The 115,343-nt window shown below is 45.3% G+C and carries 89 protein-coding genes (1 of these 89 running past the window's edge); 15 read left to right on the top strand and 74 right to left on the bottom strand.

Features of this window, described 5'->3' with window-relative positions; all coding sequences use genetic code 11:
• The 16 genes from DW159_RS09055 to DW159_RS08980 form a co-directional block, all read right to left on the bottom strand.
• Nucleotides 1-1,806, bottom strand: the 5' portion of a protein-coding gene (locus DW159_RS09055; RefSeq protein WP_117550178.1) for a glycoside hydrolase family 13 protein. 288 nt of this gene lie to the left of the window's left edge; 1,806 of the gene's 2,094 nt are visible here — the first part of the coding sequence; the start codon lies at nt 1,804-1,806; the stop codon falls past the left edge of the window.
• 395 nt (nt 1,807-2,201) lie between these two features.
• Nucleotides 2,202-3,551 (bottom strand): esterase/lipase family protein, encoded by a 1,350-nt coding sequence (locus DW159_RS09050; protein WP_117550176.1) that lies wholly within the window; start codon nt 3,549-3,551, stop codon nt 2,202-2,204.
• A gap of 83 nt (nt 3,552-3,634) precedes the next feature.
• The gene (ftsH, locus tag DW159_RS09045) at nt 3,635-5,677 is read right to left on the bottom strand and encodes an ATP-dependent zinc metalloprotease FtsH (RefSeq protein WP_117550173.1); all 2,043 of its coding nucleotides are present in this window, start codon (nt 5,675-5,677) and stop codon (nt 3,635-3,637) included.
• Nucleotides 5,678-5,700: 23 nt separating this feature from the next.
• Nucleotides 5,701-6,222, bottom strand: coding sequence for a hypoxanthine phosphoribosyltransferase (gene hpt, locus DW159_RS09040; protein ID WP_022216999.1), 522 nt, complete (start codon nt 6,220-6,222; stop codon nt 5,701-5,703).
• A complete protein-coding gene (gene tilS / locus DW159_RS09035) occupies nt 6,219-7,679 on the bottom strand; it encodes a tRNA lysidine(34) synthetase TilS (protein WP_117550171.1) in 1,461 nt (486 codons plus the stop codon). The genes hpt and tilS overlap by 4 nt, the downstream gene beginning before the upstream one ends.
• Before the next feature lie 51 nt (nt 7,680-7,730).
• Complete coding sequence (locus tag DW159_RS09030; RefSeq protein ID WP_242992654.1) at nt 7,731-9,848, bottom strand: SpoIIE family protein phosphatase; 2,118 nt, start codon at nt 9,846-9,848, stop codon at nt 7,731-7,733.
• Nucleotides 9,849-9,949: 101 nt separating this feature from the next.
• Nucleotides 9,950-10,270: an FtsB family cell division protein gene (locus DW159_RS09025; RefSeq protein WP_055145071.1), complete on the bottom strand. Its 321-nt coding sequence runs from the start codon at nt 10,268-10,270 to the stop codon at nt 9,950-9,952.
• Nucleotides 10,271-10,400: 130 nt separating this feature from the next.
• On the bottom strand, nt 10,401-10,733 hold the full coding sequence (gene yabQ / locus DW159_RS14205) for a spore cortex biosynthesis protein YabQ (RefSeq protein WP_242859117.1): 333 nt from the start codon (nt 10,731-10,733) through the stop codon (nt 10,401-10,403).
• Nucleotides 10,734-10,741: 8 nt separating this feature from the next.
• On the bottom strand, nt 10,742-11,014 hold the full coding sequence (locus DW159_RS09015; protein WP_055272159.1) for a YabP/YqfC family sporulation protein: 273 nt from the start codon (nt 11,012-11,014) through the stop codon (nt 10,742-10,744).
• 89 nt (nt 11,015-11,103) lie between these two features.
• Nucleotides 11,104-11,343: an RNA-binding S4 domain-containing protein gene (locus tag DW159_RS09010; RefSeq protein ID WP_117550167.1), complete on the bottom strand. Its 240-nt coding sequence runs from the start codon at nt 11,341-11,343 to the stop codon at nt 11,104-11,106.
• Nucleotides 11,344-11,359: 16 nt separating this feature from the next.
• A complete protein-coding gene (locus tag DW159_RS09005) occupies nt 11,360-11,632 on the bottom strand; it encodes an HU family DNA-binding protein (protein ID WP_015534609.1) in 273 nt (90 codons plus the stop codon).
• A 188-nt stretch (nt 11,633-11,820) separates the two neighbouring features.
• Complete coding sequence (spoVT, locus tag DW159_RS09000; RefSeq protein ID WP_117550165.1) at nt 11,821-12,366, bottom strand: stage V sporulation protein T; 546 nt, start codon at nt 12,364-12,366, stop codon at nt 11,821-11,823.
• Between the two features lie 69 nt (nt 12,367-12,435).
• Nucleotides 12,436-14,310: a hybrid sensor histidine kinase/response regulator gene (locus DW159_RS08995; protein ID WP_117550163.1), complete on the bottom strand. Its 1,875-nt coding sequence runs from the start codon at nt 14,308-14,310 to the stop codon at nt 12,436-12,438.
• A gap of 71 nt (nt 14,311-14,381) precedes the next feature.
• Entirely contained in the window at nt 14,382-14,636 is a 255-nt protein-coding gene (locus DW159_RS08990) for a hypothetical protein (protein ID WP_117550161.1), read from the bottom strand.
• A gap of 37 nt (nt 14,637-14,673) precedes the next feature.
• A complete protein-coding gene (locus tag DW159_RS08985; protein ID WP_117550159.1) occupies nt 14,674-15,021 on the bottom strand; it encodes an Hpt domain-containing protein in 348 nt (115 codons plus the stop codon).
• Nucleotides 15,018-16,127: an HD domain-containing phosphohydrolase gene (locus DW159_RS08980; RefSeq protein WP_117550157.1), complete on the bottom strand. Its 1,110-nt coding sequence runs from the start codon at nt 16,125-16,127 to the stop codon at nt 15,018-15,020. Before DW159_RS08980 ends, DW159_RS08985 begins: the two co-directional genes overlap by 4 nt.
• A gap of 220 nt (nt 16,128-16,347) precedes the next feature.
• On the opposite strand from DW159_RS08980, the gene DW159_RS08975 reads away from it, so the two are divergent.
• Nucleotides 16,348-18,927, top strand: a complete 2,580-nt coding sequence (locus DW159_RS08975; protein ID WP_117550155.1) for a hybrid sensor histidine kinase/response regulator — start codon at nt 16,348-16,350, stop codon at nt 18,925-18,927.
• 62 nt (nt 18,928-18,989) lie between these two features.
• On the opposite strand, the gene proC is transcribed toward DW159_RS08975, so the two are convergent.
• The 15 genes from proC to DW159_RS08905 all read right to left on the bottom strand — a co-directional run bounded on the left by proC (nt 18,990) and on the right by DW159_RS08905 (nt 40,683).
• The gene (proC, locus tag DW159_RS08970; protein WP_117550153.1) at nt 18,990-19,772 is read right to left on the bottom strand and encodes a pyrroline-5-carboxylate reductase; all 783 of its coding nucleotides are present in this window, start codon (nt 19,770-19,772) and stop codon (nt 18,990-18,992) included.
• A 52-nt stretch (nt 19,773-19,824) separates the two neighbouring features.
• Entirely contained in the window at nt 19,825-19,992 is a 168-nt protein-coding gene (locus DW159_RS13630; protein ID WP_158547596.1) for a hypothetical protein, read from the bottom strand.
• Between the two features lie 36 nt (nt 19,993-20,028).
• Nucleotides 20,029-21,471 carry a DHHW family protein gene (locus DW159_RS08965; RefSeq protein WP_117550151.1) on the bottom strand — a complete coding sequence of 481 codons (1,443 nt, stop codon included), beginning with the start codon at nt 21,469-21,471 and terminating at the stop codon, nt 20,029-20,031.
• Between the two features lie 12 nt (nt 21,472-21,483).
• The gene (locus DW159_RS08960; RefSeq protein ID WP_117550149.1) at nt 21,484-22,914 is read right to left on the bottom strand and encodes an MBOAT family O-acyltransferase; all 1,431 of its coding nucleotides are present in this window, start codon (nt 22,912-22,914) and stop codon (nt 21,484-21,486) included.
• Nucleotides 22,915-23,011: 97 nt separating this feature from the next.
• The gene (locus DW159_RS08955; protein ID WP_242992653.1) at nt 23,012-26,809 is read right to left on the bottom strand and encodes an EAL domain-containing protein; all 3,798 of its coding nucleotides are present in this window, start codon (nt 26,807-26,809) and stop codon (nt 23,012-23,014) included.
• A 218-nt stretch (nt 26,810-27,027) separates the two neighbouring features.
• The gene (gene glf, locus DW159_RS08950; protein WP_015534596.1) at nt 27,028-28,128 is read right to left on the bottom strand and encodes a UDP-galactopyranose mutase; all 1,101 of its coding nucleotides are present in this window, start codon (nt 28,126-28,128) and stop codon (nt 27,028-27,030) included.
• Nucleotides 28,129-28,133: 5 nt separating this feature from the next.
• Entirely contained in the window at nt 28,134-30,704 is a 2,571-nt protein-coding gene (locus tag DW159_RS08945) for a polysaccharide pyruvyl transferase family protein (protein ID WP_117550145.1), read from the bottom strand.
• A 28-nt stretch (nt 30,705-30,732) separates the two neighbouring features.
• Nucleotides 30,733-32,565 carry a glycosyltransferase family 2 protein gene (locus DW159_RS08940; protein ID WP_015534594.1) on the bottom strand — a complete coding sequence of 611 codons (1,833 nt, stop codon included), beginning with the start codon at nt 32,563-32,565 and terminating at the stop codon, nt 30,733-30,735.
• A gap of 58 nt (nt 32,566-32,623) precedes the next feature.
• Nucleotides 32,624-33,484 (bottom strand): ABC transporter ATP-binding protein, encoded by an 861-nt coding sequence (locus DW159_RS08935; protein ID WP_330410609.1) that lies wholly within the window; start codon nt 33,482-33,484, stop codon nt 32,624-32,626.
• 12 nt (nt 33,485-33,496) lie between these two features.
• Complete coding sequence (locus DW159_RS08930) at nt 33,497-34,285, bottom strand: ABC transporter permease (protein ID WP_015534593.1); 789 nt, start codon at nt 34,283-34,285, stop codon at nt 33,497-33,499.
• 25 nt (nt 34,286-34,310) lie between these two features.
• Complete coding sequence (locus DW159_RS08925; protein WP_117550143.1) at nt 34,311-35,342, bottom strand: glycosyltransferase family 2 protein; 1,032 nt, start codon at nt 35,340-35,342, stop codon at nt 34,311-34,313.
• Nucleotides 35,339-36,124: a glycosyltransferase family A protein gene (locus DW159_RS08920; protein ID WP_242859110.1), complete on the bottom strand. Its 786-nt coding sequence runs from the start codon at nt 36,122-36,124 to the stop codon at nt 35,339-35,341. Before DW159_RS08920 ends, DW159_RS08925 begins: the two co-directional genes overlap by 4 nt.
• Nucleotides 36,125-36,323: 199 nt before the next feature.
• A complete protein-coding gene (galE, locus tag DW159_RS08915) occupies nt 36,324-37,340 on the bottom strand; it encodes a UDP-glucose 4-epimerase GalE (RefSeq protein ID WP_117550141.1) in 1,017 nt (338 codons plus the stop codon).
• Nucleotides 37,341-37,595: 255 nt separating this feature from the next.
• On the bottom strand, nt 37,596-39,104 hold the full coding sequence (gene galT / locus DW159_RS08910) for a UDP-glucose--hexose-1-phosphate uridylyltransferase (protein WP_117550139.1): 1,509 nt from the start codon (nt 39,102-39,104) through the stop codon (nt 37,596-37,598).
• Between the two features lie 289 nt (nt 39,105-39,393).
• Nucleotides 39,394-40,683: a galactokinase gene (locus tag DW159_RS08905; protein WP_117550137.1), complete on the bottom strand. Its 1,290-nt coding sequence runs from the start codon at nt 40,681-40,683 to the stop codon at nt 39,394-39,396.
• Between the two features lie 242 nt (nt 40,684-40,925).
• Between DW159_RS08905 and DW159_RS08900 the strand changes: the two genes are divergently transcribed.
• Complete coding sequence (locus DW159_RS08900; protein ID WP_117550135.1) at nt 40,926-41,816, top strand: AraC family transcriptional regulator; 891 nt, start codon at nt 40,926-40,928, stop codon at nt 41,814-41,816.
• Nucleotides 41,817-41,859: 43 nt separating this feature from the next.
• Here the strand turns inward: DW159_RS08900 and DW159_RS08895 are convergent, their stop codons facing one another.
• The 3 genes from DW159_RS08895 to DW159_RS08885 all read right to left on the bottom strand — a co-directional run bounded on the left by DW159_RS08895 (nt 41,860) and on the right by DW159_RS08885 (nt 44,192).
• Nucleotides 41,860-42,111: a hypothetical protein gene (locus DW159_RS08895; protein WP_055222234.1), complete on the bottom strand. Its 252-nt coding sequence runs from the start codon at nt 42,109-42,111 to the stop codon at nt 41,860-41,862.
• A gap of 483 nt (nt 42,112-42,594) precedes the next feature.
• Nucleotides 42,595-43,215 carry a flavodoxin family protein gene (locus DW159_RS08890; RefSeq protein WP_117550134.1) on the bottom strand — a complete coding sequence of 207 codons (621 nt, stop codon included), beginning with the start codon at nt 43,213-43,215 and terminating at the stop codon, nt 42,595-42,597.
• A 122-nt stretch (nt 43,216-43,337) separates the two neighbouring features.
• Nucleotides 43,338-44,192: an AraC family transcriptional regulator gene (locus DW159_RS08885; protein ID WP_117550132.1), complete on the bottom strand. Its 855-nt coding sequence runs from the start codon at nt 44,190-44,192 to the stop codon at nt 43,338-43,340.
• A 293-nt stretch (nt 44,193-44,485) separates the two neighbouring features.
• On the opposite strand from DW159_RS08885, the gene DW159_RS08880 reads away from it, so the two are divergent.
• Nucleotides 44,486-47,938 carry a glycoside hydrolase family 2 TIM barrel-domain containing protein gene (locus tag DW159_RS08880; RefSeq protein ID WP_117550130.1) on the top strand — a complete coding sequence of 1,151 codons (3,453 nt, stop codon included), beginning with the start codon at nt 44,486-44,488 and terminating at the stop codon, nt 47,936-47,938.
• Nucleotides 47,939-48,036: 98 nt separating this feature from the next.
• Here DW159_RS08880 and DW159_RS08875 read toward each other — a convergent pair whose 3' ends face one another.
• The 5 genes from DW159_RS08875 to DW159_RS08850 form a co-directional block, all read right to left on the bottom strand.
• Nucleotides 48,037-48,657, bottom strand: a complete 621-nt coding sequence (locus DW159_RS08875; RefSeq protein ID WP_117550128.1) for a phosphoribosylanthranilate isomerase — start codon at nt 48,655-48,657, stop codon at nt 48,037-48,039.
• A 50-nt stretch (nt 48,658-48,707) separates the two neighbouring features.
• On the bottom strand, nt 48,708-50,072 hold the full coding sequence (locus DW159_RS08870; protein WP_117550127.1) for an ATP-binding protein: 1,365 nt from the start codon (nt 50,070-50,072) through the stop codon (nt 48,708-48,710).
• A gap of 483 nt (nt 50,073-50,555) precedes the next feature.
• The gene (metE, locus tag DW159_RS08860; RefSeq protein WP_117550123.1) at nt 50,556-52,820 is read right to left on the bottom strand and encodes a 5-methyltetrahydropteroyltriglutamate--homocysteine S-methyltransferase; all 2,265 of its coding nucleotides are present in this window, start codon (nt 52,818-52,820) and stop codon (nt 50,556-50,558) included.
• A gap of 169 nt (nt 52,821-52,989) precedes the next feature.
• Complete coding sequence (locus tag DW159_RS08855; protein WP_022217021.1) at nt 52,990-54,042, bottom strand: LysR family transcriptional regulator; 1,053 nt, start codon at nt 54,040-54,042, stop codon at nt 52,990-52,992.
• Between the two features lie 4 nt (nt 54,043-54,046).
• Nucleotides 54,047-54,937: a LysR family transcriptional regulator gene (locus DW159_RS08850; protein WP_117550120.1), complete on the bottom strand. Its 891-nt coding sequence runs from the start codon at nt 54,935-54,937 to the stop codon at nt 54,047-54,049.
• A gap of 203 nt (nt 54,938-55,140) precedes the next feature.
• Here DW159_RS08850 and DW159_RS08845 point away from each other — a divergent pair, with 203 nt between their 5' ends.
• The 3 genes from DW159_RS08845 (at nt 55,141) to DW159_RS08835 (ending at nt 58,011) form a co-directional block, all read left to right on the top strand.
• Nucleotides 55,141-55,902 (top strand): DUF4866 domain-containing protein, encoded by a 762-nt coding sequence (locus DW159_RS08845; protein ID WP_055147436.1) that lies wholly within the window; start codon nt 55,141-55,143, stop codon nt 55,900-55,902.
• On the top strand, nt 55,889-57,256 hold the full coding sequence (locus DW159_RS08840) for a threonine/serine ThrE exporter family protein (protein ID WP_117550119.1): 1,368 nt from the start codon (nt 55,889-55,891) through the stop codon (nt 57,254-57,256). Before DW159_RS08845 ends, DW159_RS08840 begins: the two co-directional genes overlap by 14 nt.
• Nucleotides 57,257-57,339: 83 nt before the next feature.
• Nucleotides 57,340-58,011 carry a YoaK family protein gene (locus DW159_RS08835; protein WP_117550117.1) on the top strand — a complete coding sequence of 224 codons (672 nt, stop codon included), beginning with the start codon at nt 57,340-57,342 and terminating at the stop codon, nt 58,009-58,011.
• A gap of 103 nt (nt 58,012-58,114) precedes the next feature.
• On the opposite strand, the gene hydE is transcribed toward DW159_RS08835, so the two are convergent.
• The 12 genes from hydE to DW159_RS13625 all read right to left on the bottom strand — a co-directional run bounded on the left by hydE (nt 58,115) and on the right by DW159_RS13625 (nt 74,884).
• Nucleotides 58,115-59,209, bottom strand: coding sequence for a [FeFe] hydrogenase H-cluster radical SAM maturase HydE (gene hydE / locus DW159_RS08830; protein WP_117550115.1), 1,095 nt, complete (start codon nt 59,207-59,209; stop codon nt 58,115-58,117).
• A 103-nt stretch (nt 59,210-59,312) separates the two neighbouring features.
• Complete coding sequence (locus DW159_RS08825; RefSeq protein ID WP_117550113.1) at nt 59,313-59,987, bottom strand: YkgJ family cysteine cluster protein; 675 nt, start codon at nt 59,985-59,987, stop codon at nt 59,313-59,315.
• A 31-nt stretch (nt 59,988-60,018) separates the two neighbouring features.
• Nucleotides 60,019-62,802, bottom strand: a complete 2,784-nt coding sequence (locus DW159_RS13880) for an ATP-binding cassette domain-containing protein (RefSeq protein WP_117550111.1) — start codon at nt 62,800-62,802, stop codon at nt 60,019-60,021.
• 13 nt (nt 62,803-62,815) lie between these two features.
• Complete coding sequence (locus tag DW159_RS08815; protein ID WP_242992652.1) at nt 62,816-63,697, bottom strand: energy-coupling factor transporter transmembrane component T; 882 nt, start codon at nt 63,695-63,697, stop codon at nt 62,816-62,818.
• Between the two features lie 59 nt (nt 63,698-63,756).
• Complete coding sequence (locus tag DW159_RS08810) at nt 63,757-64,710, bottom strand: DUF4430 domain-containing protein (RefSeq protein WP_117550109.1); 954 nt, start codon at nt 64,708-64,710, stop codon at nt 63,757-63,759.
• A 4-nt stretch (nt 64,711-64,714) separates the two neighbouring features.
• Nucleotides 64,715-66,685 (bottom strand): fibronectin type III domain-containing protein, encoded by a 1,971-nt coding sequence (locus DW159_RS08805; RefSeq protein WP_117550107.1) that lies wholly within the window; start codon nt 66,683-66,685, stop codon nt 64,715-64,717.
• Nucleotides 66,686-67,187: 502 nt separating this feature from the next.
• Entirely contained in the window at nt 67,188-70,199 is a 3,012-nt protein-coding gene (locus DW159_RS08800) for a bifunctional diguanylate cyclase/phosphodiesterase (RefSeq protein WP_147323112.1), read from the bottom strand.
• Between the two features lie 221 nt (nt 70,200-70,420).
• Nucleotides 70,421-70,879, bottom strand: coding sequence for an acyl-CoA thioesterase (locus DW159_RS08795; protein WP_117550103.1), 459 nt, complete (start codon nt 70,877-70,879; stop codon nt 70,421-70,423).
• A gap of 21 nt (nt 70,880-70,900) precedes the next feature.
• Complete coding sequence (locus tag DW159_RS08790) at nt 70,901-72,577, bottom strand: AMP-binding protein (RefSeq protein ID WP_117550101.1); 1,677 nt, start codon at nt 72,575-72,577, stop codon at nt 70,901-70,903.
• A 428-nt stretch (nt 72,578-73,005) separates the two neighbouring features.
• The gene (locus tag DW159_RS13705; protein WP_165852775.1) at nt 73,006-73,164 is read right to left on the bottom strand and encodes a hypothetical protein; all 159 of its coding nucleotides are present in this window, start codon (nt 73,162-73,164) and stop codon (nt 73,006-73,008) included.
• Between the two features lie 18 nt (nt 73,165-73,182).
• The gene (locus DW159_RS08785) at nt 73,183-74,637 is read right to left on the bottom strand and encodes a 4Fe-4S dicluster domain-containing protein (protein WP_015534570.1); all 1,455 of its coding nucleotides are present in this window, start codon (nt 74,635-74,637) and stop codon (nt 73,183-73,185) included.
• 91 nt (nt 74,638-74,728) lie between these two features.
• A complete protein-coding gene (locus tag DW159_RS13625; protein WP_158547595.1) occupies nt 74,729-74,884 on the bottom strand; it encodes a hypothetical protein in 156 nt (51 codons plus the stop codon).
• A gap of 117 nt (nt 74,885-75,001) precedes the next feature.
• Between DW159_RS13625 and murC the strand changes: the two genes are divergently transcribed.
• From murC to DW159_RS08765, 4 genes are all read left to right on the top strand, one after another.
• A complete protein-coding gene (murC, locus tag DW159_RS08780; RefSeq protein ID WP_015534568.1) occupies nt 75,002-76,384 on the top strand; it encodes a UDP-N-acetylmuramate--L-alanine ligase in 1,383 nt (460 codons plus the stop codon).
• A 281-nt stretch (nt 76,385-76,665) separates the two neighbouring features.
• Entirely contained in the window at nt 76,666-77,805 is a 1,140-nt protein-coding gene (locus DW159_RS08775) for a DnaD domain protein (RefSeq protein WP_117550571.1), read from the top strand.
• Nucleotides 77,806-77,817: 12 nt separating this feature from the next.
• Entirely contained in the window at nt 77,818-78,819 is a 1,002-nt protein-coding gene (locus DW159_RS08770; RefSeq protein WP_015534566.1) for an ATP-binding protein, read from the top strand.
• Between the two features lie 31 nt (nt 78,820-78,850).
• Complete coding sequence (locus DW159_RS08765; RefSeq protein ID WP_117550099.1) at nt 78,851-80,050, top strand: ribose-phosphate pyrophosphokinase; 1,200 nt, start codon at nt 78,851-78,853, stop codon at nt 80,048-80,050.
• A 105-nt stretch (nt 80,051-80,155) separates the two neighbouring features.
• Here DW159_RS08765 and DW159_RS08760 read toward each other — a convergent pair whose 3' ends face one another.
• From DW159_RS08760 to DW159_RS08735, 6 genes are all read right to left on the bottom strand, one after another.
• The gene (locus DW159_RS08760) at nt 80,156-81,865 is read right to left on the bottom strand and encodes an ATP-binding protein (RefSeq protein ID WP_117550097.1); all 1,710 of its coding nucleotides are present in this window, start codon (nt 81,863-81,865) and stop codon (nt 80,156-80,158) included.
• Nucleotides 81,865-82,917, bottom strand: coding sequence for a metallophosphoesterase family protein (locus DW159_RS08755; protein WP_117550095.1), 1,053 nt, complete (start codon nt 82,915-82,917; stop codon nt 81,865-81,867). Before DW159_RS08755 ends, DW159_RS08760 begins: the two co-directional genes overlap by 1 nt.
• A gap of 117 nt (nt 82,918-83,034) precedes the next feature.
• Nucleotides 83,035-83,292 (bottom strand): sporulation transcriptional regulator SpoIIID, encoded by a 258-nt coding sequence (gene spoIIID / locus DW159_RS08750; protein ID WP_055222251.1) that lies wholly within the window; start codon nt 83,290-83,292, stop codon nt 83,035-83,037.
• 89 nt (nt 83,293-83,381) lie between these two features.
• The gene (locus tag DW159_RS08745; protein WP_117550093.1) at nt 83,382-84,635 is read right to left on the bottom strand and encodes a sensor histidine kinase; all 1,254 of its coding nucleotides are present in this window, start codon (nt 84,633-84,635) and stop codon (nt 83,382-83,384) included.
• Between the two features lie 123 nt (nt 84,636-84,758).
• Nucleotides 84,759-85,436, bottom strand: coding sequence for a response regulator transcription factor (locus DW159_RS08740; protein WP_055222256.1), 678 nt, complete (start codon nt 85,434-85,436; stop codon nt 84,759-84,761).
• Between the two features lie 208 nt (nt 85,437-85,644).
• On the bottom strand, nt 85,645-86,184 hold the full coding sequence (locus DW159_RS08735) for a DUF4342 domain-containing protein (protein ID WP_242992651.1): 540 nt from the start codon (nt 86,182-86,184) through the stop codon (nt 85,645-85,647).
• 297 nt (nt 86,185-86,481) lie between these two features.
• Between DW159_RS08735 and DW159_RS08730 the strand changes: the two genes are divergently transcribed.
• Together DW159_RS08730 and DW159_RS08725 are read left to right on the top strand one after the other, a co-directional pair.
• On the top strand, nt 86,482-87,132 hold the full coding sequence (locus DW159_RS08730) for a LexA family protein (RefSeq protein ID WP_187115862.1): 651 nt from the start codon (nt 86,482-86,484) through the stop codon (nt 87,130-87,132).
• Nucleotides 87,133-87,150: 18 nt separating this feature from the next.
• Nucleotides 87,151-88,053: a BRO family protein gene (locus DW159_RS08725; RefSeq protein ID WP_117550089.1), complete on the top strand. Its 903-nt coding sequence runs from the start codon at nt 87,151-87,153 to the stop codon at nt 88,051-88,053.
• Between the two features lie 89 nt (nt 88,054-88,142).
• Here the strand turns inward: DW159_RS08725 and DW159_RS08720 are convergent, their stop codons facing one another.
• The 11 genes from DW159_RS08720 to DW159_RS08670 form a co-directional block, all read right to left on the bottom strand.
• Nucleotides 88,143-89,492, bottom strand: coding sequence for an MATE family efflux transporter (locus tag DW159_RS08720; RefSeq protein WP_117550087.1), 1,350 nt, complete (start codon nt 89,490-89,492; stop codon nt 88,143-88,145).
• A 294-nt stretch (nt 89,493-89,786) separates the two neighbouring features.
• Nucleotides 89,787-90,944: an FprA family A-type flavoprotein gene (locus DW159_RS08715; RefSeq protein ID WP_117550085.1), complete on the bottom strand. Its 1,158-nt coding sequence runs from the start codon at nt 90,942-90,944 to the stop codon at nt 89,787-89,789.
• A gap of 186 nt (nt 90,945-91,130) precedes the next feature.
• Nucleotides 91,131-93,203, bottom strand: coding sequence for a diguanylate cyclase (locus tag DW159_RS08710; RefSeq protein ID WP_117550083.1), 2,073 nt, complete (start codon nt 93,201-93,203; stop codon nt 91,131-91,133).
• 195 nt (nt 93,204-93,398) lie between these two features.
• Nucleotides 93,399-94,526, bottom strand: coding sequence for a glycoside hydrolase family 53 protein (locus DW159_RS08705; RefSeq protein WP_117550567.1), 1,128 nt, complete (start codon nt 94,524-94,526; stop codon nt 93,399-93,401).
• Nucleotides 94,527-94,667: 141 nt separating this feature from the next.
• The gene (locus DW159_RS08700) at nt 94,668-94,880 is read right to left on the bottom strand and encodes a hypothetical protein (protein ID WP_015534553.1); all 213 of its coding nucleotides are present in this window, start codon (nt 94,878-94,880) and stop codon (nt 94,668-94,670) included.
• Complete coding sequence (locus DW159_RS08695) at nt 94,853-96,694, bottom strand: hypothetical protein (RefSeq protein ID WP_117550081.1); 1,842 nt, start codon at nt 96,692-96,694, stop codon at nt 94,853-94,855. Before DW159_RS08695 ends, DW159_RS08700 begins: the two co-directional genes overlap by 28 nt.
• 410 nt (nt 96,695-97,104) lie before the next feature.
• The gene (locus DW159_RS08690) at nt 97,105-97,947 is read right to left on the bottom strand and encodes a sugar ABC transporter permease (RefSeq protein ID WP_117550079.1); all 843 of its coding nucleotides are present in this window, start codon (nt 97,945-97,947) and stop codon (nt 97,105-97,107) included.
• The gene (locus DW159_RS08685; protein WP_117550077.1) at nt 97,947-99,383 is read right to left on the bottom strand and encodes a carbohydrate ABC transporter permease; all 1,437 of its coding nucleotides are present in this window, start codon (nt 99,381-99,383) and stop codon (nt 97,947-97,949) included. Before DW159_RS08685 ends, DW159_RS08690 begins: the two co-directional genes overlap by 1 nt.
• A 104-nt stretch (nt 99,384-99,487) precedes the next feature.
• Nucleotides 99,488-100,795: an extracellular solute-binding protein gene (locus tag DW159_RS08680; RefSeq protein ID WP_117550075.1), complete on the bottom strand. Its 1,308-nt coding sequence runs from the start codon at nt 100,793-100,795 to the stop codon at nt 99,488-99,490.
• Nucleotides 100,796-101,303: 508 nt separating this feature from the next.
• A complete protein-coding gene (locus tag DW159_RS08675) occupies nt 101,304-102,314 on the bottom strand; it encodes a LacI family DNA-binding transcriptional regulator (protein WP_022217055.1) in 1,011 nt (336 codons plus the stop codon).
• A 186-nt stretch (nt 102,315-102,500) separates the two neighbouring features.
• Nucleotides 102,501-103,085, bottom strand: coding sequence for a helix-turn-helix domain-containing protein (locus DW159_RS08670; protein ID WP_117550073.1), 585 nt, complete (start codon nt 103,083-103,085; stop codon nt 102,501-102,503).
• Nucleotides 103,086-103,203: 118 nt separating this feature from the next.
• Here DW159_RS08670 and DW159_RS08665 point away from each other — a divergent pair, with 118 nt between their 5' ends.
• Nucleotides 103,204-104,031, top strand: a complete 828-nt coding sequence (locus tag DW159_RS08665; RefSeq protein ID WP_015534547.1) for a hypothetical protein — start codon at nt 103,204-103,206, stop codon at nt 104,029-104,031.
• 531 nt (nt 104,032-104,562) lie between these two features.
• On the top strand, nt 104,563-105,342 hold the full coding sequence (locus DW159_RS08660; protein WP_117550071.1) for a YlmH/Sll1252 family protein: 780 nt from the start codon (nt 104,563-104,565) through the stop codon (nt 105,340-105,342).
• Between the two features lie 11 nt (nt 105,343-105,353).
• On the opposite strand, the gene DW159_RS08655 is transcribed toward DW159_RS08660, so the two are convergent.
• From DW159_RS08655 to DW159_RS08640, 4 genes are all read right to left on the bottom strand, one after another.
• Nucleotides 105,354-106,040, bottom strand: a complete 687-nt coding sequence (locus DW159_RS08655) for a LytTR family transcriptional regulator DNA-binding domain-containing protein (protein ID WP_055272066.1) — start codon at nt 106,038-106,040, stop codon at nt 105,354-105,356.
• Nucleotides 106,034-106,333, bottom strand: coding sequence for a helix-turn-helix domain-containing protein (locus DW159_RS08650; RefSeq protein WP_022215971.1), 300 nt, complete (start codon nt 106,331-106,333; stop codon nt 106,034-106,036). Before DW159_RS08650 ends, DW159_RS08655 begins: the two co-directional genes overlap by 7 nt.
• A gap of 154 nt (nt 106,334-106,487) precedes the next feature.
• Nucleotides 106,488-107,657, bottom strand: a complete 1,170-nt coding sequence (locus DW159_RS08645; RefSeq protein ID WP_022215972.1) for an NAD(P)-dependent malic enzyme — start codon at nt 107,655-107,657, stop codon at nt 106,488-106,490.
• Between the two features lie 140 nt (nt 107,658-107,797).
• Nucleotides 107,798-109,618: a bifunctional homocysteine S-methyltransferase/methylenetetrahydrofolate reductase gene (locus tag DW159_RS08640; protein ID WP_117550070.1), complete on the bottom strand. Its 1,821-nt coding sequence runs from the start codon at nt 109,616-109,618 to the stop codon at nt 107,798-107,800.
• A 335-nt stretch (nt 109,619-109,953) separates the two neighbouring features.
• Between DW159_RS08640 and DW159_RS08635 the strand changes: the two genes are divergently transcribed.
• Complete coding sequence (locus DW159_RS08635; protein ID WP_117550069.1) at nt 109,954-111,228, top strand: ATP-binding protein; 1,275 nt, start codon at nt 109,954-109,956, stop codon at nt 111,226-111,228.
• A 60-nt stretch (nt 111,229-111,288) separates the two neighbouring features.
• Here DW159_RS08635 and DW159_RS08630 read toward each other — a convergent pair whose 3' ends face one another.
• Nucleotides 111,289-112,848, bottom strand: coding sequence for an ABC-F family ATP-binding cassette domain-containing protein (locus tag DW159_RS08630; protein WP_055272064.1), 1,560 nt, complete (start codon nt 112,846-112,848; stop codon nt 111,289-111,291).
• A 449-nt stretch (nt 112,849-113,297) separates the two neighbouring features.
• Entirely contained in the window at nt 113,298-115,175 is a 1,878-nt protein-coding gene (gene glgB, locus DW159_RS08625; RefSeq protein ID WP_015534541.1) for a 1,4-alpha-glucan branching protein GlgB, read from the bottom strand.
• Between the last annotated feature and the right edge of the window lie 168 nt (nt 115,176-115,343).

Below are 115,343 nucleotides of genomic sequence, written 5' to 3'. Positions count from 1 at the left end.
TGCCTCATACGACTTGTGTATCTTTATCATATCCTTGTGGAACTGTATAAGCTCCTGATCCTCGTGTCCCCATGGATAAGTTCTTCTGTTGTCTGGATCTGTCCATCCGCACACACCGGCCTCATCGCCATAGTATATGGTAGGAGCGCCCGGCCATGTCATCTGGAATACTACAGCCTGTCTGAATATACCCTTGTCCACGCCCTGATCGGCAGCATCCGCTCCCATGGTGTGAAGACGTCCGACCTTTCTGTTGGTTCTCGTGAGGAATCTGGAATGGTCGTGGTTGGACAGCTCATTCATGGACACGTCTATCGATGGTCTCAGGAATCTGGACATGTGATAGTTCATCGCGCCCTTGAACGCATCATAATTACCCAGAAGGTCACCGCGGAACTCGTCGCTGTGCTTCTCAACACCGCAGAGGAACCATGTGATAGGCTCCATGAACGCATCGTAGTTCATGACTGTATCCCACTGGTCGCCCTTCAGCCAGCTCTTCGGATCACCATAGTGCTCCGCCAGAATAATGGCATTCGGATTAGCCTCTTTTACATTTCTCCTGAACTCCCGCCAGAACTGGTGATTGTACTCAGGGGAATGTCCCAAATCCGCAGCCACATCAAGTCGCCATCCATCTGCATTATACGGAGGTGACACCCATTTCCTTGCTATCTTCATAATGTACTCAACCAGCTTCGGCGAGTCCTCATAGTTGAGCTTTGGAAGAGTGTCATGTCCCCACCAGCCATCATATGTTGTATTGTACGGCCATGCATTGTCATTGTAAAACTTGAAGAAAGTGTTGTAAGGGCTATCCTTCGATACAAACGCACCCTTCTCGTAGCCCTCCTGATTCTCGTATATACACTCCCTGTCCATCCATTTGTTGAATGAACCACAGTGGTTGAACACGCCATCCAGGATGACCTTCATGCCACGCTTGTGTATCTCCTCAACCAGCTCGGCAAAGAGCTGATTGCTAGCCTCAAGATTCTTTTTATTTGTAACTCTGTTGATATATCTCGACGACTGCTTGTTCTCAAGGCATCCGCCCGGAAGGCAGTCACCCTCATCGTCAACGATCCTTCCAAAATGAGGATCGACATAATCATAATCCTGTATATCATACTTATGGTTGGATGGTGATACGAATATAGGGTTCAGATATATTACATCCACTCCCAGATCCTGCAGATAATCAAGCTTATCCTTGACACCCTGGAGATCTCCGCCATAGAAACGTCCCACATCCATGATGCTCGGCCTCTGATTCCAGTCCTTTACCTGAACTGAACCGGTACCTATATATGCGTACTCATTATCCAGCACATCATTGGAAGTATCCCCGTTGCAGAACCTGTCCACAAATATCTGATAAAATACCGCACCCTTTGCCCACTCCGGTACCTTGAATCCCGGACATATCTCAAAGTCGTACTCTCTGTCGTTCTGCTTCGTAGGTCCCAGCTTGTCATAAAAGCATGTGACCCTTCCCGAATGTATCTCAAAATGATATCTTATGAATGGCAGACCTCCAGGTATCGTTGCCGTATAAAAGTCAAATATTCTGTTGGAACTCTCCTTTGTCATCTGTATCTTTTCTTCATTATATATAAGGAACACTTCATCCACATTATCGGCTGTAGTCCTGAATCTGACATTCACATCCTGATCCACATCCGGCTCCTGTGGGCTGACATAATATTTGCTTCCGTCCGCAAACAGTCCGCCTTTATTTAGTATGGGCTTTACATTATATACATAATCATGTATCTTCTGCCCATTGGTCTTCTTTTCCACCATACAATAAAATCTCCCTTGCACATACTCTTTTTTATATTAATACTTTTCGGGAGATTAGGCAACAAGATAAAACATATATTAGCTGCAAATATACAGCAGGAATCGCCTCATATCAGACCATCCTGCCCAATTTCTGTTTTAACCAAAAGTAAAAGAGACAGTCACCGAACGACTGTCTCTTTTGGAGAAGGTATTTTGTTACTTTTATGGGGTGTAGCCAAAACTATATAATGTATTGGGGGTTACAAATATTATTATATACAAATTCCGTCAAAAGTCTGCCCAAACATTTTTTTATTTGGCAAATGTCATTGTGCAATATCACAATACATTTCCTGAATATTACCTGATTTTTACTTTTTATTGTTCACATTAGACAAAACACCGGGCATTTTCTAAAAACCGCGTCTCTTCAGGTCACTCACAAGCTCCACATAAAATTCCCTCACATCAAATGTATCTATATTTTCCCTGTTCAGGTCTATCACGTCTCCGTGGGAGATTCCACGCCTGCCCTGAGGCTTCAGATATATGAAGTTTGAGCCCCATTTGAAAGATTCATATCCGACAAGTCCATCGTTCTCACCATCAAACTGCTTTACGAATGCATTGGTGGTGTTGAGCGGGAAGCGTCCGCCGGAAGGCTTCTTCATACATGAACCCGTGCTCTGTATGTATACCCCCTGCGGATCAGGGAGCTCTCTGTTCAGGTTTTCACACGCTGATGCCGTGAGATCCGTCACCGCAGCTATGAAGTCCGGGTTTGTGTCACCCAGCTTCTTGAGTGCAGAATTGTAGGCATTTGCCACGGTCTGCTGCTGTTTCTCCGGTATCTTGCCCAGAAGATAATCCGCAAATTCGCATCCCCTGTGCGGAGTGTTAATCGTTGTGAGTGATGCTACATAAGGGGCCATGCCGAGCTTCGATATGGCATATCTGCTGTCAAGGCCTCCCTTGGAATGGGCTATGATATTCACCTTTCCGCATCCTGTTTCCTTCAATATCTGCTGTATCCTGTCAGCTATCTCCCGTCCGGAGTCTGCCACAGATGCGGCGGACTGATGGTTTCCGTAGAATATGGTAGCTCCATTTGCCTCAAGCGCCGCAGGGATCCTGCCCCAGTAATTCAGATACCTGAAATCCCTGAAGAACACTCCGTGTACCATCAATATCGGGTATCTGGTGGCGCAGACCCGGTCCGCCTGTCTTGCCTTATCCCGTATCAGCTTCTCGTTCTCCAAGGCCGCCTCACCGGATGCCAGACTTATCAGCTTGCCAAGGACTATCAGATGTACCACCGGAATCCAACCGCACAGTATACCGATCACTCTCCACTTGATACCGAGCTGCCTGGATGACACATATATTCTTATTATTCCAACCCAGAATGTGACCGCCAGTACAGCCACCGCCGTGAGTATGTACAGAACCCAGTTCTTCCACGTCCATGCCCTGGCATCTATCACATGCACCAACATTAGTATCAGCACAGCCACAGACATGACCGTTGCCGCCAGGAAAGAATACAGATTCTCGCATCCCCTCTGACACCTTCTGATACCCTTAGACTGTATATTCTTCAGACCGAGAAGCGGCATCGCGGTCAGCAGTACATATACTGCTATGAACACCACAACTATAAGCGGCATGAGTGGTATATTCCACTCCGGACATCTTGTCAGCAGATATACATTTGCCAGCAGGAACGGTATCACCGCATTTATCCCTCTCTTTATTATCTTCATCCTTTGTTCTCCCTTCCGTCATATATCCAACATAAGCCAAATGCCCGCAAGAAAACTGCGGGCATCTGTATTGTCTTTATATATTACTGTTTGTCTGTCTGAGTCTCAGCTTTCTGCTCTGCAACAGCATTATCTACTGCATTTACATTCTCTGCTGTACTCTGCTCTGCACCGTTGCTCTGAACATCTGCATCTGCATCCTTAGCATCGTCTCTATCGAACAGTGCTTCAAACTCAGCTCCTGTTATTCTCTCCTTCTCAAGAAGAAGCTTTGCAGACTTGTGAAGAACATCCACATTCTGCTCCAGAATCTCATAAGCCTCCCTGTAACACTCGTCAACGATCCGCTTAACCTCCTCATCTATGACGGCGGCTATCTTTTCGCTGTATGGCTTGGTATGTCCAAGATTTTTCCCGAGGAATACCTCCTCCTGATCATCGCTCTCATAGTTGATAAATCCAAGATTTTCGGACATTCCATACTTCGTAACCATGGATCTTGCATAACCGCTGGCCATCTTGATATCCTGTGAAGCACCCGTGGTAAAATTGCCAAATATGATCTTCTCTGCAATTCTTCCGCCCATGCTAACTTTTATCTCGTTGAGCAAATGCGCTTTAGTAAGATATTCCTGATCACCCTGTGGAAGCGGCATGGTATATCCTCCGGCTCCGGTACCTGTAGGTATGATAGACACAATATGCACCGGGCCAACATATGGAAGGAGATGGAACAGTATCGCATGTCCCGACTCGTGATATGCCGTGATTTTACGATCTTCCTCGGAGACCACATGGCTCCTCTTCTCACCACCGACTCCAACCTTGATATATGATTTGTCGACATCTTCCTTATTGATATATTCCCTGCCGGCCTTCGCAGCAGAGATCGCAGCCTCATTCATCAGGTTCTCAAGATCAGCTCCCGAAAATCCGGCTGTTGTTCTGGAGATCTCGTTGAGATCAACATCTTCTGCCAGAGGCTTGTTCGCAACATGAAGCTTGAGGATTTCCTCTCTGCCCTTGATATCAGGAGGATTGACAGATATCTTTCTGTCAAAACGTCCCGGACGGAGGATCGCTTTATCCAGTATGTCCACACGGTTGGTAGCTGCAAGAACTATGATTCCCTCATTCGCTCCGAATCCATCCATCTCTACAAGGAGCTGGTTCAGAGTCTGCTCACGCTCGTCATGTCCACCGCCAAGTCCTGTACCTCTCTGTCTGGCAACAGCATCGATCTCATCTATAAATACGATACATGGTGCATTCTTCTTTGCCTGTGCAAAAAGATCTCTCACTCTCGCTGCACCGACACCGACGAACATCTCCACGAAGTCTGATCCTGAAATACTGAAGAACGGAACCCCCGCCTCTCCTGCTATGGCCTTTGCCATGAGTGTCTTACCTGTTCCAGGAGGGCCGACAAGAAGAACTCCCTTCGGTATACGTGCACCGACCTTGATGAATCTGCCTGGGTTCTTGAGGAAGCACACTATCTCTTCGAGATCCTCTTTCTCCTCACTGAGACCGGCAACATCGTCAAATGTTATTTTCTTCTTATTATTTTTCTTATCTTCCTTCTCTTTCTCATCAGGCTCTGTCATTTTCGCCCTGCTCTTGCCAAAGTTCATCATCTGGCCTCCACCGCCCTGTGATGATCTCACGAACAGCAGCATGACAAAGAACATGACGATCATGACAAGGGCATACGGAATTATCACACTCCATATGCTCGTCTTCTCCACATCGTTCAGGCTGCATCTGGCAACGACCTTCTTATCGTCATCCGAGCTTACGGTCGCATTATACTTGTCCACACTTGCCTGATAGTCGTTATAAATCTTCACGACATCATTGACATCTGTGGAATAAAATGCAAGAGTCTTTCCGTTGGTGAACTGCACCTGAACTATCGCCGTAGGAATCTCTGCATTTGGCTGTATCGACAATGCCAATATCTTGCCATCATCCAAATCCTCTGTCAGATCTGTGTAACTGTAAGTGGTGGTCACTTCAATCTTGTCGCTCTGCATCCATCTGTTTATGAGGATGAAAGCAACTATCAGGATCAACAGATAGATTATCATTCCATTCCTGAATTTTCTCTTATCCATATTTTCCATGTATATGCTCCTTAATCAATATATTACTGCTCTATGACACCTATATATGGAAGGTTTCTGTACTTCTGGGCACAGTCAAGGCCGTATCCCACAACAAATCTGTCAGGGATCTCAAAACCTGTCATATACAGCTCAACCGGGATAACTCTTCTGTCCGGCTTGTCAAGCAGGGTCACAACCTCAAGGCTTGCAGGCTTTCTCTCGCCGAGAAGCTTCACAAGGTATGAAAGGGTTCTTCCCGAATCAAGAATGTCCTCCACGATGATTACATCCTTTCCCTCTATAGACTCATCAAGGTCCTTGTTCAGCTTGACAATACCTGATGACTTTGTTCCATCGCCATAGCTGCTCACAGACATGAAGTCCATGGTGACCGGACTCTTCATTCTCTTCGCAAGCTCACACATGAAGAACACGCTTCCCTTAAGGATTCCGATCAAATGTATCGTCTTTCCCTCATATGCCTTATCTATGGCTGCTGCCATCTCGCTTATTCTGTTTTCCACCTCACTGCTGCTGAGCATAACACCAATCTGTTCTTTCAACTCTGTTTCCTCCTGTTAAAATTCAACTCAATTATCTTTTGTGTATCTTCTGTCACTTTATAATTCTCGCCAATCCTGAGTCCCACGGCCCACACGACCTCCTGCCCGGATGTCACAAGTGGAATATGACGCCGCTTGTCCACCGGTATCTTACAGTCAGTATACAGACGGTTGAGCTTCTTTCTCGAGCCCGCAGAATTAACGACTATATAATCCCCGTTTTCAAATGTCCGCAACTGCAGACACTGTTTTATTTTACCATAATCAAGAAACTTCGTACACTCTTTTTTTGCAAGATCAAGGGCTTCAGGTCTGTCGTAGATCCTGACCGTAAGCCTTCCCTCACACAGCTCATACTCACCATCACAGGTGATGTCTATGTCCACGCAGCCCGGCAGCCCGCCATCCTGACAGCTCTGGTCACCGGCGCGGTTCTCACCGCCGGCAAATACCAGTCTGCCGTACTCCAGCCACACCCTCGCACCGGCAGGAAGATTGATCCCCGCCCCGGTGTCAGCCGAGTACAGCTTCGTAACCTCCGACACATGGCTCATGCCGATATCCTTCAGGCCTCCGCACACCATTCCGATGAGCTTTCTTATGACAAGCTCCTGCACGAGCCTGTCCTGCTCCTTGAGAGCCGCCATGTCCAGCTCATATCTCCGGTCAGTGCTGTCTCCGGTCCAGCCACAGCCTTCACTTCTGACATCAATTCCCTGTCCCGTCAGGAAATCATCAACCAGTCCGGCAGCAAGCCGCTCGTAATCAGCCGCCATCATGGCCATCTGGCAAATGTGCTCCGTGGCCTGTCCATTTATCTCATTCATAAGAGGAAGTATCCTGTGTCTTATCTTGTTCCTGGTGTAATCATCCTCATTGTTGGTGGCATCCGTACAGTATCTGATCCCCTGCCGGTCAAGATATTCCTCTATGTGGCTCCTGTCGCTCCCAAGAAGCGGTCTCACTATGTGATCCCTCACCGGGGCTATACCCTTTATGCCGCCCATTCCGGTTCCCCTCGCCATGTTGAACAGAACCGTCTCAGCCACATCGTTGCGGTTGTGGGCGACTGCGATCACACAGCCCTCATCCGCATATCTGGCACGCATCCTGTCAAATGCATCATATCTTGCATGGCGTCCGGCCTCCTCCACGGTCTGTCCGGCCTGCTCCGCAAGCTTCCTGACATCGATCCTGTAAGAGTCGCATGTGACACCATATTCACCACACAAAGTCTCAACGTAGCTCTGGTCACCATCCGCAGCCTCACCGCGTATCATGTGATTTATGTGTACAACGTGTATATCTATTCCCAGCTCCGCCCTGTGCCTTGCCAGCACCGTGAGCAGGCTCACCGAATCCGCGCCGCCGGACACACCGCACACGCAGTGACTTATACCATCAAACATGTGGTATTTTCTTATATACTCAAGAACATTTTTTTCAAATACATCCATACATTTATCCTTCTGTAAATATCATAATTTCATATTATAGCATAGAGTTACTCAGGCTGCGCTACTTTTCTCAGATCCTGATATCACCGCCGCCATGACCGTCACGTCATCCCGAAGCGACACATCCCCCTGTCCTATCATGGCGCCCAGTATATCATCGACCATCCGTCTGCTGTCACCCACTCTTATTCCCTTGAGCACATCCTGCATGTGATCGGACACATCCATATCCGAGAGCCCATCGCTTACCATGACCACGGCATCCCCCGCCGCAAGTTTCTCATCCGCCATGTCGCACTCGGCATCGTCCAGCACGCCCACGGGAAGAGTAGTGCTCGTTATCTGGCGGACCTCATTTCCATCATCGCCCGGGCGTATCACATAGGTCACCGACGCCCCCTGCTTGAAGCTCCTCATGGTGCCGTCGTACATGTCTATGACCACCATATCAAATGTCGTGAATATTCTGCCCTTATTTCTTCTGGACATACATCGATTGGCAAATGCAATGCTGTACTCCGGGGTAAATCCCGCCTCCAGCAGCTCCTCCATTGTGTCCAGCATCATGCAGCTCTCGCAGGAGGCCAGGCTTCCGCTTCCCATGCCGTCAGACAGCATCATCACCAGCCTGCCATCCTCATACTCCTTCACCGAGAAATTATCCCCCGACACCGGAGAGCCATATTTCTTTATCCTTCTGACATGGTAACGCCCCTTGTAACGCGCCGCCTCCTCGTACACGGCAGATCTATACTCATCGAAGAAAAGGCTCGGCGAATCCATGCCCGCCCTTATATTCTTCCTGAAGTACCCACTCAGTACATCAGCCACCTGTCTTGACAGCACCATGCCCTGACCTGACGTTTTTCCCGCCACATAGTATCGGCTCCTGTTGCCACTGTCCATGGATGCCGTGACCCTGACCTCGTCCATCCCCAGCGATCTTATCTGCCCCAGCAGCTTTTCATCGGATATCTCCCTCGCCTCACCTATCAGATCTATCTGTCTCCTGAAGCCATCCACGAGCTCGCCGATCTGTCCCAAGCTTATCGCCGGCTCATCGCTCCCGGCAAATGTATAATCGAGCCGTCTAAACACATTTGCCATATCTTCTATCTTGCAGGCCGTGAGTCTGTTAATCTCCGCAGCGGCCGCCTGAAGACACGCCGGATCTGTCTCCTCGTCCATGGCGCCCAGCAGAGCACCAGGTATACACGCGAACAATACGACCGGAACGGCGATATTTATATAGTAAAATGCGATCTCCCGCCCAGAGCCGTTCCACAGCACTGTCCCATCCGCCACGGAGGCAAGAACGCATCCCAGAACATAGAACAGACTTGCAGACACCTTTCTTCTCCCAGTGAGTGCCCGGCCTATGAGCATGACCAGCGTCACAAGGAGCATCCACATGAGCCACCTGCTGTCATTCAGCTTGACCGACACGATGCTTCCCGCCACCGCCGCCATTCCGCATCCGTACACCGCTCCAGTTCTATACACCGCGTACAATATCAGAACTAGAGCCAGCATAAATGCCGGATTCACACCGTAGATATCCTCACCCGGAACAACCCACAGAACGACCGCCGCCAGCGCCATGAGGCTCACTATGCCCTGACTTACATTCCAGCTCTCATCCCTCTCCACATCCGAGGCATCCCCGCAGATATATGTATATAGAAGTCCAATCCCCGGTTTCAGTATCACACTGGCACACATGAATATCGCAGCCTCCACCACTCCATAAGCGGCAGCCATAAGCATGTTATCCGCATATACCACTATGTTTCCCATAAGCACGGCAGCCGACATGACGACGATCACCCTGACATACGATCTGGAATTTCTGGAGTACACGATCTTCATAAGACACATCGCAAGTCCCAGCAGCACCAGATATTTCTCCGTCACCATCACACCGGAATACACAGGCCCCGGTATCATATACTCATCTGCGTGCAACAGCCCTGCTATGCCCATAGATCCGGCTGCGACTCCCGCCGCACACCCGATGCAGGTTATCATGTATCTCCCACACACCGCACAGGCCGCCACATACACAGCCAGAACCACCGGGGCTATCCCCCAGACCATGCATAAGCCGCTGACCATACACAGAATAGCCACCGCCATCACTCCGACGAACCCATTTACCTTTTCTCTCATCAACACTTTCCCGCCTTCCTGTTCATAGTGACAAGAAGTATATCCGTCAAATGCGCAAAAAAATAGCGAATGCTGAAATCAGCATCCGCTATGTTCTGACTTTATTCCTCCGGCTTTACCACGATTTCGTCAGGATATATGAGACCGAGCTGTGATCTGGCCACATCCTCAACATACTCATCTGTCTGCATATATTTCTCACGCTCTTCAAGCTTCTTATAATCTTCCTTCGCACTGTCAAGCTGTTCCTGAAGCTCCGCCGCCTGAACCTGCAGGCTCTCCTTCTGTGCTTTCAGGCTCTGTGCTTTGTACAGTACAACCACTGCCAGCAATATCAGACAGCTCACAACCAGAACCATTCCAAGCTTCGTTGTGATCTTGTTATTCTTTTTTGACTTTGATCTGCCGACCGTCTTACTCATTAGAAACTCCCCATTCATTACTTTATTACTTGTCTTTTCTTGTAATAATATACAAAAAGTTCGTAGCCAAACGAACATATTGACATAATTTTACTATTTAAGACTAATTATGTCAACGCACTTTTCGCCGTCACATTTTCACATTTTTTGAATCTTGTTTTTTCTTACACAATATATGGTTTGCAATTTTCGAAGCAGCCCAATTTATAGTAAAAAATACAAGTAAAAAACTTGAAAAAAATCCTAAAAAAATATATAGTCTCAGATCTCCGTCACAGCATATGTAACTGACCGCCATAACTACTACACTTAATATCAACCAAAGTGTAATATCGCATATCCACGCCACCGCACGGCTGTTCCTAAAGAGCTTTGAGATGAACCAGAACAGCGATCCCAGTACACCTGAGCACGCTCCGGCTGCAACACTTATCCCATATCCCCAGAGCTGCCCTGCCGCCATATCGCTCATCACTTGAACAACCCCTTTATAGAAAAAGCACCTTCCTTGTCACCCGAATATATCATGGAGTTGATATTTCCTGTGAGATCCAGTATTCCCTTGTCAAGGTCCAGATTTGTCGCCTGCATATTCTTGCCTATTATCTTGAGTTTCCCCTGCTCGGTCACCAGCAGAACCAGATCAGGATCTATGGATGTGACCTTGCTGATCCCTGTCATGGACAGACTGTTCCTGTTGTCCATGACCACCTTGTGGGTTTTTGCCTTATTAACTTCCCCCATGTTCAGAAACCTTCTCAAGCTATTTAATAAACTATATGAGCCCACAAAAAAAATATGCCGGAATACACTATGTATATTCCGGCATATTTTTACACATACTCAAACATATCCTTGGCATCTTCCTTTTTAGTGGAATCTGCAATCATTGTAACTCTGACCTTCACCGTCTTGTTGCCAAATGCTATCTCGATAACATCTCCAACCTTGACATCGGTTCCGGCCTTAGCCACTTTGTCGTTGACCATGACTCTTCCGGCATCGCATGCCTCGTTCGCCACGGTTCTTCTCTTGATGATCCTGGATACCTTAAGATATTTATCAAGTCTCATATCAAACCCTTAAAGATTAGTTGATTGAATCCTTTAATGCCTTTCCAGCCTTGAACTTAGGTGCCTTTGAAGCAGCGATAGTCATTGTCTCGCCAGTTCTTGGGTTTCTACCCTCTCTAGCTGGTCTCTCTGATACCTCGAATGTACCAAATCCAACTAACTGAATCTTCTCACCTTTCTTTAACTCATCTGCTACAACGTCTGTGAAAGCCTTTAATGCTGCCTCAGCGTCCTTCTTTGATAATTCTGTCTTCTCAGCGATTGCTGCAACTAATTCTGTCTTATTCATTAGATAATTCCTCCTTTAAAAAAATAAATGCTCTCTGTCATCCGCCTGCTACCCGCAAAAGCAGAAAACTCTGAGCTCAACATGTATAGTTATACCTAAAATGGTTATATTTGTCAAGGAAAATAAGGGATTTCGAGGCCGAAACCCCTTGATTTTACTCACTTTTTGCCAAATTCTTGCATTACCGGCTACCCTTCCATCTGTTTGCCCAAAAATGCCGCCGCGATCACCGCTGCTTTTTGCTCTATCTCTCCTATTCTGTGTCCGCTGTCACGCACTATCACGATGACAGAGCCCACTGCATCGCCCTCTGATATGATGGTCTGCACCACCTGTCCATCGTAATCCAGGTCGTCTGTGGTTATGTGTATGAACTTCGCATCGCCTTTGCGGGCAACTATCGCTTTCCTGTCGTTTATCACGCTCTCAAGCTCACTGTGAAGCTCCTTGCCCATCAGCTCCCTCTTAGGCATCCCCGCCACCGCTATGACAGAATCACGATCCGTGATAGCCACGGGAAGCCCAAGGCTCTGGGATATGGCCTCCACATACTGCTGTGCAAATGCAGTCAGATCAGCCATGGGCGAATACTTCTTGAGAACGATCTCGCCCTCCTTGCCGGTAAATATCTCCAGTGGATCCCCCTCTCTTATCCTGAGGACCTTTCTTATCTCCTTCGGGACGACTATCCTTCCGAGATCGTCTATTCTTCTCACTATTCCTGTCGCCTTCATAAACAGTATCAACCCTCCATTGCATGTTAAATAATTGCTTTGGAGTTATTATGTGGAAAATCATCAAAATTATTCTTCCATGATCCCGGCCAGCGTCATCTTTAGATCCGCTGCGCTTATCGGCTTTGCTATGTGTCCGTTCATGCCCGCTTCAAATGCTTTCTTACGGTCTTCGTTGAACGCATTCGCGGTCATGGCGATTATAGGTATATCTGCAAGCCGTTTGTCGTCAAGCTTTCGTATGAGCATGGTTGCCTTGTAGCCGTCCATGTTCGGCATCTGTATATCCATGAGAATGAGATCGTAGTATTCAGGCTCCGCTTTCTCCAGCATGTCTATACACTGGATTCCGTCTGCAGCGTGGTCGACCTCCATGCCTGCGCCGGCAAGTATGGTCATGGCTATCTCCGCATTCAGGTCGTTATCCTCCGCCAGAAGTATTCTTCTGCCCTCAAATGAATAATCTTCATTGCGTTTCGAGACCGCACCTATGTCAGTTATCTCCTCCGATATTCTGTGTGTGAGCGTCACGGTAAATGTGGTTCCCTTGCCCGGCTCACTCTGTACGTCTATATCTCCGCCCATGAGATCGACTATCTTCTTGACTATCGCCATGCCGAGTCCTGTTCCGAACTGTCCACTCTCCGTAGATGTCTGCTCCCTGCTGAAATCCTCAAATATGTGCTCCAGGAAATCCTCTGACATTCCGATTCCCGTGTCGCTCACCATCGTGCGGATCTTCACATAGCCGTCCCTGTCGCACGGAAGCTCGTCTATATTCACGGTAACGCTGTCCCCCGGAAGAGAATATTTGTATGCGTTGTTGATGATGTTCATAAGTATCTCTTTCAGTTTCACAACATCACACTGTATATTATTGTGCTGGGCATTCACATTCCATGTAAAGTCTATGTTCTTCTCCTTCATCTGGCTCTCAAACAGCCAGTACACCGAATCAAGACTTTTGAGTGATATACTGCTCTCGTCCAGTTCTGTCTTGCCACTCTCTATCCTCGCCATTTCCAATACATTGTTGATAAGAGACAACAGATAATCACTTGATGATCTGATCTTGGCTATATAATCGCGCGCCTTGTCCTGGTCGGACAGGTTGTCATTCAGAAGGTCTGTGAAGCCTATTATCGCGTTCATAGGGGTTCTTATATCATGAGACATGGAGTTGAGGAACACCGTCTTGGCGTTGTTAGCCTTATTCGCCATATCCAGGGCATTCTCCAGATCGTGGTTGGCCTTCTCGATAACCTCAAGCTTCTCAATCTTTCTGATATCCTCCATGCAAAGCTCTATATACACGAACATCGCCGAAAGCGTCAGTCCAGCCAGAACATAAGAACCACCCGCAACAATCTGCAACACTGAACATATAAGCGCAGGTATGAGTGCTATAGTTATGATGACAGCAGATCTCTTCTCTCTTCTGGTAATGGAATATACTATCGCACTGACGAGTGTCACAAATACATAGGTATACGGAAGCACCACCTGAAGTGCAAACAATACTCCTCTGCGATACATGCCCGTATCATCCACGTAGAAAAGCCAGCCTGTCCACCACGAGACCACACACAGCACAATCATCAGAACAAGCGGAATACTGCGCAATACCCGTATTATCTTTTTTTCCACAAATAATGAATTCTGTATACTCTCGAAAAAATAAAACCATTCATATGTCACAAATGTCTCTGCGATCATGAATCCGCAATTCAACACAAAAACCACCGCGGCCGGCATACGCACCAGTCCTGCGTCAACCATTCTTACAGGTATATTTATTATCTGGAAAGCAATTACTCCGAATACAAAATGAGAAAACAATCTTATGATCTTATTATTTCTTTGATTAAGACATCTCACACCTATATAGAGCATGATTATCAGTATGGTGTATTCACACATCATCGTCTGCAAGTGCTGTGTCATATTTATCCCCCCCTTAGCGCAATACGCTGAATTCTCTGTTATGACTGCTCCATACCTCGTAGAGCATTTCCTCAAACTTTCCTATGTTCACCGGCTTGGACAGATATCCCTTCATCCTTGCCCTTGGTAGCATTGAACTCATCAACCAGATTGTCAAATATTGCCTGCTGGGTTCCATTGTAGTAATGCCATATCTTCAGTGATACCGGATGATCTGGATCAAGATTCACATTCTTCGCTGTATCGCCGTCTGAGTCACCACAACCAGCAAGCATACTCACGACCATAACGGCCGCCATCATTCTGGCAATAGTCCTCTTCTTCATCTTATAAGTCCCCTCTCTTTTCTCACACTACAATGATCTATTCAACACTCTTAAGAGCATTTACAGTTATCTTATACTGCTCACTGACCTTCTCATACAAAGCCTCATATCCATCAAGCTCTCTCCCCCTGAGCTTCTCTGTCAGATCCGAGCTCACTGTATACAGATTCTTAAGTCCAAGGTTCAGACATATCCCCTTCAGTGTATGTGCTGCCCTGAATGCCTTCTCAGCATTCTTCTCCGTAATAGCCTCTGTCAGTTCATTGTAGCTTCCATCATCTATAAACTTAAGTGCGAATCTCTGTATAAGGCTCTCACTGCCAAGTCTGCCAAGTACATCCTCAAAATCTGCTCCTATTGTATCATAACACTCTCTGATGTTCATATCTGGTTCTCCTTCTTCATCTCATATCTGCACACAAGCTCTTCAAATTCCTGTCTGGACTCCTTGAAGCACTCTATAAGTCTCGGTGAAAATGTTCCACACTCTCCATCAAGTATCATCTGATATGCCTTGCCCTTCTCTATAGCCTTCTTGTATACCCTGTCACTCACAAGAGCGTCATACACATCCGCTATGGACACAAGCTGTGCCGATATCGGTATATCCTCACCGGCCAGTCCGTCAGGATAGCCCTTTCCATCATATCTCTCATGATGGTGGCGGCATATCTCATAGCTGATCTTCTCGTATTCCTCACTCCACGTGCCTGCAATCTGTGTAAGTATCTCACAGCCCTTTGTCGTGTGGGTCTTCATATATTCAAACTCTTCATCTGTAAGCCTGCCCGGCTTCAGGAGCACACTGTCCTTGATGGCTATCTTGCCTATGTCATGAAGTGGACTGGCTGCAACTATTACAGCTATCTTCTCCGGTGTAAGGCCGTACTCCGGATATTTCTCCGCAGCCTTCTCTGCAAGTATATTGGTAAATTCCTTTACCCTCTTGATGTGCTCACCGCTCTCAAGATTTCTGTATTCAACAACCGTGCCTAAAACGTCCACTATCTTCTCATTGGTCTCACGTATCTGCTCTGCCTGAGCCTGAAACAGTTTGTTCTTCTCCTCCAGCTCTCTTGTCTGCAGTCTGACTTTATCCTCCAGATGATTCTTATACATGAACAGATCCACGGTATTCTTGACCCTGCGTCTGACTGTCACACTGTCAAATGGCTTTCTGACGAAATCCGTAACCCCCATTTCAAGGCACTTTACCTCAACATCCCTGGCTGATTCCGCACTTATGACTATGACCGGTATCCTGTCAAGCAGCTCGTGTTCTCTCATGTAATCAAGCACCGCATATCCATCGACAATCGGCATGATCAGATCAAGGAGCATCGCTGTTATCCCTTCACTCTCTGACTTCAGTATGTCTATGGTCTGCATACCATCAGCAGCCTGAATCACTTCATACTTATCACCAAGTGCAACTGCAAGTATCTCTCTATTCAGCTCAATGTCATCGACTATCAATACTTTTTCTCTCATTTAATTAACTCCTCAACATAGTATTTTTAATGTCCCAGAAAAAATATGTTAAAGCTTTACAATCACCCACAATAATTTTATAATTCCTAAACAATATTGTCTATGGAATTAATTGCCATTAATATAGATTTTTTCTCTCAAAATAGGTAAAATTGTCTTAAAAACAGAGCTTTATATATTAATATATCAAAAACCTACACACATAAAGGGGGGGTATTTTATGGATAATTTTGTTATATTACAGCAGATGGTTGCCATTGACAGAGCTCAGAACCGTTTTGAACTCCGGGCATCCATACAGACTCTGCTCCGTATCATCGGAAGTTGCACTTCGTCAGAACGAGTTTATATTTTTGACTGGGATGAGACTGACAACGTATTCCGCAACTCATATGAGTGGTGCGGTGACAATGTGCAGCCATGGATTGACAATCTTCAGTCCGTGGATTCCGCCGACATGCCTTACTGGCTGGAAGCATTTGAGCGCGGCGACAGTATAATCATAGATAACGTGGAGGATGTGAAGGATCTCATGCCTTCCGAGTATCAGCTTCTGGTCATGCAGAATATCCACTCTGAGATAGCATTTCCTATCTTCTATAAGGACCAGCTCAAAGGCTTTATCGGTGTGGACAATCCCCACATAGAGAGTTCGGAATCCTTTATAAGTCTGCTTGGGGTTGTGGGCGGTCATCTCGGAAATGTACGGGAGACTCTCAGAATGACCGAGCTTCTTGAGCAGCGCAATAATTCACTCGAAAAGAGCCTGTCGGATCTGAACCGTGAAAGGATGTTCATGTCAGTCCTGTGCACAGACTACATATCCGTCTACTGCGTTGATCTTCAGAATGATTCCCTCGAGCCTTTAAAGCTTGACCCGGTGGCAAACGCTGCCCACATATACGACATCAAAGCCGGGAAAGCATTCTGCTACTCAGAGCTGATCAGACAGTATTATGAAAAATATGTCATCAAAGAATCTGCCCCAGACTTCACAGAAATCCTCAGCGCAGAGCATATACAGAATCATCTTGCCTCTCACCCTAAGCTCTCTTACAGATACCGGGTGACTCCGAACGCAGCGGGTCAGGAAAACTTTGAGGCAGAGATATTCCCTTTTTCAGCGGCCTCAGCTTCAAGGGTGCTGATTGGCTTCAAGCAGATAGACGAGCTTGTGAGCTTTGAACAAAATTCGAGGAGACAGCTGCAGGAGGCACTTGACGAGGCTAACCTGAACAACGAGATCATATCCGCCATAAGCAAGATCTACTTCTCAATATACAGGATAGATCTTACACAGGACATGTACGAGGAGGTGTCCAGTGATAACAAGGTACACAAACTTACAGGCCGCATGGGAAGAGCTTCCTCCAAGATGAAGGAGCTGTGTCACCGCTTCGTCGTTCCCGAATATCAGGACAAGATACTTGATTTCTTCGATCTGTCGACCATCGCAGAGCGTCTCCACACAGACGAGACCATAGCCATGGATTATCTCGCCAACGACGGCAACTGGCACTCGGCAAGATTTATTGTAAAAAAGCGAGATGCTCTCGGCAACGTGACCAGCATACTGTATGCAACAAGGCTTATCAGCGAACAAAAGAGACGTGAACAGAACTGGATGCTCCTGGCAGAGGAAGCCAACAAGGCCAATGAGGCAAAGTCCGAGTTCCTGTCCAAGATGGCTCACGATATAAGAACACCTCTGAATGCCGTAATGGGATTTGCCGACATAGCAAAGCGATCACTAGGCGATCCAAGCAAGATAGACGACTGTCTGGGCAAGCTCAGGACGTCCGGGGCTTATATAGAACAGCTCGTCAGCAACATCCTTGACATAACGAATCTGGAAAACGGCAGACAGCAGCTCAAGCCTTGTGAGACATCTGTATCCGAGCTGTGTCATACTCTGAACATGGTTTTCGATCAGGCTCTCATGAACGACGGACTCAATATAACCTTCAACTGTCACGATATATATCACGACTACATCCTGGCCGATGGACTCAAGCTGAAACAGATCTACTCTAACCTGCTGTCTAACTCCATCAAGTTCACACCTGGTCATGGCGACGTTGGATTTGAATTATATGAGGAAAATATACCAGGCTCCGATAAGATACGTCTCGTCGCCAGAATAAGCGACACGGGAATTGGAATAAAGCCTGAATATCAGGCGAGCATGTTCAACAAATTCTCCCGCGAGACAGACACCAGGATCAGCAAAGTGCGCGGAAGCGGTCTGGGGCTCGCCATAGTAAAGGAGCTTGTGGATCTAATGCAGGGTACCATCACAGTACAGAGCAATCCGGGTGGTGGAACTATCATCGAGGTAAGCATCGACGTCCCTTATATCATAAAGGATGATCTGTGGTCTGGACAATCCGGTGATAGCAGCGACGCAGAATCCCTGTGTGTAGGAATGCACCTTCTGGTGGCAGAGGATAACGAACTCAACTATGAGGTCGTGTCTGAACTTCTGGGTGTGAATGGTATTTCCTGTGAGCGCGCTGAGGACGGCTCCGTGTGCGTTGACATGTTCTCCACATCTGCTGCCGGAACCTACGACGGTATCCTTATGGATCTTCAGATGCCTGTGATGGATGGAATCTCGGCGTCCTACGCCATAAGAAAGCTCGAGCATCCGAATGCACAGAACATTCCTATCATCGCCATCACCGCCAACACATTTGCTAAAGATCTCGAAAGATGCCGTCTGGCAGGCATGAACGAACACCTGTCAAAGCCGCTGAACATAAGGCAGCTTATAAGCATCCTCTCAAAATTCAAGAAATAAAAAAGTCAAGAAATAAAAAAGTCCCTGTATGATATTTCAATCATACAGGGGATTTGCCGTTATTACTTATTCATGATCGCATCTATAGACTTAATGCATGCACTCCTGAGGCCTGACTCCTCGAGGGATGCAACACCGCATATGGTTGTTCCCGCAGGGGAACATACATTGTCCTTCAACACGCCGGGATGCTCCCCTGTCTCTAGCTGAAGTTTTGCTGAACCAAGTATCATCTGTGATATGAGTCTGTACGCAGTCTGTCTAGGCACACCATACTTAACCGCTGCATCCGCATATCCCTCTATGAACAGATCCACAAATGCAGGACCACAGCCGGTTACTGCGCCTCCTATTCCCATGAGATTCGATGGAAGCTCCTCCACAATTCCCACAGCCGCGAACAGCTCTTTGATTTGTGTCCTTTCTTCCTCCTCAAGGGAATTCTGTGCTTCAAAGAGCATAACTCCCTCATATACCATTGCCGGAGTATTCGGCATCACAAACTGCACTCTCACAGAACTGTCAAAATACTCGCTGTACTTTCTGAAATCCCAGCCAGCTGCCACCGACACAAGAGCCTTGCCGTGAAGTCTCTCTCCTATCTCAACGAGAACGTCATTGATCTGATAAGGCTTGCATGCCATGATGACCGTATCCACGGCATCCACCAGCTCTGCAAGTGTCTTACACGGGGTAAATCCATACTTCTCTGAGTTCTTCACCAGCTTGTCATAGTGTGGTGCATATGCATATACACTCTCAGCCGCTATCTTCCCTGAATTCACAAATCCTGCACAGAGTGCCTGTGCCATATTACCCATGCCTATGAAACCTAACCTCTCCATGATACATTCTCCTTCTTTCAAGCCTTTATATATTTTGTCTTTTATATCTGTCTTACTCAGCCATCCGGCGAAGCTTCTTTGCACGCTTCTCCTGATAGAGAAGTCTGTCGACAGTTGCAAGCGCCTGGAACACGTCCACATCCTTGTCATTATCTATGGTGCAGAACATGAACAATCCTCTGGTACCTTCAGAAGCAGTCTCCATATATCTGTTGACCATCTCCGGGCATCTGTCTGCAAATCCTCCGATTATGCCCTAGTGCAGCAGACTGCTTATAGTAGCCGCCACATCTTTATCTCCTATGAGAGATATGTTATTTATACAGATAAAATCATTGACCTTTTTGCTCTTCACAAAGTCAAGGATGTTTACCTGTGAATATCTGTAATCTATGATATATATTTTGGAGTAGTGATCCACAAGAAATGGAATAAATGCATTTCCGTAGGACTCCTTCATTACTACACACGATGAACCGTCTGTCACCTTTGGGTTCTCTATCACTGCCATCGGCGTGTCACCGCCCACAAATGTAGAATACATGGTTCCCTTATCCCATCCATTCACATCCATTATGACATTCCACTTCTGCTCCGAGCCATCCTCGTTCCAGTAGGTCATGTCATTTGTTCCTATCGGTTCGTAGGCGTATATCGTATCAGGATTATTCTTCATGTCAGAGTTCTGCAGGGTGCTGTAGAAGCTTCCGAGGAATCCCTTGAAGGTATCCGTCTTCCTCTTGTCACGTGGAATGGCCGTTATGCCCTTCGTCTTGCAGAAATCCTCATACGCATAGTACGCGCCATCCGCGGTCCAGTGGTGATCTGTCCTGAAGAATATATATTCATCCTTATGCGCCTTTAACGTGTCAAATATATCGACCGTCTTCACGCCATTCATCATGCCATAGTAATACTCTATCGCCTGTTTCTGATCGGAACCGCCAAGCTTATCCAGCTCGTCATCCGATAGCAGGACACCTGAATTGTTCGGCACAAGAATATCGTACACATTTGTCTGGCCCGAGAGCTGTGCCGCTGCATTGTTGATAGCATCTATATATTCTGTTGCGGAGTCCTGAACGAAATAGTACAGGCTGTACGCAGAACCATCCTTCACATACAGGTTGTCCTGAAGCTGCTTCTGGAACGCATTGTCCATAGCCTTTGAATCTGGTGGATCGACCATCTGGACCGAACCGCTCTCAGTTGTCGCATCCTGCTTGTTCTTCGATGTCAGACTCGCAGGAAGTCCTATCTCAGGATCCTCTGTCGTAACCTCCGTGGTACTCTCAGTTGTCGCCTTGCCTGCATCATCAGGAGTGGCGGTCACCGCACTCTTGTCCACCTCAGGTATCTCATCGCCCTTGGCATTTCCTCCAACCACCTGCGTTCCGAGCTGTATTCCGTACAGCTTCTTAAGGCTCTGGTCAGCCGACACAAGCTTATCCCTCATAGGGTATGTGTCAGAATACCACAGTGACACGTCCTCGAAGTATGATCCGTCGAGGAATGACGTTATGGTGAATGACGGAAACTTTGCAAGTGTCCTCTTCTCCATCGTGGATTTCTTAGGTCTGACAAAAAACAGCAGACCGATAAATGCTCCTATCGCCATGACTGCGGCAAATATAAGAACACCCAGAGTTCTGAATTTCTTTAATTGTTGTCTCTGACTTCTGGTATATCTTCTCTTCATAAAAATCACCCATTAAAACTGGAAATACAGGAAAGGATTATAGCTTGCACCCACAAGCGCCAGCACTGAGATCACGAGCATAAGTACCGGTGTTATCATCTCAGTTACATTGAACACGTTGAATACAAGTGGGTTAACCTTTCCAACTTCTATAGCCCATTTTCTGAGTCTCTTGCCCAGATCCGTACACGCAATACATGCAAATATCAGGAAGAATATGTTCTTCACAAATATTGTTCCAAGTGCCATATTTGCAAATCCCGATGTTCCTATTCCAAACATTCCCGCAAGCACTGTTCCAAGCTCACGAAGGCTCTCAAATCTGAATATGGTCCATCCGAACAGGATAACGAGCAGCGTATATATTCTGGATGCCACAGGGCCGAGTCTTCCGCCCAGATAAAACTTCTCCAGAAGGAGGAAGCCCAGATAATAAATTCCCCAGAATATATAATTCCAGCTTGCTCCGTGCCACATTCCCGTGAGAAACCACACGATAGCCATGTTGCGGATGTACTTCGCTGTGCTGCATCTGTTGCCGCCAAGCGGTATATATACGTAATCCCTGAAGAATGAGCTGAGTGATATGTGCCATCTCCTCCAGAAATTATTTACCGATGTAGCCATATATGGGTAGTTAAAGTTCTCATCATAGTGAAAACCTACCATCCTTCCCATTCCGATGGCCATGTCTGAGTATGCTGAGAAATCAAGGTATATCTGAAGCATATACGCTATCATTCCAAGCCACATTTCAAGTGTCGTCTGAGCCTTGAGGCTCGCCACTCCCGCCGGGAGTAGGGTGTCGGCTATGCTGGCACAGGAATTGGCCAGTATCGCCTTCTTTGCCAGTCCGACTGAAAATCTTCTCAGTCCCATGTATATGTCGTTCGCTGTTATCTTCCTGTTGTCTATCTGATCAGCAACGGTCTCATATCTGACGATAGGTCCCGCTATACACTGATGGAACAGACTTGAATACAGAAGGAGCTTCCAGTATTCTCTCTGTGGTCTGACTTCGTTCCTGTACACATCCACCACATATGATATGAGCTGGAATGTATAGAAAGAGATTCCTATTGGGAGAGCTATTCCAGGCACGGTCTTCGGCACGCCGAACACTGCCTTTATGTTGCCGAGGAAAAATCCCAGATACTTGAATATCGCAAGACAGCCAAGCATTATCACAAGGTCACACACAAGATAAAACTTCTCAGATCTCTTGGTATATCCGGCACGTGCCTCATCTATGCGAATGGCAAACAGCCAGCTCACCAGAGTCTCTCCCGCCAGGAGCAGAAGATATCTCGGGCCTCCCCAGGCATAGAACACCAGTGAAAATATCAGCAATACATTATTGCGTTTCTCAGGGCTCACCGCAAAATATGCTATCAGGTTTGCAGTGAGAAAAACAAACAAAAATATTAAACTCGAAAAAACCATAAATATTCTCCCATCATGTCAATCGGCTGTATTATACTTCACAACAGTCAACAACACAATATTAATAATGATTAACTGTACGCTTCGGAATAGGCGCCTACAGATCGGTCATCTGCACTTCCCTGTTCTTTGATATTCCGTTCACCATGAAGCTCACTCTGCCGTTACCGATCACGATATTTTTCTCCTCTGCACCTATATCAGTTCCCACACTGTTGATCACCTGTGTGTTGATATCCGAGTTGGAAAATTCCAGTCTGGCGGTGTGGGTGCTGTTACCCATGGCGTAGGCATCCTTGCCCTGTGCCACCACCTTGACGTAAGCGTACTGTATGCTGACGTCCGTATCGCCCTCACGGCAGCCTATACCATAACATTCATTTGCCCTGATGTTCATGGTAATATTGATATTCTTCATGGCAACCCTGCAGGACTTTCCATTCATGGTTCCTATGACTGCTGTCGATATGGATGCCCCGGATATCTTGCCGGATATATTGTCAATAGCTATATCCGCGATTCCGTTATATGAGCCTATGGATACACTTCTGGCGATTCCATTGTATATCTCCATGTCGCAGTTCTCTATGTGAAGAGTGCAGTCGCTGTCCATGCAGCCTATCATCACACCCTCCTGACCTCTCTGATCTATCTCGTATCGTCCGTGTCTAATATATATATTACCGCCAAGGCCGGATCCTATTCCAATGCCCCTCATTCCGGTGGCCGTTATGGACAGCGTTCCATCCTGATTGAAATACAGATCTCCGTGTCTCGACGCAAAATCGTTTCCTATTCCAAAGTATCTGCCACCCGCAAGTGTGATCCTCAGATCTCCATCTCCGGCAAGCTCAAGCTTTGACGACTCGGCTACCTGTATACCGCCTGTGCGCAGCTCATTGTCTCCGGTGAGGACTATCCTGACATCGCAGTTGTCTTCTATCTTTATACAAGGTATGCCCTTCTCTCCTCCAAGGCTTATGCTGTCCACCCTGAGCTCGCCTCTGAAGCCTTCTCCTATGGTTATCAGCATATTGGACTTGAAGCCCGGTGTACCTGTCATGTTGACGTACCTGTACTGATCATCTATCTTCTTAAAATCAAGTGCCGTATATTTGTTAAATGCAAGTTGAACCATAGATATCTCGTCTTCATCGGTTATGACGTAGGTCTTCTTGCCATACTTTGTGATCTCGTTCTGATTGTACTGTACTATCTCGTTTATGATCCTCTTATCTATCTCCGCAATCGCCTCCGGTGAAGGCTTCGCCGTGTAGTAACCCTGAATGAGATCCGCGCCAAGTCTGATGACCTCCTTGAGCTCAACATCCAACTCAACGCCCTCCGCAAGAGTCACGATATCATTGTCATGCGCAAATTCTATAATATCCTTGACAAAATGCTGCTTCTGCGGATCCTCATGTATATTTGTCATGAGCATCCTGTCTATCTTCACGTAACGCGGCATATATCTCAGAAGATTGTTGACATTTGAATAGCCTGAGCCATAGTCATCTATGGCTGTCTCAATGTTCATCCTGCCGTACTTGTCCTTTATCTGATCCAGAAGCTGGTCGCTCATCTCAGCCTCCTCGGTGAATTCCACGACCACCTGTCCGCCAAATTCTCTGAGCTTGCCCTCTATGACAGCAGTGTCCTCCTCCGACAGCCTGCAGCCCGGTATACTGTTAAAGAATATCTTTCTGCCCTCAAGTTCCTCTCGCTTGTCCTCAACGAGTCTCAACACATTGATAAATGTGGCTCTCTCCACATCGCTCAGACGTCCAAGTCTCTCAGCACTCTGTATTATGTCAAGAGGAGACATGTACTGCTCTCCTGCCGATCTCATGAGCACCTCATAGGCATAGATCTGACCTGTGCGGGCATTAACTATAGGCTGGAAATGATATGTGAGCAGATTCCTGTCAAGGATCTCCGTGGCAAGCTTGTCCTTCTCTATATCCTCCTGTGACAGCTCTGCATTTCTCGTGCTCTCAATGTACGCCTTCATCTTGGCATTGTTCTTGTTGCTTATGAGTGCGTTCACATAGTTGTCCAGAGCCTCCGCATTTGCAACCATCTGTCTGTCCACCGCATAACATATCTCCACGACAAAGTTGTCCCCATTCGTCCTGTTGAAGTCCTCAACTTTGCTCTCAACGCTCTTAACTATGGTCTCTGCGTGATCCTCCGCATCACCCATCACCTGATATGCCACGATGAACTCATCGTTACACATTCTCATACATACATCTGATTTCTCAAGGGATGCCGAGATAATTCTGGCAAGTGCCTGTATGGCCTCGTCTCCGACCTTTCTGCCGAGGCTTGCATTTATATGTCCCAGTCCCTTTATATCTATCGCCAGCAGCTCAATGCTCCTGCCATGTGCAACGGCATCGTCACACATATCCCTACACCTCGCCATAAATCCGTTATAATTGTACACTCCGGTCAGATCATCACGGATCTGCGATGCATTGACCTTGTCCAGAAGCTTCTGAAGACTCGCCTGTCTGTAGAACGCCTCCATGCCCTGCATGATCTGCTTGATCCATGTGCTATATGAAATATCGTACGCCCTGCACTCGCTTCCATAGCTCACAACCGCATATCCGAAACATCTGTCGTCGAAATTGAGTGGAGTGAATATGTAAGCCTCAGGTCTGTCCCTGTCTGCATCCAGCTCAGGTATCAGTCTTGACACGTCAAAACAGTCATCGAAATCTATCGCACCGTCTCCATCACCGCAGCTTCTGATGACCCTGTATATATTCTTCGTGTATCCGACTCTCAGTGCATTTGACCCCATCATGACCTCAGGAAACTTCCAATATTCATTAAGGCAGAGACTGAAACTGCTCATGTTGCCATCCGTGTGGGCATACTGGAATATGGTATTGTAGAATTCCCTGTAATCTCTCTGGGATAACAGATCCTCCATCATATGGTTATAGTATGAACCATAGCTTCCCGGCTGAGTGTTCATATTCCATGCCGTCACGTCTCTCTTTCCCGGCTTCTCCGTACAATGCTCACATCCACAGCTTTTTCCCCAGTGTATAGATGCACTGCTCCTATAGTTCTCCAGAGATCTTCCGTTTATCTCTGCGTCTATCCATTTTGCGGCGTACTCGCCGTCAACCTTTGCAGGTATATCAACCGATGTCAGCGGTATGACTCTGTCATCGTTCGTCTCCGCAGCGTCATATCCCGTTATCGCTATATCCTCAGGGACCTTAACGCCTCTCTGTTCCAGCTCAGCCGCCAGCCCCAGTGCCATGTGATCACTGGCACACACCACAGCCTGTGGAAGTCTGTCTCTGTTCTCTGTTATCCCCATTGCGGTCTGGCGTCCTGAGTCAAACCAGTTATTGCCATAGTAGACCGACGATTCATCCACAGCGATACCATGACTCTTCATGCTGTCAAAGAATCCCTGCTTCTTCAGCTCGGAATTGGCATTATTCTCCCAGCCATCAAGCAGCACTATATCACGGTATCCGTGCTCTTCTATGAGATGATCCGTAAGCCCGCATATATTCTTTCTGTGATCAATATTTATGGATTTATATCCTTCTATCTCGTCGCCGACTATCAGTACCGGACCATCAAACTCATGCTCCACACGCCACCGGAGTCCCTCCTCTGTTCCCGGCGTCCTGATCCTGTCAGTACATATGACCACCGCATCATATTTGTCAAATTCTATCAGGTTGAATATGTTGGCGTCCCCCACTTCTCTGTTAGCTGTATCCTGATACTTCAGATACATTGAGAACACGCACACATCATAATCAAGCTGAAATGCCTTCTCAAAAAACCCCGAGAGGAATCTACCCTGGGTGTACTCATCAGCCTGGGCTGTCAGTACCGCAATCCTCTTCCTTGTCATAACATATACACCCTTTACCCTTTTAATTTTTACCCCCTGGGCACCGTATCCACCAAATAACATGCCCATAATTAATATAATTCTATCACGTTCTGTCGAAAGTGTATATCTTTTTTATTTTGCCGTATCACCCATGCTTCCGGCACGCAAAAAAGGACGCATATACGGAAAATCTGTATTCCGGTATGCGTCCCTTTATAATATGCTCTATCTCACGATCAGAACTCTGCCTCAACACACTCAAGTGCTGCTGCGATTACCTTGTCCATATCATAATACTTGTACTGTCCAAGTCTTCCGCCGAATATTACATCCTTGCGTGTCTCTGCAAGCTCCTTGTACTTCTCGTAAAGCGCATTGTTCTTGTCGTTGTTTACAGGGTAGTACGGCTCTACGCCCGGCTTCCACTCTGCTGAATACTCACGGCTGATAACTGTCTTTGGCTGCTTTCCAAACTCAAAGTGCTTGTGCTCAATTATTCTTGTGTATGGAACATCTCTGTGTGTGTAGTTCACAACAGCATTTCCCTGATAGTTCTCCTCATCGAGTACCTCTGTCTCGAATCTTACTGAACGGTACTCAAGTGGTCCGTACTGGAATCCGAAGAACTCATCGATCATACCTGTGTATACAGTCTTGTCTGCGATGTCAGGATTCTCCTTGATAAAATCGAAGTAATCTGTGTCAGTCTTGACCTCAGCGCCCTCAAGCATCTTCTCAATGATCTGTGTGTATCCGCCCATTGGGATTCCCTGGAAACGGTCATTGAAGTAGTTGTTGTCGTATATGAATCTCAGAGGCAGTCTCTTGATAATGAATGCAGGAAGCTCTGTACATGGTCTTCCCCACTGCTTCTCTGTGTATCCCTTGACAAGCTTCTCATACACATCTGTACCGGCAAGCTTGAGTGCCTGCTCCTCAAGGTTCTTTGGCTCTCCAATGTTCAGATCTGCGATCTGCTTCTCGATGATTGCCTTTGCCTCTGAAGGCTTCTTGATTCCCCACATCTTGCTGAATGTGTTCATGTTGAATGGAAGGTTGTACAGCTCATCCTTGTATGAAGCTACAGGTGAGTTAATGTAGTTGTTGAACTCTGCAAACTGGTTTACATACTCCCAGATCTTCTTGTCAGATGTGTGGAATATATGTGCGCCATACTTGTGAACGTTTATACCCTCCACCTGCTCTGTGTAAATGTTGCCGGCAATGTGTGGACGCTTGTCTATAACCAGACAGCTCTTGCCTCTCTTGCCTGCCTCGTATGCAAATACTGCGCCGAATAATCCGGCTCCTACTATGAGGTAATCATACTTTGCCATGTTACTTAATCCTCCTTATCTTCCGCCAATCTCTTATCTATAATTGGATATGCTCTATAACCCTCAAACTCCTTAGGTCTGAACAATACTTCCTTAAGCCATGCAAGGGATCTCTCCCTCTCTGACACAAGTATCTTATTGACATTGTCGTAATCCACAGGCTTCAACAGCTCATCATTTCCAAGAATGTCTGCCGCATCCTGAACGTAATGATCTCTCACCTGGAATACATCCACGAGGGATTCAAATCTTGTCATTCCTCTTGCACTGTTTGCAAGTCCGATAAAGTTTGTCTCAAATACAAGTGAGAAGCTTATTCCGTGGCATGAATCAGTGAGAACGAAATCTGCATTCCTGAAATAGTTCAGCCAGTCCTCGACTGTTATGTCGTCGACGATCTTGTCGTCCATATCCATGATCTGACGGTTCTTCACCGGGTCCTTTGGACGTCCGTCCAGAAGAACAACTACCTCAAGGCCGAGCTTCTCTGAAACCTCAACCACTGCGGCTCTCTTCTCCGGAGTTGGATCAAGTATATATGCAAGCATATATTTGCCATCGTGCTTCTTCTTTGCCTTGTCTGCCAGTGAATCGAATACCTTTCTTTCTGCAACAAATACAGGATCGAGAACTCTCACCGCATCTATTCCATACACATCCTTACAGATCTCAACTCCACTGGTCTCTCTGATGGATATTCCATCAAACTGTCTCATGTATTCAGATATCGTCTCCCTGTCCTGTACATTACAGAAATCCCTGTCATGTCCAAATGATGCAGAGAATGCGATCTTCTTCTTATCCGGCTCAACAAAATCGAAATAGAATGAGAAGCCGAAGCCTCTGCTTATACCTCTGTTCCACACCTGATCTGATCCCATGATGAATGTATCGACCTTGGAATTGAGCTCCCTCATATCCTTCAGTGTGTATCTCTTGCTCTCATGGTAATGTGCCTTTGCAAATCTTCTCGCATGGGTGTCAGGCTTGCCGGCTCCGGTCTTGGCTGCAGGCATGTCTATCATGAGCACTGACAGACCAAATGATCTGATGATCTCGTGAAGTGCGTAATAGGTAGCAACACTTCCGTAGTTTGCACCGAACCACACGCCATATATACCTACATCGTACTTGTCCTTTATGGCATAATCGTATGCCTTCTCCATGGATGAGCCATTCTTTATCTGCTCAAAATATCTCTGTCTGGCAGGATGATTCTTGAAGCAGTGGTCAAAAGGCTGTCCTGTCTTAAGCACATCATCACGCGGAATCTCCTTGTTCAGGAGCAGCTTGTCCGCTATGGCTGCATATATCTTCTCACCCTGTGGACTGTTGACTGACACAATGGATGTTCCCTTGCCGTCAGTGTAATCTCTGTTGTACTTCTGGATTCCCCAGAAATCTGCAAGTGTTATATCACCTGTTCTCGGAAGCTTCGCATATGCGCAGTGTCCACAGAACTTTCTCGTCGATATACAAGGAAGGAATGCTCTGTAATATGGATCCTGTGTCCTTGTTCTGTGATAAACTGTTCCGTCAGTGTACTTTACAGTCATCTCTGTAGACCAGCCGAAGTAGTCCTTGTCTCTGAATCCAACATCAGCAACCTTGCCCTGATCCTTGCCGTGGTATTTGTTCAGATAATCATCGAACAGCTTTGGCGATGGGCCGCCGTGGCACATCAGATCTATTGTGTAGAGATTTGATATATCCACATTCTTGAGTGTTGCGTAAAGTCCTGCGACCTGACATCCGCATCCGCAGAATACTACCACTCTGCCTTCCTTGAGTATCTTCTTAACGTCCGCATACACCTTCGATGCATCAGCCTGAACATACTTGGATTTTCTGAGCTTGTCCAGATCATCCGGGCTCTCTATGATAAAGTGTTCAACCTTGAAATCGTCTGTGTATCCTGCTCCGCATACAGCTCCACCCTGCTCAAATGCATACTCAGCCAGCAGTGTGAATATTCCACCTGACGAACTCTTTGCCCTTATCTCATCGTCTGCATATGCCGCATAGCATGCAGGCTCGACAGTGTTCTTATACTCAAGATTTATAGATGGACAGATCTTTCTGCACAGACCGCAGTTTGTACATTTGCTGCGATCCACTACAGGAGCAAGAAATCCCTCTGAATCATACTTCATGCTTATAGCATTTACCGGACATACACTGTAGCACGCGCCGCAGCCACAGCAGTAATCAGGATGTATGCATCCGACTGTCTTGTCGCTGTCGCGTCTCACCGCTTTCTTTCTCCACTCTACTCGCTCTTCTTCTCTCTGTCTGGCACTCTCCTGCTTCTCAAACACTTTGATCTCAGGCTCTGCTTTTTCCTTCGTGGTGAATACCTTATTCATCCTGATCTCAGCAGGCTCGACCTTTACAACAGGCTTTTTGCCGTCTCTGAGAGCGTAATCACCGCTCATCGCCCTCTGCGCCGCATTTACTCGCTGGGACGCCTTGAGCTTATCCTTTGGCTTCGAACCGTTCTTCTCTGAGGTGTAATCTCCCCCCAGTGCTCTTCCCGCAGCCGCCAAACGGTTTTTTATACCTTTAATAGTAGCCATACCCTAAAGATACTCCTTCCATATCACTTTATATATGCAGATATTCCTTCCAGAACTTAGTTGTCTTCATCTCGTCAAATGCATTTCTGTAAGCCTGCTCAACTTCCACATGTGTCTTCTTGTATTTAGCCAATACTTTTCTATATCTCTTTATAAGCGCAAAACAACGCTTTCTGTTGATCGTTCTTCTGACTCCTGTTCCACCGTTCTTGTTCACGGCAACGAGAGTCTTCTTCATGTAATTCTTTCCCGGAACAAAGAACCAGTCGTACGCGATGATATACGGCGTTCTTCTGAGCATGAAGTTTGGAAGAAGATGTCCGTTTATCGTGAGCACATACATTGCCTTGCGGAACAGATTAAGACTCTCATACTTGTATGGATCTGTAGGAAGATCCCCTGCATAGCCAAGCTCTGCCAGCGGCACAAGCTTCTCGTTCTTAGCATTGTGCTCCTTGAGGCTCTGCTCTCCGTCAAGATGCATGATATACTCTGGTCCCTTGAGGTAATCCTCAATGGAATCTATGAGCAGCTCAGCATTGTTGTATGCAAATCTGGTTATATCCTTCCAGAACATTCCCTTTACTCTCGCAAGGAAATCCACATCCTGACATATTCCGCTTGCCGCCTGGATAACAAAACTGTTTCTGTGAACCTGGTAAAGCTCCATAGCAGCGTTGAATTTGCCTGCAAATCCCACATGCCATATACAGATACCATTTAATGCTATGAATCCCGGCTTGTTTCTCAGTGAGAACTCCACGTCATCTCCTCTTACAAATACAGGAAGTGGTAATCCTCTGTCCTCGATGTGCTCCACAGGTATACAGCAGTACCACCAGCCTGCATATGCATCATCGACATTGAAGCTGTAGTTCTCATTTGCAACTATGTTCTTGAGAAGTCTCATATCCATAGCCGACTTGACCGGACCGTATGATCCGTCTGCCTTGTGTACAAATCCCACGTCCTCATACTGCTTCTGGCGTATATCGTAATCGAACATGGCTCCACTCAGGAAGCACTTCTTGTACTCGTCCTTGAGGAGTCTGAGCAGATAATATGTTCTGAACAAACTCTCTGGCATGACCATAACATCATCATCCATGAGAAGTACATGTGTAGGCTTCTTTGGAAGCTCCAGTGCCTCTATCATTCCACGGGTGAAACCACCGGCTCCACCTACGTTGTTATTCATATAAACCTTGAGATCCTCACTGTCGAGCTCTGATGGATCGAGTTCTCTGTCATTGTCAATGACATGTACGAACATGTGTCCCTTGAGGTCACTTCCATCATAGAGTACATTTGACTTGATGAGGTCTATATTACGCTTGATATATTCCTGCTTCTTGAATGTTGTTGTGACAAGAGAGATATTTACATCCCTTATTCTGTCCTCCTCGATGTCAGCAGAATAGTATCCGCTGTATATCTCTGTATCTTCCAGGGTATCCATATAGAAACCTACAAGAGCCTTATCTGTCTCCGGTATGTTCACAACCACCTCTGAAACCTCATCACTCTCAACTACCTGTGATACAAGTGGATTGTAGGTAACCGCAACGGATGCTGAATATATTGCATATACGGATATTGTAGCCTTTCCCTTCATTGTGAGGTGAAGCTTGAAGTTCTTTACCCCTGTATACTCCGACCAGCGTTTTACCTGAATGCAGTTGTAATAGCTCATGAAATTAACCTTTGTGAGCTTCTCTACAACATGGCATTTCTTCTCTGAGTCGTATATAAATGGTGATTCCTCTCCCTTTCCAATGGCGCTGAATTCAGGATACTCTATCAAGTTCACATCCAGATTCATCTGCAGCATCACATTCTGCAACTTCACATTCTGTAACATTATCCAATCCTCCTGTGTTGTATATCAAACATCTTGCCTGATTTCTTGTTATTTCTTGTTATTTCTTGTCCTTGCTCTGGACCTTTGCCGGTGCAGGTGCATCCATCTCGGCCTTGAATGCATCGCATACCGTATCGGCATCTCCCACCATAACTACATTTCCATGATCCAGCCACATAGCCTTGTTACACTGCTTCTTGACAGCAGCTATGTTGTGGGATACATACAGCAGGGTCGTTCCATCCTCCAGCATGGCAGTCATCTTGGCCGCACACTTCTTCTTGAATCGCATATCACCTACAGCAAGTATCTCATCCGCAATGAGAATATCCGGCTCAACCGCCGTCGCTATGGAGAATGCAAGTCTGGTCTTCATACCTGAAGAAAAGTTCTTGACCGGAGAGTCAAGGAAATCCTGCAACTCTGAAAACTCAACTATATCGTCAAACTTCGACTCTATAAATGCCTTTGAATATCCCAGCAGAGTTCCGTTGAGAAATATATTCTCACGAGCCGTGAGCTGTGGATCGATTCCGGCTCCAAGCTCTATGAGGGCTGCCACAGTTCCCGATACCTTAACAGTACCGCTGGCAGGCTTCAATATTCTGCTGACTACCTTGAGCAGGGTGGATTTTCCGGCACCATTGGTTCCAACGAAACCCCACGCCTCGCCCTTCTTTATATCAAGATTGATGTCCTTTAACGCTATGAACTCCTGGAACATCAACTGTTTTGTCACAAGTCTTATAAAATACTCTTTCAGATTGTCCACCTTCAGATTGTTCTTGTTGAATCTTATGGTCACATCCTTGAGCTCTATAATGGTCTCACCCTTTGCCACAGTTGTTGTACGCTGTGCATTTGAGGTGAAAATCTTCTTATCATCAAGTTCGTTCTTTTTCTCTTCTACGTTAGCCAACTGCCACACCTCCTAAATATACAGAATGAACTTGTCCTGATTCTTCTTGAAACACAGCACTCCCAGTCCAAAGAAAAAGAATGCATAGAGGAATCCGAGACCGATAGTAGTGAGATCAGGCATCACTCCCTGATGCGCTATGCATCTAAACTGCTTGATATATACATACAGTGGGTTGAAGTAATTCACAAGTAACTTCAACCAGTCTGGCAGCATATCTATAGGATAGAATATCGCTGAACAGTACATCCACGCTGTGGTGACCGCATTCCATATATATCTTGTATCTCTGAAGAATACATGGAGCTGTGCAAGAAAAAAGCCCAATCCGCAGGCAAATATATAGGCCTGAAGGAATATGAACGGGAACAACAGCATCGTCCAGTAAAATGGTGAACGTGTGAATATGATAACGATAAGAAACGCTCCCAGTGAAAACAGGCAGTCAACAAGTGAGCTTGTGATCTTTGCCAGCGGGAACATAAACTTTGACACATACGTTTTCTTAAGCAGTGACGAATTATCTGTTATACTTCCAAGTGCCTTACCACATGCACCTATTACAAATTCGTACAGTATACGTCCTGCAAAAAGGTACACAGGGAAGTGTGGTATCGATCTGTTGAACATCTTGGAGAATACGATAACCATTACGATCATGATGAGCAATGGGTTCAGGATACTCCACACATATCCAAGAAAACTTCTTCTATACTTTAACTTTATATCTCTTGAAACAAGCTGATTTAAAAGATCTTTATAATTAAAAACTTCTAAAAAGCTTCCGCTTTTTACTTTCATTTTTCGTTAATCCTCCATAGTAAATCTATTCAAAACTCTTATTGTGCCTTACCTTGTTGTAAAGCTTTGAATTAAGCATTTTGTTGTAGCCTTCCAGACCCACATGCGCAGCATTCAGAAGCTTAAGTATCTTATAATGCTTCAATGTCATATCAACGACGTGTCTGTCTCTCTTGACTATATAACTCATAAGCTGATCTACCCGTGCAACACCTCTCTTTCTGTCGGAATCGCACAGCATGGAAGTTACCATGAAGCTCAGCAGAAGAAGATGTATCTTCTTGTCGCAGTATTCAAGAGCCCACTGCTCCGAGATGTCCTCTCTGTTCTTGAGCATCTTTACTATGACCATCTTGGTGTGGTCGATCCTCTTGAGCTGATTCTGCGCGGATACGCTCTGGGACACATCCCCGATCCTGTACTCGTACACGAACATATCGAGTGGCAGTATGGATTTTGCCAAGCAGCATGGATATGTCGCATATTCGTGATCCTCGTAGAATACTTTTTCTGCAAGTCTGACTCCATTCTCACGGTAAAACTGTGTTCTGTATGTTATTCCATGGAATGTGAGGCTTCTGTCAAATTTTTTCCAGTCTGACATGACCTCTTCCATAGTATATTCTCTGTCGAATTCATCAGGGAAACATCTCCAGTTCTTTATCTCCCCTGTTGTTATATTGATGGTGTGGTGACATGTCAGAACAACATCCGCACTGGCATTCTCGAGCTTTCCTATAAACTCAGGAATACTCTCTGTGAGAAACCAGTCGTCGGCGTCAAGCACCTTCATGTATCTGCCCCTGGCCTTCTCAGCTCCGGCATTTATCGCTGAGCCATGCCCTCCGTTCTCCTTATTAATAAGTGAATAGCTGTCAGGATACTTCTCAATGTACTCCTCACATATACTCTCACTGCCGTCTGTCGAACCATCGTTTACCACTATCACGTCTATTTTGTCCATAAGCTCCGGAACAACAAGTGATCCAAGACATTTGTCAAGATATGGCTTGCTGTTGTAGGACGGAATTATCACACTTAATATTTTTTCACTCATTTCTTCTTCCCTAACCTGTTCTCATGTATTCCCTTCATAATAAGTCTGAAGGCCTTAAACCATGATATATCACTGTCAAACTGATGTCTCTTCCTTATGCTGTAATACGCTGCGTATAATACCGCCGGTACATAACCCATGATGTATCTTGTCGTATTACCTCTGTTTATGAAAAATTCTTCGTTATACCCCTTAAACCAGGTTGACTTTGTCTGCGCAACATCCGCTATGACAAATGGTACATAATATATTGCAAGTCCGTTCTTCCTGCAATCCGTGAGGAATCTGAATTCCTCTTCTGCTCCGTTGCCCGAGCCTGCACCCATGCGCTCATCAAAATATACATTATTATTGACTATGCTCTCTCTCTTGAATGATATCTGCCAGGATGCCACATGCATGAGATCCAGATATCCAAGCTTCTTAGGCATGTCGCCCCAATGGGCAGGTCTGTTGCCTATGTTGAATATGATGACATCCGCCTCTGGCAGATCTCTGTACGCAGTCAGTATCCCTTCTTCGTAATTCCTGCTGAACACCTCATCGTCATCACACAGCAGACACACATCCGCCTCGGAATGCTTTATAGCATAGTTCCTGCTCTTGGTAAGACCCTTGTCATTCACCGAAAAAATTCTTGTCTTATGTCCGTTCCTGTCATATTCATTGTACCCATCATATCCACACTGGTTGACTATGATCGTGTCGGACTCTATATGGGATTTCGTTATGATATCCTCATCCTGAAGGTTCATACACGAAAGCAGTATTTCTAGTCTCATATGTCAAACACCCATTTCTATCTGATAAAGCCCTAAAAAAGGGCATAATTAACAAAGACCGCAGAAAGCGTAGTTTACTTACTTATACAACGTCTCTTTTAAAAAGTCAATACGCAGAAAAGAGCACCGGCAAATCTACATCTGATTGTATATAGTATTTGTCGGTGCCCTGTCACTTTATGTTATTTATATTTTGGAATTAGTCATTATATCCATTTGGATTCATCGACTGCCACTTCCATGAGTCAGCACACATCTCGTCGATTCCGTACTGAGCCTCCCAGCCAAGCTCCTTCTTGGCAAGTGAAGCGTCTGAGTAGCATGTTGCGATGTCACCAGGACGTCTGTCCTTGATCACATATGGAACGTCATGTCCACATGCCTTGCTGAATGCCTTGATAACATCGAGGACGCTGTAGCCATTGCCTGTTCCAAGGTTGTATACCTTAACTCCAGGATTCTCCTTGATCTTGTTGATAGCCTTTACATGGCCAACTGCAAGGTCTACTACATGGATGTAATCTCTCACACCTGTTCCATCCGGTGTGTCGTAATCATTGCCAAACACTCCAACGCTCTGAAGCTTTCCAATTGCAACCTGTGCAACATATGGAAGAAGGTTGTTAGGAATACCCTTTGGATCCTCTCCGATAAGTCCGCTCTTATGAGCTCCGATTGGGTTGAAGTAACGGAGAAGAATTACATTCCACTCTGGATCTGCTGTGTGGAGGTCTGTGAGGATCTGCTCGATCATCCACTTTGTCCAGCCATATGGGTTCGTAGGTGTTCCCTTTGGGCACTCCTCCGTGATAGGGATAAATGCAGGATTGCCGTATACTGTAGCTGATGATGAGAAGATGATGTTCTTGCATCCGTTCTTTCTCATAACCTCGCACAGGTTGAGGGTTCCTGTGATGTTGTTCTGATAGTACTCAAGTGGCTTTACAACTGATTCACCAACTGCCTTGAGTCCTGCAAAATGTATTACACAGTCAGGCTTCTCATCTGCAAATATCTTGTCCATAGCTTCCTTGTCAAGGATATCTGCCTTGTAGAATGTGAGATCCTTTCCTGTTATCTCCTTGATTCTGTCGACTGCCTTCTCGCTGGCATTGTAAAGGTTGTCGAGAATTACTACCTCGTAGCCTGCATTAAGCAGCTCAACACATGTATGACTTCCTATATAACCTGCTCCGCCTGTTACCAAAATTTTCATAATGTTTTTCCTCCTTTATGATACTGTGACTCATAACCATCTGCCGGACACCTGTGCTTTTGGGGGCACTGTTCATGTCTTGCGCAAATGTCGATCACCAGTTTATAAACATTTTTATTTTGCAATGACGTTTTCTCCAACACTATACCACTACATCCTGTTATGCACAATAAAATGTGGCATTAATAAATATTAGTTATGGAATACGTCTGTCACAGATACACATATATTATTGCATTTTTAGTGCACACTATATTACTGTGCATTCACATAATCTACGAACTTGAGGAATGCAGCCTTTCCGGCCTCATCTCTCTTGTAAACGCCTGCACACTCAAGGATCTTTGCGAATACATCGCCGATCTCATCCTGAAGTATCTTGTGTACGTTATCCGCATTTATATCGTACTTTCCAATGAAAGTCTGTACCCAGTCGTAATGCTTTGCTATATTCTCGTGGGCCTTGATGTCTCCACCTGCCACAAGAACCTCTGCAAGCTCTTCCATCTCGCCCTTGAGTCTTGCAGGAAGCACCGCAAGTCCCATAACCTCGATGAGTCCGATGTTCTCCTTCTTGATGTTGTGATACTGCTCCCATGGATGATAGAGACCAAGTGGATGCTCCTCTGTGGTGATGTTGTTACGAAGGACTAAGTCCATCTCGTACTTGCCATCTCTCATCCTTGCGATAGGAGTGATGGTGTTGTGTGGCTCACCGTCTGTCTCAGCGAATATGTACGCATCCTCATCTGTGTAACCTCTCCATGCACCGAGGATCTTGTCTGCAAGATCTATGATCCTGTCCGGATTCTCCCCATCAAGTCTTATGACTGACATAGGCCACTTCACGATTCCTGCCTCGACATCCTCATATCCTGCAAATGTAACCTTTGTCTCAACAGGTGCCTTTGTCATGGCAAATGTATAACGTCCGCCCTGGAAGTGATCGTGTGTGAGGATTGAACCACCTACTATAGGAAGGTCTGCATTTGATCCCAGAAAGTAATGAGGGAACTGACCCACAAATGAGAAGAGCTTCTGGAATGTCGCCTTCTCTATCTTCATTGGGATGTGCTGTCCGTTAAACACGATACAGTGCTCATTGTAATATACATAAGGAGAATACTGGAAGCCCCACTTGCTGCCATTTACCTCTATAGGGATGATCCTGTGATTCTCCCTTGCAGGATGGTTGATCCTTCCGGCATATCCCTCGTTCTCCATGCAAAGCTGACACTTTGGATATGATGACTGTGACATGGTCTTGGCAAGGGCGATCATCTTCGGATCCTTCTCGGGCTTTGAAAGGTTGATGGTGATGTCGATATCACCATACTCTGTAGGCTTTACCCACTTGATATCCCTTGCAACTCTGTATGTTCTGATGTAATCTGTAGCTCTGCTGAGCTTGTAGTAGAAGTCTGTCGCCTCCTCTGGGGACTTTGCGTACTTCTCTCTGAATGTCTTTATGATCTGGCTTGGCTTTGGAACCAACGCATTCATGATCTTGGTGTCGAACAGATCTCTGAGGACAACCGAATCCTCTGCGATAAGTCCATTCTCAACTGCGTAATCCAGAATCTCCTTGAGACACTCCTCAAGTTTTTCCGGTGTATCTATAGCTGGCACCTCACCCGGCTCCTCGTAGCTGTCCTTCTTCAGCATCTCAAGGATGGTGTTGGTCGTGTATATTCTGTCCTCTTCCTCTATCAGCTCATTTGCAATTCCGTACTCAACAAGCTGCTTGATATTTGTATCTATCATGATTGTAACCCTTCTTTCTACATATCCTTATATTTTTCTCGCACAGATATTTGCGAAACCCATAAACCTGTATTATGTTTGAGGTAATTTAACATTACCAAATCAGGGGAATACGAGGCCGCCGGTCCTTAGGTAATAGTCAATGCTAAGAAATCTGCATTGACTATTACCCGCAACAGCTGGCAAGCCAGCTGTTACATACGCTGCAGACAGAAATAAGCGAAAGCGACCCTTGATTGGTATGTTAAAGCGCCTCAGACACTACATTGCAATTATGTTTCGCAAATATCTATTCAACTACCTTGATTCCGCCGTAAGGTCTCACCTTGAGAACGTGGCATGCGCCCTCTCCGAAGATCGACTCTATGTTCTTCTTGTACTCAGCAACAGCCGCGTTCTTGACAAATGCCTGGATTGTTCCGGCAAATCCGCCGCCGTGTACTCTGCACACACCATCCTCGCCGATGAACTTCTCTGAGAATCCAAGTGCTATTGATACGTTCTGTGTGAGCGGATCCTTTGCGCTGTATATATTCTGAAGAAGCTTAAAGGATGAATCTCCACTTCTCTTTATAACCTCAAGGAAATGATCAAATTCCTGATTCTCAAGCGCTGCAACGCCCTCTGCAACTCTATCCTGCTCTGTGTAGAAGTGAAGCGCACGAAGGACTGCTCTGTCGCTCACCTTGCCGCTTGCTCTCATCTCACCAACCTTGCTGATGAAGTCCTCCTCTGAAACTCTGCTGAGTAATTCCTCACCGAAGTAATTTGCAACCTGCTTCATCTCTGCAGGGATTGCTGCGTAGTCGTCTGTGAGGTCTGCATGTGAACCCTTTGTGTCAACGATACACAGGCTGTACTGATGAGCCTCAAAGTCAACCGGAACCTGCTTGATGACAGGATTAGCCTTGTCGAAGAAGTCGATATATATAAGTCCTCCGACTGCACATGCCATCTGATCCATCAGTCCGCATGGCTTGCCGAAATATACATTCTCTGCATACTGTCCGATCTTTGCCACATCTACAGATGATACCTTCATCTCATTGTAGAGGCCTGAAAGGATAGTTCCTATAAGGCTCTCAAATGCTGCTGATGATGACATTCCTGCTCCCATGAGCACATCGCTTGTGACAAATGCTGTGAAACCGCCTACCTTGAATCCGTAGTCTCTGATTCCTGCAACAACACCCTTGATAAGCGCTGTTGTTGTTCCCTCAAGTGCAGGATCCTGCTCGATATCATTTACATTGATAACTTCCTTAGGCATATCGTCTGACACAAGCTCGATCACGCCGTCCTCTCTAGGTGCCACAATTGCTATGGCATCAAGGTTGATCGATGTAGCAAGTACATGTCCGTTCTGATGGTCTGTATGGTTTCCACACACCTCGCTTCTTCCGGGAGCGCTGTAGATAGCAACCTCCTGATCTCCGAATAACTCTGTAAATTTATCAAGAGCTTTTACATATCTTTCCCTGTTGTATGGGATCATATCCTTGTCGAGATAGATCTGTGCAAGCTTCTCGTCAAACTCTCCACCTGCGATAATTTCCTTTAATTCTGCGATTTTCTTCATTGTCTGTAACTCCACCTTTCTCCATCTTTTTATATTTTTTCTTAATGTCCGTTATTTTGTTGTCCATATTGCGCACATTTTCTGCGCTACGCCGTTGCGCTTCTTGCTTTGTGAATATAATTCTATAACAATATACAGATTTTGAACATGGCATAGCGTTGCAAATATATGTCCATTTGTTAGATTGTTTTTTCTCGTAAATGTGGTATACTCGGATATAAAATAACTACGGAGTATACAAAATGGAAAATAAGATTGTTATGGAATTTCCCCAGGAAAATGACACAGATCTCTACCTGAATGTGTTCGGTCACTCAATAACCGAGCCGCTCCACAAGGCAGGGCCTGCGGTCAAGACCTTCTACCTCATACATTTCGTGCTGGAGGGAGAGGGCGACTTTTATGTGAAAGGGGCACATTATCATTTGAAAAAAGGGCAGGGGTTCCTCATTGAACCGGACACCCCAGCGACATATATATCAGACGAGCACCATCCGTGGCGTTACGTATGGTTCGGATTCTCTGGCAGATGTGCTCAGGACACGCTGAGCAGTATTGGCTTGACACAGAACCAACCTATTTTCACCTGCGAGGATGGCGATAAACTGAAAAAGTACGTGTTTGATATGCTTGCCCACAACACCTCGGATCACGCAGACCACTACAGACTTATGGGTATGCTCTATCTCGCACTTTCAGTAATTGCAAATGCACAGAAGGATAAGCTGGAGGCTCCGTCGGGAAATGCATATGTGAACCACGCAATTTCATATATCCAGAACCACTACAGTATGCCGATGAAGGTGGAGGAGCTGTCCGACTACGTTGGAATCAACAGAAGCTATTTCTCCGACCTGTTCAAGCAGTACACCGGGATGAGTCCTGTGAAATACCTGCAGAATTTCCGCATAACAAAAGCCCAGCATATGCTTACCATATCTGAGCTTTCTATAGAAAGTATTGCATTTTCATGCGGCTACCAGTCCGCTGAGGCATTTCACAAGATCTTCCGCAAGACCACCGGCATGTCGCCCAATGCCTACCGCCAGGAAAAGCGCCAGAGAACGCTCTCCAGTCAGGAGACCATGAACAACAACAGGCCGGATTATATTGATACAGATGATGATTTTTAAAATTATCTCCAGTGGCAAAGGCACCAGACATTATTACAAATTCCTACTTTCTTTTCCACCTAATTATCATCATAATAATAGATGCACATACGCACAATCCCCCTACAGCAAATGCCCCAACAGCTATTTCCTGCCACATTTGTGCATTATACAATTCTACCCCCGTAACTATTATGCAAATACCTAATAATGCCATTGCCGTAATCACCAAAGGCATCTTTTTAGTCGCTATACCAACTATTGATACAAGGACTGCCACAACTCCGATGGCAGCCACAACAATTGCCATATTCATATTTTCTTCTCCTCTACTTCTTTTTTGACGGAACCTTTATCGATGTTTGACACGCGACATAGCTCGCACCAGTATTTTTCATTGCTATGTATCTTGTTGTGGTACTCCAGCCATCGTGGACCACCAAAAATGTATACACCTTTCCCGTTCTCATATTCTTAACATCAACTACATTCACTGACATTTTAGAATTAAAGCTACTGGAATATCTATGCAAAAGCCTCCACCCTCAAACTGCAATAAAATGGAATCCTATTTTGTTCTCTAAAATAAGGTCTCATCCTCAAAGGCCTAAAATCATATATCCTTTTTCACCAGAAACATGAACACCATCCCAACTTTGAATACTTACCATTTCCATACCTTGACTATAGTTCAAGAGATTACATATGTAATCTCTCTTTCTACCATTAACACTATGTTCTGATTTAGGTTAAACTCAATCTTTGTCATTTGCTTCACGATATTATAATCTTTACTAATTTATCTTATAAAGTTCGTCTGGTTGCCTCTCTCCGTGTCAGGGAGTGCAACACCTGCTGCCTTGCCGGCTTCAAAGCATTTGAGCATCCATGCAAGGTTCTTAGCAAGATTCCTCATGGTCTGCATACCCTCCGCATCCAGCTCAGCCTCTCCAGGCACGCGTCCGTGTACAAGATTCCAGTATGTAGAGCCAGCCACCGGCATCTGTGATATTCCAAAGTATTTATTCATCACATCGAATGATGCTGATGTTCCGCCACGTCTTGCAACTGCCACAGATGCACCCGGCTTGAATGCAAATGCACGGCCGCTGCTGTAGAATACTCTGTCAAGGAATGACTGCACACGTCCGCTTGGATGAGCATAGTATACAGGTGTTCCAAATACCAGTCCGTCTGCTTCCTTGGCCTTGGCAACGAACTCATTTACCTTATCGTCATCAAACACACAGCCTTTTTCCGTACACTGTCCACAGCCTATGCAGTCTCTCAGTGGAGCTGCTCCGATCTGGAATATCTCATAGCCTATTCCCTCTTTCTTGAGCTGCTCGCCTACCTCGTAAAGTGCACGGTATGTATTGCCCTGCGGCTTCGCGCTTCCATTCAACATTAAAACCTTCATATTCAGTTCCTCCAATCAACAATCATTTTATATCTCATTTAATATGTAACTGCCCGTCGCACACACAGCAGTTTCTTCTATATTATATATACACTTAATGATAAATTTTTTCCAGCTATTTATCACCGCCTGATCGACTTCCTGTACTCCATCGGTGACATCCCCTTTTCTTTCTTGAACACCCTGCTGAAGTAGAGGGGGTTGTCGTATCCAACAATCTTGGCGATCTCTGTCATGTTATAATCAGAGCTCTCGAGAAGCATCTGGGCATTGGCTACTCGCTTCGCCATGATGTACTGTGTGGGCGTGGTGCCGATGCGCTGCCTGAAATTCCGTATAAACCAGCTAACGCTCATGTTATGCTCATTTGCATAATCCTCAACAACTATCTCCTCGTTGTAATGCTCTCCGAAATATCCCGCTGCGCGGTCCATCTCCTCCGCCATGGCTGACACATTTTTGGAATCATCCTGTCCCTGCTGCCTGTGAACTGAGATAAGTATCTGTCTGAATATATATTCCAGCATCTCCTCGTAGTCATCCCGGCAGAGCTGCAGTTCCTGTATCATCTGTTTGAACAGGGTTCTATACTCCGCATGGTCTCCACCATAAAATATATTCACATCATCATCTATCCCATATCGTCTGAATATCTGCTTCACCTCTCCCCCGGTGAAATGCACCCAGAATACTTCCGTGTGTTCGTCCCCGTAATACACATACCTCTGCATCTGTCTTGGTCTGTAGATAACCATATTTCCGGGGCAGGCAATCATATCCTTTCCGTCTATCTCAAAATGTGCTTTACCCGCCGCCACGTATATTAGCTGATAATCTTTTCGCCCTTTTGGTCTGTAGGTTGTAAACTCCTTCTGCGTATACAGCTTGTAAGTTCCGCAGCTTGTGACTATGAGCGGTCTGCTCTTGTCCACTATGTCGAGCAGTGAGTTGTGAAGATATGCTGAGTTTGTATACATGTGTGGCTCCTTTCTATATGGCAAATTACACTATTATTTCACTATTTTTACACTATTTTGAAGCGTGTGCAGGCACATCCTGTATGCTTTATACTTTTTCTTTTGTCTGTTCAGAGACTTCACCCTGCAAGCGGACTTGCAGGGTGCGGCGTATCCGCCTTATAAAACCAGAATGTGCATGTTTTGTCTTATTATGTGCATGGACTACGCTCGCCTGTTTACCTTATAATATAATCATCAAACAACGAATATTCAACATTTTATATATTATTTTAAATACAGGAGGTCTTGTTATGATTATTCCACGCTACTACGAAAATCTGCATATTTTGCATGAAGGCACCATGCCGCTCAGAAACTACTACATTCCGGCATCCACAGCATTTGACAGTCCTATAGCTGCCAGAGAGAATTCCGACAGACTTCAGAGCCTTAACGGAGTCTGGAAATTCAGATATTACGACAGCATTTACAAGCTTCAGGACGAATTCTACAGTGAGGGCTATGATGTGTCTGGCTTTGATGATATCCCGGTTCCATCAGTATGGCAGATGCACGGATACGACTATCACCAGTACACCAATGTCAGGTATCCATTTGCATTTGACCCACCTTATGTTCCAAAGGACAACCCTTGTGGTGCATATGAGACAGACTTTATCTACGATCAGAACGAGGACGCACCACTCGCGCACTTGAACTTTGAGGGTATAGATTCCTGTTTCTATGTATGGCTCAACGGCAGGTATGTTGGCTACAGCCAGGTGTCCCACTCAACCAGTGAATTTGACATAACCGAATTCATAAGAAACGGCTCCAACAGGCTCTGCGTGCTGGTTCTCAAATGGTGCGACGGAAGCTATCTTGAGGATCAGGATAAGTTCCGCATGAGCGGTATTTTCAGGGATGTATATATCCTGAAACGCTCTGAGGGTGCTGTATATGACTATTTCATAAAGACCAGCTGTGACGATATAACGGATCCAGCTAAGGCAGATGTAACCATAGACTTCACAGCATTTACAGAATATTCCTGCGTTGAAGACCGTTTTTCATCAAAACCAGAAACAGTGGTTGATAAAGGCGCTGATTCAAATTTTGATATTGAAGTTACCATTCTGGACGCCGATGGCAGCATATGTTCATCAGGCTGTGTAAAATGTGAAATTTCCGCTCAGAGCGATGCCAATACCAATGCAGACGAAAGCAAAACCGCAGCCAGCTCCAGCAGCATCACTTTGTCGATCGACTCCCCTGTGCTGTGGAATGCAGAAAAGCCATATCTCTACACTGTCATCATAAGATGCGCCGGTGAGGTCATCACTGACAGGATAGGAATCAGGGAGATAACGATAGAGAATAAGATCGTGTACATCAACGGCATGCCGATCAAGTTCCATGGAGTGAACAGACATGATTCCGACCCTGTGACCGGTTTTACGATCAGCAGAGAACAGATCATCAGGGATATGTCTCTCATGAAGCGGCACAATGTCAACGCCATAAGGACAAGCCATTATCCAAATGTTCCTTATTTCTATGAGCTCTGCGACGAATATGGATTCTATGTGATAGACGAGGCTGACATAGAGGCACATGGTCCAAGTGAATTGTTCTATTCTGATAATAATTGGGATAACAAGGCAGCAAGGTGGAATGAGCCGATCGCCAACAATCCTGAATTCTGTGAATCCATTCTTGACCGCATCAGGCGCTGCGTCATCAGGGACAAGAACCGTGCCAGCGTAGTCATCTGGTCCATGGGAAATGAGAGTGCTTACGGCGTGACATTTGAGGAGGCTCTGGCATGGGTCAAGTCCTATGACAGCTCCCGTCTCACCCACTACGAGAGTGCACAGTATACAGACGGTAAGAGAAAATATGACTACAGCAATCTGGATCTCTACAGCAGAATGTATCCATCCATATCCGAGATGGCTGAATATATAGATGGTGATGGCGACAAGCCTTACATCCTGTGCGAATACTGCCATGCCATGGGCAACGGCCCTGGAGATCTGGAGGACTATTTCCAGTTCTTCGACAGCCACGAAACCACCTGTGGCGGTTTTGTGTGGGAGTGGTGCGATCACGCCATATACAAGGGCAAAGCGGCAAACGGCAAGGCTATGTACGCCTACGGAGGCGACAACGGCGAGACTATCCACGATGGCAATTTCTGTATGGACGGCCTGGTCTATCCTGACCGCAGACCACACACCGGGCTGCTTGAATTCAAGAATATCCACCGTCCGGCCAGGATCACCGGCTATGATGGGGCAAATGGAATTCTGACGCTGCACAACTACATGGATTTCACCGATATCAGAGATTACCTCACTATGAGCTATGAAGTCACTTGTGATGGACAGGTGGTTACATCCGGGAATATTGATGTTCCTTCCGTGGCACCTCACGGCGATGGAACTGTCAGCCTGAGCCCTACTACAAATATACAGAAATCATTGTCAGACTTATATGCAGCAAGTCATGCTGACATTTCTGGCAGCTCAGATGTTACCGATTATTCAAGTGTTGTTGAATGTTCAGATGTCGCCGATTGCACAAAAGATATTATTACACACAGAATGTTTCTCCGTGTGATATATAAGGCAGCTTGTGACAGTGCATTTGTCAAGGAAGGTGATGTGTTGGGATTTGACGAGATAGAACTTGCCACACAAAAACAGAACGCAGACAAGGTCCTGGATAAAGCATCGTTTTTGGACAAGGCGCAGAATTTGGCGGAACAATATCTGACTACTCAGGATACAGCTTCTGCCCATCTTCATGTATCGGAAAGCGACACAGAATTTGTTGTCAGCGGAAGTAATTTTGAATATATATTTGACAGGAACACAGGAAACTTTACAGGCTTAGCAATTGACGGTCAGGAATTTCTCGCTGCTCCATGCGATAAGACAATCTGGCGCGCACCTACGGACAATGACAGAAATATAAAGAACGAGTGGTTAAGAGCGCACTATGATATGGTATCTGAGCGGACCTATGATACAAGCTGTATTGTGAAAGACGGATGTGCTGTGATTACATGTACATCCAGCCTCTCTGCACCGACGGTACAGCCGGTTCTGAGGATAAACGCTGAATGGATAATAACACCTGAAGGAACTATAAAATCAAAAATGCATGTAAAGAAAAATGCTGAATTCCCTACGCTCCCAAGATTTGGCGTGAGGATGATTTTGAGAGAAGATATGCGAAATGTAAATTATATCGGTATGGGTCCATATGAAAGCTACGCAGACAAGCACCATGCAAGCTGGCATGGCTCATTTTCTGCATCCATTGACGAGATGCACGAGGACTATATCATGCCACAGGAAAATGGAAGCCACTTTGACTGTAGCCTTGTTCAGGTCAGTGCCACTGGAGCAAGCGACGAGTCTGACAGGAATAGCTCCGACAAAAATAACTTTGTCAACGGTTCATCATATCAGAGCATTTGCAATGCGCAGACAGCCGAAACGATCGCAGCTACAACAGCCCACAGCATAACCGTGACATCCGCTGTGCCATTTTCAATGAACGCTTCGCCTTACACCGCAGAGGAACTGACCAATGCAGCCCACAACTACGAGCTGCCGGAGAGCGGCAAATCCGTCCTGTGCATAGACTATCGCCAGAACGGAATCGGCTCCAACAGCTGCGGCCCCGAGCTTGATGAGAAATACAGATTTGACGAGGATGAGTGGGAATTTGGATTTACCATGCAAGTGAAATAGATACAAAATTATCGCTAAATTAAGTTTATCTCATGAAAAAGGACAAAGTCTCCAAACTTTGTCCTTTTTTCCGCTTGTATAAGTATTCAGATACAAATCTACCAAGCAGCGATATTCCTCTTCATCTGGCGCATCTTCTCCGGATCCTTGCCCGGTTTTTGAACGTCACCTACCACATCGTACTCTATGCCAGATGACACATCTACTACGTCGGGATGTACCTGCTCTATCGCCCGCCGCACATTGTCCGGCGTGAGACCTCCGGCAAGCACAAACAGCCTTCCATCACGCTCTATTTCATTCAAACTATTCCAGTCAAATGTCTTGCCACTTCCAGGTTCACCGGCATCGAACACATAACCTGCAATATTCGAAAGGCTTTGATAATGTAGGTACATATCCATATCCTTCACATTGAACGCCTTCCACACTGGCAAATGCGCACTCCCTATAAGCTCATCGCTGGTCTGTCCATGAATCTGTATCACATCAAATCCCAGCTCACCTATCTCCGCTATCTGCTCCGCATCCGGGGATACCACCACTGCAACCTTCTTCACATCTTTCCTCAGTTCTTCAAGCAACCTGCGCGCAGTCTCCGCACTGATATTTCTCTTTGACTTTGGAAAATACATCACCATACCTATATAATCAGGTCTCACTTCATTCACCGCGGCCACATCGGCCGGGGTCGTGATTCCGCACATCTTTATCTTCATGCTGTCTCTCCTTTTTTTAACATCGGCTCGTCAACAGGCGAAAACTGATGCTACATATCCTTATCGAACGTCAACCCTGATAGGTCAAGTTTATATATCGTGTCAACCATCTTTTCGTTTTTCAGAAACGCAATCATATATATCGGCAAATATACTTTTTTGCCGCTGACCTCTACATTTCTCTCCGAAAAAACATATGCATATTCTATTCCGTAATTTTCATCAGCCAAGACATTACACAACGCAGAGTGCCGTTTGTAATCCTTACCCGATTTTATCTCCAGTGGAACTACTTTTCCATTCAGTTCTATTACAAAATCAAGTTCACCCTGCTTTTTGCTGTTAAAATAATATTGTTTATGACCTTTGCTGAGTAGTTCCTGGGAAACCACATTTTCAAATAACGCACCATTGTTTATAGATTTTTCTTTATTCAGTATCGCCATTTTCACCTGATCCGAATACCTGCTTGTCAGCAGCCCTACATCGGAGAAAAATAATTTAAAGAGATTCCTATTCTCACTGATCACAAGCGGAAGTTTCGGCTCGCTTATATTGTAGACCGGTATCGCAACCCCAGCATCCTTAAGCCACATGAAATCATTTGCAACCCTATCATAACTGAGGCCTTTACCTATACTATTGATCTGGAATCGTTTATTTTTCTGATCAAGCTGTCCCGGCATAGCATCATATATCTCCTGCAGTTTCAGCTTATATCTTGTCTCATACTTTGTAAAATCACTCTTATATAATCTAACTATCTTTTCATGTACCTCCGCTACCTTCGCAAGATCATTTGTCTCCACATAGGTATTGACCACCTCCGGCATTCCGCCCACGATAAGATACAGATTGAATACATCAAGCATTTTTTCATGTACAAACGAATCAACAGGCAGCCTCTGCGTAAAGCATTCCTTCAGTGTGTCGATCACATTCTGATTCACACCAACAGAAACCATAAATTCGCACAGATCCATCGGATACATATCGCATACACGCAGATATCCAACCGGTGCAGATCTGAGGTCATTCAGCTCTACGCCCAAAAGCGAACCGCTCATAATATACCTGTAGCTCCCATCTTCCACCAGAAACTTCACTCTTGTCACTATATCTTTAAACTCCTGCACCTCATCCAGAAATATGATCGTACGGCCTTTCTCAAGAGGCTGTTTAGTCACCAGACTAAGTCTCATAAGCAGATCCTTTGCATCTCTGGCACCGCCAAACAATGTGACAAGCTCCGGCTGGTCAATAAAATTCAATTCCACATATGGCACTCCACTTTCCCTGAGGCATTCTTTTATAAGATATGTCTTACCGATCTGTCTCGCTCCCGTTATGAGCAAAGCGTCTCTGCCGCTCTGAATCCATGAATCTATATATTTTTTTGCCGATCTTTCCAGCATAAAATCACCCCACATACTGCATTTGCAACTTTTCTATCCCTATGATATCAATTTTTTGCAACTTTTCCAACCTTTTCGCGGTGATTTTTGCAACTTTTCCAACCTTTTTTCGGCAGATTATGCAACTTTGCGAGCTTTAGTAACAATTTTCTTTTATTTTACGGCGGGTCCTCCTTATGAAAATATCTGTCCGGGCAGTGTTTTTTTCTCTTTATATGGAAACTGCCTGTCGAATTCTTCCACAGCCTTTTCGTCCACGAAATATCCTTCTGGCGGAGCGTACTCACCCGTGACTCCATCAAGATATCCGGGTATCAGCTCTTTGCAGAGGAAAAACGATGCATTCTCACCCTCTTCAAGTCCATGATAGCGAATACCAAACTCACTTGCCGGCCTGAATCCGCTTTCTCCAGCCGTATAACCAGATCATCATTATGACTGACTTGCGTAATATTTATGTGAATTTGTCAAGCATTTTATATATTATTTTCTTACCTGTCTGGCAGCCTCAACCATATTTCTGAGGCTGGCGTCAGTCTCAGGCACACCTCTGGTCTTAAGACCGCAGTCCGGATTGATCCAGAGCTTATCCCTGCCTATCTTCGTGAGCATGACATTTACCGCCTTCACGATCTCTGCCACCGACGGAACTCTTGGAGAGTGAATATCATATACGCCAGGTCCCACCTCTGTCTCGAAGTTGTTCTCCCTGAGAGAATCCAGGATCTGCAGATCGGATCTTGACGCCTCAAATGTGATCACATCCGCGTCCATATCATCTATGGCAGGTATGATATCCGTAAATTCACTGTAGCACATATGTGTGTGTATCTGTGTCTCAGCCTTCACACCGCTGTGTGTCAGACGGAATGCAGGTATCGCAAAATCAAGGTACTCCGTATACCAATCAGATTTTCTGAGTGGAAGCTTTTCTCTGAGTGCAGCCTCATCTATCTGTATCATCTTTATTCCATGCGCCTCCAGATCCAGCACCTCATCTCTGATCGCAAGCGCTATCTGTGATATAGATTCCTTGATTGATATATCCTCCCTTGGGAATGACCAGTTGAGTATCGTCACCGGACCGGTCAACATTCCCTTCATGATCTTGTCTGTGAGCGACTGCGCATATACAGACCAATCAACCGTGATCGGCTTTTTGCGGTATACGTCACCCCATATCACAGGCGGCTTTACGCATCTCGTTCCATATGACTGTACCCATGCTTTCTCAGTGAACAGGAATCCGCCAAGTGCCTCACCGAAATATTCAACCATGTCATTTCGTTCATACTCGCCATGCACTAGCACATCCAGTCCAATGTCCTCCTGCCACTTTACACATTCCTTTATCTTTCCCTTTACAAAGTCCACATATTCCTGCTCAGATATCTCTCCCTTTCTGAGCTGTGCTCTCTGCGACTTCACATCCTTAGTCTGTGGGAATGAACCTATAGTGGTTGTCGGAAGCTCAGGAAGCCCAAATTCCTTCTTCTGAAGTGCCTGCCTCTCGCTTCTCTTCGGAAGTCTTGCATAATCTGCCTCAGTCACTGCCGCAAGCCTCTGTCTCACCTCGTTGCTGTTGCAGTCTCTTGTCCCCGCAAATAACTCCTGATTCTTGTGGTATGCCTCAAGCTCTGTATAGTTATAACTCTCGGCAAGTGCCGCAAGCTCCGAGAGTTCAATAAGTTTCTCCTCTGCAAATGCAAAGAACCTCAGATAGTCCTGTGACAGCTTCGTCTCTTGCTTAAGTGTGTATGGCACATGGAGCAGTGAGCATGATGTAGACAGAACCACATCTATCTTCTTATCGCGGAGCTGCCCTACTATCTTGAGGGTCTTGTCGTAGTGATTTCTCCAGATATTTTTGCCATTTACCAGGCCGGCAAAAAGTACCTTATCCCCAGGGAAGCCGTATCTGTCTATAAGCTGACCGGTCTGTTTGCCCTCTATAAAATCAAGGCCTATTCCGGCAAATGGCATATTTATGATATCTTCATACACATCCCTCACATCACCGAAGTATGTCTGGAGAAGTATCTTACAGTCTGCACGATCTGCAAATACCCTGTCATACACCCTGTGGAAAAGTGCCTTATCATCGTCATCCATATCTCTCACCAATGATGGTTCATCAAATTGCAGCCACTCCACATTCTCTTCATCGCACTCGGCGATGAGCTGTCTGTAAGCCTCTGCCACATCATCAGCAAAGTCTTCTGCATTCTTTGATCCCACATATCTGCAGAGCTTAAGCATTGTGTATGGTCCTATAACCACAGGCTTTGTCTTGATCCCCAGCTCCTTGGCCTCCTCGTATTCACCTGTAAGTTTCTCGCAGTCAAGGCTTATCACCGTGTCATCCTCTATCTCCGGAACTATGTAATGATAGTTTGTGTTAAACCACTTCTTCATCGCAAGAGCCTTCACATCCCCGGATTCTCCCTGATACCCCCTTGCCATGGCAAAGTACGTGTCAAGCTTTGAGACATTTAGCTCTCTGTATCTCTTTGGCACAATTCCGAGAAGAACTGCTGTATCAAGCACTATATCGTAAAATGAAAAGTCGTTGCATGGAATAAAGCCTATCCCTGCTGCCACCTGTGTCATCCAGTGTCTGTGTCTGAGATCCGCTGCAATTCCTGTAAGCTCCTGCGCCGTTATCTCATGTCTGAAATATTTTTCAGATGCAAATTTTAACTCTCTTAATGTTCCCACCCTTGGAAATCCTATAACCGCTGTCTTCATCATATCCTCCTGCTCACTCACTGGCATATCTCATAGACCAGTGTTATTTTCTTGTTTGTTGTTGACATTATATGAAGCTCTGGTTCGCTTGTATAATACATAAAAATATAGCGTGGATATAGTTTTTTGCTATACCCACGCTATTTCTATGTCTTTTTTTCTATGTCAGCTATGTGGCTTTAACCCTTCTCATATGTTCCGCCGCCTTCTCCCTCACATCTCCGCAAGCAGGCTCTCCGTCATCCCTCATCTCATTGAAGCGCCCCCTGTGCTGGAGCTTTCTCTGAGGAATTTTTACTGAATCTTCCGGCTCGTCACTGCCAGCCGTGAGATAATTTGCCAACGCACCGAGATAGGTGTTTCCAAGTCTGCTGAGGATCGCCTTCCTGTGGACGATATACCCTATCCTCATATCGCTCTCATCTGCCAGCGGCACCGATATAATGTCCTTGCCGTTCAGCTTTTCATCTATGACACCGCTGCACACAGTATATCCATTCAGACCTATCAGCAGATTGAACAGTGTCGCTCTATCCCTGACTCTTATATTCTTCTTTCGCTCCGTCGTAGAGAATATTTCCTCCGAGAAGTAAAAAGAGTTGTGCTCTCCCTGCTCAAATGACAGATATGGATACGCCTCCAGCTCTTCATTTATTATGATATCGTTCTTCGCCAGTGGATGCTTTCTGCTTATGAACACGTGAGGCTTTGCCACAAACAGCTCATGAAATTCCAGGTCATTTGCCCGGAGGATCTTGTTCAGCACCTTCTCATTAAAGTCATTCATGAACAATATTCCGATCTCGCTTCTCATCCTGGCGACATCATCTATGATCTCATAGGTCTGTGTCTCCCTTATGCTGAAATCATATTCGTCCTGTCCATACCTCTTTATCAGGTCAACAAATGCATTTACCGCAAATGAATAATGCTGGGTGGACACGCAGAAGCTCTTCTTGCCGCCATCGTCCCCCTTGTATTTGTCCTCAAGGACCTTCGCCTGCTCAAGCACCTGTCTCGCATAGCCGAGGAAGACCTCGCCCTCTATGGACGGACTTATTCCCTTATTTGACCTGTTGAATATATTTATCCCCATCTCTTTTTCCAGCTCATGGATGGCATTTGTCAGGCTTGGCTGGGATATATACAGCCGGTTCGCTGCCTCGGTGATCGTGCCCGTATCCGCAACCATCACCACATATCTAAGCTGCTGAAGTGTCATATTCTCACCTGCTTTCTACTATTATTTTCTTGAACTGCTTTGCTGCCTCATTCAGCGGGTGCAGGCAGTCATACACAAGACATACATTCCTGTCCGGAAGCTTTTCCTCAAGTGAAAGCTTTACAACCTCTTTGTTCTTTACTGCCTCCCTCGCCATCAGTTCCGGTATAAATGCAAGTCCAAGCTCACACTTCACAAGTGGCAGTATCTGATCCGTGGTGGCCGCCTCCGTGTCCGGCGCAAGCTCCACGCCATGCTCCCTGAATATTCTGTCGTAGAATCTGAATGTCATAGTCTCCCTGCCTAGACAGATCATAGGATAGTTCCTCATCTCCGCAATGGACAGTTTTTGCTTTTTAAGTGAAGAAAATGTCGTTCCGCCGATAAGTATCTCACGATATGACTGCAGCACGATCTTCTTGAGAGGAGCCTCCACATCAGCCGGAGTTGTAACTACTGCAAAGTCTATACTTCCATTCTTCACTTCCTCCACAGCCTGAGGTGTAGAATGGTTGTATATCTTGAGATTTATACCCGGATACGCCATGTGAAATGCCCGCAGTCTGTCCAGCAGATATATATTTAACGCCGTCTCACTGACACCTATCGTTATACTTCCGTGAGTGAGATTCTCACCATCTGCCAGCTCATCCTCCGCCGTCAGAAGCTGTGACATTGCAGCCTCCACATATGAATAGAGCTGTTCCCCGTCTCTTGTGAGCTGTACACCCCTGTTTGTTCTGACAAATAGTATCCTTCCAAGCTGCTGCTCCAGGCAGTTCATCGCCCTGGTCACATTTGGCTGACTGTTTCCAAGAACCTTTGCGGCTTTGGTAAAGTTATGATATCTCGCAACATAATAAAATATCTTATAATACTCGAAATTAATGTTCATAATCTATTGTTAGCCACAGACTATATTACATGTCTGCTATACTCCCTTTCTTAAAATTATTTTCCATGCAGCATCCCCAACATATCATTTTATTATCGCTGCCATATCAATTATGATTTTCACTTATTGCTACTCCAATAGTATAATCTAACCAGATTTAAATGACAAGACAGCATTTATCATATGAAAGGATGCGCATATCTATGGAAGGAAAGACCATTTTCCCAAGGGAAGAAAAATCAGAAATATTATTTGAAAAGATCCTCAGGGATCCCTGGGCATGTGAAAAGCTCATGGACACATTCTGTAATTACCTGTTCTGCAATGATGACTTCGACTGCAATCTTTCACCGGAAGAATTTACAAAATCACTGCTCTCAGCTTATCTGGACAGAGATATGTCGGCATTCCTCATGTCCATCTGCAACAATACAATGTTCGATCTGCTAAGAAATTCCTACCTCATCCCATATCGCTTCAACGCCGATGGCAAGACCAATCCTGTCATCATGACCGGTGAGCACGGCGAACTTCTGCCTGAATTCAGAAACTCTGTAAGAGAAAAGGATTATCAGCACTTTCACGATATATACACACATATGACACACAACGAGAATATGTATCTTGCAAAGGCGTACAGATACAGCCATGAATACACTTCTGACAACATGGAAGTCGGGCAGAAGATCCTTGAAGAGTGCACCGGAGTCCTGCTCATCAGGGAGCTGCCGGACACGGTAAAGCTCAAGGAGACCGAAGCTGAGGCATACTGTGCTGTGTGGGATATCATGGTTGAACTGGAGAAGAATCTTCCCATGGCATTTGTATTCTACGGTCAGGATACTTTGGGCAAACAAGGCATGCGATATGACGAGCTTGGAATATTCCTGCCGGATTCACTGCTCATGAAGAATCTGGAAAGACACGTTGCGAAAGCCGAGGCGATCATATATGCGGAAAAGTAAGAATGCAAAAAACGCAAATGCAGAATCGTACATAGACATTATGGAGAAAAATCACATGGAGATCCCATGGCATGACTACGCCAGTGCCGACAGCAATGTACTCATATGCAAGGCAGGTCTGATTGAAAAGGCTTCTGTCATAGGCAGAGTCGGTCTTATCATGCTCTCATGCGGAACAGGTGCATGGCGTGTCCGTACTTCCATGAACAGGCTTTCCAAGGAACTGGGCGTCACATGTACCGTCGATGTCGGACTCATGTCCATAGAATTCAACTGTTTTGACGGTCACGACTGTGTATCACAGTCCCTGTGCATCGCCAATACAGGCGTGAACACCTCAAAACTCTACAGAATGGAGCAGTTTGTTGACAATTTTCCAAATGAAGAGGCGCATCTGACCGGTGAGGAAATCCATCAGAGACTTGATGAGATAGAAAAAATACATACCTTGTACTCTCCTCTCCGTCTCGGACTTGCCTCTGCCCTCGCTTGCTGTGCCTTCACATTTCTTCTAGGCGGCGGGCCTGTAGAAATGATGCTGGCATTTATCGCAGCCGGAATCGGAAACCTCATAAGGACAAAGCTTATCAAACACCATTTTACTTTATATATGAACATAGCTGTATCCGTGTCAGCCGCTTGTCTTGTGTACGCACTGTTGCTAAAGGCCGCCGAGCTGGCATTTCATATACCCGCCTTCCACGAAGCCGGATATATCTGCTCAATGCTGTTCATCATACCGGGATTCCCATTCATCACCAGCGGTATAGACCTTGCAAAGCTGGATCTGAGATCCGGACTTGAGAGACTTACATACTCAATCATCATTGTGCTTGTGGCAACGATGTTCGCATGGATCATGGCGCTTCTGCTGAAGCTTCACCCACAGGATTTTGTAGCACTCGACATAACACCAGGACTTCATCTGGTATTCAGATTGATTGCCAGCTTCTGTGGTGTGTTCGGATTCTCCATCATGTTTAACAGCTCCATACACATGGCCGCCACAGCCGCTGCCATCGGTGCCATAGCCAACACTCTCCGTCTTGAACTGGTAGATCTTGCCGGCATCCCTGCAGCTGCCGCCGCATTTGCCGGAGCCCTCACGGCCGGACTGCTCGCTTCATTCATCAAAAGCACCAACGGTTATCCGCGAATCTCACTGACAGTCCCATCCATAGTCATCATGGTTCCAGGGCTTTATCTTTATCGTGCAATATACAACTTTGGAATCATGTCACTTTCCGATGCCGTGTCCTGGTTTGCGGCTGCCATCATGATCATCATAGCCCTGCCACTTGGACTTATATTTGCAAGGATCCTGACGGACAAAACCTTCAGGTACTGCACCTGATCCCCGAATGGGTCAGGTACCTCCGTCCCCCAGATGAGATCAGCGCCTGAATGTCAAATCTACAACCAAGGAGTATATGAACCATGAAGTTTTATCCACATAGACAAATGTCAGAATCTTTCATCACCGCGGCCTTCCTGTCAATATCAGGAGGTCTGCAGGATGCATATACCTATATATTCAGAGGAAAGGTATTTGCAAATGCACAGACAGGCAACATAGTTCTTCTCGGTCAGAATCTTGTAGACCGAAACTGGAGAATGTGTGTACACTATGCCGTTCCTCTATTATTTTTTGCGCTTGGAATTGCTGCTGCCGAGTGTATAAAACAGAAATTTCAGAATATGCAGCAGTTTCATTGGAGACAGATCGTTGTATTGTGTGAGATTTTTCTGCTTCTTATCGTGGGATTTCTTCCCATAAGGCTCAATCTTATCGCAAATGCCATGGTTTCATTTTCATGTGCCATGCAGGTTCAGGCATTTAGGAAGGTCAACGGCTATGCATTTGCCAGTACCATGTGCATTGGAAATATCCGAAGTGGCACCGATGCCTTGTGTGCATACTTCAGAACAAAGGACAGGAACACACTGTTCAAATCTCTGTGCTACTGGGCGATCATCCTGCTGTTCGGAATCGGTGCCGCTGTGGGCGGTCACTTCATCCGTATATTTGATATGAGGACCATCTGGTTCTCCTGCTGTCTGCTGTTCGTAAGCTTTCTGTTCATGTTCATCAAGGAAGAGAGAGAGTAAAAATGAGCTTACGCGGGTCCTCCTTAAGGTGCAGACGCATGAAAGGCGCTTCGCGCGGCGTCTGCGTACATCATAAGGAATCTCCCGCTTACGCGGGTCCTCCTTATGATATATAGTCTCCTCTATCGACAACAATCTGGAATCCGAACGCCTCTGCGCGCCTGTCAAGGCAGCCGCGGCACTGAGCTGATTCCTCCCCCGTGCATATCTTGTTGTCATAAAGCTCGTATTTCTTTCGGACAGACACAGGAGACAGATTCGGCATGACCACATTCGCACCGTGCATAAACCCACGCTCCCTGCCATCCGCCGCTATCGTTCCGAGAGATGTGGTGGATGGTATGAGTGCCTTCGGGAACATCAGTCTCAGCATGCTTATCATCACCAGCGTCTGCTTGACCGTTCCCTGCTCCATCTTCGCAAATGGCGTCTCCTTGTGAGGAACATACGGCCCGATCCCTATCATCTGCGGCTGCAGCTTCGCAAGGAAATGCAGATCCTCGGCCAGATTCACCGGCGTCTGATACGGCGATCCCACCATGAATCCGCTTCCCACCTGATACCCAAGACTTTTAAGATCGTACAGACATCTGACTCTGTTGTCATAGCTCATCGAACCCGGGTGTAATCTTTCATAATGCACCCTGTCCGCGGTCTCATGTCTCAGAAGATATCTGTCCGCCCCGGCCATCCGCCACAGCCTGTAAGTCTCATATGGATGCTCGCCAAATGACAGCGTGACGGCACAGTCCGGATATCTCTCCTTGATACACCTCACAATGTCAGCTATAGCCTCATCTGAAAATCCTCCGTCCTCACCGCCCTGAAGAACAAACGTCCTGAACCCAAGCACATATCCTTCATCGGCACAGGACAGTATCTGATCATTTGTCAGACGGTATCTGTCCACATGGCTGTTGCTCTTCCTGATACCGCAGTAATAGCAATCGTTCTTGCAAATGTTCGTGAACTCTATGAGTCCTCTTATATATATCCTGTTGCCAAAACTCTGATGAGCCAGATCGTAAGCCTTCCTTCTGAGATACTCAAAGTCAGTGAGATCATCCTGAGAGCTCTGAGGGTTCTCTGAATCCGACAAAATTCTTATAGCTTCAGCCAGCTCATTGACTCCCGGTAGTTCACCTCTGCCCTGTCCATATTCAAATGTCTTATCTATGATATCTCTAACTTTTCCCATATAAACTCTATACCCTGTTTTTACATTTATAACTCTGTATAATCAAGTGATTTCCGATACAAGGTAAACAAAGTTACATCCAGATACTCCATTCCATCCCTTTCTACTCCGTCATACACAGCAGACTCCTAATGTGCGCAAGTCTGGCATCAAACTGATCATAGAAATTCTTCTCCGCATCATACATTCCCACATACATAACCTGCAGCACCAGCATGGTCTGATTTCTCGCTGTCTCATCCTCGCCAGCGCGCATATACTCGATCAGGTTTCTCTGCATGTCCTTCTGGAACTTGTGCCAGTCATTTATATATTTCGTGTACCGCGGCAAGTCCTCTGTATCTATCCATTTCGACACCTTGACCTTAGTCCTGCCCGCGCGCTCACACTCATGTATCTGCAGGATGTATCTGAATCCGTCATCGGTGTAATATCTGCCAAGTGGAAAGAGTCTGCAAAAGCCAGGTCTCGCGCTATGGATGCTGCATCTGCCCTCATCGTTTAAGAATGGGCACTTATCCGCCGTCATCCTTATATTTGGAAGCACCAGACCATCCACCACATTGACCTCAAGCTCCTTTTCAAGCAGCTGCGTAAAGTTCTTGCCGGTCTCCTTACAAAGTCTCATCACGTCCAGTGGATCAAGGATGATGGAACTCCCCATCCCTGTGCAGCAGGCATGGCACCCCTTGCACTCATTGCAGTACGCCTTCACCATATCATTCGCATCGTATAATCTTCCATCTGAGATATCTTCCAGTTTCTCATTTCTTATCATAGCAGTAATCCTCAATCATTTTATTATTTGTCTACAGAACACCATACTTGATCCGCACCCTGTCAAGCTTCTCAAGAAATGGTCTTGCCAGCAACCACAGGAATATCACCGTTGCAGTTCCATGCACCACGTCAAATGGGAATCCCGTCACATATGACGCTATGATCATGCTCCTGTTCACAGCCGGCTGCCAGATTATCACCGACGCCGGATTCATTATTCCGCCGTATATCAGGATACAGATAAGTGCACCGAATATGCACAGTCCAAGCTTTGTCGTGTTCTTTGTCCGCACTCCGCTTTTGGAGAAGAAGAGTCCCGCCAGGAACCCCACCAGTCCCATGGCAAACATCTGCCATGGAGTCCACGGACCCTGCCCCATCAGGAAATTAGACACGAACATGGACATTGCGCCGACCACAAATCCTCCTTCGCAGCCAAATGCCACTCCGGATATGATCACTATGGCCATGGTCGGGCTGAAGTTCGGGAGCATGAAGAATGCCGCCCTGCCCGTGACGGCCAGAGCACACATAACCGCCAATGTGACTATATCCCTTACCTTGGGCTTTCTTCCCTCAAATGATACGAAGAACGGGATCATTGCCTCTATTATAATCAACAGAGATATAAAATAATATTTTTTGTCTCCAAGTCTCTCGCATCCAAACCATATCGTAAGTGAAATCACAACGAGCATAGCCACTATACTTAATATCGTTCTCCTGACGGATCTGTGACCGGCAGCTTCCATGACGATATCCTCGTTCTTCTTTCTGGTGACAGGTCTTATAGCAAGGAGCAGCCCCGCTATGGCACATATCATCACTCCATACATAGCCAGATATTTCCATCCCTTTGACGTGATGGTCATCCCTCTCTGCACAAGATCTGCCAGATTGGACTGGGCCATGGTCTGCCAGAAGCAGAATATGATGATCACCGACGTGACAGATATCGTGAGTATCTGCCACCATTTCAAGGGATCAGCTTCGCGCTCCTTCGTCAAAGTTATGTCCTTTATTATAGCATCATCGTCGATCCTGTTTCCGTCTCCACATACCGTCCTCGACTCCCTGACTCCATATGCCTTCAATATATCAGAAACAGTAACCGCACCGCAAAGTATTCCCTGGGAGATCCTTGCCGCCGCAGTGGTGAAGAAATTGTTGCCCGCCAGATATTCCTGAACACCGCTGACTGTGGCAAGCTCGCCATCGAACAGCAGCGCTATGCGGTCTCCCGCCACAGCGCAGAATTCCACATCATGACTCACCACCACTATGGTCTTGCCATGTCGCTGCAGATCTCTGAGCATACACTTGAGTTCTGCCTTGAACCCATTATCAAGCCCCTTTGTCGGCTCATCCATGAGCAGAATGTCAGGATCATACAGAAGTACCTTTGCAAGTGCCAGCCTCTGCTTCTCTCCTCCTGACAGATCGTAAGGATGTCTGTCCATCAAATGCTCCAGCTTACAGAACCTCACTATGTCCACCAGCTTTTTTCTGTCACTTGCGTCCACCAGTTCTTCCCGTACAGAACGTCTTGTGAAAAGAAGCTCCGGGTTCTGTGGGAGCATGCCCACACTTTTACCCTGTTTTATCTTTATTCTTCCACGGTACGGCTTATTTACCCCCGCTATCAGGGAGAGCAACGTCGACTTGCCGCATCCGTTGCTTCCATTTATCATAAGTATCTCATTATCGTATATGTCAAGATCCAGACCGCGAAGTACTTCCTGCGAACCCTTGTCGTATCTGAAGTGAACATCATCTATCCTGACTGCCCAGGACTTGTCCTGACGATTCGCAATTTTTCTTGTAGTTTCTCCAGCACCATGATCAGTTTTCTGACCATCTGCCTCCCTGGCATCCCCTTCATCCACCAGCACATACCCAGGCGCAACCTCATGCCCCGATTCCCTGTACTTACTGTCAAACTGTGACAACCAGTTTCGCCCCTCCGCTACGGTCACCGGAGATTCATCCGAGCCATCAAGCCCCAGATACACCTGGACAGCCGCCGGCATAGAGAGATACAATCCATTTCTGTTTATACCTTTTTCCTTTAACCTCTGTCCTTCATTTTTCAGGGTGGCAGCTACCTCTTTGACAGTTCCTTGACACAGCACTGTGCCTTCATCCATGACCACCGCTCTGCTGCACACCGGAAGCACCTCCTCCAGCCTATGCTCAGTCATGATGATGGTCGTGCCAAGCTCCCTGTTGATTCTCACAAGACATGCTATGAATTCATTCGCAGCTATCGGATCGAGCTGGCTGGTCGGTTCATCCAGTATCAGCACCTCCGGAGACAGAGCCATGACCGACGCAAGATTCACCATCTGCTTCTGTCCGCCAGACAGCTCTGCGACACGCCTGTGGAATATCCCGGACAACCCGAAGAATGAACACATCTCCGCAACGCGTCGTCTGATATATCCATTATCGTATCCCAGACTCTCCAATCCAAATGCCAGCTCATGCCACACTTTATCAGTGACAAGCTGTGCATCGACATCCTGCTGTACAAACCCGATCTGCCTTGCTGATGTCCGGTCATCCATCTCCTCCAGGCTTCTTCCTTTGAACTCTATCTTCCCGGACGATCTTCCGTGAGGAGCGATACTTGTCTTCAACTGCCTAAGAAGTGTGGTCTTTCCACATCCGGAACTTCCCAATATGACCACGAATTCCCCCTGCCCCACTGATAGTGTCACATTTTTCAATGCATCAGGCAAATATCTCTCACCCGAATCATCATTGCTATCGGGATATGCAAATGTCAGTTCTTTTATATCTAATATATTCACCGCTTCTCCTTTGTCACATTTTGCGAATCTTAAAATTTTCTTTTGCCTGCATATATATTGGAACACATATAAGACATACATACACTACATACATACTTACAGTAAGTGTCCCACTTATACTTCCTCTTATAGACGGATAATACCAGAACGCAAATCCTCCGCACACACTGCCGGCCAGCACATACAATCCACACACAAGTATAAATGCAAGCGCTTTAGTATCACTTTTTCTAAATCTATACAGTGAATATGCAGATCTTCCGGAAAGTCCATATCCCCTTGATCTCATACTGTCTGCAGTGACAAGCGCCCGTTCAAGAGCCCAGGTTACAACGGCAGAAAACACATGGCAGCCCGTTCTAATTCTCACAAAATACGAACCTTTTGGTTTGTATCCAGATGCCCTCTGAGCTCTGTACACCTTTCCAAACTGTCCTGATATGTCCGGAATAAACCTCAGTGTCATGGAAAGTATCAGTGACAACACTGGCGCCGCCTTGCCGAACAGATACACCATCTTGTCCGATGATATAACGCAGTTAAAGCACGAAAACCAGCATATCACTGTCACCAGCATAAACGCAGCCATGATTCCATACATTATAGACTCCAATGTCAACGGATTTCCAGACGGAAAATATGTGAGTATCGTCACTCCCTGATGGCTGAACGCCGGGTTGATGAGCGCCGTCAGCAATATAAGTGGGATCATATATTTTATATTTGTCCTGAAGCCATCATATCCCCTAAGCAATACTGAGTACACAAATGCCCCTATAAAAGACATGCCCAGGCAAACCGGATGGGTAAATGCCAGGGCATATCCTATAGTGAATATAAAGTATACCAGATTGACTATAGGGTGATATGTGGAAAATGAATCCTGTCTTTTCACAATTATATTTTTATCTCCTATCAATCACTATGTCCAGTACCCATGTCTCAGCGAATCTGTCAATGCATCTCGGATCCAACATCTGCTCCCAGGTCACATGTATAGAGCCATTTTATCACATCTCCCTGCTTGAGTTCATAGCTTGAACAGCCATAATTTGGGAACCAGCCATTTACCGAGTACATCCAGCCTGAGCCATCACCACAGTCAAATTCATACAGATTGTGAATTCCTTCTATATAATAACTTCCATACATAGGCGTCCATGAATATTCAAGCTGTATACCATAATCCCTGCACACCGACTTAAGCACTTCGAATACTGTGTCCCCCTCCTCAAATGTGGCAGTCACAGTTCCCAGAATGACACCATCATCAGGTACATAGTCCTTTTTCTCCGGTCTTAGCAGTTCCAGATTGTCAAATATTGTAGAACATCCTATTGATATAGTGCAACTGTAGGTTTTCTTCGGCGCTTCAGTTGTATTCTCTGTAGTTGCCTTTGTCGTGGCAGAAGAATCAGCAGTTGTCTTATCCGGTTTCCGCTTTTCCGTAGTCGTCGTGGTCCCCGGCTTCTTCTCAGTTGTTTTTTGAGACTCCGTGGTGGTATTCTTCTTTGTAGTAGCCTCCGTCTTCTTCTCCGTGGTAGTCTCAGAATTTCGCTCCGTCACATTCTCCGATGTGCTCTCAGCGGAAGTCTGATATTCTGTTTCCGATGTATCAGAATCCGAATGAGTTCCTGAGGAGGTATCGGTTACAGAACTGTCTGATTTCTTTTTCCTGTCATTCCCTGCATCAGTATTTTCCTCTGTCGCACTCTTCGTTGTCTCCGTCAGTTCCGCACCGCCTACAGCTTCAGTTGTGACTCCCTCTTCGGTCTTTTCCAACTTGAAACCTCTGGCTCCCGGCGCATTTCCCCCGTACCAGAAAGCCCACACCAGGATCAGCAGAACAATCACAGCTCCACCTATGTGTTTCTTATATTTCTTTACAAATTCTTTGATCTTATCCATATACCTACTTCTTTCGGATCACAACGTTTACAGTCTTGCTCCATGCTCCGTAATAATAAGTCTTTCCAACCTTCTTGAATCCCTGAACTCTGACATAATACCGCTTTCCCGCCTTGAGTCCGCTCAACGTCACATTTGTCTTCTTGTTTACCGATGCCCTGTACACCTTGACATTCTTTTTAAATGTCTTATCCGTGGAATACATCACCCTGTAACCCGAAGCACTCGCATTTTTTTTATAAGTCACAGTGCACTTTTTCTTCACCGTTGACTTTATCTTTGTTATCTTTTCCTGATTGACCCTGTATATTGTCTGGGTCGTATACGTAGCCTCCCCGCCACTTCCAACAGGCTTAACTGCATAGATATATTTCTTGCCATTTGCGACCTTCCGGTCAGTGTAGCTCAGAGATTTTGTGGTGGCCACAGTCGTCCAATTCTTTGCATTTCCAACCTTTCTGAGCACCACATATCTGTCAGCCCGTGCCGCTTTCTTCCACTTTACTGTTATGCCTGCTGCTCCATTACCCGCCGACACACTCGTCTTAGCCGGCGCAGCCATCTTTATGACAAATGTCTTGCTGGCTGAGCCCTTGAATATTCCCTTGCCGGTCACCACTACCTTTGCCGAATTGCCAATATTGACATTGTTCTGATATGAAATGGTGTAATCCACGCCATCCTTAAGCACTCTGTCACCAATCTTCACCGTCACGCCCGGCTTCTTGGCCTTGCCATCGTACACATACGTGCTGGTGCTGAGTTTCACATCCGCTGTCGCCACGGATCGGATATATAATGGCTTTGCATCAGACATATCATACAGTGTATTCTTTCCTTTTTTGAATCTGTCATAGGCAGCCAGAGCATATCCTGCCTGCTGCGATGCCATTCCATTTACAACCAGTTCTCCATTCTGATTTGCCGCATGCGCAAATCCACCAGCACTTGCAACATAGAATTCCATCAAAGCATCCAGCACAGAATGTCCATTTTTGACAAATGCCTCATCTGTTCCGGCATCCCTGCCTATATCAAGCAATCCACATATCACCTGCGCACAGCTCTCAGAATTCACAGTTCCCCATGAAGCAAATCCACCATCAGCCTTCTGCAGCCCCGACATTACATCAAGCGCCCTGTCAACCGCCGTCTTAACCTCTGTGTTAGACTTGTAATACGGCGCAAGTGCCTGAATTGTCATACCTGTCATATCCGGGTCAGCATTACTACCAGAAAATGCCCAACCACCACTAGAAAGCTCCCGTCCAAGGATATATTCAACAAGTCCTTCCCTTGTCGTCTGAACACCGTCACTTCCATCCGGAAGCTTCGGAATATCATAACCTACCGTGTCAAATGCAATCAACGCAAACACCGGGCCATTGATTCCCTGTGTTGTTACATAATTCATATCGGCCAATGGCTCAAGCAGATTGTATCCACCAACATCTGTGGCATCAGCGCCAATCGCAGTTAAGGCCAGTATAGTTCTTGAATTGTCCGTACTCTTATTCTTGTGAAGCTTTGCCGAGCCTTTTGCCTTAACATACTCCACAACATTATCATAGTATTCCCCATACCATGCCTCATCCTCATAACCATATCTGGCAAGAGTCATCACGTTCCACTCAGCTCCAAACTGAGGATCATCCGCAGTCTTCCGCAGATATACAAGAGTATTGCCAAGGGCCTGTGTGTAATCAACTGCAGCCACATCTGCAGTTTCCTCTGTCGCAGTTCCTGTCACCGGATCCGTCTCGTCATTCGTCGCTGTAGATACTGCTGGATTCGTCATATCGTCTGGCACTGTGTATATCGTAGAATCTGTTACACCATCCGACTCTGCATATATCGTAGAATCCGTTACATCAGCCGCCGCATACACGTTCACAGCATTTCCTGTTGTTTCCGCGAACATAACCATTGCCATCGTGCACATCGCCATACACACAGCAAAAATTCTTCTCTTCATAATCGTGTCTCCTTTCACATTATTCCGAGTGGATATATAGCAAGCGATCTGACTTGCCACAATTACCCCAATCTTATCAACGCCCATGTTCTATGTCAACCTGAAGCAATCAAGTCAAATAGCACAAAATTTTATCTTTTTTGCAAAAAAACACCTAAAATAACACCAATTCCCAGAAGAGGGGGTACTGTGATATCTGCAATCGGTAGCGCGGACTACCGAGCTTCGATGCTTCCTGCCGAGGTGTAAGCAGCAACGCCCTTATCGCTGCTGGAACCGCATATAACGCAAATATCCTTCCTCACACAACGTAAGACCCGCTTGGTAATATATATATATCCGACAATCGTTAGCGCAGACGTCTGTGCTTCGATGGTGCTTGCTGGTGCACAGATCCGCCGGCGCCCTTTTGGCGGTCGGAGCACCATGCAGATAGCACCCAATCGAAGTGCAGTAAGTCAAGCGTGATTGCGGATGTATATATTACCAAGCGGGTCGTCTGTCACAAAAGCTTCTTAAAATCCTCCAGACAAACCGGTCTGGAGAAATGATATCCCTGATAGTACGTGGAACCATACCTATGAAGGTAATCGAACAGTGCCTTGTCCTCGACACCTTCAATGCAGCTCTTGTATCCGAGTTCATGTGCACAGGACACAACCGCCTGTACAAGGACCTGATTAGGCTTGCTCTCCTGTATTCCCCTGACAAATGACATATCGACCTTAAGCTCATCTATCGGTAATTCCGTGAGCAGATTTAGGGTAGCATTTCCCGTTCCAAAATCATCAATAGCGATCTTTATTCCAAGTTTCCTGAAATATTCCAGCTCATTTTTCAGAAATGCTATATCCATATTCTTACATCTCTCTGTGAGCTCTATGCACAAATATTCCGGAGGGAACTTCGTCTTCTTTAATATATCCACAACAGCCTGCCTGAATCCATGATTCTCAAGCTGAGTCGCTGATATATTGACATTCACCACAAAATCAGGTCTTATCTTGCGGATCTCCATACCATCCGTGAGTGCCTGCTCTATTATCCAGTTGCCAAGCTCAAAGAAACACGGCTCCATCTCAAGCCACGGTATAAATATTCCCGGTGGAACCACACCAAATTCCTTGTGTTTCCATCTGAGAAGAGCCTCCATACCTACTATGTGCCCTGTCTCGGAATTTGCTATAGGCTGGTAACACATGAAAAAGCCTTCCATGTTGTTTGCCACACATTTGTGTATTGTGCTGTACAGCTGCAGTCTCATTCTATCATTGTCCTTGATCTCCTCATTGAAGAATACAAGTTCACCATGATGATCCTCCTTGGATCTCTCCAGGGCATATTCCACACTGCTCTTTATCACGTCCTCATCGGCTCCTACATGGTCATATATCAGACCACCTCCGTACAATTTAAGCGGGATCGCCGTGCCGTTCAGGCCTACATTGTCAAGTGCAAGATTCTGTACATGTCTGTATACCTCTTTTAGCTCCTGTTTGGTATACATGTTTGAGCAGATTGCAAATTTTGCTCCATCGAGTCTGAACACGAGTCCCTTTCCACCGACGACATTTTTGAGCTTTGTGGCAAAATCCTTAAGAACAGAATTGCCATATGCATATCCGTACATCATATTAATGCTGTTAAACATAGATATTCCTATTGCCAGAATGCTCATCGTCTGCTTATTTCTCAAATGTATAGATATATACTTGGTATACTCTTGCTGATTGTGCAGGTTTGTCACCGGATCAACCCCGTCTATGACTCCGTGGTTTATGACCGTTCCCACAAAGAACTCCGGATCACCATTTTCCTTCTTGGTGATGAAGCCTCTGCAGGTACAGACCACATATTCACCCTTTTTGTTTCTCATTCTATATTCTACATCATGAAACTTTTTACGCCCCGCAAATACCTCTGTAATATCCTGTTCAAATATTGCTCTGTCATCCGGATGTATAAGCTTCTCCCACACTTTCTGTGTATCATATATGTATTGCCCCGGAAGTCCAAAGTAATCCACAGCACTTGCAGACCATTTTGTCACATTCGTATCGAGATCATTCATAAATATATAATTTCGGAGTGTTGTAGCTGCAAGGGCGTCAAATATCCTGTCTGTCTTCCCAAGATTCCTGTAATGCGGAACTCCATCCTCTGTAGTTCCTACAGCTATATTCGCCTCGTTCTCCACACTCTCGCGCCTCTTGACCTCAGGATGCTTCGAATAGAATCTCTTCTTATCCTCATACATCAGTCTTTCGGCTTCGTTCATTATCTTGTCTATGGAATCTGCCTCAGCCTTCCAGACTACGCCGAACGCAACCGGAGCCTCCTCCTGCTCGTCAATTACCTCTTTGTATCTGGCGATCATTGAGTTAAACGACTGCTCAGCAATATCCATAATGATGACAACAAATTCATCGCCGCTTATCCTGTAACATGCATTTTCGCCAAAATGCTGCGCCAGCATCTGCGATACCCTCTGAAGATAGAGATCTCCTTCTTTATGTCCATAATGATCATTCACATACTTCAGTTTGTTCACATCGTTGAATATGAATCCGACCGACCGCTTATCCTTTCGGTCCGCGTACGCGTCACACAGAAGGTTAAATGCATTTCTATTGCCTAGACGAGTGAGTGCGTCCTTGTAACTGTAAAATTCCAACAGCTCCTGCCTCTCTATGCTCTCAGAATACTCCTCATGTATATCCCTCGTATAAAGATAGAATACCTTATTGTCATCTCTATAGTCAGCAGTAGGTATGACCTCTGTCATCACCCATCTGTACACCATATCCATCTTGCGCTTATATCTAATGGTAAATCTGTCATGCCCATTCGCAAAATATTTTATGAGGAACTCAGGCGACAGGCATCTCCTTACCCTGTCCACATCGTCAGGGAATATCTCACCGTCCATAGTCATGTCTTTCATGTACTCTCCAAAGCAGTTATGCTTAACCTCATCCCTGCTTCTTATATATCCGCCTCTCAATGTCTCGCAAATATTGTGAGTCACATCAATCCTGAATATACGCCTGTATACCCTTGTCAGTGTCCTGAGACTATCCTCCAGTACCAGAGTGTCAAGGCTGACTGGCCTCATGCCGAACACAATCCATTGTCCGTCCTCTCTCGGCTCCTTCTCAGCTTCTATATCCATGGAAACCCACTCATAGTCCTCGCCAAGCCTCAATCTGAACCTGAAATTACGCACGATGGATCTGGCTCCGGCTTCTATGAGTGCTTTGACATGCTTCATATCACACATATATGCAAATTCTCTGACTTCATCAGGATGACAGCAGTCCAGTCCCCTGTTATCCTTAAAATAGGAAGTTACGTCAGAGATACTTTTATAATTATCTGCATTCTTGTCCACGCTGATAACACTCACATACTCCCCAGTATCAATGTTGACCAGCGCCAGCTTCATGTAATTATCATATAATATATTCTGTATATGTTCTTCGTAGTATTGTTTATCAAGTGATACTTCTTTCAAAAGATCCCTCCTTGCAGCAGCATCCAGCCTGCCATATATTCCCACGCAACCGTTTCCATTATAGCATTTACGCCATAATATAAAAAGGATGTTTTAACTAATTACATGTCTAAATAGATAAAAATAGCTGATAAAAAAGTTACACAAACAATTTTACCAGCTATTAATAACCATCAATTAATACAATATTAAATTATTTATACACCAGACAACAGCTCTGTTTATTTGCTCTGGCGTTTCTTGTAATCCTCAAGCAGCTCCTTAAACAGCTTATCATGCTCAGGATATGCCTTTCTGATGAACACAAGCTTGTTGTTGCCATCCAGCAGACAATGTGAGCTTGTGCAAAGTGTTCTAAGCTCGCCTGTCTTCTTGTCCACGATCTCATATGAAAACCCTACACGGACACCTGTATACTCCGAAAGACTGACATGTATCAGCACATCATCGCCGAAGTGGCACATACTCTTATACTCAGCCGTCACACCAAGCACAGGAATTATATATCCGTCATCCTCTATAGACTTGTAATCCCAGCCTATCTGCTTCATCCAGTCCAGCCTTGCCTCCTCGATCCATCTGATGTAATTGGAGTGGTGTACTATCTGCATCCTGTCCGTCTCATAATAATAAACCGATCTATCATATGGCTTGATCTTACTCATATCTATATCTATCATTTATTTCACCTGATTTCTGACTTACTTCCAGTCCTTTTCCTTGATCTCAACACGTCTTACCTTGCCGCTGATGGTCTTTGGCATCTCATCAACGAACTCGATAACTCTAGGTCTCTTGTAGCTTGCTATGTTCTCTTTAAAGTATCTCTTGAGCTCCTTCTTGAGGTTCTCATCGCCAACTGTACCCTCTGTGAGAACGATAGTGGCCTTTATTGCCTGACCTCTTGTGCTGTCAGGTACTGATGTAACTGCACACTCAAGAACATAAGGTATTCTCATGATCTCATTCTCTATCTCGAAAGGTCCTACTCTGTAGCCTGCAACCTTGATGATATCATCCACACGTCCAACGAACCAGAAATATCCATCCTCATCCTGGTAAGCCGTATCACCTGTGTGATAGAAGCCGTCATGCATAACCTCGGCTGTTCTCTGTGGATCTCTGTAGTACTCCATGAACAGTCCGTCCGGCGCACCGTCTGCGATGTTGATGACGATCTCACCTGTCTCACCAGGTGCAGCAAATGTTCCGTCTGCCTTCATGATCCTCACGTCATACATTGGGCTTGCCTTACCCATTGATCCCGGTCTTGGAGTAGTATTCTCAAGGTTACCAATGGTAAGAGTCGTCTCTGTCTGACCAAATCCTTCATATATAGTGAATCCTGTCTTCTCCTTGAATACGTCAAATACCTCAGGGTTAAGTGCCTCACCCGCTGTTGTACAGTATCTGAGTGATGAGAGGTTGTACTTACTCATATCCATACGGATAAGGATTCTGTACAGTGTTGGAGGTGCACAGAATGTTGAGATGTTGTACTTCTCAATAAGCTTGAAGATTGTATCTGCGCTGAATGTATCAAAATCAAATACGAATACACAAGCCTCGCACAGCCACTGTCCGTAGAGCTTGCCCCAGAGAGCCTTGCCCCAGCCCGTATCTGAAACTGTGAGATGAACCTCACCAGGCTTATTGCAGTGCCAGTATTTTGCTGTGATGTAATGTCCAAGTGGATACAGATGATTGTGTGCAACCATCTTTGGATGCTCTGTTGTTCCCGACGTGAACATGACGAACAGTATATCATCCTTTCCTCCTACGGCATCCTCGCCTGTAGGTCTTGGAAACTCGGTGCTGCACTCCATGATTCCCTCATCGAAGAAGTTCCAACCTTCAACCGAATGATTCACAACGATCTTTGTCAGCTTGTCATCAGCAAATGTATCTATGGACGCCGTGATTCCGTCATCTGATGTACACACAACCGCTGATACGCCTGCTGCCTCAATTCTATACTGATAATCTGTTGCCTTTAATATATTTGTCGCCGGTATAGCTATGGCACCGATCTTGTGGAGAGCCATCATGGTGAACCAATACTGGTAATGTCTCTTTAACACGAGCATTACCTTGTCACCCTTCCTGATGCCCAGGCTCTTGAAGTAATTGGCCGCCCTATTGGAATAATCCTTGATATCCTGGAATGTGAATTTCTTCTCGATCGTTCTATCCTTTGATACATAGATGAGCGCTGTCTGATCAGGCTCCTTCTCTGCCAGAGCATCCATTACGTCGTATGCGAAGTTGAAATTCTCGCTGTTGGTGAACTCAATCTTGCTGAGAACTCCATTCTCATCAAGAGCTGACCTCACAAACTTTCCTGCTATTCCCTGCTCTGGTCTCATTTCTGTTGACATGTTAATTTCCTCCATAAACTATAAGTTCTGATAATATATATGGTAAAACGGTTTTTCCGCCTTTTAACGCCGGCGATACATGCCGTTTTTTATCACATTATGTATTAACTTAGTATAAAAAGTCTTCTAAGTTCGTATTTCTATCTAGCAATCAAAATAAACGTTACTTTAATGTGCGTTTTCAATTAACTTTACACGTAGTTTCGATTACTACATCCATATATTATCATATCTCTTTGTCATGTCAACAGGAAAATAAAAGTTTTAATTTATTTTCACATATTGGTATTACATTTTGACTGCACAGGTTTTTCCCTCAATCCATAAAAATAAGGCGTGCAGCAATGAATTTCCCCCGGATAAGTCCAGTTTCATCTCCATCGCTGCACGCCTTAATTTTCTTATTATTTCATTATATATCACAGTCTCTACTGATCCTGTACCTGCTTGGAATCCTGTGTCTGCTGCCGGCTGTCCCACTGAAGCTTCTTCTTACGCATCTGTGACTTGTATACAAGTATCGCCGTAACCACCGATACGCACACAAATATAAGCACACATATCACAAATATCAAAACTGTTGTCATGTCTTTGTCCTCCATGCACTAATCTCTCACCATATCAATCTTGTCTGCTCCCTGCTTCTCAAGATTCTCTGTGATGTTGATATCTGTAGAATTATCAAGGGCTGCCTTTCTGTCACGCATCGCCATGTTCGGATCCCTGTGTCTTGAAGGGCCGCCCACGCAGCCACCTTCACACGCCATACCTTCCATGAAGTCATCCTGGAATCTGTTGAACTTCATGAGGGTCAGTGCCTTCTTACATGCATCTATTCCATCGCATTTGCACACCTTAACCTCGTCCTCGCAGCCGAGCTCCTTCATGCTCTCTATGACTGCCGCTGTGACTCCGCCTGCATTTGCAAATTTCTTGCCGAACAGTGTGGACTGGTCGTTATCTTCAGCCTCAGGCTCAAGCTTGACATCCTTTGCTCTCAGCATGGCTCTGATCTCTCCGTATGTCAGCGCATAGTCCGCAGATTCCTTCTCTCCGGCTGCACTCTCGGCTTTCTTGCCGATACAAGGGCCGATGAATACTGTGACGGCATCCTCATAATTCTCCTTGATATATCTCGACACTGCACACATAGGTGATACGGTCTCAGATACCCTGTCTGCCAGCTCAGGGAAATGCTTCTCCACAAGAAGCTTGAATGCAGGACAGCAGGAGGTTGTCTTCTTCCTGCCCTCTGCCTTGGCCTCCATCCATTCCTTTGCCTCTGCCATGGCTGTCATGTCGGCACCAAGTCCCACATCCACCGCATCGTAGAAGCCTATCTTCTTCATGGCTGTTCTCCAGCTCGCCATGGTGATATCCGCACCGAACTGTCCGTATGTGGCAGGTGCGAACATGGCAAATACCTTCTTGCCGGCTCTCATGTCATTTATTATATCTACTATATAAGACTTTGATCCGATCGCACCAAATGGGCACTTGTGGATACATGAACCACAGTCTATACATTTGTCCTTGTCTATGACCGCAATACCTGTTCCATTCTCAGCCACAGATATGGCACCAACCGGGCAGCTCTTGATACATGGACGCATCAGATCTGCAATGGCATTGTACGGACATGCCTTGGCACACTGTCCACACTCCTTACACTTTGATGGGTCGATGTAGGACTTGTCACGTCCCATGCTGATGGCACCGAAACGGCACGCCTGCTGACACGCCCTTCCCATACACTTCTGACAGTTATCGGTTACTACGTAACGTGAAATAGGACATCCTTCACAGGCAGAGTTGATGATCTGGACTACATTCCCATCATCCTCTGTTCCAGGGGCTTTGCCCTCGGCAAGTCTGATCCTCTGTCTGATGACCTCCCTCTCTCTGTATATACAACATCTGAAAAATGGCTGTGGACCGGGAACCATCTTATATGGAAGATTGTCCCTCTCATCATCCAGCCTGCCTTCATACGCAAGCTTTGCCACCTCATAAAGCACCTCGTGCTTTACCTTTAATAATGTAGCGTCATTTGTAATCATGTGTTAACCTCTACTTATATATATTGTGGATCTTCTGTCATAGCAATCACTACGCATATGATCCAGTTGCTGATCGTATCACTCTTCCCATTCAGATCCAGTTATAATCTCCACCCGTTATAGCCAGGCTGAACAATGCATCCATCTTCTCTACCTCTTCTACGCCCTCTACGATACGCATGAGTTTTGCAGTTTTCTCCTCAGCATCTATCGCACTACCTCCATTTATAACATAATTTTCGTTCAATAACAATCTATGCAATTGACCAAAACCATTTATTTTCATTTGAGGGCAGTTATGCTATAATAAAAAACACTTTTAAATATAGTAATCAATCTTTTATATAAGGAAGGCGAAATACAAATGTACAAGATCAATTTTTCAAAGCCAATCAACGTCCATTTCATGGGAATAGGCGGAATAAGCATGAGCGGTCTCGCAGAGATACTTCTGAAGGCCGGATTCAAGGTTACCGGATCAGATATGAAAGCATCCGAAATCACCGATCAGCTTGCCGACATGGGAGCGCTTATCAACATCGGTCAGTGTGCATCTAACATAACAGACAACATAGATCTGGTCGTATACACAGCAGCCATACATCCTGACAATGAAGAGTTCAAGGCCGCAGTGGAGAAGAACATTCCTATGCTCACCAGAGCCCAGCTTCTCGGCCAGATCATGGAGAATTACAAATATTCCATAGCCGTCAGTGGAACCCACGGCAAGACAACAACGACTTCCATGCTGTCCTACATCCTCATAGATGCGGACACTGATCCTACCATATCAGTCGGAGGAATCCTCGACAGCATCGGCGGCAATATCCGTGTAGGCAAATCTGAATACTTTGTAACAGAAGCATGTGAGTACACCAACAGCTATCACGCATTTAAGCCTTTTATCAGTATCATACTGAACGTGGATGCCGACCACCTTGATTTCTTCAAGGATATAGATGAGATCGCTGAGTCATTCCATGTATTTGCCACCAAGACTCCAAAGGAGGGCCTGGTCATCGTGAACGGCGATATGAAGTATTATGATACCGTTGTCAGAGACCTCGAGTGCCGCGTGGTAACATTTGGAAAGGGCGCACAGAACAAATATTCAGCACACAATATACGATTCGATGACTTCGGCCATCCAACCTATACACTGGTTGTGGACGGCAAAGAAATCACTGACATAACACTCAAGGTATTCGGTGAGCACAACGTATACAACTCACTGTCAGCCATAGCGGCATCCCTTGAACTTGGAATCTCCATAGATGTCATCAAACAGGGACTGTCAGAGTGTGTCGGTGCCGAGAGACGTTTTGAGTACAAGGGAACCATCCTCGACAACGTGAGAGTCATGGATGACTACGCTCACCATCCAACTGAGATAGCAGCCACACTGAAGGCAGCAAAGAACACAAGCTACAACGAACTGTGGTGCGTATTCCAGCCACACACCTACTCAAGAACCTACGCTCTGTTCGATGAGTTTGTAGACGCACTCAAGGTATGTGACCACGTCATCGTGGCAGATATTTATGCAGCCCGAGAGAAGGATACCGGACTTGTCTCAGCAAAGCAACTCGCCGAGAAGATCGCCGAGACGGGTACTGATGCGTTCTATCTTCCATCTTTCGACGATATAGAAAATTATCTCTTAAAAAATTGCAAAAAAAATGATTTGTTGATAACTATGGGCGCCGGAAACGTCTATTCTATCGGAAATGACCTGATAAAAAATTAGTTATCCACATTATCCACACAGCTCTGTGGGAAAGTTTTCCCCACAGAGCTTATATTTTTTTGTTGACATAATTTTTACAGAAATATTACAAAGCCCTGTTAAACTATGACTTTTGTATTTTTATGTCTCTTTTTCGTCCACATTATCCACATTATCCACATCCCCACCATTTTTCCCAACCGACTGTATGTTCTGTTTGCATTCCAAAAAGTTCATGTTATAATGCATTTGCGCTAAGGGAAATGCGCTATTTCAGGAGTATGATCAAGGAGTTTTTTGACATGAGCTACATTACTATTACAACAGAAAAAAACGAAACATATTCCTCTATATCAAACTTTTTTATAGACTATTACATGACCTCCGCCAGCGGAGAGTTTGTTAAGGTATATCTGTATCTGGTCAGACTTATGTCTTCCAGTAAACCCGTGTCTGTCGCCAACATAGCAGATCATTTTAATCTCACAGAGAAGGATATTTGCAGAGCCATAAAATACTGGATAAGCCAGGATGTTATGAAGCTCAACTACAACAAGAAGAAGGAGCTTACAGGAATAACTCTTCTCCCTCTTCACGACAAGGGCAGCTCCTCCGACAGCGGAGTTGACGACCTCTCTATTCTCGGCATGGATTATTCCACCGGGGATGACGATAACAACAGCGAGATCACGGCGACGATCGCAGACGAAGACAAGGCCGAGGTGCCGGAGCGCACTCTGCCTGACAAGATAACAGTTACACCAGAATTTCTTAGGAAGAAACAGGAGGACGAGGTTCTCTCTGATATTATGTTTGAGACAGAGGCATATTTTGGCAGACCGCTTTCCATGCCTGAATCAGAAAGTCTCATATACATATACGACCAGCTTGGCTTCTCCCAGGAGCTCATCGAATATCTGATCGAATACTGTCTGACCATGGGCAAGGCAAGCTTCAGATATGCGGAGACCGTAGCCATAGCATGGTATGAAAAAGGAATCGACACGGTTGACAAGGCCAAGGCAGACAGCTCCGCCTACAACCCATTTTACAGAAAGGTCTTCTCTGCACTCGGAATACGCAGAAGCAATCCTACCAGCATAGAGACCGCATACATTGACGCGTGGACAGGTGAGATGAATTTCTCAGAGGATCTTATCCTTCTGGCATGTGAGAAGGCCATAATCTCCAAGCCACAGTCCGCCAACTTCGCATATGTCAATGGAATTCTTGAAAACTGGCATAAGAATGGTGTACAATCCATTAGGGATGTCGAACTGCTCGATCAGGAGTTCCTCAAGAAGAAATCAGCGGCCACAGCGCAGCCTGCAGCCACCAGGAATCCGAATGGATTTGCGAACTTCAAGCAGACAGACATGTCCAACCAGTTGGACAAGCTGGAACAGATGCTTGCAGATGAACTCAATCTTGATAAGAGGTAATATATACATATTATGGGCAATATAAATTATGATGATATTTTGTCCCGGCTGAGCAGGATCAGACAGGACAATCTTCGCAGACAGGACAACAGAAAAGCTGAGGTATATGCCAGGATCCCTCGTATAAAGGAGATCGACGATGCCATCGCCCACAGTGCCGTCCAGGCATCAAGGGCAAGGATACTGCATCAGGAAGTGGATGAAGAAGCACTCTCCATGAAGAACCACGCTCTCCGCGATGAGAAGCATCAGCTCATGGCACAGACCGGATACCCTGACGATTATCTGGCACCGATATACAACTGCCCCGCATGCAGAGACAGCGGATATGTAGATGGTAAGCCATGTTCATGTCTGAAACACATGGTCATCAGCCAGTTGTACCAGCAGTCCACCATAGAGAAGGTGCTGGAGACGGAGAATTTTGCCAGCTTCAATCCTGATTTCTACAGAGATGAACACATTGCTGGCTACAATTACACTCCTTACCAGAATGCACAGAGTATATTGTCTGCATCAAGACAGTTCACAGAGAATTTTCAGGACAGCAGACCGGGCATTCTTATATATGGAGAGACCGGAACAGGCAAGACCTTCCTGACAAATTGTATCGCTAAGGAACTTTTAGACAAAGGTTATACAGTTTTATACTTGTCGGCGATAAATTTATTTGATAATATCTTACAGGACATTATAATAAAGGGTGGTCATGAACCGCATCAGAAGATGCTGTATGACTACATATATAACTGCGATTTTCTTATAATTGACGATCTGGGCACAGAGTACACCAACTCATTTGTCCTGTCTCAGTTATTTGAGATTATAAATACGAGAACTATCAAGAGACAGTCTACTCTCATTTCTACCAATCTTGATCTGCAGGAATTCAAGAACAGGTATACAGAGCGTATCATGTCACGAATAGTTGATAGCTATCTCATCTTCAATCTCTACGGAGATAACATCCGCTATGTAAAAAGAATGAAAAGCATAGCCAGGAACAAAAGGTAGACAACGAAAGCAGATTAGGAGGATTTTTATTATGCCAGACGATAGCAAGTTGGAAACAATACCTGTAGGAAGCTTAGGAATCATTGCTCATAAGAGCATTGTACCTCTCGGAGAGAAGGTCGATTCTTATATCGTAAAATGGAGAAAGAACCGTCAGAACGAGAACAAGTCAAGCATCGTATTCCACGGTTACGAGAAGGACTCTTACCTTATCAAGGCAGACTGCCCTAGATTTGGTTCAGGTGAGGCAAAGGGTATTGTCAACGAGTCAGTCCGCGGTAAAGACATATATATCATGCTTGATGTAGGAAACTATAGCTGCACATACACCATGGGTGGCCAGACTCAGAGAATGTCTCCTGACGATCACTATGCTGATCTGAAGAGAATCATCTCTGCCATGACAGACAAGCCTAGAAAGATCACTGTCATCATGCCTTTCCTGTATGAGAGCCGTCAGCACAAGAGATCAGGACGCGAGTCCCTCGACTGTGCAGTTATGCTCCAGGAGCTTCAGCAGTATGGTGTAGACAACATCGTTACATTTGACGCTCATGACCCACGTGTTGTAAATGCTATTCCAAAGAGCGGTTTCGAGAACGTAAAGCCTACTTACCAGTTTGTAAAGGCACTCCTCAGATCAACTCCTGATCTTGAAATAAACAACGATCACATGATGGTCATATCACCTGACGAGGGTGCTATGCACAGAGCGATCTACTTCGCTAACCTTCTCGGTGTAGATGTAGGTATGTTCTACAAGAGAAGAGATTACTCAAGAGTTGTGGACGGACGTAATCCTATCGTTGCCCATGAGTTCCTCGGTGATTCAGTTGAAGGCAAGGATGTTATAATCATCGACGACATGATCGCATCAGGCGAGAGTATGATAGATGTTGCCAAGCAGCTCAAGGCAAGAAAGGCTAAGAGAGTATTTGCACTTGCTACATTTGGTCTCTTCACCAAGGGTCTTGAGGTATTTGACAAGTGTCACGAGGAAGGTCTCATTGAGAAGGTCATCACAACCAACCTCACTTATCAGCTTCCTGAGCTTGCAGACCGCGACTGGTATGTATCAGCCGACATGAGCAAGTACATTGCACTCATTATCGATCACCTCAACCACGATGCATCTCTCAGCGATCTTCTTGATCCATCAGAGAGAATCAGTGCGAGAATTGCTGAGTACAAGGAGAAGCACACTATCTCAGATAACTACGAGAATTACTAATATACAATTATAGACTTACAAAAAAGACCTGCGGAAGCTCACCTGATACATACCATGTATCGCAAGCTTCCGCAGGTCTTTTAATTATTTATTATTAGAAACTTTCTACAATGTCACCACATTGCATGCTATATGAATATCCTCAAGTCTGTTAACCAGATCCTTATCGGATGTAAGCAATATCGTCTGCTCCGTGTTCACCATACTCATCGCCTTGAGCACTCCCGTGAGCTGACTCTCATCGGTCACATCTATCACATCGTCCAACACAAGTGGCATTTTCTCGTTGTTAAGTATCTCTGCAACAGCCAGCCGCACAGCCAGATACACCTGACGAACGACCTCATGTCCCAGGAATTCCGCCCTGAAGAAATGGTCATCCTTTTTCACTGCAACATGCATCTCATCATCGAGCTTTGCCTCCTGATACTGTCCACCGGAGAGTGCGCTAAGAATATCCGATACTCTGCCGTCTATACCGGCAAACAGTCCTGAGAACTCCTCCGATATGTCCATTATGGTATTGATAGCCTTATCTATGGCCTTCTTCTCAGTCTCAAGAACATCATAGTCCGCAAATATGGCGTCTCTCTTCTCCTTGAGTTCATAATAGGCATCCCTCTTCTCTATGGCATCATGCTCCTGGAACTTGAACATATCAAGCTTCCTGTCATGCTCCTCCTGAAAAGCTCTGTCTATCTCAACTCGAACCGTCCTTGACTCAGTTGCTCTTCCCATCTCGTATATGGTTCTCCTGAACTCTTCCTCTGACGGAAGCTTATCACTGTCGAATGCACCTTTCCTGAACAATCCATCTATGATGGTTATAGCAACAAACGCAATCGTACATATCGTGAATAGCTGCTGTATGGACTTCTGAAAACCAACAAGGTGAACCACCAGCATGACCACCGCAACAACCAGTATTCCTGTTGCCATTATGACAAATATATTGTCCGTCAGCTTCTTGTCCTTCTTCTCCTGCTTCTTTTTCTCCTTCAGCTCGTCCTCATCATCTATAGCTTCAACCTCAAGGAATATTCTGCTTCGCTCCCTGTCCTCATCCTCGTCAGGGATCTCAGCATCCTTTTCATTCACAAGCTGCCTTGCCTCTCTCTTCAAACGTGCGATCTCCATATTATAAGCATCAAGCTCCTCACGTCTGGCAGTTCGGATGTCTTCAAGCTCCTTATCAACTTCACCCAGCTCATCCATCTGGGCTTCCAGCTCTTCTATCTGAACCAGATACTTCTGATTGTCATATTTCTTCTTTTCATTCTCAAGATACGCCACTGCGTCTGCTCTGTTTATTCCGCTGCAGCCCGTCTCCTTCATATTCTGAAGATACTTCTCGAGTCTGTCACACAAAGCTTTGTCATCTCCGCCCATCTCCTCCGGCGGATCAACACACATTGCATCCACAAATGTGCTCTTGTCCATATCAAACAGGACACCTCTGTAGGAATTCTTAGACACAAGTCTCTCATCCTTCCCGCTCTCTATATCAGTGAGCGTTGCACCGTCCGTGGACATGTTGAAATTTCTCTCCATAAGATGACTCTTTCCAGCATTTGTCACCTGTGCCTTTCCGGCATATCCATTTCCACCGGATGGCTTTCTTAATGCAAAATTGTCTCCCCGGGATCCAAGGCCCTTGGTTTTATTCATACCATACAGTATACCGGACACAAAATCCCTGATCGTACTCTTGCCGGCTCCGGGCTCTCCATAGAGCACATTCAAGCCTTTGTCCAGCTTTATTTCTTTGTTATTGAATTTTCCAAATTCTTTCAAAAAAAGTTTATTTATATACATTACTTTTCTCCAGTTGCTATGATCGCCTCAAGACCATATTCAAGTGCCTTTTTGCTGACCTCGTCATCCTCACCGGACAACTCAGCGATAAATCTTCCAAGTACATTGTGCTCATTGTCCATCTTGAGACCATCAGCATTGTACTCGAACATCGTATTATCCACAACCTCATATATCTTGTAATCCTGAGACACATCATCAAACTGAGGTCTCACTCCGCGCCCCTTCTGGCCCTTCAGGATAACCCGATATATGTTCTGCGTTCCCATCTTATCGATCTGTTTCAGAACAGCATGCTCGATCTGTCTGTCAGTATATTCCGGCTTTATCTCAAGTCCAAGGTTGATGTAATTCCTGCAGGCAACAGGCTCCCACTTTATCCTTGTCTCTCCGTTTATTATCTGTCCATAAATAAAGCCATGCTTTCCTGTGTCAGAAGGTGACAAAGGCTCCGGCGATCCCGGATATGCCATACGGTTCTTCACCATGTGCTTCGGCTTTCTCAGGTGTCCGAGTGCCACATAGTCAAATCCTGTGTCAGCCAGCTTTCGGAAATTAAATGGACTGTGGCTGGCATCTCCTCCATGCATGAGAAGTATATTGACAGCGCCTTCCGTCTGGGCATCTATCCCCTCTGAGAAATCCTCCGTGTATTCCGCCTGTCCATAGCTGAAACCGGTCACACAGGTATTTATATCTTCAAAATACGCATTGCTGAACTCCCCAGCCGGAAGAAGCACTGTGTTCGATGTGAACTCATAATTCTCCGATGGAGATCCACTTTCAATGTAATCACTACTGCCCGCAATGATCACCGTTCTTGTATTTGTAAGTTTTGCAAGTCTGGCATCAAGCTTTGCAAGATCCGCAGCCTTCGGCGCACTGTGATACAGATTTCCGGCAATGAGAAGCAGATCCACCTTTCTCTCCTCCGCAATTTCCAGTATCCTGTCAAATGTGTTTTCTATCTCTTTCGCGCGGATGTCACTCCAAGGCTTTCCCTTGTCAGGAATCATCCCCAAATGCACATCCGAAACATGAATAAATCTCATATCCTAACCTCTAATCTATAGTTAAACTGCCTTTTTCTAATAGCCCACACTTAGTCCTCTATTATACAATCATCAAAAGTTTAACCCAAATCAGAGAAAAATACAACATAAGCTATGTTAAAACTTTGTGACATGCAGATACTTCTCCCTCGTGGCAAGCCCTCCTCTTATATGTCTCTCCGCCTTGTTGGCATCCAGCACCACCCTGGCCTGGGCCGCCAGCATGGGTCTTATACGGACCAGCCGTTCCGTTATATCCTTGTGCACCGTTGATTTGCTTATACCCATCTTGTCCGCTGTCTGTCTCACAGTCGCCCTTGTGTCTATGATATAATTTGCCGCTTCGATTGCCCGCTCTTCTATGTAATCCTTCAAAGAAAAAGCCCCCGCATATTCTGTTTTTACAGTCTATGCGGGGGATCTGAATGCTATGAAAGAACAGCCAGAGTTTTGTTTATTTTATACTATTTGGATATTGGGAACCTCACAATAAATCTCGAACCTATATCCGCTCTGGATATTACCTGTATGGTGCCTCCGTGGGCATCCACGATCCATTTGGCGATGGACAGGCCAAGGCCCGAGCCCCCAGTCTCATTATTCCGGGCCTCGTCCGAGCGGTAGAATCTGTCAAATATGTGGGCCAGATCACCTGGATTCATTCCGGTTCCCTCGTCCTCTATCATATAACTGACATAACCGGGCTCCTCTTTTACACCGAGTATTATGGCCGTGCCGGGTTCAGAATACTTCGCCGCGTTCTGGACAAATATCCTGACGGACTGCTTGATCATCGCCACATCGCCGAGCACACACGCCTCATTCTCAGTACCACGGAACTCATATCTGTGGCTCTCGTCTATCATCATGGACTCCTCCCACACTTCACTTACCATGCGGTTGAGATCGGTTTTCTCCATGTTCAGGTGCTGCCTTCCACTGTCGCCCCTTGCAAGGAATAACAACTGTTCCACAAGCTCCTTCATGTGCTGGGATTCATTTTTCAGCGCCTCTATGGACTCTCCCAGAACCTGTTCATCCTCCTTCCCCCAACGGTCGAGCATATTCACATATCCCTGGATCACCGCGATAGGCGTCCTGAGCTCGTGGGAAGCATCCGACACGAATCTCATCTGACGTTTCTCATTCTCCTTCATATTCCTGAGCAGATTGTTGAGCGCGATCTCTATACTCTGAAGATCCTTGTCTCCGGTATGTATAACCTGCTCGTCGTCATCCGCGGACAGATGGGATATGGCTTTCTCCAGATCGTCTATCTTGTTGTGATCCATAGGCTCCTTGCTGAGTTTTTCCGCCGTCACCGCCAGATCATTCAGCGGTTTCAATCTTCTTCTGACATCCGCTGTCCTGAACAACGCAACAAACAACACTATAGTCTCCATCCCCAGCAATATAATGCCCGGAAGCTCTATGATATCCCAAAGGATCTTAACGTCATATCTGTACTTCTTCTCATCTGACCCTTCTATTATATATTCATACGCTCCGCCATCTTCATTTTTCTCAACGTAATATCTCATTCCGCCCACGCCCTGTGGAAGCTGCTTTCTTCCCCACACGGCAAATGCGCTTACAATAAGAAAGGCAATGACGATATCTATAAGTATCACATTGCCCAGTTCTTTTAGCCAGAAGCTCATGTTGATCCTTCTGGCTATCGATGACATTCTTTTGTTTTCGTTAGTTTTCTTTCCCATGTATTTTCTCTCTATCTATGCGTATCCGTGTCATGCGTTGCTGGCTTGTCACATATCTGTCTGCTCTGCTACGATATCCGGCTTGTCACATATCTATCTGCTCTATCCTGGCATCCAAAATGGTCATTCTTTGATAACATATCCGACACCTCTGACGGTGGTGATCAGCTTAACTCCAAATCTGTCATCTATCTTTGTTCTCAGATACCTCACATACACATCTATGATATTGGTCTCTCCCAGGTAATCATATCCGCACACCGCATTCAGCAGCTTTTCCCTGTCCATAACGATGTCCTTGTTTTCCATGAGCGTCCTGAGCAGCTCAAATTCCCTGTTTGTCAGCTCAACTATCTCGCCGCACACTGTAACCTCATGCCTGTCGGTGTCCATGCACACTCCACGGATCTCTATCCTGTGTGTGTGAACCTCCGCAACTCCGCGTCTCTTCAACGCAACCCTTATCCTGGCAAGCAGCTCCTCTATGGCAAATGGCTTGGTGAGATAATCGTCTGCACCGGCATCAAGACCAGATACCTTGTCCATGACCGCATCTCTCGCGGTCAGCATGATAACCGGCACATCACTCTCCTTGCGGATTCTTCGAAGCACCTCCAGACCGTTGAGTCCCGGAAGCATCACATCCAGCACCACGAGGTCGAAGCCACCGGAAAGAGCTTTGTCCAACCCTGTTCTTCCATCAAATACCTTCTCCGCCTCGTATCCCTCATGCAGCAGCTCCAGCTCCACAAATCTTGCAATTTTCTCTTCATCTTCCACAATGAGAATCTTCTGTGCCATATCTTTTTCCTTTCTTTTATGACGGACGCTGATATAGTTTGGTTTTGAAGTAAGCCTATGAAATATGCCTCGGCAAGAAGCACCAAAGCTCAGTCGCCACGGCTACCCATTGCAGAGGTATATTTCACAGACATTACATTCTCAAAACCAAACTATATCAGCTGGTAATTAACAGAATATCGGTAAAAGATATTCTTTTTTTCATTTTTTACTTGTTATTGACATCGGACTTAAGGTTGTCTACTGAGTCGGCTACTTTGTCACATGCGCTATTAAGGTTTACGTTGATGTCACCAATTCCTTCAAAATGGTACCTGCACTCACAGAAGAGACCTACAACAAGAAGTGGAAGCACTACCCAGAATGCAAGTATGAGTGCGATCACAAGCACCAGAACCGGAACGTTTATCATGGTCTGGCCTCTGCGTTCTACTATGAATGTGCTGTCCACACTCTTCTTTAACACCTTGCCGCACCATTTGAAAAATCTGTCCATCATCTGTCCAAATGTCGCCTTGTTGCAGTCATTTGTATATGTCTGCTGTGCCTGCTCGAACTCTGTTGATGTCTTCTGTTCCTCGCCTGTGGTAAAGCTCTCCACCTCAGGGGCTTTCACCTTATCAAGCTTCTCAAGATAAATGATCGCATCCAGCAGATCGTAATCGCATGCCTCAAGCGCATTCTTTGCATCCTCGTAACTTACGCCTGTTTTTTCTCTTAACTTTTCTACCTTTTCCAGTTTATCCATAATCTTTGCACCCTTTCTCATTATCTTAGTTTCATCGTCTTCCGATGATCTGTCATCTTTCTTATCGTTTGCTGCTGATATCATCAACTGATGTTATTACTATACCAACCGATGATTAATCTAAAATATGAGAAAGATTAAAATCAGGTTAATTTTATAATGAATAGAAGGATATGTCAAAGTTTGTTCCCCTTTTTATCTCGCTGCTATTTTTTACTATAAGTTAACTTATATTTATTTTATATTGTATTAAATTAGCTTTAAGTGTATAATTTGTTCAAAAGGAGGTTGATTACTATGTCCGATATAGAATTTGAAAGAAGAATGAATGACCAATTTGCAAAGAATCTTTTCTTTTTTCTTAATAAATATCAATATACTCAAGCTGCCTTTGCTAAGCAGATGAATGTCAGCACTGCAACTGTGTCAAATTGGTGTAACGGACTAAAGTCTCCCCGAATGGACAAAATTGACCACATGTGCGCTATTTTCAATTGCTCTAGGTCTGATCTTCTGGAAGAAAAAGATATCATAAGAAGCCAAAAGAAATCAGAGGCATATGCAATTCCTGTATTTGATTATATATCATGTGACAAAACATTTTGTTCAACCGAAAAGATTATTGATACAGAAGAAATACCCGAAAGTCTTGCTAAAACTGGCGAATTCTACGCTCTTAGAATAAAGGGGGATAGCATGGAACCCAAGATCAGCAGCGGCGACGTTGTAATTGTCCGTCAACAGGATGATGCAGACACAGGGGACACTGTTATTGCTACAATAGCTGGTGAAGACGCCGTGTGCAAACGCCTGAGAAAATATAAAGAAGGACTGGAACTGATTTCCACCAACCCCAGCTATGCACCGCTCTATTTTGACGATGAAACCATAAAAAATAAACCTGTCAAGATCATTGGTAAGGTAGTGGAGTTAAGGGCAAAATTTTAATGGATTGGAGTGATTATTATGCTTTTTTATGTATATGATGAGAATACTTCCTCGACTGCTCCTGTTGAGGTATCAGATATACCCGAGTTAAGCGAACAGGAACTTGAATTTATATATGATGATAAAATCAGAAAAGTATGGCACTCACAGGAGGAGGAATGGTATTTTTCCATAATTGATGTAATTGACGTTTTGACCGATAGTTCCGATCCAAAACAATATGTAAAAAAGTTACGATCCCGCGACCCAGAATTATCAGCTAACTGGGGTACAATTTGTACCCCTATTCAAATGATAGCCGCTGATGGTAAAATGCGTAAAATCCAAGCAACAAACACACATGGGTTATTGAGAATTATCCAGTCCATTCCGTCAAAAAAGGCTGAGCCATTCAAGCAATGGCTGGCAATGGTGGGCAAACAACGTCTGGACGAGGAAGTTGATCCTCAGATTGCTATAGATCGTGCTATAGAATCATACCGCAACAAAGGATATTCTGAAGATTGGATAGCCCAGCGTATGCGTGGGATAGAGATTCGTAAAGATATGACCAATGAGTGGAGGCGTGCCGGAATTACCGATTCCAGACAGTGTGCTTCTCTTACAAACATACTTACTGCCGCATGGTCAGGAAAGACAGTGAAAGAATATAAAAAGTTTAAAAGGCTGAAAAAAGAAAATCTCAGAGACAATATGACTAACACAGAGCTTGTCCTGAATGCTCTTGCAGAGATATCAACAACAGAGATATCAAAGGCAACTAATCCTCAAGGTATAACCGAGGCCACAGATGCTACCATCCAAGGTGGCAATATTGCCAGAAATGCCCGTGAATCCCTTGAAAAGCAGATAGGGCGCAGCATACTATCCCCATTAAACTCCAACACTCCCAAGCTGCTTGATGACAGCAAGGAAAAGTAATATAACCCGAATATGTCACAACTATAAAATGCGTATGAATCCTCAGACAACAGTCTCGGTTATTCATACGCATTTTTATCTTTTCCATATCACACCGTTCCCGCAGCAATCTTCGCCGTGGACTTCTTCACGCAGTAGAGACATGTCGGCAATATGTAGATGGTCGCGGTGACCCATGCCGTCTGATCAGCAAAGCAGATGGCCGTGAATCCAAATGTTCCGACAAATCCCAGGCTCACTATGATCCTGGCCGCCATCTCTGTAACACCTGAGAATATAGCCCGACCGGAATATCCAAGTCCCTGTGTCACCATACGCGCCACGTTCAGTATACCGAGACTCCAGTAGAAGAATCCCATACATCTGAGGTATTTCGCAGAGGCATCAAGGACGTCGACTGCGCTCTTCTTTACAAATATCATCGAAAGCGGTCTTCCAAATATTATCATCACAAGTCCTGCGACTATACCGTATCCAACTGCAACAGCAATCGCCTGCCACAAGCCCTGCTTTATACGCTTTACCTGTCCGGCGCCAAGGTTCTGGCTGCAGAACACAGATGCCGCCGTTGCAAATGCATCAAATGGACACATAGTGAACTGCTTTATCCTCATACCGGCTGTGAAGCCTGACACATACACACTTCCCAGCTTGTTATTTGCAGACTGCATGACCATACTTCCTATGGCAGTTATGGAAAACTGCAGGCCTGTCGGAATTCCCATGACAAGAAGTTCCTTCACTGCAGATCCCTCTATCTCCCTGTCCTCCGCCTCAAGATGCATGATCTGAACCTTCTTGAAGATATATACAAGACACAATATTCCACTCACCGCCTGTGCCGTGATGGTTGCTATAGCCGCACCGGCGCAGTCCCATTTGAGGACAACTATGCAGAACAGGTCAAGGAATATGTTGAGTATTGCCGAGAACGCCAGAAACATGAACGGCGTTCTGCTGTCTCCCAGAGACCTGAGCACACTTGACAGATAGTTGTACATGAGTGTGAACGGAATTCCCAGGAATATAACTATAAGATAAGCATATGCCTTGTCATATATATCCTGCGGAACCGAAAGCAGATGAAGTATCTGATTACAGCACACCGAACATACAATCGTGACTATCAACGCTATGATGCCCGTCAGCACCGCGCTGTTAAATATATACTTTCTCATCTTGTGCAGATTATTTGCACCAAAATACTTTGCAACAGGAACACCAAATCCTGCGCAACAGCCCATACAGAATCCCAGAACCAGAAACTGTATACTGCTGCTTGCTCCAACTCCCGCCAGAGCCTTATCTCCCAGTATCTGCCCCACAATAGCCGCATCTATTACGTTGTACGTCTGCTGGAGCAGATTGCCGAGCAAGAGCGGGGTGGCAAACTGCAGCATCAGACTGAGGGGCTTACCGGAAACCATGGACTTAGCCATGTCTTACACCTTCCTTACATTATTGATATGACGGTGAGTTGCCAATTCTATCTTTGAACACAGAGCTGCTATACATATCATTCGCTGGGTCGCTTCCGCTTATTTCGCCCTGCAGCGGTACTAAGGTGCCGCCTCACAGCGCAACCTAAGGACCGGCAGGCTCAAATTCCCTGCTCACGATATGTATAGCAACTCTGTGTAACAACTTTATTGTGACAACTCACCTGTTAGATGAATAATAACTACGTATGTAAGTCGGTTTCAGACTTACTTTATGTTTATTATCCTTATCTCTTATAACAGTTTTCCAGCCAAAGCTTCGAGCGCTGCCACATCCGACTGCTTGAACGCGGACCTTATGGTCACATGCTCATCCACGATCTCTATATCCTTCATCGCTGCCATCTGCTCTTTCATGAGTTTCGCTGCCATAGGTGCCCATGAACCATTCTCAATGAAAGCGACCTTTCTCTTCTGGTATGCCTTTATCTTCAAGTGGTTAATGAAATCCGCCATGACAGGCATCATACCGCCATCGTATGTTGGGGCTGCCAGAACCAGTCTGTCATATCTGAATGCATCCTCTACGCACTCCGCCATATCATCCCTTGAGAGGTCTGATATCGCAACCTTTGGCGCCCCCTTTGCCTCAAGTATCTCCGCCAGCTTCTTTGCCGCCTTCTCTGTGTTGCCATGGAGACTGCAGTATGCGATGAAGATTCCCTCATCCTCAGGTGTGTAGGTTGACCACAGCTGATATTTGCCTATGTAATATTCAAGATTCTCTGTGAGTATAGGTCCGTGAAGTGCGCATATCTTCTGTATGTCAAGTCCTGCTGCCTTCTTGAGAAGTGCCTGTGCAGGCATTCCATACTTTCCAACTATATTGAAGTAATATCTTCTTGCCTCGCATGCCCAGTCCTCATCTGTATCCAATGTCCCAAACTTGCCAAATGCATCCGCTGAGAAGAGTATCTTCTCGCTCTGCTCATATGTGACCATGACCTCAGGCCAGTGAACCATAGGAGCCATGAAGAACTGAAGTGTATGGCTTCCAAGTGAAAGTGTCTGTCCCTCTGCCACAGTCACACTTCTGTCAGCCACAGGAACCTCGAAGAAGTTTGGAAGCATTCCGAAAAGCTTTGCATTTGATACAATCTTGATATCCGGGTATTTTGCAAGCACATCACCAAGATTTGCTGAGTGATCAGGCTCCAGATGTGAGATTATGAGGTAGTCAGGCTGCCTGTCGCCAAGCACCTCTGCCACATTTGCAAACCACTGGTCTGCGCACTTTGCATCCACCATATCCATGATGGCTATCTTCTCATCCATGATGACATATGAGTTGTACGCTATTCCGTTTGGCACTATGTACTGATTCTCGAACAGGTCTATGTCCTTGTCATCCACACCTACGTAAAATACTGTGTCAGTTACATTCTTAAGCATTGTATATCCTCCTCTTGATCCTAAGTATCTAATATAAATAATCCACGTTGTGTCCACATGATAAAATGATCGTTGCGACAGCTGCACTTGTGCAGACTATCATAATGACAGTTAATTATAACATACTAAATGAAAATAGAGAATCAGCACATAAGACCTGATTCTCCATTTTTTGATATTTTTTTATCATTGTCTGCTTATCCTTCTCTGCATCTTCTCCTGATACATACTGTGATCCGCTTCCCTCACATACTCTTCAAGGGTTTTATCACCATCTGGGTCTGTTATAACATAGCCTATACTAAACTCCAATTCAAACGGAAGCTTCTCCTGCGCCGCTATCTCCCTGGCCTTCTCAAGTATCGCCGCCTTTCTTTCCTCAGGAGTCTCATCCTCATCGTATATAGATATGGATACGAACTCATCTCCGCCGTATCTAACCGGAATACTGCTTATTCCACCGCCTCCGGCCACAGCTCTGGCTGCATTTCTTATAGCCTTATCGCCAAACTCATGACCGTATGTATCGTTTATATATTTAAGCCTGTCCATATCGGCAAACATTATGAGAAGTGCCCTGCCCTGGTCCGCAGCCTTGTCAAATGCCTTTGCGGCGATCTGTCTCATGCCTTCCCTGTTATATATCTGGGTGAGCGGATCCTTTATGGATATTGCCGTAAGCTCCTGATTGATCTGCTCCAGTCTCCATTTATTGAACAGGTTTATCATGGCTACATTCACTTCGCTCATTACAGTTGACCAAAGCTGCTTATCCATGAGGTAATATCCATTTTCGACACAGCAGAACCCAACTGCCTTTTCTCCGAAATGAAATGGCGCAAATAAAAATATATTGCCGCCGGCCTCATCATCCAGAAGAGGGAACATACTATGGTATGTATCGTCACCGTCATCCGCTATGCCCTGCCTGTACACGATCTGCATTCTCTGAGGATAGCCTTTCACAGCAAATACATCCTCATCGTATGCTGCTGAGAGAGTCGGACCAGCTCCCCCCAACTCCACAAGGGATCTGTCGACAACCATAACGCATTTCTTACACTCTGCCTGCGAATATGCCGTCTGGACACATGGATAAAGGCCACTGTAATCACCACATTTGCTGAGCAAATGCGTGAAGTCAAGTGTACTCTCATCTATCTCCTCGCGTTCCACAACTCCCATTATATAATTCTTCAGGTACTGTCTGCCGTTCAGCATGGCATCCGCGCCGCAGCCACAGCTCTCCGTGAATATACAATTATAATCTATATAGGAGCTGGTATCCGGATTGTTTCCCGCCCATATATTCAACATGATCTCTGCAGCCTCAGCTCCGATCTTCTCACGGATCCTGCTCACCGTTGTTATGCGCGGCGTATAATACGCTGCTTTATCAAAGTTGTCGAATCCTGTGACCTTAAAATCCTTGGGTACTGAAAGTCCAAGTGCTTCTGCTCTGTTGCACACACCCACCGCCAGATTATCATTTGCACAGATTATTGCATCCGGAAGAATCTTCCTCACTATCTCCCGTTCTTCCAGCCTTCTCTCATCCATCTCCGCATTATTCGAAGCCTCGGCATCCGGAGCAGAATCAGCAAAACTGCCGCTGGTTATCTCACCGTACACCTCCGCAGGGCCGCCGTAATCCGGTCCGTCCTTCTCATGTTTTATACACGTATGTCCATGCGCTCTGAGCAGCTCCTCGAATCCCGTCACGCCGTCATTGAAACTAAAATCTCCAAACAGGACATCCTCATCATCCACAGGCAGACCATATTCATCCATACAGTCCATGAATGCACGGCATCTCTCCTGAGCCTCATAGTTGTCCTTTGGTCCGGCAAGATACCATACCTTCTTCGCACCATGTTTCTCTATCATATGCCGGGTCATGTCATACATAGCATCGTAATTGTCTATTCCCACAAAATGCAGACCGTCAAATGCTGTCTCAAGACTTATAGCCGGAACTCCGCTCTTCCTTATCCTGTCCAGCAGTTCCGCCGTGACTTCCGGATATTTGATATTGTTGACAGATATTATGATTCCATCAAAGTCTGTCAGCTCCGGAAGATTATATATATTGTATTCTCCATAGCTGTAACCGTCGTCCCTGTTCCAATTGCCATTGCTGTTGAATATGTACAGATTCACATCAGCCCTGGCTTCCTTTATCTTCTGCATAAATCCCAGCGGCCAGGCATAGGTGAAATACCTCTTCCAGCCATCCATGAACAATGCTACTTTTTTCATACCTTACCTCCTGATCAATCAGAACAACCCGTCCTGTCCCCCATCTGTAAATTTGCCAAATATATTAAAAAGGCGCATCTGCATATATTATACACAGACCCGCCCAGCCAAAACATATCCAAATGTATCAAAAATATGTACTTTACTATCAGAAACCACAGGGACGGAGGGGACAGACACCTCCGTCCCCATAATTTACTTAAGTGGATAGTCGCTGTGCAGCGGCTTGTAATCACGTATAGTCTTAAGTGCCGGCAGAGCATGTCCGTCATAATCAAAAAGTGCCTGATTTGCCCATTCATTTCCGCATGGTCCAGACTCCTCTATATATGACAGAGCACCTTCCGTAGCCCAGCCGCTTCCCGGTACTGGTATCCAGCCTGCCTCCCAATAATAAAAGCCATCGCCACCAGGAACATCATCTATCAGTTTCATTATGTCGTTCATAAATTCCGCCTGTCCCTCAGGTGTCATAGGGTAGTCAAGCTTTTCCACCAGTGAAGGTTTTGTGGCATAGCCCTTTCTATCGTCAGGCCCCAGTTTCTCATAGTCAGCATAGTCTTCCATGGTAAATCCCATGGAAACCTCAGCAATAACTATCTTTTTGCCATATCTATCCGCCATATCTCGCATATTTGCCTCCAGCTCCTTCATGGTTCCATGCCAGAACGGATAATACGACATTCCGATTATATCAAAATCTTCTCCTCTTTCCATGTAGTGGTCAAACCAATCCACATACATAGGATTGTTGCCGCCATTGTCGAGATGTATCATGACCGGAATATCAGAGTCAACCGATCTGACCGCCCTTATTCCGGCGCTCACAAACTTTGCGATATTGTCATATTCTGGTTTCTGCCCCAGCGGCCACATCAGTCCGTTTGTAAGCTCGTTTCCAACCTGAACAAGCTGAGGGAGAACGCCCGCATCTTTCATATCTAAAAGAGTCTCCCTTGTGTAGTCGTACACAGCCTGCTCAAGCTGATCCGCATCCATGCCTCTCCACGCCTTCGGCACCCTCTGCTTGCCCGGGTCAGCCCAGAAATCACTGTAGTGATAATCAAGCAGAATGCTCATTCCATGATCCATAGCGCGCTTCGCGAGCTTCTTGTATACCTCAAGGTCATTTGTGCCCGCGCCATAAGGCACGCCGTCCTCCGTGTACGGATCATTCCACAGACGAAGTCTCACAGAATTCACACCATAGTTCTTAAGTATGTCAAATATATCTCCCTGCACACCATTGTCATAATATTTAGCCCCCAGCTCTTCAACCTCGACAACAGCGGAGAGATCCACGCCCTTTATATAATCTGCCATATTTTTGTCTCCTTCACCTGCATTTATTTTACTGCCTGTTATAACCAAGAACAGCCGCCGAAGAAAAATGTTCTGCATACTCCTGATGTACCAGTTCATCTTCATCTGTCGGCGGCCTTCTATCAAGATGACATCTGTCACCTAGTCGTCAAATGTAATCCTGTCATACATTCTTCCATATTTTATTCTGATGAGCTCGTTCTTTGCCAGAACGTCCTCCTCTGGTCCAACATACTGACAACGGATACAGTAGTATTCCTTCTTGTCCTTATCATAGAACATATCTATATCCAGATCTCTCATAAAACACATTGGACATCTGTAATTTAATTTGCCTTTTCCAGACTGAGCCATGTTGAAAATACCTCCTTATCCTTAAGTGTCTTTGTAAACCCGAGAGTGAACATTGGCGAGAACGCATATCCCTCTTTGAAATATCCTGTTGCATCGCTGCCAGATGCTCCCATGGCAGCCTTTGTCTCGATCGCAGGTATAACTGCTGACACCTCATCGGCGCCTGCGAGATCCTCTTCTCTGCACTTGTACTCATATGTGAGTGACTTGCTCTCTGAAGCATTCTTTGCTGTGAGAGTGATTCCTGTCATGTCCTCTGGGTACTCTGTTGTACCGTAGCATGCCACCATGTACTCATTGATCTCAACCTCTGCATCAGGGTTGCTCATCTCGAGGATAGTTCTTTCATGTCTTATCTTGGATGAACCCTCCTCAAAATATATCTTTGTCTGAAGTTTAACTGTCAGATCGTAGAACTCGATGTCAACCGGGTCAAGTGTAAGGATTCTTGTGCTTCCCTCCTGCGAGAATGTTGCCTTTGTTCTGCACAGACAGAGGTCGACCTCCTCACCCTTGTAGCTGATCTTGGCACTTCTTACAGTACCCTCTCCAGCATAGTGTGTGAAATATCCTGCTCTGTACTTCTCCTGGATCAGGAATGGATATGAAGCATCCTGAACATGTGGAGTTCCGATACCTACAGGCCAGTTGAGCTTTGCAGCGTATGGTCTGAGGTCAACGATCGCACCGCCCTGATCCATGTTGATCTGGGCTCTCATGTATGGATCGCAGTACCAGAATATCTGCTTGTCTGATCCGTACAGTATATCCTTCCAAAGAGCACACTCAGGCTCCTCGTATGTCTTGTTCTCTCTGTAGAAGTCAGCAAATTCAGCCATTGTCATGTCGATACATTTGCCTTCCTTCTTCAGGTCGCCATAATACTTCATTCCATCCTCGTAGCTCTTCTTGAGCAGCTCGTATGGAGCCTCCCAGCGTCCCATCTTGTTCAGCCAGCCCGGTCCAACGAACATCATGTTGTATGAATATCCATTGTTGAACTTAGCCAGATGACGATACTGGTCGATCAGGTTGTACAGATATGGGTACTCCCATGTCTTGCTGTCATAGATCATTCCACGGAGAACGTTCTGTGGATGTGTACCAAAGTTAGAACCATTTCCATCATAGCATGCCAGCAGATCTCTTGAAAGATGCGGGATGGCAACGATTCCGCTGTCCTCAGCCTCATTTGCTGCAGGTGCATGTGTGTTCTGCTTTGAAGGTATCCACGGATTCCATGGGCCGCCATCAAACAGTGTGTACCATGAGTTGTTACATGTGTGGTAAGCCTTAGGGCCCTCCTCCCAGCATGTTGCAACTGCACACTTGACTGATGGATACTTCTCCTTGATGTAGTTTGTAAGCTCAGCATCCATATAGTATGAACCTGTAGACACTGGATAAAAGCCAAATATATCATGGAACTTTCCAAATACGTCATCGACGATATTCTTCTTGTCCTCCATTGAGAACATCCAGATACAGAAGTCCTTGGTCTTGTACTTCTCTCTGAACTCTGTGCAGGGAAGTCCGAGAAGTGAGAGCGCTATCTCATCTCCATACTTCTCATGATGCTCCTTGGCGAGTGATACAGCCTCCTCGTTAAAAAGGCTGGCATATGTCATCTGAATAGTAGTCTTGAGTCCGTTCTTGTGAGCTGTCTCCTGCTGGAACTTGAATATGTCCAGTGACTCTGTGAGGAGAGCTTTTCTTCCGATATCCTCTGCCTGACCATGGCCTGTAACCTTCTCGGCATACTCAGGAACCATCTCAGGACGATGGATAATGTTTACAATAAATGTATTCTCCATATCTTAAATCTCCTATTTCGTATATGTTGTAACCTTTTGATCTAAAGATAATCGTCCCCAAATAAGCGACAATATCCTCATTTTTCATCCTGTCTGCCCTATTTTAGGGCTAATTATAGCAGGCATCCGCACCACCATCCATATGTGGTCCATCCGGCAACGCAGACACCTGCCCAAAATAAATTTTCTCATTTCTCTCAGACCGTCCGCCTGTAAATTCTGCCGGTCTCAGCCACAGCGGAGTGTCCTGCATGTATTCAGAGGAATACGAGGACGCCGGCACTTAGCGAAGGCCCTAAGCCTGAGCTTAGTGTCCGCTGCGTCCGAAGTCAAGTGCGAACGACCTCTGAATATATCAGGACACCTCCACTGTGGCGTCCGTCATTCAAGCAAGGCGGCGTCCGTCCGCCTTAACCCTTTACAGAACCGCCAGTTACACCCTCTACATAGTACTTCTGCATGATGACGAACAGTATTGAGATAGGGATAGCTACCACGATACCGCCGGCGCAGAATACTGAGAAGTATTTGTTGACCAGTGATTTTTCAAGCATATTGTAAAGACCTATAGCTACTGTCCAGTCCTTCGAAACTCCTGAGTTGAGCATAAGCTTTGCGAATACAAAATCGCCCCAAGGTATAAGGAAAGAACTGATTACCTGATACACAACTATTGGCTTACACAGAGGAAGGATTACCTTCGTAAATATCTTTGCCTCCGAAGCGCCCTCAAGTCTGGCAGCCTCCTTAAGTGACATAGGTATTGTGTCCATGAATCCCTTCATGATGAGGAATCCAAGTCCTGATCCTGCTGAGTAAACTATGATCATACCGAAATGGCTGTTTGTAAGTCCCAGCATCTTCAGGATAAAGTAAATTGCTATCATGAGAAGTGGGCCAGGGAACATGTTCAGTATCAGTGACGCACTCATGATCTGTTTTCTGCCGTTGAATCTCAGGCAGCTCATCGCATAGCTGACCATAATTACAAATATAGTAGAGATGATACATGTAAATACTGCAATAATAAGTGTATTCTTGAACCATGACACATACTGCACAACCGAGTCAGGTCTTGTAAGCAGCTGAACAAAATTGTCCATAGACCAGCTCGTTGGGAAGAAATGCGCTGTATTGATTCCCTTATATCCGCTGAATGAAGTGACAATCAGCCAGATGATCGGAACCAGCCAGATAACTGCGAGGACAAGTAATACGATATGTTTAACGATTGAACCTATTGTTTTCTTCATTACTGGTACTCCTCCTCTTTATCTCCTGCAATCATTCTTGAGAATGATATAAGTGTAAATGCTGCACATATGATAAATACTATGATACCGATAACAGATGCCATCTTGTAGTCGTAGTATTCATTTGTAAGTCTGAACAGCCATGTAACAAGAAGGTCAACTTCCTTCGCATGCGAATTGGCGAGAGCCTGATTCTGTGTGACGAATACATCCTGTGTGAGCAGGTAGATTACGTTGAAGTTGTTGATGTTCTTTACAAAGTCTGTTATAAGTGCCGGGCCCTGGATGAACAGGATATATGGCATTGTGATCTTCCAGAACACCTGGAAATTTGTTGCTCCATCGATCTTTGCACTCTCGATCTGATCTGTAGGTATGTTCATCAGAACGCCTGTTGCGATCAGCATCTGGTATGGAACACCGACCCAGATATTGATGAGAATGATCATTACCTTTGCCCAGTGAGGATCAGTCAGGAACGGTATATATGTAAGATGCTCACCGACAAGTCCTGCATGCTTAAGCAGGTCTGTGATACCGATATTTGAGCAGATAGTGTTCACAATACCGGAATCAGCGAAGAAGTTTCTAACCAAAAGCAGTGTTACGAACTGTGGAACTGCTATTGATATGATGAAAAGTGTTCTCCACATCTTTGGCAGCTTGGTTGTCTTGGAATTGATCGCCTTGGCAAGAAGGATACCGCCTATGAATGTGGTAAATGTTGCCATGACCGCCCATACAAGTGTCCAGCCAAGAACCTTTCTGAATGAATATCCAAATGTTACTGTCATGCTGTTTGAGAACAGGCTTGCAAAGTTCTTGAAGCCCACCCATGTAAACAGTGAGTTTGGTGGAAGGTGCTGCTGATCATAATTGGTAAATGCCACTGCAATAAGTATCAGTATTGGCAGAATATTCATTATGACTACACCAATTGTCGGAAGTGTGAGAAGTGTTATGTGGAACTTCTCGTTGAAGAGTGACTTCATATCTTCCTTGAATGTATTTATATGTTCTCCATTTTCCTTCATCTGCTGAAGCTTGTACACTGTCTTGATATTGTGAATGTAGAAAAGCACGAATATAAGAATGATGAACAACGCAACCACCGAATTGAGAAGGATCTGGAAAGAATTGTCGTAATTATTAGTAGTTGTCTGCATGGTGAGTGGATCAAATACCTGCTCAAACTTTACAGTTCCAAGAGTTCCAAATTTGGCAAGGTTTGGTGCCGCATAGCCTACGCACATCAACACAAACGCAGCCTCAACGATGAGCATGATCAAACCATTGACGATCTGCTTTCTTGCGAAGTAACCTGCACCCATGATAACCGCTGAGAGCTTAACCCATATATCACCTTTTGCAAAAGCAACACCAAAATTCTTGAAATATCTTCCTATGGCTTTAAAGAATCCTGATATTTTCTTCATGAAAAAGCTCCTCTCTTTTTAAAATGCCCCATATGCCACGAATGACATATGAGGCATTCTCATTATAACTTATAAATATTATTCAAAGTACTTCTTATTTAAAATTACTCCTGTGATACAGGTGCCTCAATTCCTTCTACAGCGTTGTCGAGAAGCTTCTGAAGATCTGTTCCGTCCGGATTACCCTGAGCAAGGATTGAACCAAGTGTCTCTGCTGGTGTCCAGTAGTTACCGCCTACACGCTGTGGTGTTGCATATGCTGCCTGAGCTGCAAGAGCTGATATAGCTGGATTAGCCTTAACTTCCTCTGACTCTGAAGCGTTGATGTTTGAAGGACCAAGACCTCTCTGCTTAAATCTTGTAACCTGTGTATCCTCTGATGTAAGATACTCAGCAAGAAGCATTGACCAGCCTACGTTCTTTGAATGTGGGTTTACACCGATAAGCTTGCAGCCTGAGAATGATGCCATCTGAACCTGCTTGCCTGCAACTGTGTATGTAGGGAGCTTAGCTGCTGCATAGTTCTCGCCCCATGCTGCCTCAGCGTCTGCTGCTCTCCATGTTCCGTTAACTGCTGCACAGATCGTACCCTCAGCGATTGCTGTTGCCTGTGTAGGATCATCCATATCTACAAATACGCCTGTCTTAAAGAGATCAAGAATTGCCTGAGCTACGTCTGTACCGCCTGCCTGATTCCAAGTACATGTATTTGTAAGTCCGTCATCGTTAAGTGTAAGGTCAAGACCTGCGCCCTGGAAGAATGAGTATACATACCATGCATCTGATACGTTCATAGCGATCTTCTTGTTTGCCTTCTTTGCTGCCTCGATCATGGCATCCATCGACTGAACATCATCCTCTGTGAATACTGATGAATCATAGAACATGAAGTATCCGTTGTCTGCTGTCATTGGATATGCATATAATGTTCCATCAACAGAAGCTGCCTCTATAGAAGCTGCCACATTCTCGTTTGCAACATCAAAAGTGTATGTAGCCTGTACCGGCTGAAGTGCACCAGCCTTAACCAGCTCATTGATCTGATCATCAGCAAATGCGAATACATCAGGAGCAGCCTCAACGTCTACCAGGATATCATCCTTTGCCTTTGACTCAGACTCGGCTCCGAGTGTGATGTTGAAGTCAACATCTGAATACTTTTTCTTGAATTCTTCAATAACCTGTGTTGTGAGATCCTGATCTTCCTCAGAAGCCCATACTGAAAGATCTACAGTTCCTGTTGTTGCGTCAATTAAGTTCTGAATTGCATCATCTGATGCTGCAGCCTGTGTTGTGCTGTCACCGGCAGCTGCTGTTGTTCCTTCGTCCTTTGAATCTGCGTTGCCACATCCTGCAAGGCATCCCGCCATCATCGCAGCAACAAGTGTTAATGATAAAACTTTCTTTCTCATTCTTATGTCCTCCTCTTAAATAATAAGAATAATTAGTTGCTCTTTTTGTTTCCCGTGCGCAATCGGTTGTTCTTTGTAATTATATATTATCAGTTCTGTTTATTGTTGTCAACTACTAATTCATATAACTTTCAAAATAAAAAAATATACATTTTGCACAAGTCACTTTGTTTGGAAACGTTTCCATATTCGTTATATTTTGCGCACCCGTTTGCGTTGCACACTATATATGGTAATATTTGTTAATCATCTGCAATCCCATATGTAAGATTTTCATGTTTCATTTCCTTTTCCAGCCATTATTACACTCATTTAGGCCGTTTTTTCATTACTTTTCTCTTTGTTACACCATAGAATATTGCTATAACAGCAATATTCTATGGTGTATTTTCATGCCCGTCGCGCATCATTTTTTTGCGCATGTTGCGCATATTCTGGCTCTTTTCACATAAAAACAGGGCGTCAGCCAAACACTGACGCCCCTCTGGGAAGGATATATAACTATGAATTACTTCGTTGACTCTTTTAATCTGAGTTCATAACCCAGATGTGTCTTCTTCTTAACTTCGTTGCCCTCTATAAAATCCACCAGCAGTTTACATGCTACCATTCCAAGCTCACGCGGATCAAACTGGAGCGATGTGATCGCAGGCTGGTAATTGTTCAGAAGTGAGCTGTTGTAGAATGACGCAACTCTCACATCAGTTGGCACCTTTATGCCCTTCTTATCCAATATATTAAGTACATTCTGGCATATTCCATCATCCATACACAGTATGCATTCTGCTTTCTGCTTCATTATCTCTTCAATGGCATGTTCACATAATACTGAATTATCTATATCAAAGTATACCAGGCTGTTATCTACCGGTACCTCCATATCCTCCATCGCATCAAGATATCCTCTATACCTGTTGAGGGTTACCACATGATTCTTATTGCCACCCATGAGGGCTACCTTAGTCATTCCTTTGGCAAGCAGTATAGATGTAAGCTCACGGCATGCACTTCTGTGATCATGATCAACCTGGACAACATTGTCATCATCCATACTTCCAACCACAACAAATGGTATCTTTTTTTCCTTGAGATATTCTGCCGGGGCATCATTCACAAGAGTTCTTCCAAGTACAACCCCATCCACCTTATGATTCTCAACAATTCTCTCCAGCTGGCTCATATCATCCGGTGACACTGTACACACAAGCACATCATAATCCACTGGCGCAGCCATCTCAAGCAGTCCCATCAGGCACTTCTGAAAGAATGGCAGATCCACCACGCTGTAGTCGCTCGGCATGACCCACCCTATATTATAGGATTTTGACTGTGCCAGCCCCTTCGCTATAACGCTTGGCTTATAATTATGCTCCTCTATATACTCGAGAACTCTCCGCCTTGTCTCGGCACCGATCCTTCCCTTTCCGGAAATCGCTCTCGATACTGTAGTCTTAGATATATTTAACGCCTCAGCCACATCAGAAATGGTCATCTTCTGGCCTGACTCTTTTGTCTCCATATTCAAGTCTCCTTTTGTTCAGCACGTATCACCGCATTTGCGCAACGCTCCATGCGCAATCGGTTGCCCTTAATGTTATCATAGCTTTTTTTGTGCACAAGTCAAGAATTTTTTGATTTTTACCATGTCAAGTTGGCTATTTTGTCAAAAAGAACAAAGATATTTTTTTATTTGTGCAATTATATCTTACTTTGATGCCCACAGATCCCTGAGAGCCTGCTGCAAATAAGAGAAATCCACAGATGGCACATCCGGATTCAGTCTGCCCTCTTTCCTGCACACATCATATAATCTTATTCCAAGAGATGCCACATCCCGTCTGTCCTCCGCAAACAGACTTGCATACAGCATGTCAAATTCAACCAGAGCTTTAAGGTCACCTGACCAACCCGATGCAAGCCAGGCTATATCAGCCGTCTTGTCATCTCCAAGTGCTTTAACGCTCTCAACCAGTTGACTATATTTGCTGTTGACAGTTCCATTCTTCATACCCTGCCAGTGAAAAAGTGCAGTCTCAGACACACCGAGAGCACTAGCTATAGCCGGAATGTGCCGCACTGTCGGAAGCCTCTCCTCATTCTCCCACTTGTAATATAGCCCTTCTGTTATCTTATGATTCTCCGGCAGGAGCTTATTTATCTCCGCAACCATATACTTTACCGTATACTTCGAAGATCTGCTGTTTTTGCGGATATCCCGCATATTGAAGCCTATCGTATCTACCATTTCTGTAGAATCCGACACCCCCTTTTTTGTTCTCCTTCTATTCATCTCTCTCCTCCATTGTATACATTTATACAGATTGTACAATTTTGTATCCATAAATATCCTACCACTTATCGCGTTAAAGTGCTACATTTTTATCCATACAAAAACAAAGGAGATCATTATGACAGACTTAAACAATGCCGAAACACAAACCGATGCCCCCTGTTCCGCCATCAATTATTGTAACCTCAACGGATACGAACTCACCGCAGAAGAGAAGATAATCTTTCTTAGTTCCTATGTATCCCGCATTGACAACGAGACAGTGTATCAGCCCGCAACCAGGGAATTTGTCCAGAATTTCAATGTAGATGCAGCCATCAGCATAATAAACAATTATGCCACAGCAGACTCATTTTTCAGAAGAATGACAGGTTCATTTCCGTATATCAAAAACTCGCAGCGTTTTTCATCCCCGGATATATATTTTCTTCTATTGGAGTTAAAACTGTACATCAACGAGAGACGGCGCGTAATAGCAAAAAATAATTCAGCGGACACGCTCTCTATCATTGAACAATACAAAAACCGTTACTCGTTCAACCAGTCAGCCACCCAGAAAATGGAAGCCCTGCACAGCATAAAAGGTTTCGCACATCCATCTTTCTTTGTGCCGGAAACCGTACTGTACATAAACGAAAACTCTATCCTGTACGTACACTCAGCTTTGCGCTATATCGATATGCTTCTCGAATACATGCAGCGGAATGACAATTCTATAGATTATGAAATTTATTCTTTTTTTCAAAACTTCAAATCCATGTTATTCAACAACGAGCACGACACAACGCCAACATATATAATCGACCAGTCAAGAGATTATATCTATAGCATTCTCGGAAATAGCAAAAGAAAATCTAAGATGACTGACATATGCAAATACGCAGCCTTCGTGGAAAGTCTCACAGAACTCGGTAACGCCATAAGTGCATCCAATATGAAACTCTAAATCCCCCCCCTGTTTTTCAGAACATAAAAACAGCCCGTCGTTTATGCGACAGGCTGTTAAGAAGGGGGGAGTGGAGGATTCCTATGTTTTGGGGTTTGGGGTTATGGGGTTACATTACATCGTATAAAGGGATTTCTACGAATTTCGTGCTAAGGGAACCCTCCGTCTATCAAAATATAAGTGATTGTCTTTTTTATAACCAGAAGGCTTGTTGATCACAACTCATCTCCTTGTTATGCCCATATACTATCAAAACACTTTGAAATTGTAAATACGCAAAAATTTATAAAACGAAGGCTTTTTTTTGTGGTAATTTATCAACAGTTGCGCATTTCAATAGTTTTTAGAAGATTTTTGAATGCAAAATGATTGTTTTATTCACGTTTGAACGGTTTATTGTTCATTATGATCACTTTTCGCAACAATAAATTTCAGATTATCGTGCAAAGCTGTCAAATTCGTTTGACTGTTGGCGAAGATCGGAGTGTTGTAATATAATAGTAAGAAGTCAATGATCTCGGAGGACATGCTATGAATGAAAACGATATTCTAAAGGGGCGGTTAAAAGATCTGGCAAATGCCGCCTTCCGCCAGAACAGATATACATATACTAATTTTCTGAGTGCTGCAGACATGGAAGTATTTTACAGCAATCTTGAACAGTTGTCATTTGCAGGATATACCATCTTTGGAGGCAGGGAATCCTGCGACCGCGTTATGATCGCCTTTGGAAATGAAGCCGACTGCGGCTACGCACCGGCTTTTCCCATCTGCACCATGAAGGTTTCCGCTGTTTCGGACAAATTCTCAGACGATCTGAACCACAGGGATTTCCTTGGGGCACTTATGAATCTTGGCATTGAGAGGGAGATGGTGGGCGATATACTGATCACCGAATCCACTCATTCTGGCAAGCACAACAATGCCTATATATTCTGTGTGGACACTGTTGCCGATTATATCGCTGAAAATCTGACAAAGATAAGGCACACAAATGTAAAATGTACTTTTTGCAGCACCCAGGATACTGATGAGATACAGATAAAAAAGGAACCTCTGCACATAATCGCAGCATCTGCAAGAGCGGACGCAGTGACCGCCACAATAACAGGCCTTTCAAGAAGCAGCACATCCCTGTTGTTCAGGGAAAAGAAATTTTCACTAAACAACAGGTTGTACGAAAACAGCAGCTACCAGTTAAAACCGGGCGACGTATTTTCAATACGTGGATATGGCAAATATGAATTTGTCGAGACAGGCAGCGCAACCCGGAAGGGCAGACTGAACATAGAATTACTCAGATATATTTGATCTTCTAACAACTAGCAATTGATCAGTTCGCTGTAGTATCTTTTCACATCAGCGCGTCTTGTTGCGCTGATGTGTATACTTTTACCATTTGTCAGTATCATTTCATGAGCCGTGCATCTGCTCACATGATCCGGATTTACAAGATAGGATTCATGTGGTCTGATAAATCCCCCGTAGCCCACCTTCATGCGCTTTTCCATCTCGCCAATACTTCCATAAAAAACATATTTTTGTTCCGTTGTGACCAGATTTATGCGACGCAGTTCGCTTTCAAAATACATTATGCTCCGGGTATCTACACTGTATCTCACCCTTCCGGATACAAATGTGAATCTTCTCTCATCCCGGCTCCCCTCAACCGCCATCGTCATCACCTTTTTGAAATTTGCCGCATTAACAGGTTCATACAGAATATAACACGGTTGGATATCATACAATCTCCGGTTTATTCCTGCTGCTATCATCACGAGACTACCTACCCTGCGGTCTTTTTTCAAGACATCGGCCACATCCCAGGAACGATACACCACCACTACATCGTAAATTCCTTCAAGATCCATGTCGACCATGATCGCATGCACATTGTCATAATATCTCACAGCGCACACACATCCCGCATCTCTCTGCCATATACCCATGTACTCCTGCAACAACGGGCTCATTACTTTCTCCTCACTGTACACAGCAATCTTCAGCATATCTCCCTCCAAAGCTGCAGAAGCTTCCGCTCCTGTTCATCCCGGATAACGATTTCCTCCCTCGGAGTCACATCCTCCTCCATCACATCGATATCCCATATGAAATAATCACATGTGCGGTTAAGCACCCTCGACAGCAGCACCAGCCGCTTCAGGCTCGGCAGACTTCCGCCATTTTCAAGACGGCTTATATATTTGCCATCTGCATAGATAAGATACCCCAGCTCCTTCTGTGTGAGGTTCATAGACTTGCGGGCATCCTTTATTCTCTGCCCAATAATAACACTGTTCAATTTTTTCTCCTCCCTATCCGTCCCCGCGGACAACAATATTACTTTACAATAAAATCGCAAAATAAAAAACCGCATCCCATGCGGACTTTCCACATAAGATGCGATTTTTAGTACACTTATTTACTAAATATTTCGAAAAACTTTATTTTTATTCTTATTTTGTAATTCCAAGCTTTATTGCCTCGTCAGCTACAGCCTTGGCAACCACCTTAGCAACTCTCTCGTCAAATGCTCCAGGAATGATGTAATCCTCCTTGAGCTCATCATCTGTTACAATGGATGCGATAGCCTTGGCTGCTGCCATCTTCATCTCTTCAGTTATGCCTGTTGCCTTGGCGTCCAGGGCACCTCTGAATATTCCCGGGAATACTAGAACGTTATTGATCTGGTTTGGATAATCCGAACGGCCCGTCGCCATTACTCTTACTCCGCCCTTTGCCGCTTCCTCAGGCATGATCTCAGGTGTAGGGTTTGCCATGGCAAATACTATAGGATCTGCTGCCATAGATGCAACCATCTCTGCTGTCACGATATTTGGAGCTGAAACTCCGACAAATACATCCTTACCCTTCATTATCTCGGCAAGAGAACCTGTCTGTCTGTCCTTGTTTGTAATCTCTGCCATCTCTGCCTGTGCCGGATTCATCCAGTCCTGTCCAGGACACAGAGCACCCTGCCTGTCCACGAGAACCACATTGCCTATACCGAGCTGAAGCAGAAGCTTACATATTGATATACCTGCAGAACCTGCTCCGTTGATAACCACATTTGCCTCGTCAAACGGCTTGCCGACAAGCTTTAACGCATTGATGAGTCCTGCTGACACAACGATAGCTGTACCATGCTGATCGTCATGGAATACAGGAATGTCAAGTTCTTCCTTAAGTCTTTTCTCTATCTCGAAGCATCTTGGAGCTGATATATCCTCCAGATTGATTCCGCCAAATACAGGTGCAATGCGCTTTACTGTCTCAACGATCTCATCCACATCCTTTGTGTCAAGGCAGATAGGGAATGCGTCAACTCCGCCGAACTCCTTGAAGAGTATGGACTTTCCTTCCATTACAGGTATAGCTGCCTCAGGTCCTATATCTCCCAGACCGAGAACCGCTGTTCCGTCTGATACCACGGCAACCATGTTGCCCTTGCATGTATATTTGTATACGTCAGCCTTATTGTCACGGATCTTTCTGCAAGGCTCTGCAACGCCCGGTGTGTAAGCCGTGCTCAGATCGTCTCTGTTCTTCACTGCCACCTTGGACACTACCTCTACCTTACCCTTGTGCTCCTCATGCATCTTAAGACTTAAACTATTGTAATCCATGTCTGTTCCTTTCTGCGCATCCGCGCATCCTGTATTTTATCTACTGTATATATAACAGCGCCTCTCCTATATAGCGCTGCTCCGGAATCCCTGTTTTCCCCGGCAACACCGCTTATTCCATAATAACCTTGACTCACATTTTAGTCAACGATATGTGCCAGCATATGTACTCTGTTGAATGGGAACGAGAAGTAATATCCATCTGCAAAATCCGAAGTGTACTCAAGTATATCTCTGGCAATCTGTATGCCGCACTCCTCGCCTTCCTGCCTTGTGGCATTTTCACTGTATCTCTCTATGATCTCGTCCGGGATCTCTATGCCTGACATCTCATTTTTCATGAACAAGGCATTTCGCCTGCTGACAAGCGGCATGATTCCCACAAGTATTGTCGCGCCGGTCTCAGCCTTCATGTCTCTGAGGATCTGTGCCTGCTCTCTGGAGAACACCGGCTGTGTCAGAAAGAATTCAGCCCCGGCTTCCATCTTTCTCTTTATTCTGTCTATCTCAAACTTTGTGTTAAGTCTGTTCTGGTTGATCGCTCCGCCGTAGGTGATCTTATCCCCGCTGAACACCTCTTCGTTCATAGACTGCAGCAGCTTCATCATTCCGACTGAATCAAAGTTGAACACGCTCCTGGTCGTCTGTCTGAACATGACCGGAACCGGATCACCTGTTATGACAAGGAAATCCTTTATACCATTAAGCTGTGAACCGAGCACGCTTCCCCTTATGGCTATGGCATTCTTATCACGGCAGCACAGATGCGGCATGACCCTGAGTCCTGTCTCCTTATGCACTTTCTCCGCCATGAGTATGGAATCCGCTCTGGTTCTTCCCGATGGCGAATCAGGAAATGTCACCACATCCACATGTGACTGCTTAAGTATATGGGCTGCATCAAGCAGCTTCTGATCGTTGACATCCACCGGAGGTGCCAGCTCCACAGCAATCAGCTTGTGCTTGTGTCCGTCGGCATTTTTTGTGGCTGCCCCGCCACGCTCCAGACGTCCTTTGAGGAAATTGTCCTTTACAGCACTGTCAGCCTGTACCTTTTCAACATGAACCTTGGCAGCCTTTGCAATATCTCCGGTTTTCACCCGCTCCATGATCTGATGTATGTATTCAGGATTTGTTCCGCAGCATCCTCCTATGATATCTGCACCAAGCGCCGCTATGTCCTGGATCTTATCTATGAATCCCTCTTTGTTGTCATTGAACACCAGTCTGCTCTGTGTAAACTTCGGGTATCCCGCATTCGGCATGACTGATACAGGCTTTCCGCAGTCTATATCCAGCTTTTTCAGAAGCTGAAGCATATGGTACGGACCAACTCCGCAGTTGAATCCAACACAGTCCACGTCCTTATTTCCTGCCACCTGGGAGAGCAATGCCCTTGCCGAAAATCCACAGTTGCTGTACCCAAACTGGTTCACGCAGAACGACACCATGACCGGCGTGTCCTTTCTTGCCTTCAGGTGCTTCACCACAGGCTCGAGCACATTGAACTCAGGAAATGTCTCAAACCAGATGATATCCACTCCCATGTCCTGCATCGCCTCACCCAGCAGCTTGTACTGTGACACCCTTTCATTCAGTGTGAGACCGGCATCCGCAGGTATTGGGCCTATATCTCCGGCAATGTATACCTTTTTGTGATCCGTTCCAGCTTCGCCGTCCGCAGCCTGCTTCGCAAGCTTCACCGCTGCACGCACATTTGAAATGACATAATCCATGTCAGCATCAAGACTCGCTGTATTTGCCGCAAATGTATTTGTCCTTATAAGTCCGGCTCCAGCCTTCACATACTCCTTATGGATCTCCAACACACGCTCCGGGTGACGCATGTTTGCAAGCTCAGGAGCGACAGTTCCCTGCTCTCCGTACATTCCCACATAACAGGTTCCAAATGCCCCGTCTGCAACAAGTAATTTATCCTTTAAGCTTTCAAGTATATTCATCTAACAACTCCATCCTAATATTATTTTTCTACCTGTGTCTAAGTCCGATCCTTACATGTTAACTTCAGCCCTGTCCGCACTCTCATCTTTATTGCTTTACATCGGTGAACCATCCTACATAGAATAATATAATACATCTTCATAGTCAATTATTACTGGATTGAAATCATTAAATCTATCGGATTGGGATTGTAAAATCCATCGGATTGAGATTGCAAAATTAATCGGATTGAGATTGCAAAATCCCTTGCATTATATTATCATAATTTATAAATATATATAACTACTCAGGTCAATAATATTAGTGACATATAAGAACGGAGAGCATATAGCATATGAAAAGAAAAGATTACAAGCCAAGACTTTTAGACAATATATTAGATAATTACTTAGAAGCATTTGGCGCAGTATGCGTAGAAGGTCCTAAATGGTGCGGGAAAACATGGACATCGTCATACCATTGCAAAAGCGAGATAATGATTGGCAATCCAGATGGGAATTTTCAAAACAGACAATTGGCACAGCTAAGTCCATCATTGGTTTTGGTTGGTGAAACGCCAAGATTGATCGATGAATGGCAGGAAGTTCCACAACTATGGGATGCTGTCCGATTTAAGGTTGATCAAAACGGCACTAAAGGACAATTTATATTGACAGGATCTGCAACACCAAATCACAAAGGAATATTGCATAGTGGTGCTGGAAGGATTGCAAAATTAAGAATGCACCCAATGTCATTATTTGAAAGTGGCAATTCCAGCGGAAGCGTCTCGCTTAAAGATATATGCAACGGCAAGATAGAACCTCAAATATTAGGAGAAGTTAATCTGTCAAGGCTTATTGATTTTATTATAAGAGGCGGCTGGCCTGCCAATCAGGATGCGCCATTAAAACAGGCAGCATATCTTCCTAAGCAATATATTCAGGCTGTATTGGATGATGATGTATATCGAATAGATGAAATAAAAAGAGATAAACACAAAATGGAATTACTTCTCCGCTCACTTGCAAGAAATGAGGCTACAACTGTAACAAACAACAAACTTAAAAATGATATTAAAGAAATCGACAACGAAGATATTGATGTAGAAACCGTTGCCGCCTATCTGGATGTTTTTCACAGACTCTTCCTAACGGATAATCAAAAGCCTTTTGAAGCGAAGCTTCGATCACCCATCCGCATCAAACAGGCCGAAAAGAGACATTTGTCAGACCCGTCCTTAGCAGCTGCCTTGCTAAATGCAACCCCTGAAATGCTATTGAATGATTTGAATACACTAGGATTCTTATTCGAAGCATTATGTGAAAGAGATTTAAAAATATATGCAGAATCCTTCGATGCAGAATTATATCATTATCAGGATTATAATAACAACGAGATGGATGCAGTTATAGCACTGCCCAACGGAAAATGGTGTGGATTTGAAATAAAACTGGGTGCAAACCAAATAGATGCTGCTGCCGAAAATCTTATAAAAATAAAAAAAGCAATTGAATCCAATGGCGGAATGGGTCCGGATTCATTATGTGTTATATGTGGATTATCTAACGCAGCATATCAAAGGTCTGATGGTGTATTTGTTGTTCCCATTACAGCATTGAGAAATTAGTTCTTGAACAGATTAAAAACAGGCTCGCCTTGACAATAATCAAAGCAGAGCCTGTTTATCTCACTGAAGGAGCGTGTACTGCTCCAGATTCCACACGTCTGTCACAAGACCATCATAAAATTCAGGCTCATGACATACCAGAAGTATAGACCCCTTATACTCGGAAAGAGCACGCTTCAATTCATCCTTGGCATCAACGTCAAGATGGTTTGTCGGCTCGTCAAGCAGAAGCACATTTGTATCAGTGTTGATTAACTTGCAAAGTCTCACCTTCGCCTGCTCGCCACCCGAGAGGACCTTCACCTTGCTCTCGATATGCTTGGTGGTAAGTCCGCATTTGGCAAGAGCCGCACGTACCTCATACTGGGTATATCCCGGGAATTCCTCCCAGATTTCCTGCAGGCATGTATTCTCACTCGGCTTGACCTCCTGCTCAAAGTATCCAATGTGCAGATAGTCGCCAAGCTGCGCCTTGCCGGATATAGCCGGGATAAGTCCAAGCACACTCTTCAGGAATGTCGTCTTTCCTATACCATTCGTTCCTGTGATGGCTATCTTGTCACCGCGCTCCATGCGGAGATTCATCGGTTTGGAAAGCGGCTTGTCCTTGCTGTAACCTATCACCAGATCATCGGTCTCGAATATGACCTTACCAGAAGTCCTCGCTTCCTTGAAGTTGAACTCAGGCTTCGGTTTCTCACGCTCAAGCTGAATGACATCCATCTTGTCAAGTTTCTTCTGTCTGGACATAGCCATATTTCTTGTGGCAACCCGGGCTTTATTTCTCGCCACAAAATCCTTCAGCTCAGATATCTCCTGCTGCTGCTTTCTGTACGCAGCCTCAAGCTGGGATTTCTTCACTGCATACACCTCCTGGAACTTGTCATAATCGCCGACATATCTGTTGAGCTGACAATTCTCCATATGATATATGATATTTACAACTGAATTCAGGAACGGAATGTCATGGGATATAAGAATAAACGCATTCTCGTATTCCTGAAGGTATCTCTTGAGCCACTCTATATGGTGTGCATCAAGATAATTCGTAGGCTCGTCGAGCAGAAGTATCTCCGGCTTTTCAAGCAGAAGCTTCGCCAGCAGAACCTTGGTTCTCTGTCCGCCCGACAGCTCAGTTACATCCTTGTCCAATCCAAGCTGCAACAGGTCAAATGCTCTGGCAACCTCCTCAACCTTCGAATCTATTATATAGAAGTCATGGCTGTCCAGAAGATCCTGAAGAAGTCCCATCTCCTCAAGAAGAGTGTTCATCTCATCCTCGTCAGTGACCTCCGCCAGCTTGTCACATATCTCATTTATCCTCTTCTCCATATCGAAAAGTCTGGAGAACGCATCCCTCAGCACTCCGCCTATTGTCATGCCCGGCTCAAGGACCGTGTGCTGATCCAGATATCCGACCTTCACATTCTTCGCCCAGGTCACTGTACCCTCATCCGGCATGAGACTGCCCGTCACTATATTCATGAAGGTTGATTTACCTTCACCATTTGCGCCGACAAGCCCTATGTGCTCGCCTGCCAGAAGTCTGAATGACACATTTTCAAATATTGCCCTGTCACCAAATCCATGGCTGAGGTTGCTTACATCTAATATCATAATCTCTCCTTGTCTTGTCTGACGGACGACACTTCATCCGCACGGGCGAGTTTGTATCCGGGTATATGCCAAATCACGTTTGCCTTCCCGAACTTCGTCCCGCTTCCATCGTGCATGCGGCTGTGCGGGCGATAAGGGCGTTTGCCCGCTCCGCCTTAGCGCAGAAGCGAAACGAAGCTCAGGCGGCTTCACTACCGATTTGGCATATACCCGGATACAACTCACTCCTATGCGGATGAAGTGCCTGTCTTTGTAATAATTTCCTTTAATTTCTGCTGTTTACTTATATCACAAAATATACACTATGAACAGTCAATTATTTTTATTAATGTCACGTACACCTTTAATGTACTCTTTCATAATTAGCCTGAACAACTATAATTGATCCATCAAAATGATCCCCGTGTTTCGAAGATCAACTGACTTTATACATCCGTAAAGCACAGCCACTCCTAGTCCACCGGCTTTAAATACATTACAGACAGAGCCGGAAGATCAAAGCCGAAGTCACCGCATACGCCCTTGATACTCTTTACGGTGTCTTTAGTGTTTCCACCGTATTTATTCCAGTCCGTGTTCATGAGGACTTTCATGGAATTGCCCTCACCGTATCTGAAGTGATAATCCCTGTATGTATTTCCTGATAGGTTCATGACTACTACTATCTTATTTTCCTCAATAACTCTCTGGAATATATATACAACATCCTGCTCTTTGCCACAGAGTATCCAGTCAAACCCGTGAGGATCATCATCCCACCCTGACAACGCAGGCTCTTTCAGATAGAGCTTATTCAAATCTTTTATAAATCTGTTAAATGAATCGTGGTTCGGGTATTTCAGTATATCCCAGTCCTGCTCACGCTTCTCGTCCCACTCTCTTAGCTGGGCTATCTCGTTACCCATGAAGTTAAGCTTCTTGCCCGGATGCGCATACATGTAGGCGTAGAGCGCCTTTGCATTTGGGAATTTCTCTTCATATGATCCCGCCATCTTCTGGGCTATGGTTGCCTTGCCATGCACAACCTCGTCATGCGAGAGTGGCAGCATGTATCTCTCATTATAAAAATACATCATGGAGAATGTCAGCTTGTGATACTGGTCGCCTCTACAAAACGGCAGAGTCCTGAAGAAATTCAATGTGTCATTCATCCAACCCATATCCCATTTGTAGTCAAATCCCAGTCCGCCGTATCCGACTTCCTTGGTGGTTCCCTTGTAGTCCGTGGAATCCTCGGCGCAGAGAATACATGACGGGTGTCTGTCCTTAAGTCCCTGGTTAAGCCCCTTTATAAACTCGACCGCCCTGTCATTTACACCTCTAGACTCGTCGCCCATCCAGTAGATTATCCTGCTGATGGCATCCATTCTTAGGCCATCAAAATGATACTCTGTGAGCCAGTAATTCGCCGCACTCTTGAGAAATGTCTGAACTTCTCCCTTGGAATGGATGAAGTTCTTGCTGCCCCACTCACTGTAGCCAACATCATCGGTAGGATGCTCATACAGATTGGTTCCGTCATACTTTGCAAGTCCATATCCATCCAGTGCAAAATGCACAGGCACATAGTCCATGATGGCACCTATGCCGTTCTTGTGAAGCGTGTCGATGAGGAACTTCAGGTCATCCGCCGTTCCGTATCTAGCCGTCGGACTGAAGAATCCGGTATTCTGGTAGCCCCATGACTCATCACATGGATGCTCCGAAAGCGGCATAAACTCCACATAATTGTAGCCCTGCTCTTTCAGATATTCCACAAGCATCGGTGCTATCTCTCTGTATGTATACCAGCCCTCAGCAACTCGGTCAGTCTCAATGACTTCTTCCGGTGTCAGCTGTTTTCCATTCTCATCATACACCGGCTTGCAGTGCCATGAGCCCATGTGCATCTCATACACATTGAGCGGACCACCCTTGCACTCATTCCGTGTCCTCATCCATCTTGCATCGCCAAATGTATACTCATCCATATCTCTTATTATAGATGCAAATGCCGGTCTCAGCTCCATGCCGAATCCATACGGATCACAGTGATCCACACAATATCCATCTCTCTGGTATATCTTATATTTATACATCTGTCCGGCCTTTGCCCCCGGCACAAAACACTTGAAAAAGCTGCCATCGTAACACCTCTCCATGGCAGTCTCTCCCCATGAATTGAACTCACCTGTAACCGTCACCGACTCCGCATTCGGTGCATACGTCACAAAGTCCACTCCTGTCACTGCTTTCCTCCTGCTCTTGCCCACGTTCTCCTTCACAACGTGTGCGCCGAGCTCATTGTAGGCATCAAAGCACCTTCCCGAATAAAACTCATACAAATCCATAACTTTTCCTCCATACAAAGTTAGTATTCAAGTTCCATCATCCAAGCCCTCTCAGTCATTTCTTGACTGTAGTAAATTACCTTCAGTATACCGTTGCACATCCGCTATATGAATATTCGTTTTTTGATAAAAGTAAAATAATTTACTCCAGACAATTATTGACAATTA

Origin of the sequence: Coprococcus sp. AM14-16, assembly GCF_003434675.1 — a bacterium.
Classification (GTDB): Bacteria; Bacillota; Clostridia; order Lachnospirales; family Lachnospiraceae; genus Coprococcus; species Coprococcus aceti.
Note: the sequence above shows the minus strand (reverse complement) of the source record. Positions and strands in the feature narration are given on the sequence as shown.

Bases quoted from the DNA above. Each gene is read 5' to 3' on its own strand.
- DW159_RS08875 (WP_117550128.1), bottom strand. From the start codon at position 48,657: ATGAAGATAAAGATGTGCGGAATCACGACCCCGGCCGATGTGGCCGCG.
- DW159_RS08870 (WP_117550127.1), bottom strand. From the start codon at position 50,072: ATGCTGGAAAGATCGGCAAAAAAATATATAGATTCATGGATTCAGAGC.
- DW159_RS09030 (WP_242992654.1), bottom strand. From the start codon at position 9,848: ATGAGAGAAAAGGTAAATGGGTTCGTCGGAGTGATGGCGGTGGCTATT.
- DW159_RS08765 (WP_117550099.1), top strand. From the start codon at position 78,851: ATGCCAGACGATAGCAAGTTGGAAACAATACCTGTAGGAAGCTTAGGA.
- DW159_RS08895 (WP_055222234.1), bottom strand. From the start codon at position 42,111: ATGAATATGGCAATTGTTGTGGCTGCCATCGGAGTTGTGGCAGTCCTT.
- DW159_RS08680 (WP_117550075.1), bottom strand. From the start codon at position 100,795: ATGAGAAAGAAAGTTTTATCATTAACACTTGTTGCTGCGATGATGGCG.
- DW159_RS08955 (WP_242992653.1), bottom strand. From the start codon at position 26,809: ATGACAAGGAAGAGGATTGCGGTACTGACAGCCCAGGCTGATGAGTAC.
- DW159_RS08745 (WP_117550093.1), bottom strand. From the start codon at position 84,635: ATGGGAAAGAAAACTAACGAAAACAAAAGAATGTCATCGATAGCCAGA.
- DW159_RS08640 (WP_117550070.1), bottom strand. From the start codon at position 109,618: ATGAATATACTTGAAAGCTTAAAGGATAAATTACTTGTTGCAGACGGG.
- DW159_RS08930 (WP_015534593.1), bottom strand. From the start codon at position 34,285: ATGAAAGTAAAAAGCGGAAGCTTTTTAGAAGTTTTTAATTATAAAGAT.
- DW159_RS08645 (WP_022215972.1), bottom strand. From the start codon at position 107,657: ATGGATTACAATAGTTTAAGTCTTAAGATGCATGAGGAGCACAAGGGT.
- DW159_RS08670 (WP_117550073.1), bottom strand. From the start codon at position 103,085: ATGAATAGAAGGAGAACAAAAAAGGGGGTGTCGGATTCTACAGAAATG.
- DW159_RS08985 (WP_117550159.1), bottom strand. From the start codon at position 15,021: ATGAACATCAGAGAGTGTTATGATACAATAGGAGCAGATTTTGAGGAT.
- DW159_RS08850 (WP_117550120.1), bottom strand. From the start codon at position 54,937: ATGAACATTAATTTCGAGTATTATAAGATATTTTATTATGTTGCGAGA.
- DW159_RS08695 (WP_117550081.1), bottom strand. From the start codon at position 96,694: ATGGAGAATACATTTATTGTAAACATTATCCATCGTCCTGAGATGGTT.
- DW159_RS08725 (WP_117550089.1), top strand. From the start codon at position 87,151: ATGCTTTTTTATGTATATGATGAGAATACTTCCTCGACTGCTCCTGTT.
- glf (WP_015534596.1), bottom strand. From the start codon at position 28,128: ATGGCAAAGTATGATTACCTCATAGTAGGAGCCGGATTATTCGGCGCA.
- DW159_RS08700 (WP_015534553.1), bottom strand. From the start codon at position 94,880: ATGGCTCAGTCTGGAAAAGGCAAATTAAATTACAGATGTCCAATGTGT.
- DW159_RS08775 (WP_117550571.1), top strand. From the start codon at position 76,666: ATGAGCTACATTACTATTACAACAGAAAAAAACGAAACATATTCCTCT.
- DW159_RS08790 (WP_117550101.1), bottom strand. From the start codon at position 72,577: ATGTCAACAGAAATGAGACCAGAGCAGGGAATAGCAGGAAAGTTTGTG.
- DW159_RS08940 (WP_015534594.1), bottom strand. From the start codon at position 32,565: ATGTTACAGAATGTGAAGTTGCAGAATGTGATGCTGCAGATGAATCTG.
- DW159_RS08845 (WP_055147436.1), top strand. From the start codon at position 55,141: ATGGAAGGAAAGACCATTTTCCCAAGGGAAGAAAAATCAGAAATATTA.
- DW159_RS08685 (WP_117550077.1), bottom strand. From the start codon at position 99,383: ATGAAGAAAATATCAGGATTCTTTAAAGCCATAGGAAGATATTTCAAG.
- DW159_RS08635 (WP_117550069.1), top strand. From the start codon at position 109,954: ATGAAAAGAAAAGATTACAAGCCAAGACTTTTAGACAATATATTAGAT.
- DW159_RS09025 (WP_055145071.1), bottom strand. From the start codon at position 10,270: ATGAGTAAGACGGTCGGCAGATCAAAGTCAAAAAAGAATAACAAGATC.
- DW159_RS08835 (WP_117550117.1), top strand. From the start codon at position 57,340: ATGAAGTTTTATCCACATAGACAAATGTCAGAATCTTTCATCACCGCG.
- DW159_RS09010 (WP_117550167.1), bottom strand. From the start codon at position 11,343: ATGAGACTTGATAAATATCTTAAGGTATCCAGGATCATCAAGAGAAGA.
- DW159_RS08675 (WP_022217055.1), bottom strand. From the start codon at position 102,314: ATGGAGACAAAAGAGTCAGGCCAGAAGATGACCATTTCTGATGTGGCT.
- DW159_RS08885 (WP_117550132.1), bottom strand. From the start codon at position 44,192: ATGTATACAAACTCAGCATATCTTCACAACTCACTGCTCGACATAGTG.
- DW159_RS09015 (WP_055272159.1), bottom strand. From the start codon at position 11,014: ATGGGGGAAGTTAATAAGGCAAAAACCCACAAGGTGGTCATGGACAAC.
- DW159_RS08805 (WP_117550107.1), bottom strand. From the start codon at position 66,685: ATGAAGAGAAGAATTTTTGCTGTGTGTATGGCGATGTGCACGATGGCA.
- DW159_RS08880 (WP_117550130.1), top strand. From the start codon at position 44,486: ATGATTATTCCACGCTACTACGAAAATCTGCATATTTTGCATGAAGGC.
- metE (WP_117550123.1), bottom strand. From the start codon at position 52,820: ATGAAGACAGCGGTTATAGGATTTCCAAGGGTGGGAACATTAAGAGAG.
- galT (WP_117550139.1), bottom strand. From the start codon at position 39,104: ATGATAGATACAAATATCAAGCAGCTTGTTGAGTACGGAATTGCAAAT.
- DW159_RS08975 (WP_117550155.1), top strand. From the start codon at position 16,348: ATGGATAATTTTGTTATATTACAGCAGATGGTTGCCATTGACAGAGCT.
- DW159_RS08735 (WP_242992651.1), bottom strand. From the start codon at position 86,184: ATGGATAAACTGGAAAAGGTAGAAAAGTTAAGAGAAAAAACAGGCGTA.
- DW159_RS08840 (WP_117550119.1), top strand. From the start codon at position 55,889: ATGCGGAAAAGTAAGAATGCAAAAAACGCAAATGCAGAATCGTACATA.
- DW159_RS08740 (WP_055222256.1), bottom strand. From the start codon at position 85,436: ATGGCACAGAAGATTCTCATTGTGGAAGATGAAGAGAAAATTGCAAGA.
- murC (WP_015534568.1), top strand. From the start codon at position 75,002: ATGTACAAGATCAATTTTTCAAAGCCAATCAACGTCCATTTCATGGGA.
- DW159_RS13630 (WP_158547596.1), bottom strand. From the start codon at position 19,992: ATGGTCAACAGATATATGGAGACTGCTTCTGAAGGTACCAGAGGATTG.
- DW159_RS13705 (WP_165852775.1), bottom strand. From the start codon at position 73,164: ATGACAACAGTTTTGATATTTGTGATATGTGTGCTTATATTTGTGTGC.
- DW159_RS08720 (WP_117550087.1), bottom strand. From the start codon at position 89,492: ATGGCTAAGTCCATGGTTTCCGGTAAGCCCCTCAGTCTGATGCTGCAG.
- DW159_RS08810 (WP_117550109.1), bottom strand. From the start codon at position 64,710: ATGGATAAGATCAAAGAATTTGTAAAGAAATATAAGAAACACATAGGT.
- yabQ (WP_242859117.1), bottom strand. From the start codon at position 10,733: ATGGCGGCAGGGCAGCTCTGGGGATATGGGATAAGTGTTGCAGCCGGA.
- DW159_RS08890 (WP_117550134.1), bottom strand. From the start codon at position 43,215: ATGAAGGTTTTAATGTTGAATGGAAGCGCGAAGCCGCAGGGCAATACA.
- hydE (WP_117550115.1), bottom strand. From the start codon at position 59,209: ATGGGAAAAGTTAGAGATATCATAGATAAGACATTTGAATATGGACAG.
- DW159_RS08965 (WP_117550151.1), bottom strand. From the start codon at position 21,471: ATGAAGAGAAGATATACCAGAAGTCAGAGACAACAATTAAAGAAATTC.
- DW159_RS08660 (WP_117550071.1), top strand. From the start codon at position 104,563: ATGAATGAAAACGATATTCTAAAGGGGCGGTTAAAAGATCTGGCAAAT.
- DW159_RS08665 (WP_015534547.1), top strand. From the start codon at position 103,204: ATGACAGACTTAAACAATGCCGAAACACAAACCGATGCCCCCTGTTCC.
- DW159_RS08655 (WP_055272066.1), bottom strand. From the start codon at position 106,040: ATGCTGAAGATTGCTGTGTACAGTGAGGAGAAAGTAATGAGCCCGTTG.
- DW159_RS08960 (WP_117550149.1), bottom strand. From the start codon at position 22,914: ATGGTTTTTTCGAGTTTAATATTTTTGTTTGTTTTTCTCACTGCAAAC.
- DW159_RS08755 (WP_117550095.1), bottom strand. From the start codon at position 82,917: ATGAGATTTATTCATGTTTCGGATGTGCATTTGGGGATGATTCCTGAC.
- spoVT (WP_117550165.1), bottom strand. From the start codon at position 12,366: ATGAAGGCGACAGGAATAGTGAGAAGAATAGACGATCTCGGAAGGATA.
- DW159_RS08785 (WP_015534570.1), bottom strand. From the start codon at position 74,637: ATGATTACAAATGACGCTACATTATTAAAGGTAAAGCACGAGGTGCTT.
- DW159_RS08855 (WP_022217021.1), bottom strand. From the start codon at position 54,042: ATGACACTTCAGCAGCTTAGATATGTGGTGATGGTTGCGGATACGGGC.
- DW159_RS08795 (WP_117550103.1), bottom strand. From the start codon at position 70,879: ATGATAGATATAGATATGAGTAAGATCAAGCCATATGATAGATCGGTT.
- DW159_RS08945 (WP_117550145.1), bottom strand. From the start codon at position 30,704: ATGGCTACTATTAAAGGTATAAAAAACCGTTTGGCGGCTGCGGGAAGA.
- DW159_RS08825 (WP_117550113.1), bottom strand. From the start codon at position 59,987: ATGATAAGAAATGAGAAACTGGAAGATATCTCAGATGGAAGATTATAC.
- DW159_RS08690 (WP_117550079.1), bottom strand. From the start codon at position 97,947: ATGAAGAAAACAATAGGTTCAATCGTTAAACATATCGTATTACTTGTC.
- DW159_RS08900 (WP_117550135.1), top strand. From the start codon at position 40,926: ATGGAAAATAAGATTGTTATGGAATTTCCCCAGGAAAATGACACAGAT.
- DW159_RS08925 (WP_117550143.1), bottom strand. From the start codon at position 35,342: ATGAGTGAAAAAATATTAAGTGTGATAATTCCGTCCTACAACAGCAAG.
- DW159_RS08715 (WP_117550085.1), bottom strand. From the start codon at position 90,944: ATGCTTAAGAATGTAACTGACACAGTATTTTACGTAGGTGTGGATGAC.
- DW159_RS08710 (WP_117550083.1), bottom strand. From the start codon at position 93,203: ATGAAAAAAGTAGCATTGTTCATGGATGGCTGGAAGAGGTATTTCACC.
- tilS (WP_117550171.1), bottom strand. From the start codon at position 7,679: ATGGATGTATTTGAAAAAAATGTTCTTGAGTATATAAGAAAATACCAC.
- DW159_RS08990 (WP_117550161.1), bottom strand. From the start codon at position 14,636: ATGAAGAAGAGGACTATTGCCAGAATGATGGCGGCCGTTATGGTCGTG.
- DW159_RS08760 (WP_117550097.1), bottom strand. From the start codon at position 81,865: ATGTATATAAATAAACTTTTTTTGAAAGAATTTGGAAAATTCAATAAC.
- DW159_RS08980 (WP_117550157.1), bottom strand. From the start codon at position 16,127: ATGAGAGAAAAAGTATTGATAGTCGATGACATTGAGCTGAATAGAGAG.
- DW159_RS08730 (WP_187115862.1), top strand. From the start codon at position 86,482: ATGTCCGATATAGAATTTGAAAGAAGAATGAATGACCAATTTGCAAAG.
- DW159_RS08705 (WP_117550567.1), bottom strand. From the start codon at position 94,526: ATGGCAGATTATATAAAGGGCGTGGATCTCTCCGCTGTTGTCGAGGTT.
- glgB (WP_015534541.1), bottom strand. From the start codon at position 115,175: ATGGATTTGTATGAGTTTTATTCGGGAAGGTGCTTTGATGCCTACAAT.
- DW159_RS09005 (WP_015534609.1), bottom strand. From the start codon at position 11,632: ATGAATAAGACAGAATTAGTTGCAGCAATCGCTGAGAAGACAGAATTA.
- DW159_RS08905 (WP_117550137.1), bottom strand. From the start codon at position 40,683: ATGAAGAAAATCGCAGAATTAAAGGAAATTATCGCAGGTGGAGAGTTT.
- DW159_RS08920 (WP_242859110.1), bottom strand. From the start codon at position 36,124: ATGAGACTAGAAATACTGCTTTCGTGTATGAACCTTCAGGATGAGGAT.
- DW159_RS08770 (WP_015534566.1), top strand. From the start codon at position 77,818: ATGGGCAATATAAATTATGATGATATTTTGTCCCGGCTGAGCAGGATC.
- proC (WP_117550153.1), bottom strand. From the start codon at position 19,772: ATGGAGAGGTTAGGTTTCATAGGCATGGGTAATATGGCACAGGCACTC.
- galE (WP_117550141.1), bottom strand. From the start codon at position 37,340: ATGAAAATTTTGGTAACAGGCGGAGCAGGTTATATAGGAAGTCATACA.
- DW159_RS09050 (WP_117550176.1), bottom strand. From the start codon at position 3,551: ATGAAGATAATAAAGAGAGGGATAAATGCGGTGATACCGTTCCTGCTG.
- DW159_RS08995 (WP_117550163.1), bottom strand. From the start codon at position 14,310: ATGACACAGCACTTGCAGACGATGATGTGTGAATACACCATACTGATA.
- ftsH (WP_117550173.1), bottom strand. From the start codon at position 5,677: ATGGAAAATATGGATAAGAGAAAATTCAGGAATGGAATGATAATCTAT.